This window comes from Aliivibrio sp. A6 (assembly GCF_028765505.1).
Classification (GTDB): Bacteria; Pseudomonadota; Gammaproteobacteria; order Enterobacterales; family Vibrionaceae; genus Aliivibrio; species Aliivibrio finisterrensis_A.
In genome coordinates, this window is sequence record NZ_JARACR010000001.1 from 1 (window position 1) to 115,343 (window position 115,343).

The window sequence follows — 115,343 nt, forward strand, 5'->3', positions numbered from 1 at the left end:
CATCATACATAAGGTGAAAAAAACACATACAAAAATAACTGCTTTAATTTTTAGGCTTGGTTGATACGATGCTAATGACAACTCCCAATGAACATTAAATATATTAATAATACCTTTAACAGCATCATTATTATTAATATCACCTTTAGATAGAACCAATTTTTCCTCAGCGATACCGGAATCTGGATTATAACCTGTTATTTTATAGTTATTCATTTCTTCTCTGATGAGTTCTTGTTTTATAAGTTCTGAAATAGACGATAAATGCACCACTAATGAGGTAAAACCTAAAAAGGTATTGTTACTTAAAATAGCTTTTCTTACGATAAATGCTTGTTTTCCATTTTGGATCAATGTGACAGGGCCTATCACTCTTACATCATTATTTTTTATTGACTCCAACCCTCCTTTCCTTCGGTTTTCATCATTTAAAATATCATGCCCGAGTGCTAGCTTATTTTCTTCATAAGGGTATACATAAGAGACTATCCCATTAGGTAATAATAAAGTGGCATCCACATTATGATATTCAGATAGTAAAGATGCACTGATTTGATTAAATTTTTCTAGTGATAGCGTTTTTTGGTCAGAGATCTTTACAATTTCTTTTAATACATCAACAGCAATAACGGCATCATTAAATACCGATTCAACAAGATCATTGATTGCTATGACAGAATGAGAAATACGCCTTTCATTTTCAGCCTTATTAATATTTAGAACAATAATCTCAGAAATAAGAATAGAAACAAGAAGTAAAACAAAAAACAACAATTTACCTAACATGCGTCATCACTATTTAACAAATAAAGAATACCCTTTAAATATATAGAGAATTTAACTTAATGATAGATGATACACATAGCTATAAAAAGATAAAAATCAACATTATAAAGGTGAATCCTCTAATGATAACAAATTAATAGCATTATTCAACGGCTTTATGATTGGTTATTTATTGTACGATTAAATTGCATGTCAACAAAAAAGCCTAAACCGAAGTCTAGGCCTTAATCATCTTCAAGGGAATAACGCATAATATCCATACACGTTACCACCAAACTTCTCAATCCGAGCAATTACGCCATGAAAATCTTACTATTTTGATAATAAATGAATTTCATCTTCTATCTTATCCAGCAAATCAATAACTTTCTCTGCGGCATTTTCCATTAAGGCTAAATGATGCATACCTTTATCATTATCGCCATTATTAAAAGCTTGAAGTGCTAAACGACCTTCACTATGTACACTGGCATGCGGTGTTTCAAGCTCTTTATAAGAGATACAATTAGAAAATAATTGCTTACCACGCCCTGCATAATACCATTTACCTAAACGACACTGATGGTGATCTGCCACTCCTGAGTCATTAAAATCATGCTTATGCACTCGTTGATATATATTTGCCTTCCATACCACATGATCTAATTGAACTAATCTTAAGAAAATAGAAGAATAAATAGATTCAACCAATGAATACAGCTGCTGAGATTTATTCACTAGCGAGGTTACGATACCTACAAGTTCACCAATTTTCTCACTCAATGCAGTACAGTTTTTCTCAATTAATGTCGCACTTTGGTCACAGCGTAATGTATTATCTGTAATATTACTTACTTCCAATTGAATTTGACTTGCTGCAACACTGGCGTTCTGTGCTAGTTTTCTAACTTCATCAGCGACAACCGCAAAGCCTCGGCCATGTTCACCGGCTCTAGCCGCTTCTATCGCAGCATTTAATGCAAGTAAGTTGGTTTGATCTGATACTGAATTAATCGTAATGACAAACTGACTAATATCAGTCGCGTTTATTTTTAATACATCAAGAGAATTACCACTGTTCGTTACTTCAGTCATTAATTCACTTAATATATTTCTAAATTCTGTTAATACTGATATACCATCTCGATTTTCTTGTACATGCTGCTCTAAATATTCTTTTAATTTCTCAGTAGAAGTCGCCATATTGGTTCGAATACTTTCAATTGGCGATATGGTCTGTAATAAGCTATCTGAGAATGTATGTTGTATTTTTAACTGCTTATCAGTTTGTTCTAATAGTCGCTTTTTTTCACTGCATTTCATTTCTTGCTCTATAATATGAGCTTGCAGTTGTTCTATTGTACTTTCTAATCCTTGTATTTTTTCTTCATCCATTTTTTTTTGTTTAAACAGGGTGAAAGAAAGCATGTTAAAAACCATCCTTAATATATAATTTAATGTTAATTGATGTTGCTTATTGGTTGCTGTGATAGTGGCATTTACTTCACGCTGAAAATGCTATTATCTTATATAAGATATAAACAACTGATGTTAACACAAATATATCAGCTCAGCGCTTAAAATACACTTAGTATTATCCATCATGTGGTTATTAACATGGTAAGGAGTAAATATAGTCAATAAATAGGCAGCGCTGTGATTTTGACTAAAAAGGCCTAAACCGAAGTCTAAGCCTTAATCATCTTATTTTTATTCGTACTCAGCAGAATACGTTTCTTTATAGGTATGAGAATACAATTCAAATAGGTTGCCAAACGGGTCTTCTAAATATACCATTTGTGATGTGTTGTTATCATCTTCTGGGTGGTAACGCATAATATCCATGCGAACCTTCCCTCCAAATTCTTCAGTACGAGCGATCACACCGTGAAAATCATCTGTTTGAAGACAGAAATGGAAAATACCGATTCGAGAGAAATCCACTTCATGACGTTCTTGACGCTCTTTCATTTCAAATAACTCAAAACCAATACCGTCTTTTGTTAATAAGTGCGCAATATTGAAACCTTTAAACCCTTCACCAAATACAGCGATACACATTCTACCAATGGCAGTTTCACGCTCTTCTTCAACTTTTGTGTTACCCATTACCACTTCAAGACCAAGCGCTTTTGTGTAAAACTCAACCGCTTTGTCCATATCGCCAACCATGATGCCTACGTGATTCATTTTCATAATTTACCTCAAATTCAGTTTTATAATTCGTTGTTCGTTTCGATGAGGTAATAATAGTAAAAGCATTGGATAATATGAAATTATCAATATTTATTATTTTGATAATTTTTTGTTATATCATGAGGTTATCGCTTTTATTTAATCTTTTTCTTTTGACAATTTACATTGTCTTTGTGTCTATATGCAATCACAAGCCCCAGAAACAAAAAAAGCGAGCCATCATAGCTCACTTTTAACTCTATGTTTTTATTATAATTTACAGCAACTCAACAGACTGCTGAGCGATCACAAATTCTTTGTTGGTTGGCAATCCATTAGTATTGCACCTTAAATACTCCTAATTTATGATGCTATACATTTCAGTGTTCAGACATCTAGGTTCAATAAATCATTCTGCAATTTCATCTTGCTGATAAACAGGATGTTTATATTGGTCATTTAATCTTTTTATTTTGACTATTTCCATTTCTGGGAAAAGTAATTTTAAATGGGATAACAATTCCGCTTTTTGTTCGAGGGTCTGAGTATATATATCGCCTATATACCCATACGCACCTTTTTCAGGGATCGCTAATGACACCACACCATCATTAATTATGTGAAAAACAACACTGCGTTCATCAATAAATATATGGCTCTTATCTACGGTTGGCTGGAAATTTGTCATCCCAAATGATATGAGCGCAAAAGCCCCTGCCCCAACAAAAGCCAAAGGGCCAAATATAAAGGCAATGATAATACAGACCACAATGCCAATCCAAGCAAAGCCTCGCGCAATTTTATAAGCCATCTCTGGGATCATGTCTTGTTCAGTGTAATGAATACCCATTGATGTTAGGTGGTAACAACGATGTTTATCTGGTGTAAAAAGATATCTTGAAATCAATACCATCATAGTCAGGAAAGTAAATATCGCCCAAAAAGAATATGAATTTAAGGTTATATCTTCAGAAACAGACCAAAGAAATAACAAGATAAGTAAACCAATAAATACCGAATACCCCCAGTTAAATAGATTATTATATTTTAATCCAGCCCCTTCATAATCCCATGCATAAATAATCTCTGCACTATACAACTCTTCTTTTAATTTAATTATTTGATCTTTAGAACTCATCATTCACCTCAACTTTAATAGTGCGGATGACGTTATCTTTCCGTGCTGGCAATATATCAAGCTCACCTTGGCTACTACCTGAAGCAATATAGCCTAACTTTTCATGCTCTGATGCTTGCCAGTTAAAAGGCAGGCTAATGAAGACCGTAATACTATCTTTGGTTGTACCACCTAAATTTAATAGGCACATTAATTTCGATTGTTTCATTCTAATCTTGAATGAAAATAGGATGCTTAAACATATCATTTAACTTAGCTAACTCTACGTACTCTATATTTTTTTGGCTATTTTGAATCGCTGTTATAATTTGTTTCTTTTGCTCTAAAGAAGGTACGTAAAAGTCTCGACGACAACAATAATCAGGAGCCGTATAACTGTCTACTCTGAACATAGTATCGTTAACTAGATTAAATAAAATTGGCCTATCAGAAAAAAAAACTTCATGCTCTTGTATAGTTGACTGGAAATTTGTCATCCCAAATGACATGAGTGCAAAGGCCCCTGCTCCAACAAAAGCCAAAGGACCAAACATAAAGGCTACGATAATACAGACCACAATGCCAACCCAAGCAAAGCCTCGCGCAATTTTATAAGCCACTTCAGGGATCATGTCTTGTTCAGTGTAATGAATACCCATTGATGTTAGGTGATAACAACGATGTTTATCTGGTGCAAATAAATATCTCCCTATAAACACCAGTGTCGTTGATAAAATAAAGAGCCCCAAAAAAACAGGTGAGTCTACTGTCATGTCAGTAACCGACCAAAGAAACAATAATGGTATTCCTCCTGAAAATATTGACAAAATCCAGTATGCTAAATTAGTGTATTTTTGACCCGCGCCCTGATACTCCCAAGAATAAATTGTATTCGCTTTGTAAAGTTGATCTCTTAGCCGTTTTTTTTGTTCACCTGCATTCATTTAGTTCACATCCACATTAATTGTTCTAATGGAAGATTCTTTAAATGCAGGTGATATAACAAGCTCACCTTGGCTATTACCTGAAGCAATATAGCCTAACTTTTCATGCTCTGATGCTTGCCAGTTAAAAGGCAGGCTAATAAAGACCGTAATACTATCTTTGGTTGTACCAGCTAAATCTAAACGATAGACTGGATTTCCCGTTTCATCTTTACTCCAAACACCATTTTGTTCGTTTACGACTACCGTAGGTTTTGGTGAAGATGTCACATAGCTGTACTTATTTTGCATTGGTGTGCGCGTAACTTGTAAACCAATAGATTTACCTTTTGTGTACATGGGTAAATATATCTCTAATTGCCATTGTTGCCCCGCAACGGAACCGTATATTGCTTTAGAAGGAGAGCTAGAAAATACTTTGTTGAGCCTTACTTGAGGCTTATGAATAATCTGCTCCAATCGGGTCAACTCATCAACGACTTCCCATTGCTTTGAAGCTTTCCCCCATGTGGAATGTAATAGCCATTTTTCTAATTCGGAGCGCTTAAAGGCATTGATAATTATAATCGAGATAAAAAAGAGAATTGAACTAACCATAAATGTGGTCAACATCCAAGGCGCGATAATAGCACCGATACTAGTAGAGAATACCCCAAATCGACTAAAGACGTTTGCTCCAAACTGGAAGAAATATACAACCGTTTGAGAAAAAGTCGATATCCCTTTCAGTCCATATCCAAACCGTTCCATCGGTGAATGACTCGTATCTTTAAATTTATCATAGCTCTCCCACGTCTCTAATGCTGTCGCGATTAAACCAAATAAAGATACCGCAGCGGTTGTTTTGGCAAAGGTGGCTAAACTTTGTCTAAGTTCGTATGAATGAGTACTACTTCGCAATGCTATTTTCAGTGACTCTGAAAGCAAAGATTGGTTAGTCGCCATCTTGCTCCACGCTACATCTCTCCAAACTGCGGTGACTGCTGATACCGCATAACTCGTCGCATAGGTTGCTTCTCTAACCGCTGGGTTGGTCCATACATTACTTTCAGGATATTGCTCTGCTTTATGGTGGATATTTTTAAGCACTGCAGCCGTATTCCAAAGGTTAAGGATGGCGACAACCCCTCCCATCTTACCCATTTTATTCCACGATGCTTGAGTAATATCTTTACCTTGCTGCCAACTGCGCTCTATTGCTTCATTGAGCATTTGCTTGGCGGCATTATTGACGGCTTCATATTTAAGCATCACCATCACTGGAATTTCGCTACTCAATAACTTTTGCATTCTTTGTTGAGCGCTGCGCATGGTTTGTATTTGATGGTTTTTTGGTGTCGGTTGCCCTGATGGTGGCTGACTAATTTGACGAATGATCATCATTTCTGCATTCATCTTTCGCTGCCACGCGGCAAAGTGTGCAGGGTAATCTGGGTTATGTATCACTATTGCCTCGGGGTTAACCAAGGCTTCTAATATGACCAACCTTAAATTACTGACCATCCCCTGAGGCGTTGTTGCTGTGTTCATTTGATGTGGAAACAGTAAATTCGCTATCCCTCTCCAACTCTCTTTAGCTTGGCCTGTTACTGCATTTTGCAGAGCAAGGAAACTTAACTGAACAGGCTCAGCTAATGCTTTAAACCATTTATTATCTTGAATTCGAATATCATCAGTAAAGCCTCCCCAACTCGCTATCGCTCCCGATAATGCCCCCATATCACCTGAACTATTGGTTGAAATAAGGTGATTACTCAACTCTTCCACATGATCATTAAGTGCTTGTAAGTGGTCGTTTGAAAATCCCAATGACGCTAATGCAAACAGTGTTTTTGGCGAATCGAGGGAAAGTGCACTTTCTAGAGTGGCGTACTCCTTCTCGGTATTCACCGCTTGTTTGATTACCTGTAAATATTGGCTGATTACACTTAATAAATAAGTGAGGTGGTCTTCATCTTGATTATCAATACCAATGACTAATGGATCCGTTCCTAATTGCTCAAACGCCTCCATAAAATCTTGATAGAGCATGGCAATACGCTTATCTTGATCTTTAAGTTGGGTGTAGTGTTGAGTAAGAAACTCATCTAACTCACTCCAATTAACCTCATCACTGAAGAGAGTATTCTTTTCCCAAGCGGTTTTCTGCTCATCACTGGGCGTAAAATCGTACTTCTCTTTTAGTTCAGAGTGTTTCTCTAACGCTTCTTCTTGAAGTGGAGTAAATGGGGTATTACCAATGCTTGGATTTGACTCTAAAGCCGCAGACTCTTTATCTGCCAGAGACTGAATGGCTAGATATTCGGTTAACTGGCGTTCAAATTCCAATACCTTCACTGGATCATCGCTAATTTGCTCAGGTAGATCCTCAGGCTTTAGCCTTACTCGACCCAGATTACGGGTAATCTCAGCCATTTGCAGTTTATGGATATTATCTTCATCTTTGTGTATTGCGCTGCGTAGTGTGATTTCTTCTGCAAGTAGTAAGAATAAATCGGATACATCTGCTAACGGATCATCTAGCGCAATAAACATCCCACAATCTTGGGCTGGTAGATCGACTCGATAATCGACATCCCAACACCCTGACTTATCTGCTACATGTTTAAAGCTGTCAGTTTGAGTTTGAGCTTCAGTTGAAGTTAATGGTGTGCAAGTCGAGTCAAACATCCCTGTTGGAGCACCATTTACGCCAATATCTGCTGCATAGTGACCAAGCTTAGAAGAAAGTCCTGCATGAGAGTGAGCCAAGGCCGAGTTAAATTGTTTTAGATTAACCTTACGTATCCATAATGAGCGATTAGTTTCATGGGAGCGCATATGCTCACACAATCGCCATGTCCAACGTTGATGGGCAAATGCCATATAGATCGTATTCTTAGCTGGGTACACTAAACAACTCTTCGTTTCACCTTTGCTACCTCGTTCATTAGCGGGCTTATCGGCTTCATCGTTTGACCACTCAATTTTAGTAAACTCATACCCTTCAATTTGATATTCATGAAACGTTTTATCCGTTTCATCATACACATACAACCAACCATCACGGAGTTGTCTTAACGTATACTGACGCTGCTTAGGCGTAAATCGGCCTTTCCATTGCGTATCAGTGCTTGGAAGTGGATGCATTTGCACCCCTTGTTCATTCATATCGTCCAAGGCATAACGAACGGGAATAATGCCAATATCACTACGCTGAAAGGGGCATAAGCCAACAGGACTTTTTATGTCACGGGTTGATGCGCACATAGCGGCTTTGTTGGCAGTACTCATTCAATACTCTTCCTTATGTGTATTTAGCATTTACTTTGACTGGCTGATTGCTTACGAAAAACCAACAAGTAAGGTTTCTTGTAAAATCGAGATGAGAAAACTCTATATAGGTGAGAAATAAGACACAATAAAATCACACATTTTAAGACTTAAAAATCAAATCGACCCGAGAGAGTTCACACTTTAAATGAAAGAGATTGTTGGAAGATGAGTGATTTTTTATTTATAAGGTTCGGGAGAACTTATCAACAATAAAATCAATAGGATGTGAAATTTAGCATTAATTATCTGCAAGTGTTTCTTTTGTATGTATATGCAATCACAAACCCCAGAAACAAAAAAAGCGAGCCATCATAGCTCGCTTTTAAATCTATGTTTTTATTATAATTTATAGTAATTCAACAGACTGTTGAGCTATCACAAATTCTTCATTGGTTGGGGTAGGTAAAGTATTGCAAATTAATTCTGAGTCTCTTTAATAAACTTTTGTGCTGCTTTTTATTTTTGCATATTCCTTTATTCATTAATGCTGTCTCTTTACGGTTTATAGGGATTAGGTAGCTAAATGCTACACCTACCAAATAAAAGCGCTGTAATTACAGTTAGTTAGCTATCTTTCTCAAAAATAAATTTAACCGTCAAGGAAATCCGATTATTTATCTGATGTTTGCGGTGCTATATGTAAATTAGTGGATCTGCGGATTGTTTGTATTATATGTTTGATGGTACATCGGTCAATGTTCAGTAAGTTTGTTTGTTCGGAACAAACGTTTCTAACTAACTTTTGCACGAAATCTTACTAGAATATGCACTCTGTTTTGTTATGTCGAATTAGATAAAGCGCAGTTAGACGTTTTATCTAATTCGGATGACGAGATAAGCATAAAAATGAGAGCCCTATATCTTAGAGCTCAACCATAACCTACAAATCAGCGTAAAAATCATCATCAAACCCACTGCTTATTCCCCAGTCTTTCACTTTTTTAAAACCAACCCCCGTTAAATTCGCTGCTTTTAATGCGGCTACCACGGTTTCATGGAAAAGAAATTGTGGATCTTCTGATAACCTAAATATTAATCGCTCTTGAAGAGGGATTTTGTCCAACAAGTTTTCATCCAATGAGAACGATTCTAATATGAAATCATCATCCACATAAGTTCCATCAATTTTAGAACGACCTTGATGCATAACTCGATAATGATTCCAGATGTGCATGAAATAATGCTCACTCCACACTTGATCACCATTAATGATATCCGCTTGATAAAAATCGACATTTTGAGGTTTAAAGGTTTCTATCACTTGCTTAAACTTTTCAGAAACTAAATCATCTCCTGTATCATGATAGTCACAAGGGCTAAAAAGAGCTTTGTCGCCTTGATTGACGCGTACTTTACCTGAACCTCTGACTAATCTCTTTATCGAACGCTGTGAAAGTAGTCTTTCTAATCCATCATCACTGCCATCAATCTGTCCAAGCATGTACTGCCCCGACGCACCTTGCTCTGTTAATACATAATATTCATCATCGTATTTCATTTTATTTTCCTAGTTCCAATTTACTATTAAATTTACCTTTACCTAACTCATGATTTCTTTCGTCTGGGCACTCTAATGCCCTGTTATTATTTTCTCGCTTAGCTTCAATACCTTCATTGCCACAACAACCCAATTTACTGCTTGGTTTATAATCACGGCTGTCCCAAGCAATTGTCCACTCAAAACTATCGATATACCCTAATATTTTTTTGCTGTGCTCTGTCATTTGCTTTTCAAATTCAGATTTCATTTTTTTAGAGTTATCGGCATATTTACATAAATTACCTTTCTCAACTGAATCTTTAACTTTCTTAATTAGTTTTGTCGCTGCTTTAGGGTAGCGAAAATCATTCCCATTATTCTTAGCAAAAAGCGTATCTTGAAATACCAGTATTTTTTCATTGTTTTTTTCTTTCTCATGTTTATTCAGTGCAGATAAAACACGCTCATCTATATTTAATGCCATTCCTTGATCATGGCTACCTTTGTGCCTCTGAACATTGAGTTCGCAAGCAAGTATGGCTTGTGCAGGTAACACTACGCTGTTGTGAGGGCCATTGATGTTATAGCTGAATTGATTGAACATCTTTCTCCATATTTTATCTTCAACCGATTCACAGGGGATGACATGGTGAACTTCCAGTGATCGATCGCCTGTATACCATATGTGAGTTTTTGGATAACCTGATACTTTTTTACGAATGCCAGCATAAAGAGCTGAGTTTTTACGGGTATTTTCTCCTTTACCTAATGTCGGTTTTGTTTTATTTTTGCAACTCACATCATTACAAATAGGGCACGTTTTCGGGAGCTTAGTTTCACTCTTTTCTTGATGCTGAACTTTATCATGTGTATTAAATTTATCTTTATTTAACTTGCCAATATCACTGATAATATTAATGGTTTCTTCCAGTAGTTTTCCTGTTTTTCTACCCGTGGTAGCCGCTACAGTAATTGCAGCCATTATTGGTGCGCCGACACCGCCTGCAAATGCCCCTGCCGCCGTGCTCCCCGTAATAACAACAGAATCAACACCAGCTTGGCTAACTTGTGAGGCTAATACTTCAGTCACTTTATCCGCAGGCATCGCTTCAAGGATTTTTTTAGGTAAACTCGCCAAAATCTGTCGAGCTTCAGGGTCTGATACAATTAATATCAACATTTCCATCGATTCTGACGCTTCACTGAGCTGCTCTTGATTACGTTGTTTCCAGTCTTTGAAACTCTTTTCTAACTCATCAACTTCCCCAAATGCGATAGCATTCACTAAACTGGTAATGTCGATATTTGCTAATGTCATTAACTCTCCGAACTCACCCAAATCAGGAACATATTCCGTTATACCAGTTTTTATACCAGAGAATGCATGTTGACTTTGTTGCCATGATTGTTCGAGAAAGCTTAAGTTATTAAAATTTTCTTTTTGTATATTGAGTTCAGCAAGGTGTTCATCAACTAGCACTTTAAATTGGGCGACAATGAGCGCTGACGCGGGTTTTTCATTCGCATTATCAAGTAATGTTACAGCTGTTTCTTTGGCAATTTTATCCAGTGCAACATCAAGCGCTTTATAGCTATCTGGCAACTTATCTTTTGCCTCTTGTGCTTTATCTTTATCACCAAATTCAATGTGCGCCGTTAATTTCGGTCCTCCCCATACTTGCGCATAGCCATTTGGATTTAATACCCCTTCAAAGACTTGCTCATTAGAAAAAATGACTTTAAACGGAATATTGGACGCTGGGGTTTTCTCCAGGTCATCATAGTTTAATTGCAAAATAAGTGGTTCAGGAGTTTCATTTAATGCGTGTACGACATGAACAAAGGCATTGGCTTCAATTGAATGCCCAACTTTATCTGTTTTAACGGCAAATACATCATCACTGTCTGTAGATATTTGATTTATTTTATCTTTCGTGTGCTTAAAACACGTGGTGATATCATCTGTCAGTGTACGCTTGAAGGTTTTTAGCTGACTTATATGTGAATTAAATATATAAACCAGAGGAGCATAACGTTTTAAGTCAGCTTGTGTTTTAAGAAACTCAATTCGGTTGATAAGCTTTGAAAGGAGTGAGTCAAGCGCTGTGGCTATTTGCTGTTTTGATGACACCCAATCAAAATTATCAATAAATGCCTTTGGATTGCCTCTGCCTAAATCACGCAATCTGGCTAACAGGTTATGGTAAGACTGCTTCTCTGGGTATTGAATAAATAACGCGATAATAGCCCCAAGTTGATACGTTGGAGGCGAGGCCGCAATTAATAAATTATCAATTACTCTTTGCTCCGAGCCTGCCTCAGGAGAAAGTGCATTAATAAATAACTGAGCCATTATCTGACTTTCTTTTGCATTGATTGCTAATTCAAAATGAGATTGAATTTCGAGTTCTAAAATTTGAATAAAATATTTATCGCTCAATAACTTAGAGCCCATAATACCCCAAATATTATTCCTAGAGGTATTTGTAGATAGTAACCAGAATGCCCTTTCATGATTAACTAATTTATCAAAGAATACGGCATCATCGAGCGCTGAATTATAACGATTGTTCTTCTTTCTGCGGTTTACAAGTGCATAATCCGCTTCACTTTCGTCAAAGTGAACATGACAATAGTCATTTGCCAATGAAGATACCGTACATTTTCCTTTTGCATCAAGTTTACCCTCATGAATAATCACACCATCGTTACTGATTAGCTTAAAAGGCGCATTAGAAAATGGTTTTCCATCACGAGGGTAAGAACAATGTATGTCTATTGTATAATCACCTTCTTCTTTTGTAGATACGTTGACAGAATCTTGATCTATTCCGCCCAGACACATTGTATTAGCTTTGTTCATTGTCATTTGGTCAGAAAGGCGACACACTCCTTTACCTTCAATTCTAACTGTCGGAGAAGAAGTAATAAATTTCGCTTCCCCTTCAATCGTACCTGATGCAATACCTTTCTTATCACCACCTGAGTCACCTGTACTCTTTGAGAATGAACAGCCTTTTATCGCAATACTGTTTCCTCCATCAGCGGTAACAGTTTTACTCCCGTTAGCCAAGTCAGCCGATTTAGCTGAGTTGCCATAAGGAATAGGAACAACAGCGTTCCCTACGGTTGTTAAACAGACATCAGGGAGTGTTGCGTTTGCTTTACCATCAGAATTTTTGTGAACAATGCTGAGTCCATTTGCACTTATCGTTACCGCCATATTGACCCTTTATAGTTTATGGTTATTGGTCAATTATATTCTAGCTTTCATTTTCAAATTATCTGAAATAATAGGTGTTTTAACTAAATGTATATGTAATTTGAGTATAAGTTGTATTTAATGGGATATATCATTAAATATGTGTTTTACAGAGATGATAATGACGAAAGTGAGTAATTCATTTAAGGGGCAGAAACGCTCTACGAAATGCCCACCTTGGTGGGCTAGGAGTCAAGAGGATTACCTCTTGCCCGCAGCTATCGTGCATCTTTTACGAAGCAAAAGTGTAACGATAGCGCAGCGGGTTACATTGTCGTCACACTTTCAGTGAACGCCTATTTCGAGTTGTCCCCAATGCCATCTATGCACTTAAGGTGATAGCTATGTCGTCTAAACGAAATAGATTTACGGCCTCTACAAACAGCTCTGGCTCCAATCGTTTACCATATCTTCCGTAGGTCATGTTTTGATGCTTATGGCCTACAATGTCAGAAACCACATGCTCTTCGAACATTCGCACGTTTTAACTCATCAATAAAGGTATGACGGAATGAATAGGCGGTTGCTCGTTGTCCTGCTTTAAATCCCACATCATTAAGAATGTTGCCGAAGGTCTTTCTATAATCCTTTGACCAATCATTATCTGCACCGCGAAGCATTACATTAAAGAGCAGCGTCTCTTTTGCTCGCTGGCGAGCTTTTACAAACCTTATCAACTGTATTCCATTATTCTAAATTGTGGTTCCGAGAAAGATAAACAAAAATATCTAGCTAGTGGCATCCTAGATGATATTGGCTGGGAGTATTATATCTCCTAGTCACATAGTTAAACAATTCCATCCATCACTTTACTAGTCCCATTCTGACTCATGTTTCCAACAGTTTGCAATAGAGTTGATAATCGAAATATAGGTGGCTTCCAAAGCAGTTAAAGAACCAAGATTTAAAGCATCGCGCTTAATGATGCTGCTTTAGTTTCATTTTTTCCTCTGCGCCTAACACCTGTCAATCGGATAACTTTTAGTAGGGTAAACTAGCATTGATAGGATATGAAGACAGTATCGTTAGTGATGGTTGAATCAACATATAATCGAGTAGGAGGAGGCCTCGCCGCCTCCCTCCTCTCACGCCACCGTACAAGCGTGGGTCGCATACGGCGGTTCCAAATACATTTTTAGTGCCTTTTACCCATCAAGCAATGAGTATAATCCCATTTCTGTCAAACCCACGTTAGTTGTTGCAATCACAAGCCCCAAAAACAAAAAGCGAGCCGTCATAGCTCGCTCTTAACCTTTGTTTTTATTATAATTTACAGTAGTTCAACGAGTTGTTGAGCATTCACAAGTTCTTAATTAATTGAGGTTGGTAAAGTATCGCAAGTTATTTATAAGCATCAGAAAATGTACTTCCCGTATATAGCATCATGAATTACAACAAGATAAAATGCATAAAGTCTTTAAAGTAAATAGGCTATATGCAGTAGATTAAAAAATTAACGATACTGGTTCAGTTACATATATACCGAAAAATCTCAGCCATAATCAATGAATCCATTTTCTTTTACCGCAAATCTCACGATTTTAATCAATACTCGAAATCGCCGATTCATTAATGCTTGCTCTGACTGATAAGAACGCATTGTCATATGCTCAAGGCCATCGAAAAACTCCTCTTTATCGTCATAGTCACTGTAATACGAGAAAGCGAATTCCTTCCATGTGATAGCTTCTGTCTTATCCGCGTTCTTATCAAAGGCAGTTAACAGATCCTCACATTCATTGTGAGTGATTACTCCTTCAGAGCTAAAGAAGTGATGTTCAAAGCCAACTGTTCCAACTTCACTACTTAAAAAATCTAGATAACGTTTTAGATCTGAATAAGATTGAAAAGATATGGAAAGATATTCGTTGCAATCATTCGACGGATAAACCCTGTCAACTTCTATGCCTAGTTTTTCAGCGTCACGTTCGATAACGCATCTGTATTCTGAATTGAAGTTCTTGCCCTGCAATGTACAACCTGATATTAAAACACCCATAATTAAACCTTAAAAATCAAACCATAACGTTATAGATACAATGAGGTACAATTAACACCAACTAATTAACCCAATGGCAAAATCAATCTTCTAAGTGTCCCTTAATTATTTTTCTCGTATATAAAAACTAAGAATTAAAGGACACCAAATATCAAAGAAACCATTAAAACAATCGATATTCTAGCTCGAAGAGCTAGTTAAAAAGCATGCTACGCATGCAAATTCAATTAAGTTCCTCATATTCACACACTGCAACCTAAATCCAATAATTATAATTTACCGATTAAATTCGGCTTATCATATGCAGACGAACCATCCAGGAACTCATTTGCAACTTTAGCTAATTTAGCGACTAATCTCTGATCTGTTGTAAAAAAACCTAGTGGTATATGAACAGGACTAAGATCAGGCAATGACAAATGATAACTTACAGCTGCAAATTCATTTTCTAAGAATAAAACCTCAACATTGCCATCAAATAAACCGTTTCTTATCCCTTCACAACACAGCATATTGCCTAATTTATGCTTCCATATCTTACCAGCTTGATTTTCAACACTCTGCTCATCACATGGTAAATAGACCTTTAACTCATAATGCGTGTTTTTCTTATTCGTTTGGTAATTAATCAAGCTTTCTTTTGCTTTATTAAACCCTTCACTCATTCCCCAATAACGGGTATTTGCCCCAATCCAGCACAGTGTTCTTTGTTTCTGTGTTTTATTCTGTGGTTTCAGTTTTTTCACACAGGACTCAATTGCACTCCATGGCTGTTTACCATATAACGGGCCAACCAAAATATTATATGGTTTATCAAAAGATCCCGCCGCCATTTCGGCAATCATACCTCGAAAATCTATATTTTTATTTTTTATAAAACGAGAAACTGACATATCTTCTAAAACATCCCATGCAGCACTAATACTATCAACATTACAACCTAACCTTATGTGGTCAGTTTCTTGTGAAATAGCTTGCGTTATTGCCTCATCATTTTCATAGATCTTATCTACATAAAACGGCTTAACACGGCTGTCTAAATCTATCTCAAATTTACGTCTCACTCTGTGGGCAATTGTTTTCTTTCTTGTTACTTTATCAACAGAGTAAAGGCTTGGTAACGAGTTATCATGAGTATTAATAACACCCAACTCTCCTCTTTCTACAAGCTGTTGAAAATGTTTAGTAAACATTGCTCTTGCATGCAGTTCACTTAAACTTTGTACTTCATGATTAATCTCTAACCGAAGACCCGTATGCCAATTTTCATGATGGTTTTTAACTTTATTAAAACCAACCAACTCAAATGAAACAGATGATGTTCTTGACTGCGGTTTTTCAATCATTGGCTTATCATCTAAAGATGAAAAATAGCCTTTCGCTAATGTTGTTAGACATAGCTTTCCTTCATCCGAATATACTATTTCACCTTTGCTTATAGGCTCTTCTATCGCCGTTGCCAATTCACGTGGGTTAAATCCAAAAAACGAAGATATTTCAAATTTAGAAAGCGGTGAAATATAAAGCACTTTAAGAAGAAATTCTTTTACAAACGGAAAGCCCTGTTTACTTAAATACGAATATTCAACACTAAATGTCTCTGTAGGAACGACATAATCTACTTCATTAAATTGAATTGATGTATTTTCCATAATATTTATACCGCCTTTTTAAATTTTTTCGTTACAGCATCTACAAAACGATATAAATCTTCATTCGTATTTTCTTCCATAAATTTAATTACTTTACCGAATGGTAGTTGACTATTCTTTCCTTGCCACATTCTTTTATCACCAACAATTACCAAACGATCCATAGCTCTTGAAAGACCGACATTGATTCGGTTTGGTAATTTTAAAAAGCCTGGGGATTGCTTTTGTTCTGAACGTGTAACCGATAAAATAATGACACGATTTTCTTTGCCTTGATAACTATCAACAGTATCAATTTTCAAAAGTTTCATAAGCTCATCTGATAAAGAAGCTTTTTTAACCTTCTGTCTTAAAATTCTTTTCTGCTCAGCATACATACAAATAACACCAATAGCAGCTTCACCGTCTTTAACCTGCTCAAACAATGAATTTATAAAACTTTCATCTTTATCAATTTGTCTAAGTAAATCAACGATAGCATCAGCCTCAGCATCATTATAAATACTTCGACCTGAACCACTTTGATGATGTGCTTTTTTTCCTAAGCTTGAAGTATCAAGCCATGTCGTCGTCGAACTCATAGCCATAGGTACATCACGATATATATCAGGGATATTTCGTTCACCATTTTCAAGCTCTCCATCATAGAAACACTTAGAGACCAAAGTGCCTATAGCTGGAGCCATCCGATATTGTACTAGTAGCTTTGCCCCAACCTGTTCTCCATATTCACTTTCAAACGCTCGAGCAAAATCACTTTCAATTAATTCATCAATATCGTTTGAGGTTTGAATACCCAAATGTCTCGCCAAAGCCTTTTTATGAGGATCAGTATATAAAGGTGGCAACTGCTTATGATCACCAACCAAAAGGACTCGTTTACCAACCTGCATTGCAATTGCTAACTCACTTGCAATTGAACGAGCGGCTTCATCAATAATAATCCAGTCATACTGATTACTAGCAATATCAATATCCCAGTTACCTATACCAACACAAGTACCAGCTACCAGCTGCTTCGAACGAGCCAAGAACTCATCCATATTGGCATTACCTGATTGCATAATTCGTATCATATCCTTCGACAAGGCCACTATTCGTTGGACTAAACTAAACGTATTTTCTTCGATAGCATATTCATGGTTTAAACCTTCAACTAAGTCGATACAAACCTCATCTAAATTATCATGCCAATCTTTATTACTACGTATTTTTTGGGGCAATCGACTATTAATTAATGATTTTCTCTCACCAATTTCTTTTTTCAGCACTTTCTTCTGCTTGGTGAGCAATTCTTTATCATCAATTGCTATCAGTGCATTTTTTTGATTAGCTATATGTGAAAGTATTTGCTTATCTAAAATTAAATAAGCTTCTAAATAATCAGTTGGTGCCTTTAACGATTTAGCTAAATTCAACACTCTATACTTCAATTGCGTTTCAAATTGCTCTACTTTTTGGCTGACAATATTATTAGAATAAGCATCGCGCAAAGAATGAGAAATAGTTGACTCACTCCGACTAAAACGCACCACATCTAGATCTGTTTTTAAACGATCACAATGTTTACGAATTCTTTCCGCAGCAGTATTTACCGCTTCATGCGATTGACTTACCAATAAGATGCGCTCGGCACCTTGCTTTTCAATCAAATAATGAACGAAAGCAGCAATAAATTCTGTCTTACCCGTACCAGGAGGTCCCTGAAGCATTGATAACGGACCGTATTTTAAAAGTTTTTGAAATGCAACACGTTGCTTATCATTGAGCTTAATAACATTACCGTTATCATCTTCTCGATCATAACGTTCAAAATCTTCATCAGTAACAGTTAAATCATAATCTATAGGTAATAACCCACAATCAGGTTCAAAATAATCAGATAAATTTTCAATAACAGAGTCTTTATCAAGAATACGAGTTAAAGCATTTTTTCGCTTATTAAAAGAGGATTTATCAGCTTTACTACGAAAGAAAATAATATCTTCCTCCTTCAATTTATTCGCTCTGGAGGAAAAACGCGATAAATTAACTCTATTTAATCCTGAAGCCGATAAATTTACTTCACCAATAAAGTAATCCTCTTCACCATCTACGATAATAGCTTCAACCTGATCTTTAGCCGTAAATCCATCTAAAGGATCTTTTTCAGCTTCATATGATAATATAAGAATATCTTTATTATCTTTATATGCACTCGGCTCTCCTGTAAGCTCCACATAAGGATGAGATTCTGTTTCTGTCTTTAGAATCGCTTGCCAAAGCTCTCTTGTGGATATTGGCTTAACATTCAACTCAACGTTAACAATATCAACAGTTTTATCTATTAATAGTGGCTCTATTTTTCTCTGCTTTAACTGAAATTGTTTAATTGCATTTTCAAAACTATAAATTTGTCGAACCCGTCTATTGAGCGCCTCTAAGTTACTTGCTCGACCTTGAGAAACACGAATAGCAAAAGGAAGCTCTAAGGCAGCCTTTTCAATATCTCGAGGAAAAATGCTATCTCTTTTTTTAGGAGCTAGACCATGTTCAAATGCAAAACTAACTTGGTTGAAGAAAAGCCTAAAAAATCCACCTAAGCCATAAACACTCATAACTAAGCCAGAAGCATTGTTAGAGCTTTCTTCTATTGATACATATAGCTTACCGTTATCTGGATATACAATCAGGGGTTCAAAACCATCTTTAGCCCCACCAATTTCGATATCAATAATTTCAACTGATGGCTGCAATATTTTTTCAGGGTTTAATACCGCATCTTTAAAACGAGTTAATTCTCTAAAACCAAAGTCAACATCTTCAAGTTCATGAATAATAGCCTTACTAATCGCTTCAAAGTGCAAGCTTTCAAAGCCCCAATCAATACCTAACAACTCAGAACTTACTTTCATCACTGCATAGTTATCACGAACAAAGGCAGAGCAATTAGGGGCATCTACAGGACTATATTCAGTATTAAATAACTCTTCTGCATCATGATGGAAATCTAAAACATCAATAATAAAAACATCGCAATGCTTATCTACCAGAATATTTTCAGGCTTTAAATCCCCATGAGCGAAACCTAATGAATGCATATGTTCAATATGTGCAACTAAACTGTTTATAATATCATGTCTACGATTACGCATTCGATAAGGATCTAAAGGCTCACCCTCAATCCACTCACTCACCAAATACAAAGAACAATCTCTTGCTGTAATACCATAATCTGCAATCGTAGGAATGAAGCTTAAGTTAAGACTTTGTAACTTTTCTACACGCTCTAAAAAAGACAATGTGCGCAGTCCAAGTCCTGTATTAATCTCTGTAGGATTTATATTATTCCAAACTTTCACGACACCATTATCAGATCTATAGACCTCCTTTAAATCAGATTCAGAAATGAACTCGACTTCAGGGTGCAATCGTCCAATTTTACTTGGCCTAACAAATCGTTCTAGTTCTTTAGTTGAAAAACTAAATGCTTCTTCTTTACTTGGTTCTTGCTTTGCCAGAGCATCTAAAAGATCACTAGCATTATTAAAACCTTCACCCTTAAATGCATTTAATAACGTATCACCATACCATTCAGTGCATTGTGAAATTTGATTTAACAGCTCTTTTTCAAATACTGGCGTTAAACGTTTTGCTTTAATAATTGCCCATGCAATAACAGCAAGACGAGAAACATCATTTTGATATGGTGATAATGAAGGTGTTGTTTGGTTATATACAGACAATTCATCACGAATATTACCCACAGTTTCTTTCTTACGATCAAATGCAGAGATAAAATTAGATAGAGCAACGCGCTGCCCAGTACTTAACCAAATACTATGTTTACCGATATCTCGATGCGCAAGCTGTAATTGGTGTAAATCTGCAAAACGAGCCACTAATACTTTAACTAAGTTTATTCGCTCATCAATTGATAAATTTCCACCATACGTAGCTATAAAATCATTTAACCGCTCATGCCCATGAGGTAACTCTACCACTTCATTATATTGTGAAGTTATCTTATCTTTAGTAGGTATTGTTAGAGATGAAACGCAATGCTCATATAACCTTCTATTTTCTCTTCTTATCTTAGTAAGGACTTCTCGTTCACGAGAGGCTATTTTTATACGTCCATCTGGAGTCTTTGCATCATAATTTGAAAGCTTGTCAAAGTCCCAACTTCGAATGATTGCACGATCGTTTTTATCAGCCACACTTTGAGCAAAGTATTCTTTATACACTTGATTAGGATGTTCAAAAATTTGTTCTTGCCCTAACCAACCATCAACAGATAAGGGTCTTGCTTCTACTTTTTGATCATTAAGCAATAAACTCTTTTCTAAAAGCGGAATATCTTGAAGTAGTACTTTTGCGTTGGGATGCGGAGTAAAACGCTTATTAAACTTATGCTCATCCACACATAATTGAGAAAATTCTTTTAACGTTATAGTATGAGCCAAGTCACTTACATTGATACCAGAAAAATCACTATCCCCACTCATTACCACTAAAAAATGGACATGAGGAACACGACCTTCATTTTTAAATTTTTTAGCAAAGGGCTTGAGTAAATTTTTAAGTAAAAACTCTTTATTACGAGTCACCTCTACAGGAGATTTCCCTCGATCCTCATTACCCCAAAACCATTTCCCTCGATTTGAAGTAATCGGCTTACCATTCCAATGTTTAAGTTCAACAATAAGAATATTACAGTGAGTTACAATTAATAAATCGATCTCCCCCTGTTTATTTTTATTGATAAAACGAAAGCCAGCATATCCTTTCCACCCCTCATTAAAGGATTTCTTCAGCACTTTAGAAGAATTAAGCTTTTGATTTTTATTCTTATCTTGTACTTTGTGACAAATAGAATTAGTCAGTACATTTTCAATCTTTTTTATCGCATCGATTTCATGGCGTTCAAGCCCGCCATCCCAATATTTTATATTCATATTTTTCTTATTGTTGATTCGTCACAAAAAAACCACTTCTAATCGAGATTTAGTACCCAAGGTACTCACCACAACCTAGCCTCTAATGAAGCAGCTTTCATAATTGTCGCAAGATATCACTTAAAGCCTAGGTAAACTCTTGCTTTTATTTCATTTTCCTGAATTTTAATAAACAACTCAAGGTAACTCTATAAATTATGCGACTTTAAATATTCAATTGTCGATATTCCCCCCCTAATCACATAGAATTTCGTGATATACCATAAATATTTAAACCTTGTATATTTAACCAGTATTTAATTTATGCATAATTGAGGAAATAATTTTGTGTAAGCTGCAATTATGACTACTAGTTCAAGAAATATGACTTCTGTTTTCATGACAGAACAAGACAAAGAAATCGATACAAACGATTTTTTAGATAACTGTGAAGAAGAAGAGTTTTTTCTACTCCGAACGGAGATAGAGAAGCATAGAAAGACTCAACCAATTGCACTGTGTAGTGTTTGTTTTCAGCCCGTTGTACTTCGAGCAAATACACACAGGACTACTTTTTTTGCTCATGTAAAAGATTCTGAAGATTGCCCAGTAAAAACTACGACCAACTTAACGCAAGAAGAAATTCGTGCGATGCAATATAATGGACAAAAAGAAGGACGTTTACATAGAGAAAATAAGGAAAAAATTTCACAACTACTTATCCAAGATCCCCTCTTTGAAAATAACGTAAGTATAGAAAAAACATTTCGAGAGAAACACCCTGTTGGTATAGCTAAACAATGGCGTAGACCAGATATATCAGCAAAATTAGCATCGGATAAAAGAGACGTTGTTTTCGAATTACAAATATCAACAACATTTCTTGATGTAATAATCCATCGAGAAGAATTTTATAAACAAAATGATGCCTATATAACGTGGATTTTTCTTTCTTTTGATCAAAAAAAATTTACAACGCTCGACATTGCTTATGCCAATAAAGCTAATATTTTTGTATTTAATCAAGAGGCTCTTTATGAATCTGAAAAACGTAATTCCCTTATTCTAAAGTGCTATTATAGAAAACCATACATGACAGAAAATTTAGATATTGGCTATTCATGGACATCTGAATTTGTCGATTTTTCAATTTTAAATTTTGATGAAGAAAATAAAAAAATATTTTACATCGATACAGGAAAGCTTAAAAATGATGTAATTAAGCAAATTCAAAATGAGCGAATTAGGATCAAATCTGAAAAATTAGAAGCTGAACGTATTGCACGTGAAGCCCTACGTTTACAAGAACAAAATGTATATGATGAACAAAAAAGGTTTGAGAAATATCAACAATCATACCCTAATTTTAAAACACCAACACAATACAAAGAAAAAAACCATAGACATAAACAGTTGTCGACCAAAGTCGTATCACATAAATCATATGGTGAAGCTGTAATTTGCAAAAAATGTTTCATTATAGGTAAACCCAAAAAGCTTGGAAGATTATTTGTATGCGCTAAATGTGGTCATGAGTGCAATTAATCATAGCAGTCTTTCTATATAATACCTTCTGTATTATTCCATCATTTTCTGCCCTTTAACAAGAAGGAAGTACTCACTTGCAAAAGTGGCACTTCCACTATTTATTCAATAATAATTCTCACAACATCACGAAAAATCACCTAACTCAATTCGCTCAATCATCTCTAACACCCTATTCTTACCATCTTTTAGCTTCAGTACTTCTAGCGGTGTTAAGCCATTTAAAGGCTGTTTTGGAGTAGAAAGCCATTCATTGCAAAGTGCTTCATCATTAAATAATTTGTACAAACACTCTCTTACATCTCTATCGATATTGCTATTCATAACTAATTCCTTTTCCTTATAACTTACAGAACCAAGTTCATCTTTTTCAATCAGAGTGTCCCTTAATTATTTCTCTCATATATAAATACTAATAATTAAAGGACACTTAATGTCATTGTACATAAGTCATCAATTGATATTCTAGCTCGAAGAGCTAGTTAAAAAGCATGCTACGCATGCAAATTCGATTAATGTAACTACACTCATCCGTCCTTTCATTAATCATCATTATTAACTAATTGATAATCATTTACAGACTCAAAACCTCTTCACTTCCACCCGTTACTTAAATGTAATCAAAACAACCACAGAATGTTAATTTGAGAAATTTATCATATCCCTATGTTATTAAAGTCGAATATTAACACCTATAATTTGACAACCAAAATAAAGACAAAAAAGCAAGATAAATATTTTATTTTATTTTCCATCTTGCTAATATTTAGATCCATTTGATTTATTATGGGGATTTTTAACACTTCAAAAAAATTGGCTTCATACAAGGTTTTTTGTCTATTTACTGATGAAAAACAATAATCATAGAATACGTCAAATCAAATTTTTAATATTACATAGGCGTTATATGAACACTCCATATCAATCTCAAATAAAAAACGTAAACAACCCAGAATCATTAAAAGTAACCCTTCACGTAGGTGCCTATAATGATAAATTAGCCAGCAACAGTGACAGGAATGACTTAGTTGTAGGTGACATCTATCACGCAGCTAACACATATAAAGATATGCACAATGTATTACGAAGGATATGCGTACAAACAGATAAAGCGACGGAGAAACAAACCATTGATTCCATTCTAGCTGGAATAAAACACTCCATTGAAATCATAATCAACAGCATCTGTATTTCTCTTGAATCCGATTTATTGAATAATTACCGTACATTCACAGATGCTTATAAGTTAACAGGTATAGAACAATTCAAAAAATTAGCTATAGAAGAAATCACCTCTATGACACCCCATCTTATTCCTAATGATTATGCGTCCAAAGAGCTAGTGAAAGCCTTCAATATGTCTCAAAATGACGCTGAGAGTGAAATAAGGGCATCTAACTCAAACGTCTATAATGCAGTCAAAAAAACATTACAACTCTCTAGTGGTGAAACCATTTCAAGCTTAGATGATATTACCTTTAAAAAAAATCATATCACAATAATAAAAGCAGGTATGGGACAAGGTAAAACCACTCGTGTGAATAAAGAATGTGTACATCTATTACAGGTAAATCCTCAAGCAAAAATTGCATTTATTAACTATCGAAATGCACTGTGCTCTAAATTCCACACCGATATTGAACTATTACACGGTTCTCCCATTTCATTAGCAACACATAATGAAAAAAATTTAGGGTTGCTAGAACAAGCATCTATCATCACTACATCAATTAACTCATTACCAAAAGTGATGCCTTATGTGCTTAAAGCTGATTTAATTATTTTCGATGAATCAGAAAAAGGCATCATGTCAATAGCAGGAAAACATTATAAAAATGAACAGCATGCCGAAAAATCATACGACGCCCTTGAGAATTTATTGCAGCAACAAAAACAAATTATTTTACTCGACGCGGATACTTCAGATGATATCACCGTTCGCTTTATAAATCATATCAACGTTAATAGTGTGAGTATTTACAAAAAACAAACCGATAATATTTATTCTAAATATAAGGTTATTATTCAGCACCGTGACGCCACATTAGCCACTGGAATAACATCAAAACTGGTTGCTTTTGATCGTGTTCGCATATTGTGGAATGAAATAAAAAAATTATCTTTTGAATCAAACAGACATGATAGTTACAAAAAAGCTCTGGATGCAGGTATTTTAGTCGTTTGCGGTGCCACAAAAGAAAAAGGAGAAGTAATTGAATTTATTAGAAATCCAAACCAAGAAAGCATGAAATATCAACGCATATTTTACTCTCCTTATCTTGGCTCAGGATTTAGTATTACCTGCGATTTTTCAGATGAGATCACAATTGTAAGCGATAATATATTAACGCCTATGGAACTATTACAAATGTCTTTACGATTCAGAGCAGTAAAGACAATTAAGTTTGCAGTGCAAAAAAAACATACACAAATAAAGGCATACTCTTATAAATCAAAAAATACGCCCTTTGATTTTAATGAAATGAAAAAATCAACGGAAGATAGTTCTTACAGATTAAAAATGAACACCCCCTTAGCTCTATACCATACTTTGAATGAATTAGGTTTTAATATTCATATAGAAAAAATCACGACCAATGAAAAAACAAAAAAATCATTAATAGATACTTTATTAAACAATAAAATATCTACAAAAGATGTAGATTTTATAGAAAACGCTAAAAACATTAATGATATTTCAGATTTTCTCATTAGTCACACCACTCTAACAAAAGAGCAAAAATTCAGCTTTATTAAATATGGTATTGCAAATGAATTAAACATACCTACTAGTCAAGTTGATAAACAGACTATCCTTTTTTACTCTGATTTTAAAATGAAAAACTTAACAACAAAACTAAACAATCATCATCTATCAGATAAAAATATAGACGATGAAGATAAAAACATCCTCATCGCGATAAGTGAAATACTAAATATTATGAATGTAAGGTTTGAACACAAAACTATGCTATCAACTCAAACATACCAATTAACATATGACCACTTGACAAATAAAAAGGATTTATTTCTTCCTTATTTTACTACAAATAGTTTTCGTAATAGAAGTGAACAAACTATGAATCATGTTAAAAGAACAGTAAATAAATTACTTAAAATACTAGGATTCAAGGTAGAAACTGTAGGATCAAACAAAAACAAATCTCGTGATGTCTGCGTTAGTATGCACCCTCTTGCTAAGCGTTATATTGCAAATGCATAAAAGCGTCAGGCAGAAAGTAACCGTCATCAACTATATCAATTTGTAATTATGAGCTTTGTGATAATGTTCTTCCCGAAAACCAGGTAAACGTTCACCGCAATAAGGGCAAAATATCACGTTAAACGCTGTCTGCCAGATAATATCTCCAACATTCATCAATTCGTGGCTATGTTCTAAATCACCCTCTTGAGCTTCTTCTGTGATGAATATAAACCACTCTTTATCAGAACTATAATTATCTGTGTGTACGAGATTAACTTGTTCAGGCATCGCTTGACAGGAATGTCTTGTGCACATAATTGGTCCCTACTAAATAAACTCAAGAGTATCGAAATTTTTTCGTTGGTTAGATTTATATCTATTACAACCGTATAAACCAGGTACTCGGTTTTCCTTTGCTTCTGAAACCGTGTTAATTAGTTGATTGTTCGCATAATTACGTTTATTCATTCTTTTATTTCCAAACTCTTTTTTATCATAAGGAGAACTATTAGCTATTTTTACTGCTTCTTTATCTGAAATACTTTCATAACTAACTTTAAATTCCTTTCCCTTATTATTATTAACTTCAACATTAATAATTTCCTTTTTCTTACTTCTTTTAAACATCACTTGAATCGAATTCATTTTAATCTCTCTGTATTTTATACACATTGTTTAGATGCATATAATAAAACATAAGAAATCAACGTTGTAAATATTTATTTTCAACAACCTATAAAATAAACCACCTATAAATACAATAACTTATGCCGCCAGCTCAGTATTTATCTGGCGGCAAAAATATAATGTAAATTTAGTTATTAATGATTGACAGGAATTATAGGTCCATATATTGTAATTTTTAATACAGAGTATTTACCCCAGCCTTTGTATTAAAAATTAATTCTATAATAAATAAGCAGATCAGGGGCTATTTTATTTAGGATATATACAATGAACAACATGACAAACACTTTAATAGCTAACAACGAAAGCATTTCGGTTGAACTATCTCCATGCCATTTAAAATCCAGTTTTCTTGTAAATGGGCGTAAAATAAAAATTCCTACGTCACCATTAGAGCTTTGCCTACTATTCTCCCAAAAATACAATCTGATATTATCTAGCTATAGATTTACTCCTTGTAAGTCCTGTATTACAGCTACACTATCTAAGCGATTAACGTCTGAGATTGAAAGTTTTGATGAGGTCTTGTTTGTTACATTTGCTATCAACAGTTCAGATCTTAAATCAAACCATCTTCAATTTGATGCAGAAAAGGAAGATTACAAAATTTATCTCATTAATAATCTCTCTACTTTGGTTGCTTTAGAAGAACAACTAATATGCATTGGTGATTGCTTATAAATGACGTTATTACTTAAAAGTGGGGGAATACCTATAGATAACAATACTCCCATGTTTGTTATTATACATAAAATACTTAAGAGTCAATGAGTTAAAGTACTTTACACGCATAAATAACTCAGATATATTTAGCTCATAGACATTGAGCAGCTAATCTTTCCATCTAACAGGTGGCTTAAAGAAAAAACTTAAACACATAAAAACTAGTTCAACTAATCATTATGTGACCTTATCTGCTTAACTAGCGGCTTAAAGAAAACAGAAATTAAGTTAATAGCATAGCTTATGCCTATATTCCGCGCCAACAGGCGGTTAACCGTTGGACAATAAGGCCGAGTTTTCTCGGCCTTTTTTGTTTCCGCTGATCACCCAACAATTAAATTAAGTCTTACATACTAGGTATGTACCTATAGAATTGAATCCTGTTATCTTCATTGTGTATGAAGAAATAGATATTCGTTTATTGCCAGCGTTTCGCTGGCTTTCAAAGTAGTCTCATATTTAATTATTTAACCAGTATCCGTGCTTTTCGGATTCGCATCTCATAAGCCTCTATTTTTATATTCTCACCACATGAATCATCAGCACCACGCCTGAAGCGGTTACAAGCATAAAAAGTCTCCCTATCTAGATTCATTTTCACAACAAGTAACCATCGTTCTTGTGCCACAGATGCTCAATCTCACCACAGCAACAATACCTAAAATCCTCAGTTTACTCTGGTCGATTAGAAAACACTAAATAAAGACATTTGTCCCTATAATTCTAACCTTCTCTAACTGAAGAAAAAACAAATAGTACACACTCTTACCCAAATAATTAATAATAAAAAAGTTTTTTAATATGTGGAATCAATAAAATGTTTCAAATAAAACTGAGAGATAACGAATGGCTAATAACGTTTGGTAATGCATTTAATGATGCTAGTGAATTTGCAGATGAGGTGAATGGTCGCGTTTGCAATGCTAGTGAACAACCTTGCTTAAGCGGAAAAATGTTTTTTAGTGCTGCTTCTTACGTTGTTATTTTCAACCCTCTAGAGCTTGAACCAGAGTGTTTTGATCTGGTAACTGAATACGTATATTTACGAGAAAAATTAAGAAGACTTGAACAACAAGCCAAAAACATTGGTTATGGTAGCGATAGAAACGATAAATTTGGTAATAACTTTGAATACCAAGCTAAGTGTAAAGATAAAGAAATAAAATTTAGAAAAGATAATGATTTTAAATTTTATTACCTTAGCAATGAGATTAAAGAAGTATACGAAAGCATAGTGCCACAACCTTGGTAATTCATAAATTAAAGAAAGAAACTGACAAGTTTCTCCTATCTTTTTTTAGATTGATTTATTAACTACCTCCATGTATTCCAATTGAAGTAAAACCCAAAATGGTGCATACTCTAGCCCAAATGATTAATAATAAAAAAGATATGGATAAACTCAACTACGCACAAAAACAAAGATTGGCTTACATTGACTTTAAGCTGATGTTTGTAGGTCACTTTACGCGTTCAGAAGTGGTTGAACACTTTAAAATGGGCTTATCTAATGCCACGAGAGACATTAACCTCTACAAAGAATTGGCAAGCGATAACTTAATCTATGACAACGCAGAAAAGTGTTATTTCCAAACAGCCAAATTTACCCCACTGTTTAATCACAACAATAACGACACACTTGCCAAGCTAGCCACCAAATTATCAGGTGAAGACAGTGTGATTAACGGGTTAGGTATTCCTTTTGAAGCGCCAAGTCAGCTTAATGCACCTAACATTGATATTGTCGCCGTATTAACTCAAGCGGCATTAAATACCAAAGCCGTCAACATCCGTTATGTTTCATTAAGTAGCGGTGAAAGTAATCGCATCATCGTGCCTCACTCCATTGTCGATAATGGATTACGTTGGCATATTCGTGCTTACGACTGTCAAAGTAAACAATTTAGAGATTTTGTTATTTCACGCATCATTAAAGCAAAATTATCAGACAACGTAATCAAAGAAGATCAGACAATACTGGCAGATAAACAGTGGATGCGATTTGTGCCATTAGAATTAGTACCGCATCCAAACAATATCAATTATCCAAAAGCCATAGAGTTAGATTACTCAATGCAAGATGGAAAACTCAATATAGAGGTTCGTGCGGCATTAACAGGCTATCTACTTCGCCGTTGGAATGTCGATTGCTCTGAAAACGCAACGCAACATACAGCAGAGCATCAACTGTGGTTAGCTAATAGAGCCACCCTATATGGCGTAGACAATCTACACTTAGCTTCTGGTTACTTAGCACAAACAACATCAGACAACACACTTACCACTCATTTAGGAGCAAACAATGGCAGAGCATAAACTATACCTCGGCGACCTAATCGGTGGCAGTTTGATGATCAAAGAAAGCCAACTGATAGCAGAGCTATTATTGACTGACCCAACCAAAGAGCAATGGGATGATGCAATTGTCGATCAAAATATTCTACAAAAGCGCTCACCTGCGTCTGCAAAACGTAATGCCGCAACCATAAGAAAACGCATTGGCTCACTTAATAACGATTTTCTGCACGCGCTGTCCAAAGCCAATCACGAAGAGGCCGCACAATTGATGATGGCAGCAACACTCATCAACTCTCCTCTTCTTGCTGATTTTATGCGTACCGTCGTTATGGATGCCAAACGCATGTACCGTGAAAGCATAGACAGCAAAGATTGGGAATACTTCTGGGAAGACAAATCTCGCCTTTACCCTGAGTTTGCCGAGATGTCAGAGTCATCGACCTACAAAATTGCCCAAGTTGCTTTTAAAGTCATGACCGATGGTGGTTTTTTAGAAAGCACAAAAACTAAGATTTTAACCAACATCTATATTACGCCTGATGTTCGTACTCTTCTTATTGATATGAATAAAGAAGACATTATCCAAGCGATGGAAGCTTACTAATGCAGCAATTACAGCAACGACTCGACACCATTCAATCGCGTCTGGAAAGCGAAGGCTTTCTGCAAAACAAAGAGCTGGGTGGTGAAATCGGTTTTTATATTTTCGATTACAAGCCAGAGCAAGAATTAGCGGTTCGTGAGCACATTTCAGTATTAGAGAAAAAACTCACCAATCGAGGTTACACTTTTGCTAGCATCAATCTGTTTGAGATGATCGTTAAGCTACTAGAATCACGTCGTTTATTGGATAAATCCTTCAAAATGCAATTTGAGAAAGGCGATGAAGCTCTATTTAAAGCATTAAAAGGCCCACTAGAGCAAAACCGTGTCGCTGAATTTATCGTTCAAGAAGCCAATATTGAGAATTGTGATTTCATTATGCTTCATGGCCTTGGTAGTGTGTGGCCTATCGTTCGAGGTCATGGCTTGCTTAATGCCTTACACGCTAAAGTAGGACAAGTACCAACAGTGATGTTCTACCCTGGCGAATACGATGGCGCATCATTAAAGCCGTTTGGACGAATCGAATCCAACAACTATTATCGAGCCTTTAAGCTTGCTTAATTGCCTTATATAACAAGTCGTAATGCAGCACGTTACAAAAACAGAGTAACCAAGTGCATTAACCAAAATTAAAATAAAAAATTAGCTAGGAAACCACCATGCAGTTACAGCAGCTATTTAATAAAGACATTACTCGCCCTATTAATGGTGTAGTAAAAGCCGATCAAGTTGAAAACGACACCGTCTTCATTGAATTAGACGAATACGTTATTACCGCCGAGCTTAAAGGCCATATTGAGCAATTTTTCAAATACTACATGCCATCAGTGGATGATCCTAAAAAAGCATCAATGACGGGCAAATCAGGCATTTGGGTATCAGGTTTCTTTGGCTCAGGTAAATCGCACTTCATCAAAATCATGTCTTACCTACTTAAAAATGTAGAGACCACCCATGAAGGCGTAAACAAACGTGCTATTGACTTCTTTGAGCAAAAACTTGAAGAAGACCAAATGCTGCTGGGCGATATGCGTCGTGCAATTCAAAAAGAAAACAACGTTATTCTATTTAACATCGATAGCCGTGCTGATACCGATGATAAAGAAGACGCAATCCTGAAAGTATTCCTAAAAGTATTCAATGAAAAAATGGGCTACTCAGGCGATCACGCTCATATTGCCGATTTAGAACGCGATCTAGATGCTCGTGGCAAACTGCAAGAATTCCATCGTGTATTTGAAGATTTATCGGGTTCATCGTGGTTAGAAGAACGTGACTCTTATGACTTCTACCGTGATGATCTAGCTGCTGCATTTGCACAAGTAACAGGCCAATCAGAAGACGCAGGTCGTCAAGCCATTGAGCGTTTAGAAAATAACTTCAGCCTAGACATTCAAAACTTCTGTAAATGGGTTAAACAGTACCTTGATGGTAGCTCAGAGCGTCGTATTAGCTTCTTCGTCGATGAGATTGGTCAATACATCGGTCAAAATACCCAAATGATGCTTAAGCTGCAAACCATCACAGAAAACCTAGGCACTATTTGTGAAGGTCGCGCATGGGTTGTAGTTACCTCACAAGAAGACATTGATGCTGTATTAGGCAAAATGCAAGAAGGCTCACGTAAGAACGATTTTTCACGCATTCAACAACGTTTTGATCGTATCTCTCTTTCAAGCTCCAACGTAAACGAAGTTATCGAAAAGCGTCTGCTTGATAAAACAGATCCAGCAAAAACGGCACTAGCTGCGTTATACAATGAAAAAGGCGACATCATTCGTAGCCAGTTAAGTTTTGAGCACACCAACAAAGCCGAGTTCTCAAACTTTACTGGGGCAGATAATTTCGTATCAAGCTACCCGTTTGCACCATACCAATACAACCTTATTCAGAAAGTGTTTTCTGGCATCAGTCAAGCTGGCGCGGCAGGTACACACTTAGCAAAAGGTGAGCGTTCATTAATTGAAGCCTTCCAAACCGCAACCAATCAATTTGTCGATGACAATATTGGTCGTTTGATCCCACTTTACAGCTTCTACCCATCTATTAAGAAGTTTTTAGATACCGCAGTGGTACGTGATATCAACCAAGCATCAGAGAAAAGCTCTATTACCGAGTTTTCTGTTCAGGTACTACAAACGCTATTTATGATCCGTTATGTTGAAGAGATGAAATCCACCATCGACAACATCGTAACGCTATGCATCTCAGAAGTGGATCAAGACAAACGTCAACTTCGTATTGATATTACCAACAGCCTAGACGCATTAGAAAACAATAACCTAATTGCTCGCCAAGGTGACGAGTACATCTTCTTAACCAACGAAGAAAAAGAGATCGAAAAAGAGATCCAAAATACAGAAATAGAATCATCAGATGAAACCGCAGAACTAAGCAAGATTCTGTTTGAAGAGATCTTAAAAACCAACAACAACTACCGTTACCCAGAAAACAAGCAGGATTTCCCTGTTTCACGCTTCTGTAATGGTCAACCGTTTGATCGCACAACCGATAACGACTTGTTGTTAAAAGTGATTTCACCTATCGACTCTAGCTACGATGAAATGAACGATGCGGTATGTGGCAACGAATCATCAGACTCTATCCTTATCAAACTGCAAGACCAATCGCGTTTATTTGGTGAGCTACGTACTTACATTCGTACCGCAAAATACACCAAACGCAATGCAGGCCGTGATGCCGATATGGAAGTCTTGATCCGTGCAAAAGCCGCAGAAAACAGTGCTCGTCGTAAACAGCTCGTCACTGAGCTAGAAGAGCTGATCAAACAATCGGATTTCTACGTACTAGGTCAAAACTACAACACCAAAGGCGCAACACCAAGTGCCATTGTTGATAATGCCTACTGCCATGTAATTGAAAACACCTTCAGTAAACTAAAATACGTACAACCGTACACAGGCGATATTCGTCAACAAATTCAACAAACCCTAATTGTTGATGATTTAAGCCAAATGAACATCGACTTATCTGATGTAGAAGCGAATCCTCGCGCACTCACAGAGATGGAACAGCATATTGCCATCAGTGATGAGTACGGTCGCCCTATTACCGCGGGTGACATGGTGAAGAAATTCTCTCGCCGTCCATTTGGTTGGAATGATAACGAAATTATCTTGATGATCGCACGTTTAGCGGTTGCTAATAAGCTAACATTGCAAGCCAACCAACAAGACATCGCTTTACGCAGTGCCTTTGAACATCTGGATAAAACCGCCAAGCGTGCAAACTTACGTATCCGCCGTATTCAACAACAATCAGAAGCGAACCTGAAAAAGGCCGCAACTCTGTATAAAACCCTGTTCCACAAAAATGCGCCATCAACAGAAAAAGAGTTATTCGAGCAAGCAAGCCAACTATTAAAAGGCATGTTAGCCAAGCTGAAAGACTTTAAAGCAAAATCCACTACAGGCACATTCCCAGGCACAAATGAAATTGAAGATGGCATCATGCTGCTTTCATCATTACTTGAGCAGCAAGGCAGCTTTAAGTTCATTGATGAATTACTGCGTAAAGGTAACGAATTAGAAGACTTTGAAGAAGAGTTTGAAGATCTAGAAACCTTCTACGAAACTCAGTTCTCAACATGGCAAAACCTAGCAAGCGCACTCACCGTTGAGTTTGCTAAAAACCGCTACTTGCTTGAAACCTCAGAGAGCGCAAAAACAGCATTAGATAAGCTAGAGGCGATTTATAAAGACAAACGTCCTTATGGCAAAATCCGTCAAGTACAAGGCTTAATTGAAACGGTACAAACCGTTAATAATGAGTTTTTGGCAAGCAGCCGTACTAACGCAACAAATAAGCTGCAAGCAGCGATTGAAAATGTACAGGAGCACATCTCAGAATCGAAAGCACCTGATAACATCAGTCACAATGCCCTGCGTCCACTGCAACAGTCACTGCAACGTTTAGATAAATTAACCAGCATTGCAGAGATGAATGAAGAAGTGCGTAACTCTAATGAGTTGGTTGAACAAGCCGAGCAGATCATCAATGCTTATATTGATCAACAAACCAAAGAAGCAGAGCGTCAAGCTGCATTAGCCATAGAGCGAGCAAAACAAGCAGCTAGCACGCCAGATGCATCAGAGCCATCAAATAACTATGGGGCAGCAACCAAAGAAACCCTAACAGTGGCAGAGCCAATCGTAAAACCGAAAGCGAAAAAAGTGGTAACGATTGATACAGGCTCTATCTTCCGTGATCTTGGTGACAACAGTTACTTAGAAACCGAGCAAGAGCTAGACGCTTACCTTGCTGCACTGAAAACACAGTTATCAGAGTTAATCGCCTCTAACCACAAGGTACGAATTAAATAATGGCATTGCCAATAGATATTCACGCTCTCCTTAAGGGGAGCGTCATTGAAACCGAGCGTATCGAATTTAAAACAGGATGGAATCCTGAAGTGATCGTGCGCTCGATTTGTGCTTTCGCTAACGATTTAAACAACGTCGGCGGTGGCTACATCGTCGTGGGTGTTGAAGAAAAAAATGGCGTTGCGGTATTACCTCCTATTGGACTTGAAGCCAGTAAACTGGATGAGATTCAAAAAGAGTTATTACGTGTCTGTCACTTTATTCAGCCTGATTACTTCCCAGTGGTTCACCCAGAAAAAATAGGCGACCGTTATATCCTGATAATTTGGTGTCCACCAGGTCAATATCGACCTTATAAAGCACCAAAAACACTAGGTAAAAAAGACCAAATCAATAAGCCTTATTATGTGCGTCGCATGTCTTCTACCGTAGAAGCAAAAGACACCGATTTACAGAGGCTAATGGATTTTGCAGGCAGAACCCCCTTTGATAACCAAATCAATTATCACGCCTCTATTGATGATTTAGACCAAGTGCACATCAGTAACTTTTTACACACCATAAAGAGTGATCTTCGTGCAGAACAACCGAACCTCTCTACTTCTGAGTTATGTCGCCAAATGCGCATTGCCAATGGTTCAAGTGAATCATTACATCCGCTGAATATTGGCTTACTCATGTTTGCCAATAAACCGCATGAATTTTTCCGTGGCGCACGCATAGAAATGGTTCATTACCAAGACGATATTGGTGATAAATTTCAAGAAACCTATTTTGAAGGCCCAGTATGGATGCAACTTAAAGACGTATTACGTCACATCCAAACTCATGTGATAAAAGAACAAATTATCAAAATTGATGGACAAGCCGAAGCCAAGCGTTTTTATAACTATCCGTTTGAGTCTCTTGAAGAAGCAATTTCTAATGCTGTCTTTCATAAAGGGTATGACAGACAAAATCCGATAGAGATAAATATTCGTCACCATCGTATTGAAGTGGTTAACTTCCCAGGCCCACTGCCCCCAGTTAACCAAACCATGTTAAATGGTGATTTAATTATCGCTAAAGATTGCCGTAACAGCCGTTTAGGTGACTTTTTAAAAGAGTTAGATTTAACCGAAGGTCGAGGCACTGGCATTCCAAAGATCCGTCGTTTTATGCAAAAAAATGGATCACTAGAGCCACAATTTATCACCGATGACGATAACAATTATTTTGTGACTATCTTGCCGATTCACCCTGATTTTATCGGAGAAAATCCAACAACCGAACAAGAACCGACTAACTCACCGATCAAGTCAGCGACTAAGTCAGCGACTAAGTCATCCGTTAAGGTAGAGCTAAGCGAACCACTTAAAAAGTTACTGTTCGCACTCGAACAAACGACACTGTCTGCTGCTGAATTATTACAAGCCCTTGAGCTAAAACACCGCCCAAGCCTACGTAATAACTACATTGCTCCAGCGTTAGAGCAAGAGCTAATTGAATATACCATTCCAGAAACACCTAAGAGCCGCCTGCAAAAATACAGAATAACTCAACACGGTCAGGCTGTGATTAATCAACTAAAAGATGATAAATAATGAACACCAACAAATTAAAAGCTTACGCTCCTAAAGCCCGTTTGGCTTTTATGGAAGCCGTAACAAAGCGAGCAGCGTTTCTTGGCTTATACGCTGACCGCATTGCAGAAATGACCATTGATGGTGACAGTGCCGTCATTGAAGGCCGTGTATTTACTCGCCAGCAAGGTCAACAACGTGCCCAACTCGTTAAACGTATCGAAGAGCTAGGCACGAACAACGATAAGTTCGTATTAAAAGACGGTTTTAACCAATTCATTAACGAAACAGCCTTTACATGGTTCAACCGCTTAACGGCTATCCGTTACATGGAAGTGAACGAATACCTTGATCATGGTTTCCGTGTATTAAGCAAAAGCGAAGGCGCACAATTTGGTGAAGGCTTTGAGATTTTAGGTTCAGCGGCAGACGTAGCTGATGACCTAGGCTTAAACAAAGAAAGCATCATTGATATGGTGCTAGATGGTAACAAAGAAGAAGAGTTATACCGCACAATTCTTCTAGGTCAGTGTCATCAACTAAGTGAAGCCATGTCTTTCATGTTTGAAAAACTGGATAATGCAACCGAACTACTACTGCCAGATAACCTGACAAAAACCGATTCCATTTTGAAAGATTTGGTTAACGATATCCCAGAAGATAATTGGCGAGAGATTGAGGTCATTGGTTGGTTATACCAGTTCTACATCTCTGAACACAAAGATGCGGTTATTGGTAAAGTCGTTAAACGCGAAGACATTCCTGCGGCGACTCAGCTATTTACCCCTAACTGGATTGTTAAGTACCTCGTGCAAAACTCTCTGGGTCGTCAATGGCTTGCTACCTACCCTGACTCTGAACTAAAAGAGAAGATGGAGTATTACATCACCCCTGCCGAGCAAAGTGATGATGTTATCGAGCAACTAAAAGCCATTACGCCAACCAGCATTGATCCAGAACAGATTAAAGTGCTCGACCCTGCTTGTGGTTCAGGCCACATCTTGGTGGAAGTCTATGAAGTGTTGCGTGAAATCTACCTAGAACGCGGCTACCGCTCACGTGAAATTCCAGAACTAATCCTTACTAAAAACATTTATGGTTTGGATATTGATGATCGCGCAGCGCAAATGGCAGCCTTTGCGGTGCTAATGAAAGCGCGTGAGGATGACAAGCGCATTTTCTCGCGTGACATCAAACTAAATATCCGTTCTATTCAATCAACTGAAAACCTGAACATCAACCAGTTATGGGCAGATTTGGATTTAGATGGTAACCAAAAAACTGGTTCTATGGGTGATCTATTTGCAGAACCTCAACTAGAATTAGTTGAAGCTTCAGCAGAAAACAAGGTCTACCTTGATTTACTGCGTTACCTGAAAGAACAGTTTATTGATGCGAAAAACTTAGGTTCATTGATTGAGGTTGATAGCCAGCACCTTGAATCTTTAGCTACATTACAAGAAAAACTAACTGATAAAGAACAAGGTAGTGAGCCAACCACAAAAGAAGCAGCAGAAGTGCTACTTCCCATTGTGGGACAAGCCATTGTATTAGCCACTAAGTACGATGTAGCGGTAGCGAACCCGCCATATATGGGTTCAAAAGGTATGAACACTGCGTTAAAAGATTTTGCTAAGAAATCTTTCCCTAATTCAAAATCCGACCTTTTTGCTATTTTTATGGAACGCGTTTTTAACTTCTTAAAAGAAGATGGTTATAACGCTCAAGTCAACATGCAATCTTGGATGTTTTTATCTAGTTTTGAAAGTCTGCGAGAATCATTACTTGATGAAAAAACCATAATCACCATGGCTCATTTAGGTTCCAAGGCTTTTGGTCAGATTTCTGGGGAAGTTGTACAAACTACAGCATGGGTATTATCTAAGAAATACGTCAGAAGCTATAAGCCTTCATTTCTTAACTTAACCGAAGGAAACGAAGCAGCCAAAAAGGCCGCAATGATCGCACGTTTGAACCTGTTCAGTAACAATACTCAAGACGATTTCAAAAAGATTCCAGGGGCCCCCATTGCTTATTGGCTTTCACATCCTGCAATTCAGACATACTCGTTCGGGTTGTTAGATAGAAAGTTAATTTCTGACGGCTCCGTAAAGACAGGTAACAACGACAAGTTTCTTCGTAACCTATGGGAAGTGAACGCTTTTGAAATTGGAACAAACTCTAAATGGCGACTACACCCTAAAGGAGGAGAATACCGTAAGTGGTATGGAAATATAGATAGCGTTGTTCTCTGGACTGACTGCGCCCGTAAGCACTATAAAAGTGACCACATTGCTCGTATTCTTGACGAGAAGTATTGGAATTTAGAGGGGGTATCGTGGTCTGCAATTAGCTCTGGAAAGCCTTCATTTAGACTTTTAGATAAAGCACACGTAGCAAACAACGCTGCTTTATGCATTTTCCCAAAAAATATTTCGGTAGAAGTATTACTCGGCTACCTTAACTCAAGCTGTTTTGATTATTTCGTCAAGGTAAATACTCAAACCGTAAACTACCTTGTTGGTGATATACAAAGAGTTCCATACAAAGAACTTCTCGATAGCAATATTGTTGAACACGTCAGAGAAGCCATTGAAATTTCTAGGAATGATTGGAATAGTCAGGAAACTGCTCTTGAATTTAAAGCACATCAACTTATCGACTCAAAATATGCGAGTAGCAGTTCTATCGCTGATAACATCTACAAAATTATAAATATCAGCAATGAAAATGCCAAGACGCTAAAATGTATCCAGACAAGTATAAACACGATATTTGTTAAACATTTAGGACTTGAACACTTGATTGCTACAGATGTGAACATAGAATCTATCAAGTTGAGAAGCAACACTAATGGAGAAATTGAAGACAGTATTGTAAGCAAAGTGGTTTGCTCGTTTATCAGTTACTTTCTGGGCAATACGTTTGGTAGGTACTCCCTAGATCGCTCAGGCTTAATCTATGCTCACTCAGGCAACAACGGCTTCAAAGAGCTTGTTGTAGAAGGGGCATACAAAACTTTCCCCGCTGATGATGATGGTATCGTACCATTAGCTGATGAAGAATGGTTGTTTGATGATGATGCCACTACCCGCTTCCGTGAATTTGTGAAAACGGTTTGGGGTGAAGAGCACCTTCAAGAAAACATAGACTTTGTAGCTGAAAGCCTATGCTTAGATGCAATCAAACCGAAGAAAGGTGAAAGCTCGATGGATACCATCCGTCGCTATTTCTCTACTCAGTTCTTTAAAGACCATTTAAAAACGTACAAGAAGCGCCCTATTTACTGGCTATTTAGCTCAGGTAAAGAGAAAGCCTTTGAGTGTTTGGTTTATTTGCACCGTTATAACGAAGGCACGCTGTCACGCATGCGTACCGAGTATGTAACACCGCTGATGGGTAAACTAGAAAGCCGCAAGAACATTCTTAACGATTCAAAAGCAACCGCATCTGGTGCAGAACTGCGTGCGATTGACAAGGAACTGAAAACCATCGATAAAAAACAAGCAGAGCTTGTTAAGTTCGATGAGGAATTGAAGCACCTAGCAGAAATGAAGATCACTCTAGATCTTGATGATGGCGTTAAGGTGAACTACGGCAAATTTGGCAACTTGCTAAGTGATGTAAAAGCGATTCACGGCAAAGTGCCAGAGAAGATTAAGTAGTTACTGATTTAATTAGTATTGGATATGCACAGCCTTCGGGCTGTGCTTTTTATATGGAAAAAAAATGACAACATCAATTATCCAGCCTTGTGCAGCAAGACTCTTTAACACTTATTACCAACATACTCAGTCATCAAGTCTCGAAAGTCTTCAATATTTGGTTGAAGAAGCGTATAAGTTACACGAACGTCTCAGAAAAAATCCAATGTCTAAACTTGGATTATTCGAATTAGATGAGTTTCTACTTTTAAAAGCATTACGTAATTACTCAGTCCATCAAGGAGAGTTTTTAGGCGAAGCGTATTGCATCGACATCGAATTTGCTAAAAGTATGCAGTTGGAATTACTACGTGTTTGCTTAGTAAAAAAATCTACTGTCAATCTCGCTATCAACCACGAACCAACTTTAGAGCACGGGGAAGAAAACAAAATCAGCCGCATTCGAGGCCAACTTATCGATTTTGGTGATTTCTTCAACCTTGAACCTGTTATCTTTAACTTCATGGTAAAAGCCTACGAAAAGTTAGAATTAATGAATCTTGCTATTCCTGGTGAGGGCTACAAAGATATCCAGCAATCTTACCAACGCGAGAAATATTATAATTATCCTCATTATCTATCACTACATCCTGTTAATTGTGATGCAGAAAAAATCAAAGATAATCTGATCCCCCTAACCGATGCGATGATAGAAAAAGCAGGTTTACCAGAACCTGAATTAGACCCATTTCACCAATTCTCAACTCTTGAATTAAACTACAAAGAGTTAAGCCCTATAAATTATGAAGGCAATGACTATGACGCTATTCATCAAACATTAACACAGCAAATACTCAACAAACCAGATAGCTTATTAGTCGCGAAAGCACTACCTCAACACCGAGGAATGGCTTTTATTGACTCTGACAGCAGCATTTATGTCTCTTGTTTTAACATTAATGATCAAAGAGAGTTATTTGAAAAACACAACATTCAAATTGACCTATTTTTCTACCAGCCATCAATTGGAGAATTGTTAGCTCTATTTATTCACAACAATAAAATATTTCCAGTAATGCTGAACAAGCTAGATTTTGTCGCCATTTCAAAGCCAGTTGAAATGCCTAGTGAAATCGAATGGAATGAACTTATGGCATCAATAAAAGTACCTGCCAGTTCAAACAAAGTCGGTAGAAATAATCCATGCCCATGCGGGTCTGGTAAAAAATATAAAAAATGTTGTGCATAATATAATAGAAAATAATAAAAATGTTGTGCATAATATAATAGAAAATAATAAAAATTAATTAAACTCAGTTGGTGTAACCATGAAGGCAACAGAAAGTAAGTTATTCAAATTTTTACAAAAATCGGCTCAATTCATCATCCCGATATATCAGCGTCAATATAGCTGGACTCAAGAACAATGTGAGCAATTGTGGAAAGATATTGTTCGTGCAGGAACAACTGATCTTGAAGCTCATTTCATTGGCTCAGTGGTATACGTTGAGCGAGGACTTTACAGCCATAGTGATGTCCCTCAATTACTTGTGATTGATGGTCAGCAGAGACTAACCTCCACCACTCTATTAATCGCTGCATTAGTTTCAGAGTTAAATGACCGTAATACAGACGATACACCTGTCATTGATGGTACAAATGCTAAAAAGCTTAAGAAGTATTATCTTTGTAATGATGCCGAAGATGGTGATCTCTATTACAAACTTTTACTCACAAAAGCCGATGATAAAGAGCTAAGAGCAATCATCGACGATCAAGCAAAACACGATGATGATGCAACGTCTCGGGTTATTAAAAACTACCAGTTCTTCAAAAATAAGTTGAATCGCCTTAATAACGAGCAAGTATCAGAGATCTACCTAGGCTTACAAAAACTGCTCATTGTAGATATTGCTTTAGATCGTGAAAGAGATAACCCACAACTTATTTTTGAAAGCCTTAACTCAACAGGTTTAGACTTAAGCCAAGCCGATCTGATCCGTAACTTCGTACTTATGGGACTAGAGCCAAAACAGCAAAATATTTTATATGAAAGATATTGGTTCCCAATGGAAAGCGACTTTGGTAACGGGGAGTATAGCTGGCTATTTAATCAGTTTATGCGCGACTATTTGACGCTTAAAACTAACAAGCCACCAAGAATCAATGATGTTTATGAAGCATTCAAAAAGTATGTCAGTAGCTCACATCTTGATATCGAAGATGTCGTGGCAGATGTTCGCAAGCATGCTCAATACTATATTGCCTTTTCTCTCGAAAAAGAAAAAGAACAAAAATTACTCGAAGCATTTCAAGACGTAAACGCTTATAAAGTAGATGTATCTTACCCATTGATACTAGAGTTATATCATGATTACGATAGTCAGATTTTAACACTCGACGAGTTCATTGAGTGTGTGCGCCTGATTGAAAACTATGTGTTCCGACGTTATGTATGCGACATTCCAACGAACTCGCTAAACAAGACATTCGCTAGCTTTGCTCGTTCAATTCGCAAATCAAGCTATTTGGAAAGCTTTAAGGCTGAACTAATTCATCTCGCATCTTATCGCCGTTTTCCTTCAGACACTGAGTTAAATCGCTGTTTACAGCATAAAGATATGTACAACGTACGTAGCCGAGCATATTGGTTACGTCGACTAGAAAACTACGATAAGAAAGAGCGCATTAGTGTTGAAAATTACACGATTGAACACATATTACCGCAAAATAAAAACCTTTCTTCCCAATGGCAGCAAGCACTAGGTGAAGAGTGGCAATCAATACAAGAGGAGTACGTTCATACCATTGGTAATCTCACTCTAACAGGCTATAACTCTGAGTTAAGCGACAAGTTCTTTACTGATAAGCGAGATATGGACGGCGGTTTCGCGAGCAGTCCACTAGCCCTAAACCAAAGCTTAAGAAATCATGAGACTTGGAACAAGGAGTCAATTCAAGATCGCTCTAAATTACTCGCGGACAAAATGCAGACGGTGTGGAGTTATCCGAATTTAAGCACTGAAATTTTGGAGAAATACCAAGCCCAACCAACCGAAAAAACCGCTTACACTATTTCGGATCATCCGTATATTGCTGTAGGTTCTTCAAAAGAGCTTTTCCAAGTGTTTAGCCAGAAAGTCATGTCCCTCGACGAAAACGTGAAACAAGAGTTTTTGAAGCTTTATGTCGCTTTCAAACTGGATACCAACTTTGTCGATGTTGTCCCTCAAGCTTCTGGATTAAGACTGTCTCTCAACTGTAAGTTCACCGAGATTCATGATCCAAAGAACCTATGTAAAGACGTAACTAACCTTGGTCGTTGGGGAAATGGCGATGTGGGATTCAAAATTAATGAATTATCAGACATTCCCTATGCTATCCAACTGATCCAGCAAGTTATTGATATGCAAGTTGAAGGTTAATAACAGCCGCTAATGGGTAAACTTGAGAGCAGCAAGAATATGCTTGGCAATTCAAAAGCAACGGCAACGGGTGCAGAACAACGTACGATTGACAAAGACCTGAAAACCATCGCTAAAAAACAAGCAGAGCTTGTTAAGTTCGATGAGGAGTTAAAGCACCTAGCCGAAATGAAGATCACACAAGATCTTGATGATGGCGTTAAGGTGAACTACGGCAAATTTGGCAACTTGCTAAGTGATGTAAAAGCCATTCACGGCAAAGCGCCAGAGAAGATTAAGTAACTCATTTAATTAGTATTGGATATGCACAGCCTTCGGGCTGTGCTTTTTTGTATTTATCAGGTAATGCCTATTGTTTTTTCGGAAAAAACACTCACTATCTTATAATAGGCTTCAAGATAAACACCTAAATAATTATTTAATATTAATCAGATTTAACCAAAGAAAAACAAATCATACGAAGCACATACCACCACGCATAAACTGAATAGTAACTTTGACCGTCATTATCACTCAATAAACCATGCGCTACTTCATTTCTAAAATTACATCCTAAATTTTCAGTAAAAATTGTTGTAAGCTCAAAAGCAGTCATCTCACCAAATATTTCTGTAAATTTACCTTTTTCAGTCAAAGAACTTAACCCTATTTCATGTTCTATACCATGTTCAAGAGTCGTCGTATGCTCACCAGCCTCTTTAAGTTTGATTCTAACCATATGTTCTATTTGAGGGCACAAGAGATGTATAGCAGCAGAAAAATCATTCTCAAAGCCTAGCCACAATGCCAATCCTAGATTTCTTTCTCTACCATATGGAACTAACGGTGAATGAAAGCACAGTGATTCCAAATATTCTCGGGAAAAATGATGTTCGATTAATAATTGCCTTAAAGCTGGAAGTATTGAAGTCCCTGTCACAAAATTCATGTTAAATAAATAGTTTTCTACTAATTGCCTTTTTATTACACTATTAAATTTACCCTCTTTACTTTCAAAATCATGCGCTGGCGTGTGACCAATTACACGACCATCACGCGAAGTATGTACCATACTAATAATTGATTTAAATACTGATGCTTCAAGACTTTTTGATGCTTCTGCTTGCATTGTACCCATATCTCTCCCTGCACCATTCAACCCACAGAAGTACAACAGAGCTTTATGTGTATCCACTTTTCCTGAAACATGCAGTTTTGAACCTTCAACTATGGCAGTAACATCTGGCATTGGAAATGATATCGTCTTCAATTCATCAAGCATTTTAGCGCCTGATGACGTTATTTTATGCCTTAGCGCACTAATATGGTCATCAATTTTATGCTCTTCTCGAAATTTGTTAGGGATCTTTCTATAAGCTTCAATTGATTGTTCATAGAACGAATTAGCAATCATTGCTGATCGCTGCAATCTATTATCACCTTCGTTTTCATAACTATCAGCAAAGAAAATCTGTGATTCTAACCATTTAGACTTATCATCAAATTTATCTGAAATCTGTATCGCCAACTCCATAAACATACGTGAAGCATAGTAGTCTTCCTTATCTCTTAATTTTACCGCTAATGTAGTAAGTCGAGTAAAAAACACATTCAAATCTTGAGAAATACAACCTGTTTTTTCTAGCAATTTAGAAATCCAAAGCACCATGAATTTGTTCTCATCATGCTCAATATCAAGCTCTCTCTCTAATCTGTCGACTATAATACCTAAACGCACTGTATCATTTAGTTGTAAACAGAGTCTTATTGCACGTTCCCAATGTTTATCTTGATATGATAGCCAAGCATCAGCACAAAGATCTTCTTTGGTATAACAATCTACAGCAAGCCTTGCCCAATCAGGATTTCTTCCTCTTTTTGTCCAAAGCCAAAGGATGTCTGCCAGCCTAGCTTTCAACCAATTATCGTCTGTTAATGGCAAAATAGCTTCATAGAATTCAAGCTCTATTTGTGAAAACTCCTCAGGCATCCATGTTGCTGAAAATATTCCTTTTGTAAAAGGGCTATTAACTAATTCAGGATGATGCAATTTAAGGCTTAGTGCCTTTCCTATCATGGACAACACATGCTTTTTATTTTGGACTAGTTCTTTCTCAACCAAAGAATGCAAATGAAATTCATATGAATGATCATACTCAGGGATAATTTTAATAGCGTTATCCCAGTCTAATGCCGTAAATGTATCTAATAATATTTCTGACATTACTTCCTCACAAAGGTAATTTATTACATAGGAAACATCTCCCCCGAACTAACAGTGGGATTTTAAAATTTAGCTTAACCCCCTATGACAGGATAGTTGTGTCTAATGAGTGAATAAAATCTCATCAGGATCCAACCCTTCAAGAGATTCAGTCATGAGCGTAGTATCGAGATAGATCTCATCACTATCACTGGATTCTAACACTCGAGTCTCATATGTAGAGTCAAGTTGTAGTTGATCCTGGTCGGTCGATTCTAAGGTTTTTGTTATCGTGGTTTCATCTAAAAAGTAAACACTATCGTGGTCAGTTGGCTCAGTGGTATTTGTCTGTATAGTCCAGTCCAAACTTACAGTATCTTGATCTTGGTTTTCGAGCGTAAATGTCTGAGTTGTTGTGTCTGAGAGCGTGCATACAGCAGAAACAGGGGAAATTTCTACTTTCTGGCTATAATTCATAATGTAAGGTTTCATTGTTGTTCCTCCATACTTGCTATTAATAACTTAGTGTTAAACAAAGTGTCATCTAGCTCTATTGTCGAGTTTTTCCCCACAAGTTCAAGAGCTTTAATTGTAAAGGCTGTTGTCGCTTTACCAAGATTATTTGACGAGGAATAAATAAAAGTCACTTTATCATTGGGAGATAGAGACTTTGATAGGTTTAATAATTCTTGAGAGGAAAAGTTCCCTTCATGATCGACTAAAACGAATTTTGTGTCCGAGCCATTTCTATCTAGTGGTTTGGTTAAAAACCAGCTATGTGGTTGTAAAGTTGCAGCTATAAGTAGAACTGAGCTTAAAGCAACACTTCTAATAAAGTATTTTTCAATATTTTTTACCAGTGTTGCAGCTGCAATCTGCTCTTCTTGTGATGTTAACCAATCAATGTATATTCCTTCAGCTAACGTTTTCCAGTCAGGAAATTCTTTGAAAGAACTAAACATGCTTTTTTCTGCGCCTTTAACTTGTAAGTATCTGCGTAATAGAACTAGAACATTAATAAGGAAAATAACAGAAAGACTAAAAACACCCCATAGTACAAGACTAATAGTAGAAACTGGTAGTTTAAGGAGCGATTTGAATAAAAATGTACATAAACCTGCATAAACTAAAGCTATTGCAATATAGCTATTCACTTTATTGTTAAGTGTGTTGATGCTGTTCTGGCAATCCATACTTTTGTGTTTTAAAAAATCTATTCTTAACTGACTTTTTATGCCACTGGCATCATCTGTGAGTTCAGAAAATTTACTTTTACACTCTTGGAGTTCTTTTCGACTTCGTGGCGATTGCAAGTTAGAGATTTTAAGAACTGAGAATATTTCAAACCCCTTTTCTTTGGTTCGTGATATGAAGTATAAATGCTTGTCTGCCCAGGGTAGAGAAAGTATAGAAATTCGAAGATCTGTGAGCTGACTAATTGAATCAAATTCTTCATCTCGAGAAATGTGGAGAACAGGTGAAATGTTAAGTATCCAACAAAAAAACAATCCAAGTTTATACCAAATAGAGTTGCTATTATGTTCCATGATAATTCCTTTTTTGCTTAACTATTTCATCAAATAGCGAATGATGGCATCAGAGATGTTATGTTTTGTTTCAAACTCTAACCATGCCCATTGACCATTAGCGTTCATTTCAAGAAAATACCAGACATTATTCTTCACGATAAAATCAAAACAACCGAATTTCATACCGCAAAGATCCATAAAATTAATACAATTACGTCTTATAGTTGATGGTATTGAGCAAGCTTCATAAGAAACTTTATTGTTAGGTTTTCTCCAGTCTATGTTATTTTCAGAATGAATTTTTACGGGGAAAAAATCACCATCTACTACGGTGATTCGAACTTCGAAGTCTTTATCTATAAAGTTTTGTAAATAAACAGGTGAATATTCAAAATTGTTAACCTTAAAAGTAGGATCTATCAAGTTTGTTTGGACAAATTCTTTACTCGAACCACATGTTATTTCACCTAGAGCAATAGGTTTTATAATTCCTGCATTACTAGAAAAATGTTTTAATAAATTTGCATCATTTGTAATTGCAAACTCGGGTAAATGGAATCCCACTTGCGAAGCGAGAGAAGCCTGAAGCACTTTGTTATTGGCTCGACGCATTACGGATGGCTTTGTGAGGACAGTACCGCTAAAGCTTTCTACAATACCTTCGATAAAGGAGTATGTCTCTTTATGGATATAAGTGTGATAGTGATTTTCAAAAATACCATCAAGATTTTCCAATGAAGGTTTTCGAAAGTAGATAGATGCACACGATACAGAATCGATGATGTTATTCCCATCTCTTATTCTAAAGCCATCAAGTGAAAAAGTGATGTGATAGTCAGAGAATCTATCCAAATCTAGACGGAAAAACTCAAGGTGGCGAAACTTATTTATAAGATAGGAGCAAGTTTTGTCATAGCTACTTGTTATTATTAGAATTTTCTGATTTTGCAAAACAACTGACCTCTGTGCTCAATAACGAAACTATGTTATATGATGGCTTACTACGTGGTATGCATATAATTTTACCTTATTGTTTTAAATAGTAATAGTAGCTCTACACGGAGAATTAAGGGTTGGCAAGCATCCATGATATGGAACTCCAATCAAACCGTTTTATAACGGCTCAACTTTTCCCCATATGGCATCAGAGATTAAGTATTGTGTTGAATTCATTTACAATATTTTCAATCAGTGTTGATTTAACTCAGACAACGCCTATTGAGATAGGTTCTAAGCCAAAAAGCACCCTATTCATTATTTAAAGTGGTAAACTACTCGCAGTTACCACTTAACTCAGCCTTATACTTTGGCGAAGATTGAATAATGAATATTGAGCAACTAATTACTGGCATTAAAGCCAAATTCGACAAATGTCGTCTCGTCTTTTGGCAAGATACCGATGGGGAGTTTACTGATGAACTCCCTTCTCTTCAGCTAGACACGTCATATGGCCCTGCCACTATCATTGAGATAGATGCACTTTCACACCTTGAAGTTAAACATCGCATTGAGCTGAAAGAGCCAAATACGGCATTTTTACTTTATAGCCAACAAAAACCAAATGAGCCAATTCGCGATTGGTTGTATGACATTCGACTGTATGCTCAAGAGTTCTACGCTGACAATAGCTCAATGGTATTAAACGATATTGGTATGAACATGGAGTTTCGTCCTGTTATTACTAAATTTAAGGGCTTTTTTTCTAATAAGCAGCGTGTCGCTCGTCTAAAAAAAATCTTACCTAAATCCGCTTCTGAGCGTGAATTAGAGTTAGCTCTTATCGCAGCAACGTTAAAGCTGGACACACCTACCTTTACGAATATTTTACAAACTCTGTTCGCTCAACTGGCTAACGATTTTGATACTGATTCACTTTTAGATGAATTAGATAAATACAATTTAACGCAATCATTTTGGTCAATCGCTTATGATGAGCTAGGCTACATCATTGAATCAGCTCAAGAAGAAAATCGCCAACCAACATTACAAGATCTTGCTGTTAAATTATTATTTACTGAGTGTCATCAATCTCTTGTTAATAGTGGATGCTCATCTACGGATGCCGTTTTAGAGAGCTTTAGTTCTCACCTACTGCCTATGCTTACCAATGAGCAAATTGAAGCGGGTTACAGTATTGACCGTATCGGAATAAACTCTGGTCGCCGTGCTCATGTCGTTAACTTTGTTGTTCAATTACGTGAAAGCCGTGTTTATCAAGACAGCTATAATCTAATTGCAAAACGCATTGAACATGATTTTGAAATTCGAAATAAACTTTATCTTATCTCGAAACCAGAAAAATTGATGTATGTAGAAACCTTTGAAGTTGCGGATAAACAGTTATCACTTTTACTTGCTAAAAATATCAACACTCTTGAGCAAGAAGAAGTAAATACCATCGCTTCACATCGTTTAACTACGCACTGGTGTCATGTTAAACCAATCTTTGTAGACACTAAATACGCCTGTGTTTATCAAGCGTTCAAAGCTGCCAAGCAATTCTATGCTTTAAAAGCAAAATACATTGATGGATTCGTGTTTGAATCGGCAAGAGCACTGTATCGCGCTTATGAAAGTGAATTGTTTATGTTTGATTCTGCTTATCGTGTGTTCTGTGAAAACGCCAATCAAGTCGCACACCACGGCTCTGATATTTTAAAGAACACACAACTTGTGGCAAGTATCGAAGATCTCTATGTTAACTGGTATCTGCATGACCTTGCTATTGCTTGGGGTAATCACGTAGATAGCGAAAAACTATTAGATACGTGGAAATTTAATGGCATATTCAACCAATACAATTTCTATAACAATGAAGTTGAGCGTATCTTCCAATCAAAACAAGTTAAGCGTGTTTTTGTGATCATCAGTGATGCCCTTCGCTATGAAGTTGCTCATGAGATTCATGAACAAATCAATAAGGAACAACGCTTTAAATCTACCATCACTTCTCAACTTGGGGTTGTTCCAAGTTATACCCAACTAGGAATGGCTTCTCTGCTTCCTCATCAAGAGCTGACTGCGCATATTAGTAAAGACGTTACCTATAAAGTTGATGGATTAAGCTCTCATGGCCTGGAAAAACGTAACACAGTTCTTGAGAAATACAGTGGTATCGCGGTGAAATCTTCTGATGTACTTAACTGGAGTAATGATGAAGGCCGTAAAGCCATTGCTGATGCACGAGTTGTGTATATTTACCACGACCAAATCGATGCTATTGGCGATAAAGCCGTAACAGAGAACCAAACGTTTGAAGCCTGCTCTGATGGCATTAAACAAATTAAATTATTGATTGAACGCATCATTAATAAGTTAAATGGTAATCGTATTTTAGTCACGGCTGATCATGGCTTCTTATTTAAATCGAGCGATGTGGTTGAATCTGACAAAACTGCGCTTACCGTTAAGCCACATGGCACAGTAGAAGGGAAGAAACGTTACTTAATTGGACAACAACTTCCAAAAGACAGTTTCTATTGGACTGGAGATATGGCGGTAACGGCGAACTTATCTTCTAATAGTGATCAAGCTGAATTTATGATCCCTCGTGGTTCTAACCGTTTCAATTTTGTTGGCGGTGCTAAATTCATCCACGGTGGCATTATGCCGCAAGAGATTTGTGTTCCTGTTTTGCGCATTGAGCATTTAAAAACGGCGAAACAAAAAACAACAGCAAAACAAAAAGTGGGCGTGGTTCCTTTGAGCAACCCTCTCCGCTTAGTGACACTCACTGAAAAAATTGAATTCTTACAAACCAATGCTGTTGGTGATGAATTTAAAGAGCGTAATCTAACGATTTGGATTGAAGATCCTGATGGCACAGTTGTCTCTAATAAGGCTCAAGTATTGTTTGATTCTGAATCCAATAATTCTGATGACAGAAAACGTAGTGCTATTCTCTCTTTAAACGGCACTGGTTTTGATCGCACAACATCATACAAACTTGTTATGTTAGATACTGAACAAGGTGATCGCTTTAATAGTTACTCTGTAACCATTGATTTAGCGATTCAAGATGACTTTGACGACCTTTTTTAATGGATAATAATGAATGATTAACGATAATATTGCTCAAGAAATTAAAGAAGCAAAAGACATTGACCTCGATGATCTAATGACTTCTGAATTTAAAGGTCGCGTTGTTCGTAAAGACTTAACTAAGCAACTAAAAGAAGGCGCTAACGTGCCTGTATACGTGCTTGAGTATCTACTTGGTATGTATTGCTCTGCAACGGATAATGACCTTATCGAAGCAGGTATGGTGCGTGTTAAGAAGATATTAACGGATAACTACGTTCGTCCTGATGAAGCTGAAAAAGTAAAATCAATGATCCGTGAACGTGGTACACATAAAGTCATTGATAAGATTTCGGTAAAACTGAATCAGAAGAAAGATGTTTATGAAGCAAGTTTATCGAACCTCGGCATTAAAGATGCCGTTATTCCTGCAAGCATCATTAAAGATAATGAGAAGTTATTAACGGGCGGTATCTGGTGTATTGTTACACTAAGCTATTTCTTTGAAGAGGGACAAAAAACATCCCCTTTCTCTGTTCTTAGTTTAAAAGCAATACAAATGCCGTCTATGAATATGGATGAGGTGTTTAACGCCCGCCGTAATTTCTCAATGGATCAATGGTTAGATTTGTTGCTGCGTTCAATTGGTATGGAGCCTGCAAATTTAGAGCAACGTGCTAAATGGCATATTTTGGCTCGTATGATCCCATTTGTTGAGAATAATTATAACGTGTGTGAGCTTGGCCCTCGTGGTACGGGTAAATCTCACGTCTACAAAGAGTGTTCACCAAACTCTCTGCTGGTATCTGGTGGTCAAACAACGGTGGCTAACCTGTTCTACAATATGTCTTCACGCCAAGTTGGTTTAGTAGGCATGTGGGATGTTGTTGCCTTTGATGAAGTTGCTGGCATTCGATTTAAAGATAAGGATGGCGTGCAGATCATGAAGGACTACATGGCTTCAGGCTCATTTAGTCGTGGTCGTGATTCGATTGAAGCAAAAGCCTCTATGGTGTTTGTGGGTAACATTGACCAAAGTGTAGAGACTCTAGTTAAAACCAGTCACCTACTCGCTCCTTTCCCTCAAGAAATGATTGATGCCGCTTTCTTTGACCGTTTTCATGCTTATATCCCTGGTTGGGAAATCCCGAAAATGCGCCCTGAATTTTTCACAAATCGCTTTGGTCTAATTACGGATTACCTAGCAGAGTACATGCGTGAAATGCGCAAACATGCGTTTGCAGATGCGATTGATAAGTTCTTCAAGCTAGGTAATAACTTAAACCAACGTGATGTTATTGGGGTTCGTAGAACAACGTCAGGCTTATTAAAGTTACTTGTCCCTCATGGTGAGTACACCAAGGAAGACGTGCGTGTTTGTTTAACTTACGCCTTGGAAGTGCGTCGTCGAGTAAAAGAACAACTTAAGAAAATCGGTGGTATGGAGTTTTTCGATGTGAATTTCTCTTACATTGATAATGATTCACTTGAAGAGTTTTTTGTGAATGTTCCTGAGCAAGGTGGTTCACAAATCATTGCTCCAGGGACACCAAATCCTGGGGTAATTCACTTTGTTAGTCCAGGGAAAGCTGGAAAGCTTGGTGTATTCCGTATTGAAACCCAAAAAACAGCGGGTAATGGCAAGCTCTCGACCTCGGGATTAGGCTCTGATACGGAAGCAAAAGAGCAAGTAAAAGTTGGTTTTGAATATTTTAAAGGAAACCTTTCACGAATTGCTGCCAACAATCAATTCTCTGATCATGAGTTCCATCTGCATTTTGTTGATTTACAAATGTCAGGAAACTCTCATAGCTCTAGCCTTGCTGCATTAATTGCTAGCTGCTCTACTCTGCTTGCTAAACCAATGCAAGAGTCTATGGTGGTTTTAGGCTCGATTACTTTGGGTGGCGTTATCAACCCTGTTCAAGACCTTGCTGGCTCTATGCAGGTTGCTCTTGAAGCTGGTGCAACGAAGATTTTAATCCCAATGGCATCAGCAATGGATATCCCGACAGTTCCTGCGGAGACATTCACGAAGTTCCAAGTAAGTTTCTACAGTGACCCTGTCGATGCGGTTTATAAGGCGCTTGGGGTTCATTAATAGCTTCAAATTGATAACATCAAAGCGGCAACGAATAGACGCCGCTTTTTTCTAATTATATTTAACATACTTTCTAATCTATGACTTAAAGTTTTCACTCATAGATATTGATTTTACTTATACACCAACCTCTTCTTTTATCCTGTCAGATAAGGCTATCGGCAGCTTTTAGTAATCAAACGATTCGTAATCATCTTCTGCCCAGCGACTACTGTGTCGACTTTCCATATTATTGTACATATGCAATGCAAAATTCCAATCGTTCCACATAAAATGAAAACCATTAACATGACTGCACTTCTCTACATAATCGTCGTAACTTTCTTCATTTTCAAAAATCTTAAAGCGATTTATCATAGACGTGTCACTTTCTTGTGAATCTATTGCAGCTAGAACAACCGAATCTCCTTCGCTCTCATTATAACGAGTCAAATAGATGTCATTACCTACACCAATCCCCGCCACACTTTGACATTCATCCTCAAGTATTAAGCCTGTTTTATTTTCTAAATAATATTTAAGTCTAGCCATAATTATCACCATTTTAGTTATTTATATTAGTTTTATTAGCACGAGTACGACTGTTAGAACCATGTTCTTCTGGCGATAAACTATGATAGAAAAACCATAACGTCAAACTATAAATACATGTAAAACAACAACATAAAATTGACCTTTATCTAATGGCAAGATATAATAAGGACAATTAACACATCAAATTCCCACTTATTTATCAACCAAGTTCAATTATTCATTTTGTATAAAGTAAGACTTTTAATACGCCAAAAAACAATTTATTCTATTTTATGTTTTGAGATCTTCATCACAAATGATAATGAGGTAAACTGCGTGGTTTCCACATAAAAGAAGAGATTATCTTGTAGATAAGAAGCAATAGATCGGACAGGATATTTTATTTAAAAATCGACTGTTCATTAACTTTGTTCGATTTATAGATTTGATGGATAACGAGTCAATGTAATGTTTGTAAGTAACTTAGATCTTAGTTGGGAAGCTTTCTTTTGATCTAACTTAATGAATAGTAAAGTGCCTAAAATGAATATTTACAGTAACTAGTTAAGGTATGAAATATAAAAAACAACGGTAAAAAATGGCTAACCCAATAGCCTAAATCCCACCAAGAATTTTTGCTATTCAAAAAACTCATTAACATTAACATCAAGCACAATAGAAAGATCACGCAAAGTTTCATCTGTAACTCGTATCATACCTGTTTCAATTTTTGCCAACTTACTACGAGTGAGATCTATACCTTGTAATGAGGCAATACGATCAACATCCTGCTGTGATAATTCTTTTGATAGCCTGATACTTTTTATTCTAGAACCAGTAATGTTTTTACGAACCGTGATCTCTATCATACTTATGATTGCTCCTATTTGTGTGCAATCACTATCGCAGATATTATCGCCCCGAATTGCACCCATACGGGTGCAAAGGTATTTATAAAAAAGGGTTTATCGAGCAATGAAGCATACGAAATATACTTTATTTCTATTAATGACAGGCATTCTATCTGGCTGTAGCGTTATTGATAATAATACTCGGGATAATACAAGTATTCAGAGAAAGGCTGCATTTGCATTAGGAACAAGCGCAGATAAGATTCGAATTGAAAATCGAACAGCAGATTTAATGAAAGTTGAGTTTGATGCAATATACAAAGGTCGTCGCTTCCAGTGTTATTACACGGGTGGTGTATTGGTTACAAGTGATGCTATTTGTTCTGCAACAGATGGAAAAAGAACTCCCTCTAGTGCTAATTGTAATGCGCTATTAAAAGCAGCGGGTAAATGCTGATCATGGCTGTAAAAGTATACAAAGGAAGAATTGATATGTTGGGTCAAAAAAAATTTGATCAAACATCTAGTAAATATGCCTATATCAAACTTATCGATGAGAATAATGAATATATCATGTTAAAGAATGTATTGGCATATAACACATGTGATTCGTTTCTCTTAGTGGGTGAGAATGTAGAGCTATACCTAAAAAAATTCTACGATTCTTATATTCTACTAGCGCTCGTAGTTAATAGTAGAAAAATTATAGACTTTTCGGAAGTATCATTTATCAATAGAGAGTCTACTTCCTGCCTTAAAGTTGCCTTATTCGGAATGATTATAGCTTTACCCCTCTCTCTTTTAATAATAGGCTTCCCAATTTTAATCCAAAACATCTTTTTCTTTATAAAGCATTATCGTAGAAAAAAAGAATACAATTTGAAAAAAATTCAAGATTCTCTATCTTCGTACGGCTTTAATGTAAGTTAACGCTACCAAAAAGGAACCGCTTAAACGAGGTTCCTTTTCTATATAAGCTACTATTTTTCAAAGAAGTTTTCTATAATTAAGTACTAATGGGAAAGTTAGCAACATTTAAGTCGTTGATATAAGGTAAAATGATAGGACTTAAATTCCCGATAACTTCTTTGTATTATCATAAATTGCGCGTGCTGATCAGCACACGCATAGCATCACTGTATTTTAGATACCATCTAATCTATTCATATAAGAATCAATCAAACTTTTATTATTTGATATGGACTTCTTATTTGCTCCTACACCAAACCCATCTAGATCAGAACGATAAGGTAAAAAGCGCTTAGCGTTATCTATAGATCCGATTACATATGCTGTAACAAATTTATTACTGATTTCTTTTTTCTTAGCTTCATTATAAAAAAGCATATTTTGAAATAATTCCGATGGCATCTTATATGCGGTTAAAGCTTGTTCGATCCGATACATAGCTTGCCATAAATCTTGTGCCTCTAATGCAGTTAAACATTTACTCACAGAAAGTTTTTCAACAATATCTGCAACAACATGAATACTTAATGCCATTTTTGAAATGTTTTTTCTGATCCCTGCTCGTTCAATTACCACTTGAGAGCGACTTTGTTCTACATTGCAATCAATAATTAGCTCGTTATATTTTTTATGTTGCTGGCATAATTTATTAAAAATTTCTGGTGTAATCTTGTATTTACCATTTTTTAAATCTGCACTCCCATACATTTCAATGAAATTACTGATAGTTTCAGGCATGTTATCTTTGATTTTAACTTTAGCTATAATAACGTATTTCTTTAAATTCTTATCATTATACTTAAGTTGTAACTGCATTCCCTTTGGATGCTTATAAATATTATAACCAGCAAGGCCAAAATTTGATTTTGATATGTCTTGATTGTATTTTGATGTGAGAATTTCAGCGACACTAGCCATAAATAACCTTTTTCTATTTTTAATTTATATTAACCATTTTAAATACCAAATTCAATTAATATAACTACCAAAAATTAACGTAACTACCTTATTAGTTATCTAGTCAAGTTAAATACATATATTTCACAAGTGCTTTCATTACAATAAATAGTAATTACTTAAATTATATTAATAATGGATAATATAATTTAAGAAGATTATTTCCCGAATATTCAAACTTCAGCGATGTCTGAATAGTTACCTAAGTGAGCGAGGATATATTCACGAATATCAAACCATCCTTTAGCTCCCGAAATTACCGCACATAAGGAATATTAAATACAAAGGAACGGTATAACTCTCTTTTGAAGCCTCTATTACGCCCAAAATGTGTATACATAAAAGCGTCGCAAGCTAACGATTATTAGCCTAACACTTGCTAGACTAAATAATCTCAAAGCATTTGATAAGTTCATTTATTATTAGTTATGAATGTGTAATTCCTTATCTATAACAGAGCCAAAAGCATTATAGACTTTATCCTTTTTGTTTTTACTATCTTTATTTAAAATTTCAGTATACGCATTAGCAGTAAAGTTTTTATACTCAGTTTCGCTGATTTCTTCTACGATCGTTGAGTTATATGTTTTCTGCATGCGTTCCGCATACACCTTTTCTTTATTCTCAAGAAGCTGATAAAGAAGATGCTCAATGATTGCTTCAGCGATGTTTCCTATGCTTCCGCCCAAATCTTTAAGTGCGGACCTAACTTCAACTACATAAGCAACATCAGAAGCGCCCCTTGATGCTCTACGCGCTCTCATTGCGAGTCGCATGTCGCTTATTAAGTTATTAACCTCTTTAGCGTGTCTAGCGCTTGCTGAGAACTTAATCAGTGTGATTCTATTATCTTCATCGCGTTTATCGTCAGCAGCCGCAGTAGCATCAAGCAATTGCTTCTGAGCGTGCTTTGCCGCTCTCTCTAGCTCTTCTTCGTGATTATCTAAGCATCTACACTCTTTATCTAAGATACCGCTACCTATCAGCTTACCAAGCGTGTACTTGCGATTACCACCTAGTTGGGAGGCTGACATGCGAATCTCATTAAGGTTAAACACTAAGCCAGTAGCAGTATTACCCTTGCGTTGTATCTCCACTTTAAGATCGGTATGTGTTGACTCTACAGCAACAACAAAATCAGCAAGCGTAGAACCTTCTGTAAGCTTATTGATACCTTGCTTTACTAACCGAGCTATCTGAGCTTTCTTGTTGAAGATGGATGCATCGTTAATCTCTGCTTTAACGTCATAACCAATATCTTTACTACTAACTAGTTCACGTAATCCAAATTCCTTCTCTAACTCTCTCATTACCTCTTGAGCGCGTATCTTGCTATATGAGTCGCGTACACGCTTACGCGTAATGGTATCGATAGTGGAAGTAACAATGTGGACATGCTGCTCATCAGTATCGTTATGCTTAAAGGCTATGTAACGGCAGTTATCGTAACCTAAGTAACTCATGAGCTTCCTTACTGTCTTGCGCCATTGTGCCTTACTGAGGTGTTCGTCAGTATCAAGGCTAACAATCATATGCTTAAACTGCTGCTTGGCGTTCGGGTTAAGCTTGATCGAGTCCTGCATTTCTCTTATTGCTGCTGACATATCCAGATCTTCACCTGATGCGCTCCTCGCGTTCTCAGGGATATTAAGGATGTTGTTAGCGCAGATGAATTCAGTAACCGCGCCAGCTTCTTTAGTGTCGCCCTTAACGTACTGAACAAGGTATTTAGCGACTCGCTCATCATCGCCAGCGATATAGTTAACTAACGTTTCAGCAGTTGAAGCGGAATGCTTTCCACCCTTTTGATCTGGTTCTTTATAGATCATGTTGGCATTCCTTCTCTTGAAGTAGTGCTAGAAGTTGTTCTATGGTCAGATGCTCTCTAGCGACTTCGTAAGCAGCCTCTTGAGTAAAGCTATTAACGAGAAGATGCCTTGTGGCTTGGAACTCTCTTCGAAGCCCTTGCAGCACTATTAGTGTTGCTGTTGCCTCGTCTTTATTAAGAGTCCTGCCGCACTCTATGTGCTCTGCGATTGTTTCGATATAGTTGGTTAAATCAGATGTTTTAGAGAAGAAGGTTTTTGACGGCTCTAAAACAATTGGTTTAACTTTTACTGCATTATTTATTACATCGCGAATAAATGAAGATAACTTTGAGTATCCAGCAGCACATTGCTTTTTTATTAGTTCTTGATGCTCAAGATTAGTAAGATTCGTTTTAACTGATTTAATTAGTAGCTCAGCAGGTTCCTTCCTTGCTTTATATTGCTCCTTCTTTACTACCTTAATCGCTGCCTCAATGGCTTTAAAATCGTCAGGGTTAGTATTTCGTAGAGTATCCAATAATGATGCATTCATTTTATTTACCTTTTATTATTTTTATTTTATTGGTAGTACGTTTCTAATTATTAAAACATAGTTAAAGCAAGTGACTTATTAGCGCTAACACCGAAGGTGGTTAGTGCAACCAACTAACAGGCGGAGTACAAGGTTGGGAGCTATTTGGAACAAATAGACGACCAGACACAGCTTGCCATCAGATTAATTATTAAAAAGAGGGGGTGAATTAATCTCATATATTTATTATCTATTATTTTGTGAGATTTAAGTATTACTTTTTAACCATTGTAATTAAATATTTTAAAAGCATAGCCACTCAATTTATTTAAGGCTTATGAAAAACAAAAGGATTTTGCAGAGAGCTAGTACGGATTATTTTTATTTTTGTACTTATGCAGAGTGAGTAATTACCAAGATTACTATATAGTAGAGTAATTTTTTAAAGAGGTTTACTCTCTTATAGAGTAATAAGATAATTATTTTAAATGCATTTTATCTTAAATTTAATATTTATAATTAGTGAATTACTTTAAATTATTATCAATGTAATTACTATAATCAATCAGTTTAATTAAAATGAATAATAGAAGTAGTATTTATTATTTAATAATGATAGGAAAATACGTTTAAAAATTACCGCCGTAATCATTTAAATTAACGGCGGTAATTATTAAGTTTTTTTTCAATACTTTAACTGGGCTTTCTTAGCTATCTCGGCCCACTTACTTGGATTAAATCTCACAGCAACACGTATCGCGTGCATATACCTTAGTCGATCCCTAGTGTCGTTCAAGTCATTTGGTTGCTTAACATCTGTTATCTCTTTTAGTATTGGTAGATATACTGTAGAGCTTTTATCCATGTTAATAGTGCGTATTGTGTTTGACGGGCTAACCGCCTTGTTAGCTGTGAATACATCACTTACTGCCTTATCATTCCTATCATCGCCATCAAAGCTGAATGGTAGCTCTCCTATAGCGTCAGCTTTAAACACTACTCTCAGAGAGCCACCTTGCTTCTTATCAGTGCAGATTATGTATTTAACGAACTGTTTAATAAAGTGATTATAACGCTCTCTATCTTTATTCTCACTGAGTTCTAAGTTATCGATGACCGAAATATCATAATTACTATGTAAAATAGACAACTCATCGAATCTAACTTTATTGGAATCGATCTCATTATATAACTGACTAAGCTTGTCCGTAAGCGTCTCGCACATACGCGGGTCGGTGTTTTTCATAAGCTGTGCAGCAACAACATTAACGTTCTCGTTTAGCTCTGCTATAGTGGCTTCTAACAGACTTAGTTCTGCACTTACGTCAATAAAACTACTATCATTGATCTTTGCGTAATCTAAACCAGCTAGAGCACGTATTAGACGTTCTTCGATTTCTTCATAGTTTAACGCCCTCTGGTCGCAACCTTGTTTATCTAGCTGCTTTCTGCATCGAACTTTAAGACTTCCTCTGTTTGGTTTGTAATAGCTCATTGAAGAGCCACACTTCGGACAACAAAGAAGGCCACTAAACAAGTTACTAAAAGCTCCTGTTTGTCGTCCACCCGATTTCTTAAACGAGTTCTTTAATCGTAAGAATGTTTGCTCGTCGATTAACGCAGGGTAGTAGTTTTGCTCTACATCACCCCAAGGCTGTTTCTGAGTACAGTGTTCCGTTCTTACATGACGGACTCTCTGAAAAGCGCCATATAGCTGTATCATCTTGCAATACTTAAGCACGATACGCGTTGACCACGTTTTACCATTGAAATAAGGTACGCCCTCTTCATTAAGGGTACTAGCAATACGTTGACAGCCCATACCGTTTAATTTCATATCAATAATACGACGCATTACACGAGCGCGATCTGGTATTAACTCAAAACTCTTTTTATCTTCAGATATTTTCATCCAGAGCGGACAAATAGTTGTGCGCTTAGCTCCACCTAACTTTTCTTGCTTACGCTTTTCTTCGAAACGGTCATTAATCCTATTAGACTTCTGCTGGCTTTCCATATGTGCGAGGTGGATTGCTGCGGTGATCAATAAATCATTCTCAAGAGTTGTACTTTCACTATGTTTTATAATTACACCAAACTTCACAATGGCGACATCAATACCATACTCTTTGAACAAGCCGAATGTTTTACGTGACTCATCGGCTGGCATTCGACTTATACGATCAACTGCTTCAACCACTAACAGTGAGCCTCGCTTTACCTCGCCTCTTTTAGCCGCTTCCAAAAAGGCACCTAACCCACCATTAGCCGCAGTGTTGTAACCTTTGTATGCAGATAGACCCCTATCCGTAATTAATTCGTCTGCTACGACATAAGTTGGTAAGCCCTTCTCCATCAATTCTCTATTTTTTGAATCAATAAATCGAAAAGCATTATCAATCTGACGACGAAGACCGTCTCCATTAACTTGTGCTTCTTTGCTTACACGAGAGTAGATATATGCAGTGTGGGTATTTAAGAGAGTTGTAGCTTTATTCATTTTATATCCTTAGAAACATTAAAAGGTACTATTGTTCTCTCATATGGTGTTGGGGTTATTATTGCACCTTTGAGGAATTGATCAATACTCTAAGTTGTATTTTAGCGATCAAGATCGCAAACCCATGAATTAAAGATAAAAAAAGGGCTAACACTAGTGTTAGCCCTTTGCTGTTCCTATAAGAGACGACTACTTTGAAAGTAACGCCACTGACTGCGATACTATCACTCTTTCCTCATTAGTTGGGATAACCATAGCAACAGCGTTCAGCATTTCTGATTTAGCGATAATGCCATCAGCGCCAAAACGTGCTCCTTCGTTACCAGCAACATCTTCAACAAACCCTAGAATTTTAAGGTTGTTTAAGATTTCACGACGGATTGGTAATGAATTCTCACCGATACCACCAGTGAAGATGATGCCATCTAAAGAATCTAATGCAGCTAGGTAAGAAGCCACGTACTTAGCAACACGGTATGTAAACACTTGGAATGCTAATGTAGCACCTTCGTGTCCCTCTTCCATTGCTTCAAGGATACCGCGAGCATCACTTGTTAGACCAGACACACCTAGGAAACCAGACTCTTTGTTTAGAGAGTTAAATACTTGCTCTTGTGACCAACCTTTCTTAAGTAGGTACTCAATGATGCCTGGATCTAAGTCACCACAACGTGTACCCATCATTAAGCCAGAAAGCGGGGTAAAGCCCATTGACGTATCAACACTGTTACCGTCTTTAATTGCACAAACTGATGCGCCATTACCTAGGTGAACAGAGATAAAGCTCGATTCTTCGATTGGCTTGTTAATCATTTTCGCAGCTTCACGGCTTACGAAATAGTGGCTTGTACCGTGGAAACCGTAGCGACGAACACCAAAATCAGTATATAACTCTTTAGCAATAGCACCTGTGTATGCACGCTTTGGCATAGTTTGGTGGAACGCTGTGTCAAATACCGCAAATTGAGGAAGAGAAGGGAAGGCTTCAACAGCAGCACGAATACCAATAGCACCTGCTGGGTTATGTAATGGAGCAAGATCTGATAGGCTCTCAATCTCTTGAGTTACTTCTTCAGAAATGCGAACTGTTTGTGTGAATTTTTCACCACCGTGAACGATACGATGACCAATTGCAACAATACCATCAGTAAAGCCTAACTCTTCAGTCAGCCCTACTAATTTGCCAATTGCAATTTTATGGTGGTTCTCTTCGCCTTCAATGGCGATTTCAGTTTTCTGTCCTTGATACTTCCAGCTCATACGAGCATCTTCCAGACCAAAACACTCACCAAGGCCACTTAATACTGCATCACCAGAAGCAGAATCGATAACAGCAAACTTTAGTGAAGAGCTGCCTGAATTGATAACTAATACGTATTCGTTGTTCATCATTATTCTCTTTATTATACATCTGTAGGTTGCACATAGATCTGTGCCTTTTGTTACCCTTCTATTATTCAACTTTTTTTTAATTATTCAACTTTTGTTTTTGTTTATTCATATTTTATTTATCAATTCCTTATTCTAGATCAACATTAGCAAATATAGGCTGTTATCTGCCCTCAATCTCAATAATGAAAAGTGTTAAGCAGAACCTGTTATAACGAAAATTTAACATGAAATCATTGATTTAGGCTCTGATAAAAAGAAGAATGACATACCGTTCAAATTTTGACTAATTTAGTATGAATATATTAATCTGCGATGATTCTGCCATCGCACGTAAAATGCTCTCAAACCATATAGAACTTACCTCTGAGATTACGCTTCACTACGCTGAAGATGGTGCTCAAGGTTTAGCTATTGTCTTATCCTGAATATAATTACGAAAGAAGGTAAGCGCTTCTGTTGTGATCGTTACGGTGGCGAAGAGTTTACTGTTATCCTCCCTGGGACCAACGTTGAGCAAGCTCTTTATTATTCAAAAGAACATGGTCGAAATCAATCAACTATCTACCATCCTGCCATTAAGTAATTCATAGACAGAAAAAAGCCTGAGTGATAATACTCAGGCTCTGATTACAAGAAGTAATGTCGCATCCTGCAACACTTACCCAGCTATGCGTAATGCCAATACTGCGTTGAACACTTTACCGATCGGCGACCAAACCATCATAAAGCTCTTTACGCAAATGAACCCTGCCCAAAATGTGTCGGGTCCGTATAATTATCGTTATCCTTTTACACCACCGGCTGTCAAACCACCCACAAGGAATTTCTGAGCAAGTAAGAAAACCAATGTAATAGGTAATGCTGATAATACGGCAGCGGCCGCAAAATCACCCCATAAGTAGTTCTGAGGGTATAAATATTGTTGCATACCAACTGCTAATGTGTACGAGTTTACATCAGAAAGTAGTAAAGATGCTACCGGAACCTCAGTAATTACCCCAATAAAAGACAAAATGAACACAACTGCAAGAATTGGCACCGATAATGGTAACAATACTAAACGGAATGCCTGCCATGGTGTTGCGCCATCTAATGCTGCCGCTTCTTCTAATGAATTATCAATGGTTTCAAAATAGCCTTTAATCGTCCAAACGTGTAAGGCTATCCCTCCTAAATAAGCGAATATCAAACCACCATGTGTATTCAAGCCTAAGAATGGAATGTATTGGCCTAACTTATCAAACAGAGCATACAATGCCACAAGCGCTAAAACTGCTGGGAACATTTGGAAAATCATCATACCTTTAAGGATAGTTTCTTTTCCTTTAAAGCGTAACCTTGCGAACGCATAAGCACTTGTTGTCGATAATGCAACAATCAGTATAGAGCTGATGGCTGCTATTTTTACAGAATTCCACAACCAAGTAAGAACAGGGAATGGAGGTTGTGTCGTTGAGCCATCTGCGTGCTCTACTGCAATCCCCAGAGCCAATTTCCAGTGCTCTAATGATGGGTTTTCAGGAATAATGCTACCTGTAGCAAAGTTACCTTCACGGAATGAAATTGTAATAACCATTAGCAGTGGGAATATGATCATTGCTAAAAATACCCACATTGCTACATGAGTTGCCCAAACGCGGTACTTTAAGTTTTTTCCTTGAACCATTGCCATATCAATGAATCCTTATTTATTTAGTCTGCAAGTAGCTAAATACAATTTTCGTTATAAATAGCTACTTAACTATTATTAGTTTAGTTATTTGATAATTTGGTAAAACGTAGGTTCAGTAACGCTAAGCCACCAACCAATAAGAAAATAAGTGTTGCAATTGCACTTGCTAAACCGAAGTCTTGGCCACCACTGCCCTCAAACGCGATTCGATACGTATAACTTACTAGTAAGTCGGTATAACCGGCAGGTTCAGTCGTTCCAATCATGTTTGGTCCACCTTTAGTTAATAACGCAATCATTACAAAGTTATTAAAGTTAAAGGCAAATGCAGCAATCAATAACGGGGTTAGTGGTTTAACCATCATTGGTACTGTGATTTTGAAAAAATTCTGAATTGGCCCAGCTCCATCAATCGCTGATGCTTCGTATAAATCTTCAGGTATCGATTTTAATAAGCCCATACATAAGATCATCATGTAAGGGAAGCCTAACCAAGTGTTTACAATTAATACCATTGTTTTGGCAGTGAACGGGTCTGAGAACCAATTAGGCTGAATCCCAAACATACTTTCTAATAGCATATTGATCTCACCGAAACTTTGGTTAAAGAGACCACGGAAAATCAAAATAGAGATAAACGCAGGAACCGCATAAGGAAGAATAAGCAATAAACGATAAACTGCACGGCCTTTTAACTCTTCCCATTGCACTACCGCAGCAAGAACCAAACCAATGGCTAGAGTGAACACCACTGTGCAAGTTGCAAAAATAACCGTCCAAATAAAGATGCTAATAAATGGTTCTTTAATACCGTCATCTTTCCAGATACGCTCAAAGTTCGCCGCGCCAACATTAACAACAAAACCAGGAGAGATAGGATCACCAACAAAAACATCCTTATCATTTACTTCTTGATAAAACCCTGTTTCATGGTTTGCTTTGAAGTAGGTTTCTGTTTTTTTGTTGTATAACGTTTCACCATCATCTTGTAATACAAACAGTGGCCCAACCGCAGCAAACTTACGTAACCCACTCATCTTAATTTCTTCACCAGATGGCATAGACAAGGTAATTAAATTTAAGCTTGGACGCTTAGCAATGATCTCTTTGATCTTAGCTTTTTTTCCTTTCACTGTTTCTACAGGCTTCAGATCTAAATGACGCTCAACCGCCTCTGAAATCTGAAAAGTCTCTGTTGCTAACAGTTGACCTGAATCTTTAATCGTTAACGCGTAGCCATCACCTTGATTCATTAATTGAAACTTATAGCTCTTACCACTTTGATACGTCTTTGATAGATGAACTGCTTGAGCACGCTCTAAGGTAACTTGGTTCGTTGCACTGTAATTGGTAAATGCCAACCCTACGGTATAAACCAATGGGAAAATAATGAATAAAATCATGCCCGCAATACCTGGGAAGGTATATCGATGTGCATAAGTTTTTTTACTACCAAACACATAAACAGCTAACGATGTTAATACAAGCGTTAACATTGCAAATGCAGTTTCACCACGAGAATACATAAGTACGCAAACATAACCATTTATCGCTGCAATAGCGGATAAAAGCCCCCATTTTGCCAATGATTTATAATTTGAATGCGAAGCGACTGCTGTTGTCATAAGCTCCAAGACCTTTTAAAAAATACCAACCTAGTAAGTCAATTAATAGCGATAACAAGCTTACTACGATGGGTATATAGAGGGTAATTTGATAATAATATTTAAAGAGGAAGAAATGGAAACCCCAGCTCTCCCTCTTAATATTTCGACTTACTTAGTCATGCGTTGTTCTGCTGCTGCTAATGCATCATTGATCATTTGACGACCATCAACCACATTACCCAGAGCTTCTTCCATGCTGTACCAGAACGTCGTGAACTGTGGAATATTTGGCATAATTTCACCATTCATTGCATTGTCCATTGTCGCTGCGATACGAGAATCATTACCTAATTGTGCTTGGTATGAATTTAAGGCTACTGCGCCTAGTGGCTTATCATCATTCAGACTTTTTAAACCTTCATCTGTCAATAAGTAGCTTTCAAAAAATTCAACAGCAAGATCTTTGTTTGGAGAAACAGCACTAATACCACCAACCCAAACCCCAACAAATGGTTTAGATGCTTGACCGTGGAATTTAGGCAAGGTTGTTACGCCATAGTCGATGCCAGCTTTTTCAATGTTTGCCCAGCCCCAAGGACCGTTAATCATCATTGCAACATTGCCTTTTACAAATTCAGATTCGGCAACTGAGTAATCCATATCTGCAGAAATGGTTTTATCTTTTACCATTTTTTCGATAAAGCCCATCGCATCTTGAACCCCTTTTTGGTTCACACCTGCGTTCTTAATATCATAACCATCAGCCGTTTTCTTAAAGGCATATCCACCATCTGCAGCAAGTAGAGGCCATGTGAAGTAAGCGCCACCACGTAAAGGCCACATGATTGCTTTTTGGTTTTTAGCCATTAGTTCTTTATCTAATGCTGGAATATCTTCCCAATTTTTTGGTGGCGTTTTGATGATTGCTTTATTATAAATTAATGACACAGATTCAATCGCGATTGGGTATGCAATTGTTTTTCCTTTATACTCTACCGCGTCCCAAGCAAAATCTACGATTTCAGATTTCAGCTCTTCAGATGGTTTGATTTCTGCTAACAGTCCAGCCTCAGCAAAACCACCAAAGCGGTCATGTGCATAGAAAATCATATCTGGGCCATCACCTGCCGCAGCGACTTGAGCAAACTTCTCTTCTGCTTTATCAGGAAAAGCAACCGTTACCTTAATACCGGTATCTTCTTCAAATCGTTTACCTACTTCAGCCATACCTTCATAAGACTTATCACCAGTCACCCAAATAGTAAGTTGACCTTCTTCGATTGCAGCAGAAGCGTTAATTGAACCAAGAGCTGCCATTGTGCATAGTGCGACAGTACTGAGGACTTTTTTCATTGTGAATCCTTCCTTTATAATTAATGAATCATCCGTAGGGTTAGGTAAAAGTAGGTGATGATTCAATTTTCAGAATGTATTTTCATAAATTCTCACGTTGAATTCATCATCCTACTCTCTACGCCTTTTTCTTTATGACATAAAAGCGTGATCTAAAACTTAATTGATATTGCGCCACATCACAGAATGCCATTCAAATGCGATTCATCTCACATTGAAATTTAAAAAAACTTTGAACTCCATCGATATTTATTAAAAATGTGACGTACGTACTCCTCCCCCCTACTCCCCCAAAAAAAATAGGAAGGAGGAGGATGACGTTTTCGCTCTTTTGCTTAAGAATGACACCATAAAGCAAATAGCTAATATCAACTTAATGCATCGTTGATATAAAATAATTTAAAATTAGACGAGGATAGACACAATGACGAGTGTCACTTTACGCAACGTTTGCAAATCCTATGGCGACGTTAAAATCTCAAAAAATGTAGATTTAGAAATCAATTCTGGTGAATTTGTTGTTTTTGTTGGCCCATCAGGCTGTGGTAAATCCACCTTATTACGCTGTATTGCGGGTTTAGAAGACATTACTTCTGGTGACTTATACATGGGTGATAAGCGAATGAATGATGTCGAACCTTCTAAACGTGGGGTTGGGATGGTGTTCCAATCTTACGCGCTTTATCCGCATTTAAACTTATTTGATAACATGTCGTTTGGTCTCAAATTAGCAAAGGCCGACAAAGCCGAAATCAAAAAGCGCGTCGATCACGCGGCTGATATCCTGCAACTTGGTCACTTACTAGAGCGTCAACCAAAAGCACTTTCTGGCGGTCAACGTCAACGTGTGGCTATTGGCCGTACTTTGGTATCTCAACCAAACGTTTTTCTTCTTGATGAGCCCTTATCAAACCTAGACGCCGCATTACGTGTTCAAATGCGTATCGAAATTGCCAAACTGCATAAGAAACTTGGCTGTACCATGATCTACGTAACTCATGACCAAGTAGAAGCAATGACAATGGCAGAGAAAATCGTGGTACTTGATGGCGGATACGTTTCTCAAGTTGGTGCGCCACTAGAGCTATATCATTACCCAAAAAATCGTTTTGTTGCTGGCTTTATTGGCTCTCCAAAAATGAACTTTATTAGCGTCTTTATTGAAGATGTAGAAAAGAATCAAGTTAAAGTTCAGTTTAAAAATGGCTCAACACTATGGATCCCGGTTGATGGCACAAATGTTACTCGCGGTGAAAGAATGTCATTAGGCGTTCGCCCTGAACATTTAGTGTCCGAAGAAAATGGTGATGCTGTTATTAAAGGAAATGTTTTAGTTGTTGAAAAATTGGGATATGAAACACAAATTTATTTAACAATTGAAGATGCCGATGCCGATATGATATACCGTGTACCGGATACAGCACTCGTTGAGGCTGGTGATACATTCTCTGTAGGTATTCCCGCTCATCGCTGCCACTTATTTCATAATGATGGAAAAGCGTGCCAAAGGCTCTATAAAGAAGCTGGCGCTCAATAAATATTACATTAATCGTAATGATCTCATTTTTAAAAGCCCAACCATCAATTGGGCTTTTGTTGTTTATTCGAGGAATATTGTGAACATACAGCATGCCTTTCCGTACCCACTCGGTGCGACGCTTACAAAAAATGGGTGTAACTTTTCTGTGCACCATGCTTCACCATACCCTATTTCTCTGATTATTTTTGATGATAATGGAAATCATACAGAGCACCCATTTACGGAAGAATATGGAACCATTAAGTACACATTAATTGATGATGTGACTGAACATACTGTTTATGGATTCAAAATCATTCAAGACAATGAGGCCCTTTTATTACTCGACCCTTATGCTAAAGCATTAAAAAACAGTCCTCACTATCAAGTTCCCTATACTGCTAAACAAAGTTGGACATTAGCTCAATGTGTTGTTGTTAATAACGATTTCGATTGGCAAGAAAGTCAGAGGCCTATGATACCTCGCTCTGAAACCATTTTATTAGAGACGCATGTAAAAGGGTTTACCTTGCTAAATTCTGACGTTGAAGAGTCTGTTAGAGGTACATACCTTGGCTTAGCTGATCCTGCAAACATTAAGCATCTAAAACAACAAGGGATCACTACGGTACAGCTACTTCCTGTTGCCGCCTGTATGCATGAACCACATCTTCTCAAGATGAATATGGTGAACTACTGGGGCTACAACCCAATAGCCTTTATGGCCCCAGATCCTAGATACGCGAAATCAGACGCGGTCAATGAGCTAAAAACTGCCATTAGGGAGCTACATAAAAACAATATCGAAGTAATTTTAGATGTCGTTTATAACCATACTGCTGAAGGTGGAAATGGCGGTACAACGTTTAACTTAAAAGGGTTAGACCAAGATTATTATTTACATCACCATGGTAATTATACTAATTATACTGGTTGTGGTAACACGTTAGATATTACTCATCAACCAAGTCTCAACTTGGTCATGGATACTTTAAGATATTGGGTTGAGCATTACCATGTTGATGGATTTCGTTTTGACTTAGCTGCAACACTAGGTCGAGAATATGACCAATTTAACCCTAACAATGCTTTTTTTAAAGCGGTTGCTCAGGATCCTACCCTTCAAAAAGTAAAGTTGATTGCCGAACCTTGGGATATTGGCCCAAATGGCTATCAAGTCGGAGAGTTTCCTGATGGTTGGAATGAATGTAGCGATAAATTTCGTGACACGACTAAGAGCTTTTGGCGCGGCGAGCAAAATTATCTAAAATCCATTGCTACTCGTATTATGGGTTCTCGTGATCTTGTCAGTGCTTCTCGATGGCCGCACAAATTACCGGTAAATTATGTAAGTTATCATGACGGGTTTACGCTTCAAGACCTCGTAAGCTATAAAGAACGTCATAATCATGCTAATGGTGAAGATAACCAAGATGGTCATGGAGATAACCGTTCAGATAATTATGGCGTTGAGGGAGAGACGACGAACCCAAGGATTATTGCGTTACGTGAGAAACAAAAGCGCAATATGATAACAACATTATTATTTAGTTTTGGTATTCCTCACCTTCTTGCTGCCGATGCTTGCTCGCACACTCAAAAAGGCAATAATAATGCGTATTGCCAAGACAGTGATATTAGCTGGGTAAATTGGAAGCTTGATAAGCATGCTGATGAATTTAAAGTTTGGCTTGCCGATATAATCCAAGCACGACAAACTCATATGGTACCCATGATTAACGCCTTTAGTGGCAGTAAACGAACAAAGCAAAAAGTAAATTGGTATACACCTGAAGGAAATAACATGACACATGGTGATTGGCACCGCGCCGAAGCACTGTGTCTTCACCTCAACATTTATGATGGTGAAAAAGAGTTATTAATAATGATAAATCAGTCCAATGTACCGACTCGTTTTGAGTTGCCTAAATCTCAGCATTATAATCGCTGGGCTTTGGTCTGTAATACCCAATACTCCACAATCGAATCAAAACATGTGATCTTTGATTACAGCCTTTCAGCACTATCTATCGCTATATTTAATGCAGAATAAAAAAGGAGGCTAATCAGCCTCCTTTTTAATTCATCGACTAAGCTAATCATCAAGCTTAGCTTCCGATTTTACACGTCCCTTGTGATATGTTCTATACGCTAAAACCATCAGCGTAATTACTAACTTGGATGTCATCCAGATCATATACGAACAATATACCTTAAATTGATGTGTAAAAAGACAAAGTGTCTTGTTCTAGTCGCTCCAATGTCATGGAACTGTCAAAATCTTACCAAAATAAAACATTATTGTCACAATATAAATACACTATGTCGTGCTTTATATGATTTGGGCTAAACGATCTTGAACGACTCCAACAATCAAGTCTGGCTGGAATTTAGAGATAAATCGGTCACAACCTACTTTTGCTACCATCGCATCATTAAAGCTTCCGCTTAGTGATGTATTTAAGGTAATAAATAAATCATTCATTCTAGGATCGGTACGGATTTCATGAGTTAAACGATAGCCGTCCATTTCTGGCATCTCAGCATCGGTGATCATCAATAATATTTCATCATTAATGTTCTTGCCTTCATCACACCATTGTTTTAGTAAATTAAGTGCTTGTCTTCCATCACTTTTTTCTATTACTTCTAAACCAAGTTGCTCTAGTGTGTTTCGCACCTGTGTACGAGCTGTGCTTGAATCATCAACAATCAGCACTCTACGCCCATGCATATGATTTACTAACTCTTGATCTAATACACCTTCTGAAATAGAAATATCATATTCAATAATTTCTGCCAGTACTTTTTCAACATCGATAATCTCTACAATGCGACTATTCTCAGGCTCAACTTCAACTTGAGTGATTGCTGTAAGATAGTTATGACGCCCAACCGTTTTCGGTGGCGGCTGTATGTCTGCCCATGTTGTATTAATAATATTTTGCACTTGGCCAACTAAGAACCCTTGAGTCGTTCGGTTGTACTCGGTAATAATCAAGTTCATTTCTTCATCGTTACCCATCGCTTTCATACCAATAGCACCACGCAAGTCAATCACAGGTACTGATTCACCACGTAAACTCGCAACACCTGAAATATGATAATGAGATCCTGGAAGCTTCGTTAACTTTGGTACTTTCAGAATTTCTTTAACTTTAAATACATTGATAGCAAAAATTTGAGTTGTATTAAGCTTAAAAAGCAACAATTCCAACCGATTTTCACCTACAAGTTGAGTACGTTGGTCAACACTATTTAACATTCCACTCATATATATCGCTCATTTTATTATTTTCGTTGATAATATAGTCAACTATTGGTTTGATAACTCATTAATTCTCTATATTATCGGCATTTTTCGAGAAGTCTTTAACAAGATAGTGCAAAAAAATAGACAATAATGTTACCATTCTTCGCATAAGCATCAGATAAGATGCATGTAGTACTCATTTAAAGGAATTTTATATGTCGCAAGCCCAGCCCTTACTCGTTCGTATGATGAATACAAACATCATAATTCAAATACTTATTGGTATTATTGCAGGTGTTGCACTTGCTACCTTATCCCCAGATATCGCCACTTCTGCGGGATTGTTTGGTCAGCTATTTGTTAGCGCACTTAAAGCAATTGCTCCTATCCTTGTTTTCATTTTGGTTGCCTCTTCTATCGCTAACCAAAAACGAGGACAAGATTCAAACATGAAACCTGTCATCGTTTTGTATTTAGTGGGTACTTTTTGTGCCTCATTAACCGCTGTGGTTATGAGCTTCCTTTTTCCAACAACCCTTACTTTAGTTACAGATGCTGCAACTAACAGCGCTCCTGAAGGGATTGCTGAAGTCCTTCATACTTTACTGTTTAAAATCATTGATAACCCAATCAATGCGTTAATGACAGGTAATTTCATTGGTATTTTAGGCTGGGCTGTCGCGTTAGGTTTAGGCCTACACTCTGCCTCTGATGCTACCAAAAAAGTCTTTATTGATCTATCTAACTGTATTTCAGACATTGTAACGGTTGTTATTCGTTTCGCTCCGATTGGTATCTTTGGTTTAGTATCAAGCACATTTGCTGAAACAGGCTTTGATGCACTAGCGAGTTATTCTCACCTGTTAGCTGTACTGCTTGGTTCAATGGCATTCATTGCCCTTGTTGTGAATCCACTTATCGTATTTATCCGTACGAAACGTAACCCATACCCACTTGTTTTCTTATGCTTACGTGAAAGTGGTGTAACGGCATTCTTCACACGAAGCTCTGCAGCAAATATTCCGGTAAACATGGCGTTGTGCGAACGTCTAAACCTACACAAAGATACTTACTCAGTATCAATCCCACTAGGTGCAACGATTAACATGGCAGGCGCTGCAATCACAATTACCGTATTAACGCTTGCAGCGGTAAATACAGCAGGTGTTGAAGTTGATTTGGCTACTGCATTACTACTTAGCCTAGTTGCTGCGATTTCTGCATGTGGTGCTTCAGGGGTTGCTGGCGGTTCATTACTGCTTATCCCATTAGCATGTAGCCTATTTGGTATTTCAAATGATATTGCAATGCAAGTCGTTGCTATCGGCTTTATCATTGGTGTTGTTCAAGATTCAGCTGAAACGGCGCTAAACAGCTCAACTGATGTTATCTTTACTACAGCAGCGTGTCGTAAAGCTGATAACCCATACAAGCCACTAGTACAAACATCAAACTCTTAATACTAAATTAAAAATTAGTGATTAAGACTAAAAATGGCCGCTAAGTTAGCGGCCATTTTTATTTGATAATCTTATCTAATACCACTCAATAATCTTTATGTTTGTATAAATAAACTGAATAAGAAAACGCTAACAACGCACATAATGTCGCAGGAATAGCTAGCGTATTTATCCCAAGAAAAGGATAGAAATAACCACCAATCACGCCACCAAACACAAAGCCCAATGCGATAAATAAATACAATGCTAAACGACGACGATGAATCGGCTCTCCCTTTAACTTCATACCTAGCATAATCCCAAGATCAGTAAGCACTCCCGTTACATGAGTAGTACGAACTACTGCGCCACTATAAGTGGTAACCAAGCCATTTTGTAATCCACAAGCCGCAGAAGCAAAGTAATGCCCCCACTGACTTCCTTCACCTAAAACAATCATTGCAGTAAACAACAAAATACTTTCAATACAGAGTGCGAAATTATATCGGCGCCCTAATTTTAATGCGGTACAACCGACAATTAAGCTACTTAATGAAGAGCCTAAGATAAAGCTAAAGATGATAAAGAATAAGTGCCATGTTGTTTCGTTGAACCCAAGCAGTTGAGTTCCAAGCAACGTTGCAGTACCAGAGAGATGAGAGATAGATTGGTGCTGAAAACCCAGTAAGCCTACTGAGTTAGTGATCCCAGCTAAAAGTGCTAGAAAGAAGGTGCCGTATTCGACCCATTTAGGAAGTTTTGAAATCACGATGCGATACCTAGCCAGTAAAGAGCGTTATTCTATACCCAAGTAACGTCAAGATACAGTTTCAGTAAAATTTATCTGATCCTATACGCTTATCGACCTTAAATAAAAAGGAAAGACGTAATGCCTTTCCTCTAAATATTGTCAATTAGCTGTTTTATTCAAATTACGACAAATACATCTTAAGGTAGTTATCTGCCGCTTCATCCCAACTAAAATTTTGCGTCATTGCATGTAACTGCACACGCTTAACCTCATTAAGATCTTGGCTATACAGTAATAAAGAACGCATTAGTACCAACAGTAATTCTATTGGGTCTGGTTTTTTAAAACTAAAGCCTGTCGCATTTTCAGAGTCAGTATCATAATCAATAACACTGTCTTTAAGACCACCAACTTCTCGTACAATCGGTAATGTGCCATAAGCCATGCTATAAATTTGATTTAAGCCACAAGGTTCAAATTCTGATGGCATTAAAAAGAAATCTGAAGCCGCTTCTACCCAGTGTGCCAACTTATTACTGTAAGCTTCAACAAAAGCAAATTTATCGCTATGAATCGCAGAGATCTCCGCCAATTGGTTCGCCAAAAAGGGATCACCTGTACCCACAATAACGACTTGAACATCATTTTTTAAGAACTGTTCTAAGATTGGTAATAGATAATGAATGCCTTTTTGGTTAGTCAAACGACAAACCATGCCATAGACAGCAACGTCTTTTTGAGGAAGATTCACTTCTGCTTGCAAAGCCGCTTTACACGCTTTTTTGCCTCGAACCATGCTGATACGATTTGCTTTAAACTGTTTAGGTATAAAACTATCTACTTCAGGGCTCCACTCACTGTAATCACAGCCATTCAGAATACCAAACAGATCAGCTTCTCTTGACTGAAATTCATTAGCCATACCATGAGAACCAAGCTCTGTCAGCAGCTCTTTGGCATACGTAGGGCTTACTGCATTAATTTTATCTGCACATAACACTCCTGCTTTAAGTAAGCTGACATGGCTATGACTGACAGCCGCTTCTGGCACATAATGTGATTTAAACTCAGAAAGACATTCAATCTCATCATAATGGAAGATACCTTTAAACACCGCATTATGAACAGAAAGCACACTTCGGGTTTGTGCAAAAAACGCATCATTGCTGTAACGTTTTTTCAGTAAGTATGGGACTAAGCCTGTGTGCCAATCATTAGCATGAATGATTTCTGGCTTAATGTTCAATTTTGGCAGCATATCCAGACAAGCCGCACTAAAAAAAGCGAAACGCTCACCATTATCAGCATACGCTTGATTATTTTCTGCGTACATTTCTGCACGATCAAAATATTCTGCACACTCGATAGCAAATACAGGTACACCGTCCACGTCTAACGCTCGAACTTGATACGCGGTGTGTGGCCAATGCTCTAATTTTGTACTTAATAAGATATCGGCATCATCTCGACCAGGAATAGTGATATAAGCAGGCATTGCAATGCTGACATTATGACCTAACTTTTTAAGCGATTTAGGCAGAGCCTTGGCAACATCTGCCAAGCCTCCACTTTTGATCAATCCTTCGACCTCAGATGCTACAAATAAAATTGAAAGCGTCTTAGTAACCAATTCTCTCTCCTTTAGGGATAACTACGATACCCTCATCTGAAACATGATATTTTTTCTTATCTTCTTGAAGATTAACACCAATTTCAGTTCCAGGGGCAATATCTACACCTTTATCAATGATAACTCGGCGTAAAACACAACCTTTACCAATTTTTACATCACCTAAAAGAATACTTTCGCTAATATCACACGCTGAAGCAATATTACTACGGAAACCTAGAACTGACTTCTCGATACGAGAACCACGAATATAACTACCGCCACACACTAAGCTGTCAATAATTTGCACTCGTCCATTATCTGAATCACTAAATGTGGCAGGTGGAAGTGGCGGGTAATAGGTATGTAGCGGCCATTTACGGTTATAAAGAGAAAATGGAGCGTCCTTTTTAAGAAGATCCATGTGTGCTTCCCAATACGATTCAATCGTACCTACATCACGCCAATATACCTCTTCTTTTTCACCTGTAATTTGGTTAGTGCTGAAATCATAAACATAGACATTTCCTTCAGGGAACATCTTAGGAATGATATCTTTACCAAAGTCGTGCGACGAATCTGCAAGATCTGCATCATATTTCAGCTCTTTACATAAACTTTCAGATTCAAAAATGTAATTTCCCATAGAGACAAGAGCAATGCCCGGTTGACCTGGAATACATTTGGGATTGGCTGGTTTCTCTTCAAAACCAATCATTTTCCCATGTTCATCTACCTCAATAACACCAAAGCCAGTGGCGTCTTTCGCAGGCATACGAAGTGCAGAAACAGTCAGTGCTGCTTGCTTTTTCTTATGGAAATCGAGCATTTGTCGAATATCCATTTTATAGATATGGTCAGAACCAAAAATACATACATGTTCTGGCTCTGATGCTTCAATAAAGCTAATATTTTGATAAATAGCATCGGCTGTTCCTTCATACCAACGCTTTCCTGTACGCATTTGAGCTGGAATGGGGTCAATAAAGCGATCGGTAATTCCATTTACATTCCAACCTTTTTTCATATGTTGAAATAGAGACTGTGACTTAAATTGGGTTAAAACATAAATTCGCATTAAATCTGCATTTACAAAATTGTTTAATGCAAAATCAATTAATCGGTAGCTACCACCAAACGGCACCGCAGGTTTTGTGCGAGACTCAGTTAACGGGCGTAGGCGTGAGCCTTCACCACCAGCCAAAATCATTCCTAATACACCAGCCATTTTCTCTCCTTGAGATTATCGTTAATATAGCCACTATGAATTAATAGCGACTTTAAACATTATTTGGGATTAACTTAACATATTTTTTTTACAAATCTGAGAAACATGTAACTTATATTTATTTGCAATATAAATTCATACGATAGTGTGGTTTAGTTCAATATTCCCAGACCAGTAAACACAAATAGTTAACATTGTATTTACCAATCCTATATATAGTTATTCATGCCATAAAATAGTAATTGAAAGTGATGACTTACAGTGCAATTATTTGAACTATAGTTACTTAGTAGGGATCATGGTATGGCACTCAGTTTGTTTCAACAGCTTCAACTTATTTGGGATTATCATCTTTTAAATCAAGAGATAAAAAAAAGCGATGCTATCTTTGTGTTATGTAGCTATGATTTACGTGTTGCTGAACATGCTGCTCAACTCTATCTTGATGGGTATGCCCCTTTGCTTATCTTCTCAGGGGCGCAAGGACGTACGACAGAAGGCTTGTTCCACTTAAGCGAGGCTGAAACTTTTGCAAATGTAGCTAAAGATATGGGGGTTCCCTCTTCTGCTATTCTTGTGGAAACAAAAGCGACTAATACGGGTGAAAATATTTTTTTTACTCAAGATTTGCTTAAAGAAAAAAATATCAAGGTTGAGTCTCTGCTGTTAGTTCAGAAGCCTTATATGGAAAGAAGACTACTTGCTACTTTCTTAAAAAACTGGAACGATATAGAATTCTGTATCACCTCCCCTAATATTAGTTTTATCAATTACCCGACTGACGACGTAACGTTTGATCATGTCGCTAGTATTATTTTAGGTGAGTTACATCGACTAAAAATCTATCCAACCTTGGGTTATCAAGAAGCGCAGGATATTCCCGACGATGTTTGGGAAGCGTTTGAAAATCTTACTCAACTTGGCTTTGACGAATATTTATTACCCGAATAAAATAAATACATAAAAATAGCCCTGAATCACAAACATAATTCAGGGCTATATATTATCTTACTATTTTTGTACAACTTACTTTAAACGATAGAATACCGTTGAAAGAGGAGGTAAGGTGATTAAGATAGATTGAGGTAATCCCTGAGACTCGATAGATTCCGTTTTCACTTTACTAACCACATCGTAATTACTGCCTCCATAGAAGTGTGCATCACTATTAAGTAGTAACTCATATTCACCAGAAACAGGCATACCTAAACGGAAGTTTTCTCTTGGTGTTGGTGTAAAATTACTCACCACCAAAATACGCTCATCGTTATCGCCTAAACGTTCGTGAGCTAATACGCTCATTTCTGCTTCATCTTGCAAACGCCATTCAAAACCACACGGGCTACAGTCATTTTGATACAGTGCTGGTTGTGACGTGTACATTTTATTCAAATCACGAACTAAAGCTTGCATACCAGAGTGGCGTTCAAACTCGGTTAAGAACCACTGCAGTTGACTATCGTGATCCCACTCTGCGCTTTGGGCAATCTCTGCCCCCATAAAGTTTAACTTCTTACCAGGCTGGCCATACATATAACCCATGTACGCTCGCATATTTGCGGTTTTTTGCCATTCATCGCCCGGCATTTTATCTAGAATAGCGCCCTTTCCATATACTACTTCGTCATGAGAAAGTGATAATACGTAATTTTCACTAAAAGCATAAACCATAGGGAAAGTAATGGTGTCGTGATGATAACGACGATGGATTGGATCTTCTTGAATATAACTTAAACTGTCATGCATCCAGCCCATATTCCATTTAAAACCAAAACCTAAACCACCATCAAACGTTGGTGCAGAAACGCCAGGGAATGCGGTTGATTCTTCAGCAATAGTCATTGCATTTGGATAATGAGAATAAACTTCTTCGTTCATCCATTTCAATAACGCAATAGCACCATGGTTGTGATTTCCGCCGTCCCAGTTAGGGATCCACTCACCCTCTTCACGAGAATAATCAAGGTAAAGCATCGAGGCTACCGCATCAACACGCAAGCCATCAATATGGAAATGCTCAAACCAATACAAAGCATTTGAAACTAAAAACTCACGTACGTGTTGTTGGTCATAATTATAAATGAAACTTTGCCAATCATTGTGCCAACCACGACGTGGATCTGGATCATTAAACAATGATGTACCATCAAAATTTGCTAAGCCATGCGAGTCAGATGGGAAGTGTGCAGGAACCCAATCCAATACCACTCCAAGGCCAGCTTGGTGACACTGATCAACAAAATATTTAAAATCGTCAGGCGTACCAAATCGGCTAGTTGGTGAGAATAAGCCTATCGGCTGATAACCCCAAGAGCCATAGAATGGGTGCTCAGATACAGGCATTAATTCAAGATGGGTATATCCCATATCAACCATGTATGGAATTAGCTGCTCAGCCAACTCACGATAAGTCAGAAACTCTCCTTGCTCATTTCGCTTCCACGACCCCGCATGAAGTTCATAAAATGACAGTGCTTCTTTTTGTTTTTGCGTTACAGAGCGTGTTTGCCAGGTAGAATCTTGCCATTGATAGCTTGCCTGGTCATAAACCACAGAAGCAAAAGAGGGGTATTGTTCATTATGAGCGCCAAATGGGTCCATTTTATGAGGCAGTGCTTCTCCTTGAGGCCCTTTAAGCTCAAACTTATATTTTACCCCTGTTGTATGTTCAGGGATAAACAAAGCCCAAAGCCCATTATCAATACGCTGCATTGGATGACGACGGCCATCCCATTGATTGAAATCACCTATCACACTGGCTGCTGATGCATTTGGAGCAAAAACAACATAACGCACACCTTGCACTGATTCACCACAACGTTCAACCGTCATGATGTGTGCACCTAGGTGGTTATACATCTCTTTTGGCGTATGCGCTTGAGTATCACTTGGGGCAATATCATGATATTGATAAGGATCGTCAATGACTTGCTCTATGCCGTCCCAATTAACGACTAACTGATAATGTTGATCAGTTAAATCGAGAGGCTCATTGAGAATAAACATCCCCTCTTGAGAAGGTTGAGTGTGTAATACGTGATTTTTTTGATTTGAAGAAAGGCGTGCACTAACGGAAGTGGCTCCCGGAAGCCAAACACGCAATGCAATGTCAGTAGATTGATATTGTGGACCTAAAAAAGAAAATGGATCTGAAAATGCAGCTCTTTCAAGCTGCATATAAATGTCCTTTTCTTTACGTTCAACAAGTAAGTTCAACGTAAATACTCCTATTATGTTCGGCTAGCTTGAGCACGAATGTCAGTTAAACGCTTAGTTAACTCATTCACTTCTTGACGATTAAAGATCTCATCCAAAGTAATAGATAACTTACGACGCCAGTTTGGATATTCATCAACAGTCCCCGGTATGTTAACTGGTTTATCCATTTCTAGCCAATCTTCAAGCTGTAAACTGAGAAGCGTGCTCGATCCGGCTGCCAAATGACACTGAAGCGCATCACTCAGATGTCTATCCATAGGAACATAAGCCGCATCACGACCAACGCCTTCAGGTAAGAAACCATGGAAATCAACACTGTTTAAGATCTCTTGCTTAGACTCCGCTCGAGTTTCGAATAACGCTTTTAACTGCTCCGCATCTGGGTATAAGCCAATTTCTTCACCCATTTTTAAATCATCGCAATGCCAGAAGCCGCGCAAAGTTGGCATATCATGCGTACACAACGCAGACATTGATTGCTCTTGGTAATGTGTTGGAGAGTAATAGCCACCATCTTCAGCGGTTTCAAAGAAAAACACTTTATAAGAGTGAATGCCAGCATCAGCCAGTAAATCAACGATTTCATCAGGAACGGTACCTAAATCTTCGCCAATCACAGAGCACTCATAACGATGGCTTTCCAAGGCTAAAATAGACAACATGTCTTCTACTGGGTAGTACATGTATGCGCCTTTAGTTGCATTTTCCCCTTTAGGGATCCACCACAGACGTAATAGCCCTAATACATGGTCAATACGCAATGCACCACAAGCTTTCATGTTGGCACGCAGTAATTCGATGTACGCTTCATAAGCTGTCGCTTGCAATGCATGGGGATTTAATGGTGGTAAACCCCAGTTTTGACCTAGTGGACCTAAGATATCTGGCGGAGCACCAATGCTTACATCTAGGCATAAATTGCCATGATCTGCCCACGTTTCAGAACCAGAATCAGCAACCCCAACAGCCAAATCACGATACAGACCTACGTCCATGCCTTTTTTCTCGGCAAACTGTTGAACATCATTAATTTGCGTAAAAGCAATCCATTGTAAGTACATGTACAAATCAACTTGGTCGCGATTGTCTTTAATGAATTGCTGTACCTGCTTATTATCAAAGTGTTGAAGATCACTAGGGAATACTGGCCATCCCCAAATGCTTTGATCTTGGGTATAAAGTGAATTATGCAGCGCATCAAATGCCGCTTGATGAAGCAGACTTTCGCCACCTTCTTCGACAAACGCAAGGAACGCATCAGAGCGAGCACTACCCTTATCTAAATGACGCGTTTTAAACTCAGCAAACAACAAAGGAAGTACGCTCATTTTTAGCGCAGATACTTCAGTATAATTTACCCAATGAGACTGACGAGCGTCATTCAAACGTTGTTGAAATTCAGCACTGCCAACCAATTCTTGTGCGTTATTACACAGTGCAAACTCAGGCACTGAACAAACATCAATATAAAGAATATTTAACCAACGACGAGAAGATGGGCTATACGGGCTCGCTCCTTCAGGGTTAGCAGGGAATAGAGAGTGAATAGGGTTTAAACCAACAAAGTCACCACCACGTACCGCAATATCACCGACTAATTGCTTAAGATCACCAAAATCACCGATACCCCAGTTATGCGCGGTTCTTAACGTGTAAAGCTGAACACTTGGGCCCCACATTTTTTTGCCTTGAGTGATCGCTTCTTGTTTAAAACACGCTTGAGGTGTCACGATCAATGTCATTACATAAGGTGCTTTACGACGTTTGCGAATGATTTCTAATGTATGGTAACCCCATGCTAACGTAGGTAAAGAGAATAATAATACACCACTATTTTCACGGTCATCCTCAATGATTTGAGATTGCAAATAACCTTCAAGTGTCTCACCCTCTTCTGTGGTTACTTTCCAGTTAAATTCACTAATGCGAGCACTTTTTCCTAGGTGCATTTCTATTTGTAATGGCTCATTATCGCGAATCACTTTAACTGGCGCTAATACGTCTTTCTTCAACATTTTCTCAGAAGAGCTAAGTAATGTTTTATCATTCTTCGTATCATAACCTAAAGAAGCCAGTAGACACGTTAAGGTATCGTCACTGACTTTTGCTTCATCGCCCCAAGCGCTTACATAACTATTTGCTAGCCCAGCCTGCTTTGCGACCTGATGTAGTACATTATTATTATCTTTCATCGCTTATCTCCAAGGGCAGCATAACACTGCCCTCATTATTTATTTCATAATCAATTAACGGTTTACTGCTTCTAGTTTCCAGATGTTATTTACATAATCTCGGATACTACGGTCAGAACTGAATTTGCCTACAAGAGCAGTGTTTAAAATAGCCATTTTCGCCCACTGTTTTTGATCACGATATGCCGCATCAATGTCATTTTGAGCACGAACATAATCTGCAAAGTCAGCCAGTACTAGGTACGGGTCACCGCCATAAAGTAGGTTGTCACGCGTTGCTGATAGCAATCCAACTTTGCCAGGAGTAAACTCATCACCAGCAAGAAGATCTAATGACGCTTGCAGTAATGAATCGGCTTCATAATATTTATATGGGTTGTAACCAGAGGCTTTTAGCGCTTCAACTTCATCAACATCAAGACCGAAGATAAAGATGTTTTCATCACCTACTTCTTCACGGATCTCAACGTTTGCACCATCCATTGTGCCGACAGTCAATGCACCGTTTAGCGCCATCTTCATGTTACCCGTACCTGATGCTTCTTTACCTGCGGTAGAGATTTGCTCAGAAACGTCAGCTGCTGGAATGATGATTTCAGCCATGCTTACTCGGTAATCAGGAATAAAGACTACTTTTAGTAAATCAGACACACGAGGGTCGTTATTTACTTTCTCAGCTACTTTATTGATAGCAAAGATGATTTCTTTTGCTAAGTGATAGCCCGGCGCAGCTTTTGCAGCAAAGAAGAACACACGTGGGTGCATATCAAAACCAGGTTCATTCAAAATACGGTGATATAAAGAAAGAATATTCAACAGATCTAAATGCTGACGTTTGTATTCATGCAGACGTTTAATTTGCACATCAAAGATCGCATCAGTATTTAGTTCAATACCCATGTTCTCTTGAACCCAATCCGCAAGACGTTGTTTGTTTTGCTTCTTAACCGCCATAAAGTCTTTTTGGAACTTCGCGTCATCGGCAAATTTGGCAATATCACGTAACTGATCTAAATCTGCTGACCACTCATTACCAATTTTAGATGAAATAAGTTCAGAAAGACCTGGGTTACAGAACTTCAACCAACGGCGAGGCGTCACACCATTAGTCACATTGGTTAATTTGCCCGGAAAATATTCATTAAACTCAGGGAATAAATCACGCTTAACTAACTCAGAATGAAGTGCCGCTACGCCATTCACCGCATAAGAAGAAACAACACATAAGTTCGCCATACGCACCATACGGTGAGTACCTTCTTGGATGATTGATAGCTTACGTAATTTATCTACATCACCCGGCCATTTCAGTTTTACGCCTTCTAAGAATAGATAGTTAATGTGATAAATGATTTCCATATGTCTAGGAAGTAAACGAGAAATTAACGATTCACTCCACGTTTCTAATGCTTCTGGAAGTAACGTATGGTTAGTGTAAGCAAACGTCTTAGAGCAAATAGCCCAAGCCGCATCCCATGTTAAGCCACGCTCATCTACTAGAATGCGCATTAATTCAGGAATACCAATCGTTGGGTGAGTGTCGTTTAGTTGGATCGTTTCGTATTTTGGAAGATCTTCAATCTTATGACCTGCCGCATCATGGCGACGTAAAATATCCGCAATAGAACATGCACAATGGAAGTATTGCTGCATTAGACGCAGTGTTTTGCCTTTTTCATGATTATCATTAGGGTACAAGACTTTCGTTACGTTACCCGCATCAATCAGAGCATGTTGCGCTTCAAAATAATCGCCATTGTTAAAGCTAGCTAAGCTAAACGGTGCTTTTGCACGACATTCCCACAAACGCAGTGGATAAACCGTATCACTTTGGTAACCCACAATAGGTAAATCCCAAGGCATACCTTCTACTGACATACTAGGAACCCAACGGCGCTTCTCTTCACCATTTTCAGTATAAGTTTCAACATGACCATAGAAGCCAACATTTTGTGCGAAATCTGGACGCGCTACTTCCCAAGGGTAGCCTTCTACACCACACCACGCATCTGGTGCTTCTTGTTGGCGTCCATCTTCAAAAGACTGACGGAACAGGCCGTATTCATAGTGTAGACCGTAGCCAATAGCTGGGAACTCTTGTGCCGCTAACGAATCCATAAAACACGCAGCTAGACGACCAAGGCCACCATTGCCTAATGCAGGATCACGCTCTTCTTCTAATAAATCCGTTAAGTTATGCCCTAACTCACCCATTGCCGCCGTAATTTCTTCGTAAAGCCCCATACTAATAAGGTTGTTGCCTGTTAGGCGGCCAATTAAAAACTCTAGAGATAAATAGTTTACGCTGCGTGCGTTTTTAATTTTCTCATCATTTTCAGTGCCTACAAGGTCAAATGTAGTTAGCTCAGCCAAAGCTTTACCCATCGCTAAATACCATACTTTTGATGATGCTGTTTTTTCATCCGCACCAAACGTAGTAACTAAATGCTGTTTTACAGAAGCTTGAAATGCTGCTTTATCAAAATCTTTAATGTTGTTCGTTTTCATCTTATGTCTCTCACGAAGGTTCATAAATCAACTGTGATTAATCCTGCCTTTTTCATCCAGTGGTCGCATCATCCTCTTAGGGGGAGGAGAATAAATGAAAGTAAGGCGTAGTAAAAAACAGCCAATTTAAGTGTGATAAACAGCAAGTTTTGTAGGCTTACCTGCTTTTTTGGTGTGATGAAAAACACACATTCTCCACATAAAACACAAAACGATAACAAGATCACAATTTTAAACATTGCCAAAATTAATCTTTAATGTGTAATTAAAGATCTTGATTTATAAAACAAACACAAACTAAATAAAAACATAGATCACATTTATGGGGTGTAGATAAGACATTTCGTAACATTATTAAGGATAATTTCCTCAGTATTTTTAAGAAGAACAATAATTATGTTAATACCATCAAAATTGCATTTCCCAAGACGTTTGCATAACGCCATCATAAGACAACGTGTTCTCGATATCCTCGCTGATGCGATGCATTATAGACTCGTTTTATTTCGCTCTCCCGCAGGCTACGGGAAAACAACCATGGCAGCACAATGGTTATCCAACAAAGAAGCAACAGGTTGGTACAGTTTAGATGAGGCGGATAATGATGAATTTAAATTTGCCAAATACTTCATTCAAGCCATCAGCAATGCGACTCAATTAGAGCTCCCCCATTCCAAAGCGTTGACTGAAAAACGTCAATTTGCTTCGCTATCGAGTTTATTCTCTCAAGTATTCACTGAGCTTATTCCTTTTCAAGATGAAGCCTACTTCGTTCTCGACGACTATCATTTAATCACCAATGAAGCGATTCATCTTGGGTTAAAGTTCTTCCTTAAACATTTACCTGATAATCTCACTTTGGTTATTACTAGCCGTTCTCAGCCACCACTAAATACCGCTAATTTACGAGTTCGAGATCTGCTTATTGAGATTGATAACCAAAGCTTGGCTTTTGATCAATCTGAGACTTCTCTTTTCTTTAATCAACGCCTTAATAGTGATATTGACCAAGAATCAATTACCAATGTTCGTAAACACGTTGAAGGGTGGCCATCTGCCTTGCAATTGATTGCACTCCACAGCATTCAACACAATCAGCCGTTAAGTAACTCGGCGCAGGTCATGGCTCAGCTTAATCATACTCATTTATGGGATTATCTTGCTGAAGAAGTGTTTGACCATTTAGATAAAGAAACTCAAGCATTCTTAATGCGTTGTGCCGTCTTTGAACGTTTCAGCACCCAACTGCTGCCAGAAGTCACCAGCCGTAATGACTCTCAATTGCTTATTGAAAACTTAAATCGCTTTGGGCTTTTTATTAACAGTGATGGTGATAATGGTGATTGGTATAAATTCCATAACCTCTTTGCCGAGTTTTTAACTCATCAACGACAAAGTCATCTTTCTCATGAAGAAACCGATTTACAACAAAAAGCAGCCCAAGCTTGGTTAAAACAAGAGAACATTTATCAAGCCCTTCGTCATGCAAAAATCGCTAAAGATGACCAATTAATTGCTAATATCCTCACGCAATATGGCTGGCATTTGTTTAATAATGGCGAGCTTGTGTTACTTGAATCAACCATTAAACAACTCGATCCAGAAGTCTTGTTTGCATCACCCAGACTTGTGATCATTCGTGCATGGTTAGCACAAAGTCAGCACAACTATTTACAAGTGGACGATCTTCTTTCTGAAGGCCAAAAAGAAATGTCTGCACGCAACATTACGTTAGACAGACACATGCAAGGCGAAATCGATGCTTTACGCGCACAAGTAGCCATCAATAAAAATGACCCTGAAGCCGCTCTCGCCTTTGCTGAAAAAGCACTTGAAGAGCTTGAGACCAATAAATACCGCAGCCGAATTGTTGCAACATCGGTGATTGGAGAATACCACCACGTTTCTGGTAACCTTGCACAAGCGCTGGCTTTAATGCAGCAAACTGAAAAAATGGCCATGACTTATGGTATTTATCACCAAGCACTCTGGGCGATTCTACAACAGAGTGAAATCTTAATGGCTCAAGGCTTTATGCAGGCAGCCTTTGATTTACAAGATAATGGTTTCAAACTGATTAAAGACCAAGATTTAGGCCAGTTACCTTTGCATGAGTTTTTACTTCGTTCGCGCGCTCAGATTTATTGGTTCTGGTTCCGCTTTGACGAGGCAGAGCAATGCACCTGGAAAGGCTTAGACGTTCTTTCACCCTTTGATGAAACCAAACACCTACGTGGTTACTCAATGCTTGCTCGTTTAGCGGTAGCTCGTGGTGAACTAGACAAAGCCGAGCGCTATCTTGAAAAGTGCCAACAGCTATTAAGCCAAGCTGATTACCATATCGATTGGAAAGCGAACGCGTCTTCTGCTCAGCTTTTCTATTGGCAAGCAAAAGGCAATATCGATGCTATCAGTTACTGGCTAACTCACACAGAAAAGCCAGAGACCCGTTGTAACCACTTTACTCAACTGCAATGGCGTAACATAGCAAGAGCCCAGTACCACTTAGGTGAGGTAGATGCCGCGATTATCACATTGCAAGAGTCTCAGACCATTGCACAACAACATAAATTGATTACTGATATTAACCGTAATGCCGTAATGGAATCCGTTTTACTTTATGAAAATAAGCAAATTAATGAGTCAATCGAAGCCATGCATCTTGCGATAAAGCAATCCAATCAAACAGGTATTATTGGTAGCTTTTTAATGGCGGGTAAAGACATTTTAAAACCCTTAGCCAAATTGCTACAAAAAGGAAATATCACCGAACTTGAAAAGCATCGAATTGAGCAATTACAAAAAGCATTATCTAATAATGAACGCTCTCGCTCTGCACATTTTGATGAAACCTTTATTGAAAAAGTGATTAATAATCCAGAGGTTCCCGAGCTGATCAGAACAAGCCCTCTTACTCATCGTGAATGGCAAGTGCTTGGATTAATTTATTCTGGTTTCAGTAATGAGCAAATTGCCGCAGAGTTTGATGTTGCCCCTACTACAATAAAAACCCATATTCGAAATTTATACCAAAAGTTAAATTTAGCGAATAGAAAGGCAGCAATTGCTATGGCTGATGAGCTAGTTAGTATGATGAAATAATCACATACTAGCTATTATCTCGTTAGTAATATTGGGATAATTAATTTTACGACATTTTTTATACAAAAACTTATGTATAATCACGTACCTTCGTGCATTATGCATAAGTTTTTTTTCATTTATATAGAGCTAAAATGAACTATTTAACGACATTCTTTAAAGGTATGGCAATGGGCGCAGCTGATGTTGTTCCTGGAGTATCTGGTGGTACGATTGCCTTTATTACTGGTATTTATGACACGCTTTTAGAAAGCATCCGTCGTATTAATCCTTCTATTTTAGGGTTATGGAAACGTGAAGGCTTTAAAGCAGCATTTGCACACATTAATGGTTTTTTCCTCATTTCTCTTTTTGGTGGTATTTTAACGAGCATTTTAACACTCGCAAAATTCATCACATGGATGCTGCATACGCACCCGATTCCTCTGTGGTCATTCTTCTTTGGTTTGATCATCATCTCCATTATTCATATCGCTAAACAAATTGAGAAATGGTCATTAGATCGTTTTGTTATGTTATTGGCAGGAGCCGCGTTTGCTTATAGCATTACGGTACTAAACCCAATGACAATGACACCATCAACCTTTACTTATATTCTTGCTGGCTCAATTGCCATTTGTGCCATGATTTTACCTGGTATTTCAGGCAGCTTTATTCTTCTGCTTATTGGTATGTACAGCCCTGTTCTTGGTGCCGTAAAGTCTCTTGATTTGGTCACTATGGGACTATTTGCTTCAGGTTGTGTCATTGGCCTATTAAGCTTTTCTCATGTTTTATCTTTCTTACTAAGAAAATTCCGTGATATTACCTTAATCTTTTTAACGGGGTTAATGGTAGGTACGCTAGGTAAAATTTGGCCTTGGAAAGAAGTGATTGAATGGCGCGTGAACTCAAAAGGTGAACAAACCCCTTTAATTGAACACAACCTATCTCCATTTGACTATGAGCAAGTAACACAGCAACCTGCGCTTATTGGCTTTGCTGTTGTTGGTGTGATTCTAGGTATAGGTTTGGTTGTTGGTTTAGAAATGTACGCAAAGAAAAACGACAAGTAATACATATTTTTTGAACAAGCTATAAAAACAACAATGGCGGTGAAAGCAAGGTTATACACCTTATCTTCACCGCCATTTTTATGGTAAAAAATCAATCTCACTTAATACCATAAGATTGAATAAAAATAGACGTTACCGTATCGACCTTACTTTTCACCGCATCACCTGTCGGTTCAGTGTCCAAATTCATGACCTGCGGCCAAAAGAACAGCCCTTGAAATAAACTCACATACACATCTGTCATCAATTTTGAATCGACATTCTTTAATCGCCCAGCCTCAATTGCCGCATTGAACCACTGCGTTATTGCGCGAATACTATAGATATTTTTTATTAAGTTTTTTGCCATTTCTGGTTGGCGTAAAAACTCCATCACTATGGTGCGAGCAAGGGAAATACCATAGGTTTGATAAAGTATTTCTATCTCTTTATAAGCAATATCATTCAATTGCTCTTCGGTACTTTTCTCTTCATCAAATTGATAAGAAACGTTTTCGTTTACTGAGTCATTAATAATGGTTAATACCGATTCAAATAACACTTCTTTACTTTCAAAATGACGATAGAGGGTACGTTTAGACACTTCAGCCGAGGTGGTAATTCTATCCATATTGGCAGCAAGAAAACCGTGTTCAATAAATTCTTCTTTTGCCGCATTGATAATATCAAGGTGCTTTTGCTGTGATCGTGTCAGTTTTTTCATAGTCCCTCCATCACTAAATTTAGACCATTCTACCCATTCAAAATAAATATGTACACTCAAGAGTTTACTTTTAAAGAATTTAACCATAAAATAAACTCACGAGTTTACTTTGGTAATTAAAAAATGATTTACTCGACTATTTTATGTTCAACCAACCACTCTTTTCATGAGGAATGAGCCAATGAGCTCACGTATTTCGACTGTTATGTTAATGAAGAAAACCGTACTGGCTGTCAGCCTTGCGATTGGCACACTAATGATCTCTGGGTGTGACTCAACCGACGCACAATTAGAAACAACAAAAGTCGACACGATTCGCCCTGCACTTATTGAAGTGATTAGCCCAAGTATAAATGCACAACTACGCTTTAACGGTGTTGTACGCTCAGCCGAACGTGCTGATTTAGCTTTTAGAATGAATGGACGTGTTATTAACGTGCTGGTTGAAGAAGGCCAACAGGTAACCAAAGGACAATTACTGGCGCAATTAGATCCTCGTGATGCGAAAACCGCACTAGAGTCAGCGCGTGTTGAATATAAAAACAGCCAAGCAGAATACAACCGTGGCAAAGCGATTTATGAAAAAAGCCAAGCCATTGCTAAGAGTGATTTAGATACGTTAAGCACTCGCTATAACCTAGCTAAAAATCGACTAGAAGAAGCAAAACGTCAATTAGAGTACACCCAATTGACCGCTCCTTTTGATGGTATTGTTGGTCGTAAGATGATCGATAATCATGTGCAAATACAAGCAAATAGCCCAGTATTGACCATTCATGATCTTGATAACTTAGAGGTACTTATCAATATTCCAGACAGTGTCATGTTAGGTGAATTAAAAGGCTCAGAAGCGATTGCTCAAATCAGTGCTGTTCCTAATGTACGCTTTCCTCTTGTGTTAAGTACGTATGGCACCCAAGCAGACCCAATAACGCAAACCTATCCTGTGGTACTAAAGTTTAAAGAGTTAAGTGACTTTAATGTATTACCAGGCATGACAGTAAAAGTGACTCCTGTGTATCCAAAAGATTCAGCAGAAGGAAACACACTCATTACCGTGCCTTTAACTGCTATCGTACCAGATAACAAAGGCGGTCAATTTGTGTGGGTGGTTGATGCTCAAAATCAAGTACAGCAACGCACGGTTAATACCGGTGAATTACTGGCAAACCGAGTGGTTATTACTCGAGGCTTGCAAATGAATGAACGCATTATCATTGCCGGTGTCACTAGCATTAAAACCGACATGATCGTAAAACCCTATTCTGAACAATCAGCAATGAGTGACGGGGAATAGAAATGGACATTGCACGTTATACAATTACTAAACGTACCTCAGTGTGGGTGCTTATCACTCTGATCTTATTTGGTGGTTACTTAAGCTATTTAAAACTAGGTCGTTTTGAAGATCCTGAATTTGTCATTCGCCAAGCGGTAATCAACACCCCTTATTCTGGCGCAACCGCTCAGGAAGTATCTGACGAAGTAACCGACATTATTGAAGGTGCCGTTCAATCACTTCAAGAAGTAAAAGAAGTGAAATCTGTCTCTAAACAAGGCATGTCTGAAGTGACGGTTGAAATCAAACTTGAATTTGCTCAAAGCCAAGCCGCTTTACAACAAGTGTGGGATAAACTGCGCCGCAAAATTGGGGATGCACAACGCCAATTACCACCAGGAGCAAGCGCATCTATTGTTAATGATGACTTTTCTGATGTGTACTCGCTGTTTTTTGCCGTAACAGGCGAAGGCTTTAGTGACAAACAACTGCAAGATTATGTCGATGATTTGCGCCGTGAACTTGTTCTTGTCCCTGGCGTTGCAAAAACAGCAACACTAGGCGAGCGCCAAGAAACCATTTTCGTTGAAATGTCGAGCGAGCGCATGGCGCAATTTGGCGTGTCTGCAGAGAAAGTGTATCAGGTACTACAAAAGCAAAACATCGTAACGGTTGCCGGTAGTATTGAAACGGATGCAATGCGTATTCCTGTGATCCCAAACTCAGGAATTAACTCAATTAATGACTTAAATAACCTGCAAGTAAGCCTTGGGAATAATCATACTGTCCTTCGTTTAGGTGACATTGCAACGGTTACTCGTGGCTACCAAGAGCCGACGTCTATGCTGGTTCGTTACAATGGTGAGCGCGCCGTAGGTTTTGGTATTTCAAACGTATCAGGCGGTAACGTGGTTGATATGGGCGATGCCGTAAAAGCGCGTATTGCAGAGCTAGAAGATCAACGTCCATTAGGGATAGAGCTGAATGTCATTTCTATGCAATCGGATTCGGTTCGTGCGTCGGTAACTAACTTTATTGATAACCTCATTGCCGCTGTTGTGATTGTATTTGTCGTCTTATTACTGTTTATGGGATTACGCTCAGGCATCATCATTGGCTTTGTTTTGCTACTGACGGTTGCAGGTACATTATGCATCATGTTAATCCAAGACATCGCAATGCAAAGGATCTCTTTGGGTGCATTGATCATTGCATTAGGCATGCTAGTAGATAATGCGATTGTGGTCACTGACGGTATTTTAGTGCGCTTACAAACCACTCCAAATGACAGCCGTGATGAGATCGTTTCAGATGTCGTTAATGCAACTAAATGGCCTCTTCTGGGCGGTACGGTTGTAGGTATTTGTGCCTTTAGTGCTATTGGTCTTTCTCCATCAGACATGGGCGAATACGCAGGATCTCTATTTTGGGTGATTTTATACTCAATGCTATTAAGTTGGGTATTTGCGATTACAATCACGCCAATGCTATGCCACGATTTTCTAACCGTGAAAGCAATAGATAACCAAGCACCACCAAGCCGTATTAGTCAACAATACCGTCAATTATTAACGTGGGTATTAGCGCATCGCGGTATCAGCCTAGGTCTTTTATTGGTTGTTTTGTTTACTTCTATTTATGGTGTTCGTTATATTCCACCGGGCTTTATGCCAGAGTCTCAACGTGCTCAGTTTGTGGTTGATGTTTATTTACCGCAAGGGTCAGACATTAAGCGTACAGAGCAAACTATTGCGGCCATAGAGCAAGATGTAAAACAAAAAGAAGGCATCACTAATATCACTAGTTTTGTGGGCGGTGGCGGTTTACGCTTCATGCTAACCTACTCACCAGAAGCGCGTAACCCAAGTTATGGTCAGCTACTGATTGATATTGATGACTATCAAAACATTGCTCCACTGTTGGTTGAACTTCAAACTGAGTTGGATGCAAAATACACCAATGCGTCGATTAAAGTATGGAAATTCATGCTAGGCCGCGGCGGCGGTAAGAAAATTGAAGCCGGATTTAAAGGCCCAGACAGCCATGTGTTGCGTCAATTAGCAGAGCAAGCAAAAGCGATCATGCTTAATGACCCACAATTGATTGCAGTACAAGACGATTGGCGTCAACAAGTGCCAGTGCTACGCCCTCAATTTTCAGAAGAAAAAGCACAACAATTTGGATTAACAACACAAGAGATAAATAAAGCCATCGCTCAAACATTATCAGGGCGAAACGTTGGTGTTTATCGTGAAGGTAATGACTTAATTCCGATTGTGGCTCGATCACCAGAAACAGAGCGTAATCATCAACGTGCGATAGAAAATACAGAGGTCTTTAGCCCAACAACCGGCAGTTTTATCTCAGTAAGCCAGCTTATTGAATCATCAAACTTAGTTTGGGAAGATGCCATTCTGCGCCGTATTGATCGAATGCCGACCATTTTAGTACAAGCTGACCCAGCACCGGGCGTACTGACTGCGGATGCCTTTAAACAGGTAAGAGAGAAAATTGAAGCTATTGAACTTCCATCTGGATATCAGTTAATTTGGTATGGGGAATATAAAGCCTCTAAAGACGCGAATGAAGGCTTGGTAATATCAGCACCTTATGGGTTTGCAGCGATGATTTTATCTGTGATCTTCATGTTCAACGCATTACGTCAGCCATTGGTTATTTGGTTAACGGCACCTTTAGCCATTATCGGTGTATCGGTTGGGTTAATCGTATTCCAAACGCCATTTGAGTTTATGGCAATACTGGGCTTTTTAAGTCTTATCGGCATGATGGTGAAAAATGCGATAGTACTAGTAGACCAAGCGGATGTGGAAGTAGCAAATGGTAAGCATCCTTACAATGCGATTATTGATGCGTCATTAAGCCGTGCAAGACCAGTATTACTCGGAGCACTAACAACCATACTTGGTGTTGCTCCCCTGCTTATCGATCCGTTCTTTAAAAGCATGGCGGTAACTATTATGTTTGGTTTGTTGTTCGCAACCATACTGACATTAGTGGTTATCCCGCTCTTTTACGCGATGTTTTTTAGGATAAAAATAAGTCATTAGGTTGATCGTTACTAAATAATAAATACAAAAAAGGAGCATTCAATACGCTCCTTTTCTTTATCTAACATCTATCTAATGTCTAGCTAAACTCTATATAAGCAGTTAACGCATCAAATTAATGATGGTTTGGCTCACGTAGATAGATGATCCAGTACCCCATACCAACGAAGATACCACCACCAATGATGTTACCAATCGTCACAGGGATAAGGTTATTAATAACAAAATTACTTAATGTTAAGTCTGCAAAATCTAATGCAGAATAACCACTTGCCGCCCAAAATTCAGGAGATGCAAATGTTTTAATACCGACAGCCATTGGAATTTGGAACATGTTTGCAATACAGTGCTCAAAACCAGCAGAAACAAACATTGCTACAGGAAGAATAATAACTAAAATTTTATCCGTTAATGTACGACCTGAAAATGTCATCCACACACCCACACACACTAACACATTACACATTAGCCCTAGCGCAACCGCCTGCCAAAAACCATGATGCATTTTATGCTGAGCAATTTTCATCGTATTAATACCAACTGCACCGCCATCATTCATGTATTGCTTAGCAACTAACATGATACCAACAAGCAACATAGCACCAATAAAGTTACCGACATAAACAACCGCCCAGTTAGCACACAAGCTTTTCCAGCTAATTTTACCACTTGCACGGGCAACCAGTGTTAATACTGAACTCGTAAACAGCTCACCACCAGTGACGACAACCAAAATAAGACCAAGGCTAAAGGCAAGACCACCAATAAAGTGAGACATACCCCATGGCATTGACTCTGCGCCAGTGGTAACTGTGGTATAAAAAATGAAGGCAATACCGATGTGAATACCAGCAGTGATCGCTAATAAAAATGATTTGAATGGGTCTTTAGTTGCTTTTGCTACGCCAACTTCAGCAGCGCGTTCAGCCATTTGTGGTGGTAATAAAGAGTCGAACTGGTTCATATTAGTAACATTTTGATACAAGTGAATAGGAAGGTCGGATAATCCTCCTATTTTGTACGGAATACAAGCGATTTTCAGGTCTGCAAGCATTAAAATTGAGAAAATTTATAACTATTTTAAAAAAACACAAAATGAGACATAGTTCACACTCAATAAGTAAATATAAGATTTAGATTTTAATATCTATCTTATCTTTATGACGACGATCTTGTTTAAATCGTCTCTCATACAAAACAGGCTTAGAGGGATAATTTCGACGTTCCTTTTTCTTACGTAACTCTTCTTGATACGTTCCATCAACATCCACCGTATCAATAATATTTTCTTCTACATCAGGTAATGATTTCTTATTCATTACTTTTCCTTACTGTCTTTGTTATAACAAGGGCAACTCACTAAGTGATCATTCACTACCCCAGTCGCTTGTAAAAAGGCATAGCAAATAGTAGAGCCTACAAACTTAAAGCCGCGTTTCTTTAAATCTTTACTTAATTTATCTGATAACTCCGTTGTTGCTGGTACCTCAGACATGCTTTTCCAATGATTCTGAATAGGCGTTTGGTCGACATAACCCCATAGGTAATTAGAAAAACTGCCGAACTCTTTTTGTATATTAATAAAAGCGTGAGCATTAGTAATTGTAGATTTAATTTTAAGTCGGTTGCGTATAATTCTCACATCCAGCATTAGCGCATCTACTTTTTCTTGATCGTATTGACTGATTTTTTCAATATCAAATTGATCAAATAGAAGCCTATATCCTTCTCGCTTCTTTAAAATCGTCGACCAACTTAATCCCGCTTGAGCCCCTTCTAAAGTTAAATACTCAAACAATTCATCATCAGAATAAACCGGAACGCCCCATTCATTATCATGATAATCTCTATCTAAATCAGAAACCTCTGCCCATTCACAACGCTTTTTATCCATTGTTATAACCTCTTTTCTTAGACAACTTAACTGAGTTCACACTACCGCAACTAGTATCCTATTCTGTATTGTCATTATGCTACCATTTGCGCACTTTTTTCTGAGTGGCTGTCTGTATGAAAATTCTTTCAACTGTATTCAAAACATTCTGTATTACTGCCTTATTACTTATCGGCTTCTTTTTCTCTGACATGACTCATTTTGTCAAAAATCAGCTCAAGCCAAGCATTGCGATTGAAGATACTTGCCAGCTATCGACTCAACCCTGCATACAAAATGGCGTTGATATTCAGTTACAAAAAGACACTCTTACGCCTTTAGAGCCTAGCTCTATTACCGTTAAATGGCCAAATACGAACTCAGAAAAACTCCTTCTTTCTCTTCAAGGGGTCGATATGGAAATGGGTAATCCTATTTTCCAACTAACCAAAACCAACAACAGCACATTTGAAGGCGAGATCCTATTACCTATTTGTACTCAAAATACAATGGTGTGGACAGGAACCCTCACCGATGGAAATACAGAAGTCACTATTTCATTAAAGGCTCAACAATGAAAAAACTCTTACTCATTATCGCGATCGTATTCGCAGGATTTGCGTTAAAACAGATCTACTTAGCAAATCTCACTGATGATGTCTCTCTTTATGGCGAAAACAATAATGCCGTTGATCTGTTTGATCTTAACGATCCACGTATTCGTATTGTCTACTTCGGTTTTACACGCTGTCCTGATGTTTGCCCTACCTCATTAGCCATGCTATCAGGCGCATTCCACCAAATAGACGACACCACATTATCTCAATTTCGCCCTATTTTTATCACACTTGATCCTGAAAGAGACTCACCAGATCACTCTGCTGAATACGCACATTACTTTCATAAAAAGATAGAAGGCAGCTCTGGTTCACTACAAGCGGTCAATATGTTAACTGAGCGTTACGGCGTCACCTTCCATAAAACCGAACTCAAAGACTCTGCATTAGAGTATACGATTGATCACTCCTCTTATTTTTACTTTCTAACACCAGATGGGACATTAATCACCAAAGTACCTCATACCGTGACACCTGAACCAATAGTGAAAGCGATTATGTCTCTTTCGCAATAAAAATAACTCGTGTCCCTAAGGGACCATTACTTCTTAAAGGAATATCCGATGAAAAAAAACATCTTTGCTCTAAGTGCTCTTTTACTTAGCTCTACCGCTTTTGCTCAAAGTGAATTAACCATTGAAAATCCATACACACGTGCAACGCCACCCAATGCGGTTAATAGCGCTATTTTCATGACTATAAAAAATGATGGCGATAAAGATCGAACACTGGTATCAGCCACGACCTCAGCCGCAAATAAAGTTGAACTGCATACCGTGATAAAGACGGATGGCATGATGAAAATGCGTGAAGTAGAATCTATCACCATTGCAAAAAACTCAGACACCATTTTAAAGCCAGGCGGCTTACATATCATGCTTTTTGAACTAACAGGTCCATTAAAAGAAGAAGAGTTTATTGACGTAAACCTTAACTTTGCAAATGGCGATAAAGAAGTATTTAAAGCACCAGTAAAAAAAGTAATGGCTGGAATGAAGCACAAAATGTAATCATGTCTTTCTAATAAATCAAAGTGTCCGATTAGAGATATATATAATTAATTGCACCTGTCAAACTGCATCCCATTATCCTCTGATGAGATGCAGTTCACATGTATTATCTTTTACCGCTATTCACCGTACTTATTTGGGGCGGCAATTCAATTATTAATAAAATGGCAGCTTCTGCTATTGAGCCAAGCGCAATGAGTTTTTATCGTTGGGCTTTTGCCATGCTGATTTTGACTCCATTTTGTTTGCCTTCTGTCATCAAATCTCGTCATGTGATCCGTCCTTATTTAAGTAAATTGGCTTTTTTAGCCCTACTTGGCATGGTATTAAACCAATCTCTAGGATATTACGCTGGCCTAACAACAACGGCTTCCAACATGTCTCTTATTACCTCGCTAGTGCCTTTGATTAGTATTTTCTTAAGCTTACCTCTACTAGGTAAACGTATTTCTAAATTAAGTATTGTGGGTGCGGTGATCTCGCTAGCTGGCTTAACATTCATGCTTGGGCATGGCGATGTGACTTTCTTCTTACATCAACCAATTACTGAAGGTGATGGCTTAATGGTTATCGCAGCTCTTTGCTATGCGGCCTACTGTGTTTTATTAAAACGTTGGAAAATGCCCATCACCAACTGGCAGCTAATTTACATGCAAGGCTTATTTGCTGTTGCTATGTTGACCCCACTGTGGCTAACGAGTGAAACATTACTTCCTACTGAAGGCTCTATCCCACTCATCATGTATGCCTCTATTGCTGCGTCTATTCTAGCGCCTTGGATGTGGGTAAAAGCGATTGATGTCATTGGTGCAGAATCAAGTGCGATGTTCATGAATCTACTGCCTGTGGTGGCGGTATCTCTAGCCGCGATTCTGCTAGGTGAGAAGATTGAGAGCTACCATTTAATGGGTGGCTTAATGGTAATTTCTGGTGTTATCTTGGCTCAAATTAAAACCAAAAAAGCCAAACCAGAAGCAAACTTACTTATCAAAGCGTAATTATTGTTAGTAGCAACATGATATAAGAAAGCCGACTGTCTATGAGTCGGCTTTTTTGGGGGTATTCGTTAGTTGTTACTGAATAATTAACTTACCATCTCATGATGCTTAGTCAGCTGCTTATACAGGATATCTTTTAACTCCATACGCTGATGCTTAAGTGTATTCATGCTCTCATCATCAATTGGGCTACCAGAAATCTCTAACTGTCGAATGTCGTAATCCAATTGATGGTATTGTTGGAGATCGGCTTTAAATTTAGGATCATCATGATTAAGCTGAACAATATCCAATTTAAGCTCTGGAAAATCTAAGATAAAAGCGTGGTTTTCATTTAGCATTGGCACTTCCTTTTCTATCAGATTGTTTACCAGTATAGGAGCAATCCATCAAAAGAAATGTGGGCCATCACGCAAAGTTTATCTTAACCTTCAGTGAGTTGATCCTCATGCTTCGCTACTTTATGCCCATCTTCAGTGCAGCCTTCTTTCCAATAGCTACTGATATAAAGATCGTCTTTATCCACTTCTTTTTCGTTACGGAAATACGTACGAAGCGCTCTCATTTGATTAAACTCACACGCACTCCAAACCGAAACTCGACCCGCTTTCCACTCTTGCTCTCGAACCATATCTGTTAAGTCTTGCGGATCAGATTTAATAACCCATACAAGCTCAATACCTTGTGGTTTAGTTAACGTCTGTTTATCTGATTGATGGTTAATTTCAATCACAGCGTAGCCTACCGCTGTTGCTGGTAGTGCTTCAAGCTTTGCAGACAAAGCAGGTAGCGCTGTCATATCTGCCACTAAAAAGAACCAATCCGCGTTATGATTAAGCCCTTTGATACTGCCTGGCCCTGCTATTGAAATTGTATCACCATTTACCGCATTCTGAGCCCAAGCAGAAGCAAAGCCCCCTGTTTCAGCACTCATCACTCCATTCGCATGATGATGGCGAACAAAATCCACATCTAGCTCATTCTGCTCTTTTCTCAAATTACGCACGGTATAAGTACGCATCATTGGACGAGTTCTTCCTTCTGCTATTTCAGAAAGATCGGTTCCGCCATTCTCGTTAAACATCAGTTTGATATAACCGCCTTCACTTTCCATATCAAAATTAGAGAGATCTTCGGCTTTAAAGGTAATGCGTTGCATATTGGCAGTAAGCTGTAGATTATTAACCACGGTCAATACACGTGGAGAGGGTTTCTTATTCATAACTTAATCCTTTATTGTCCGTAATACATACAAATACGTTGGCCATTAACTTCATGGATATCAAATTCAGTTTCGTATATTTCGGATAATACGTCTTTTCTGATCACTTCAGCAACGGTACCATTTGCCACCACTTTGCCCTTTTTAAGCGCCACAATATTATCGGAATAACATGATGCGAAGTTAATATCATGGATCACTATCACTACCGCTTTTCCTAATTCATGAGCCAACGTTTTAATGTTTTTCATGATTTGCAATGAATGCTTAATATCTAGGTTATTTAACGGTTCATCTAAAAAGACATAATCCGTATCTTGTGCAACCACCATGGCAATGAATGCCAATTGACGCTGGCCACCACTTAATTGATCTAAGTACTTATTCTGAATAGGTGCAAGATCTAAATAATTAATCGCCTTATCCATCACTTCATTATCGTGTTTTGTTAGCTTACCTTGGCTATAAGGAAACCGACCAAAGGCAACAAGCTCACGCACCGTAAAGCGCATGTTTAAATTGTTCGATTGTCTAAGAACGGCTAGCTTTTTCGCTAAGGCTTTTGTGTCCCAACCCACCACTTCTTGGTTTTCAATAAGCACACTGCCACTGTCTTTGGCCAATAAGCGGCTTGCCATAGATAGCACAGTACTTTTACCTGCGCCATTAGGTCCAATGATCGACGTCACTTCACCTTTAATAAAAGAAGCAGAAGCTTGGTCGACCACTTTTTGCTGACCAAATGATTTTGAAAGTTGAGCTAATGAAATCATACGTTTCTCTATTGAATTTTTTGTCTAACTAACAGCGATAAGAAGTACAAACCACCGATAAAATTAATCACTACGCTTAATGTCGTTTCAAACTTAAAGATGTTCTCAATTGCCCATTGCCCTGAAAGCAGCATTGACATCGCCATTAAACTGCTTCCCAGTAGCAAAGTTCGGTGACGATAGGTATGGAAAAACTCTTTTGCTAAGTTTGCGACCAATAAACCAAAGAACATCACAGGGCCAACTAACGCAGTGGATACCGAAATTAAGATAGCCACTAAAATAAGTACCTGTTTGGTTATTTTGCCTACATCAACGCCTAAACTGGTCGCGTTATCGTTATCAAGCCAGAACACATCAAGCACGTTAGACATTCGAAATAATACAGCACTAATTAGTAATAATGGGATAACACAGAAATAAACTAAGTCTTTGTTAATATTATTAAAGCTAGCAAACATACTTGATTGAATTGACGCAAAATCATTTGGATCAACCAACATCATAAAAAATGACGACACGTTAGAAAACAGCTGTCCAAAAATCACACCAAGCAATAATAAGGTAATTACGTTACTGTTGTTTTTCTTAAAGTAAAAACCAAATAACAATAAAGAAAAACCGACCATTATCACAACCGATATAGCAAAGTTAACAAATGGGTTTAATAGGAAAATACTAAAGCTACCAAAAATAACCACAACCAATACTTGAGTCAGTAAATACAAGGCATCAAACCCCATAATACTTGGTGTTAAAATACGGTTATGCGTAATGGTTTGAAATACCAAAGACGACTGTGCAATCGCAATACTGGCTAAAATCATCGCCAATACTTTAGGCACTCGACGAGACAAAAAATACTCATAATTGGAAGCATCAAGCCCAATACCAATAAACAAAAAGGTGAATAAAACGGTTATAAAAGCCAATGCCGTTAGTTTAATTGAATCAGACATTTTGCTTACCTTTAACGATAAAGAAAATAAACACCATTCCACCAAGAATACTAATGATCATAGAGATTGGAATTTCATAAGGGAAAATGATCACACGTCCTACAACGTCACATACAAGGATTAATATCGCGCCAACAATCACCGTTAAAGGGATGTTTCTGCGTAGATTATCACCATAAAACTGAGCAACTAAGTTTGGTACGATTAAACCAAGGAAAGGTAACTGACCGACAATCATCACTACCGTTGCTGACATAACAGAAACTAAAATAATGCCGAGAAATAGAATTTGCTTGTACTTCAAACCAATATTGGTCGCAAAATCTTTTCCCATACCAACGGCAGATAAACGCGTCGCGTACCAATAGCTGATCACTGAAATTGGCACCGCAATGTATAACAGCTCATAGTTACCTTGAAGAATGTTGGCGAAATTCGCAACCGTCCATGCAGAAAGGTTTTGCACGGCATCGTATTTATAAGCGACAAAGGTTGCAGCAGAAGAGACAACGTTACCAAAAATGATGCCGATTAAGGGTACATAGATAGCATTTTTAAATTGAATACGATGAATGAATTGAATAAAAAGAAGTGTACCGCCAATCGCCATTGCGAAAATCAACAACAAGTTATCGCCATTCCCAAAGATCACCAAGCTTAATACGTAACCCAACATTGCACACTCAATGGTGCCAGAGGTTGATGGGGCTGCAAATCGGTTTTGACTTATCTGCTGCATGATTAACCCAGCAATACTCAGGCCAGCACCAGATAATAAAATAGCCAATAAACGTGGGAGACGACTTACAACAAGGAGTTCTAGGGCTTCTGTATCTCCTCGGAAAATAGCTGACAACGGCAAATCAGCAACACCGATAAATACCGAAGCAAAGCTCAACACAATAAGAACAAGCAATAACTTTTTCAAAGCTAACCTCAGCCTGCACAAAACGTGCTATCTCAAAGAAATAGCACGCTTTACAGTGGAATTAAAAATAAATAACGATCAAACTTAAAGATGGATAGATTGTTTGACGTCAGCAATCATTTGGTCTGTTGCTGTAACGCCTGCAACTGCTAGATACCATGCATTGATATCAAGATACGTTAAGCTGTCATTTTTATAGGCATCAGTTGCTTTCACTAATGGGTTAGCAAACTCTTCACGTGTGCGACTTTTATCTTTATTAATTAGTTTGTCTTTATCGACAATAAGAAGATTTGATGGGTTTACGTCACGGATAAACTCATACGAAACTAAATCACCATGGCGAGATTCTTTAATGCCTGTTACTGCTTCTTTAAAACCAAAATCTTTATAGATAGCAGAAAAACGAGATTGCGCACCGAAAGTCGTAATATTACCGCCTGCACTCATTACCGTTAACGCTGCAACATTATTCGTTTTGTTGTGTTCAGCAATTGCTTTAAACTCTGAGTCTACACTCGCTATTTTTGCTTCAACTTTATCTTGAATTTCAAATACATTACCTAGCATACGCCATTGTTGCTGTGTACTCCCCCAATAGCTTTCTGAATCTGCAGTAAATACGATTGTTGGTGCGATTTCAGATAACTCTTTATAGGCTTTAACAGCACGAGAGCCAATAATGATCACATCTGGCTTTTGCATATAAATCGTTTCAAAATCTGGTTCACTTAAGCTACCAGAAGAAGCAAACTCTTTTGCTTTGTACTTTAATAAATATGGAGGCATTGTCGTTGCTTGAGTAACCGCTACTGGCTTGATACCAAAATAGTCAATGGCATCTAAAGTTCCTGTTCCAATCACAACAACACGTTGAGGTTTTGTTTCAAGCGTTGTTTTACCTAGTTGGTGAGAAACGGTAATAGTTTCAGCATAACTTGATGCAGAAACCACTAAACCAAATAACATTGTAGCGATACTTTTTTTCATATTCTTTACACTCAAGTGATAATTATTCGTATTTGAGAATCACTATAATGAAAACGATTCGCATTCACCAGAATAAAAAAGTAAAGATTGTAAAGACGTACTTAATGTAGGTTTATTAAGATCAAAAAAGTGTGTTTAGAGGATAGAAATGATACCAATGTAACTAATTAAATGATCTATATATTACGCAGGAAAATCACTTAAGAGTAAGGCAAAAATTCTTATAAGTAGTTATTCTACAATAATAATTTTCAACGCAACTATTGAGTGATTTAACCAGTAATAATGAACAGATAATTAATGGAATTGGTATGGTTAACTTTGGCTTATAACAGACAATAAAAAAGGTCATTATAGGGGGAACAATAATGATCTTAAAAATACATAGCTTGTTTACTTTAGTGTAAGCGTCTCTTCGTTACTTCACATGAAAGAGTCTCATGATCAAATAAGAAGCGAAATGCGTGAGAATTAAAGTATTTCCCATCACTCCATAGAACTTCACCAAAGATCTTGCAAAGATCCATGTCTGATGCTGAACCTTTCTTATCGATAAGTCCAATAACAGATAAAACTTGGCTCTCTATATCCTTGGGACAATTTTTAATTGACCATTTATGAGTCATACTCACTCTTTCCATAATAACTAGCCTAATGTGTTTTTATTTTATTTGTGAATCAAGTCACGAAGAGCAGTTTAACCTAACATTAACTTAAAGCCAAGCATTTTGTGACTTGAGTCTCATAAAGTCACGAAAATGACTAACAATAGAACTATTAACAAGTAAATCTCATTAATAAAACAGCGGTAATTTTACAAAAAACACACATAAAAAAGCGAACTATCAATAAGCCCGCTCTTGACTACTACTTTATAGGTACATGTAACCTTGTGAATACTAAGGATATTTTCCCTCTAAGAAGGCCATAATATCTGATGATTCATACATCCAAGTCGTTTCGCCATCTTTATCAATGCGTAGGCATGGCACTTTTACTTGCCCACCACCGTCTAATAATTCTGCTCTATGAGCTTCATTATTTTTTGCATCACGCAGCTCAATTTTTAGTGATTGACGCTTAATTGTACGACGAACTTTGACGCAAAATGGGCAAGCTTCAAATTGATACAATGAATAATTTTCTGTTTCGGCATCTATTTCTGCTTGTTTTTCAGCATCACGCTTAACGCCTGATGGCGAAAAAATACAATCTAAACCCAAAATAACTTTTCCAAGCACGAAACGAATTAATTTCATGTTTACTCTCCTAGTATTGCGCTGTAATTGATTATAGTTATATCTCTCTTTGAAGTGCGTGAATTGTAACAGTTTCATTTCATTGAACATACAAAAAAGCCCCAAAAAGAAAAGAGACTTTATGGGGCTTTCATCTACATTGTTTTAATAAGAACGTTTATTCAAACTCAACCAAGTTACGTTCAAACTGCTCATGTTGCTTAAGAACGCCTTCTTCTGGCTCTCCAGTCAACTTACTTACGCCAACAATCGCTGCTGTGGCAAGTATGATCCCAGGTACAATCTCGTACACATCGAACCAACCGCCCGTTAGCTGTTTCCAAATAACAATCGTTACACCACCAACAATGATACCAGCTAAAGCGCCATTGCGATTCATGCCTTTCCAGTAAAGACTTAGTACGATTGCAGGACCAAATGCAGCACCAAAACCAGCCCACGCATAAGATACTAAACCAAGCACTGAACTATCTGGATTCATCGCTAATAGTAAAGCCACAACTGATAAAGCGATCACAGCAAAACGACCTACATTTACAATCTCTTTGCTTGTCGCGTCTTTTTTAACCAGTTGCTTGTATAAATCTTCAGATAAAGCAGACGAAGAAACAAGAAGCTGTGAATCGGCAGTACTCATGATTGCAGCTAAAATTGCCGCTAATAAGATACCAGCAATAACAGGATGGAAAATCGCATTTACTAACAACATAAATACTTTTTCACCGTCAATCGCTTCGCCCCCCATTGAACCCGTTACATAAAGTAATCCAACCAAGCCAACAAGCACAGCACCAAACATAGATAATGCTGTCCATACCACGGCAATACGGCGCGCTGTAGTTAAATCTTTGTTAGTGCGTGATGCTTGGAAACGAGCAAGAATGTGTGGCTGACCAAAATAACCAAGACCCCAAGCAACCAATGAGATAATGGCAATTGCACTTAGCGGTTTACCATCCATACCTGTCCATAGCGTCATAAGCTCTGGATTAATAGCCACTAAATCCGCACTCAACTGACCAAAACCACCTTGCATTGCAGCAATAGGTACTATCAATAGTGCCGCTGACATCAATAAACCCTGAACTAAATCTGTCCAAGCAACTGCTAAGAAACCACCAAATAGGGTATAAGAAACAACACAAAGCGTACCAATAACTACAGCGACTTTGTAATCTAGGCCAAATACGGTTTCAAATAATTTACCACCGGCAACCAAACCTGAGCTCGTATAGAAAAGGAAGAACAGCAAAATAAACAGAGCTGAAATGGTTTGAATTAATTTGGATTTATCATTAAATCGACGAGATAAAAACTCAGGAAGTGTTAATGAGTCATCCGTTGTCATACTGTAGGTTCTTAGGCGTTTCGCACAAATTAACCAGTTCAACCAGGTGCCGACTAATAAGCCACCAGCAAGCCATAGCGATTCTAAACCTGCCGCGTAAGCATAACCAGGTAAACCAAGTAATAACCAACCACTCATATCAGAAGCACCTGCTGAAAGCGCAGCTGGCCATGGTCCTAATGTTCGACCACCTAAAAAGTAATCAGAAGAACTGCTCGTTCGTTTGTATGCATAAACCCCAATCGCAAGCATCATTATCAGGTAAGCGATAAACGTCCCTGTAATGGCAAAATTATTTTCAATCATTGTATTTCCTTTATGTTATTGGCAGTAAGTTTAACGTCGTTACTGCTGTATGAGCATCTTAGCCCTATTGTTATGGTGTAATAACGACGATGGGATCCGACACCAATGTGGACAACTACTTATCCAAATTGATATCAGTCATTAAATATCAGTGATTACCACCTCCAAGTTCAAGCAATGTTGCGTTGCCGCCAACCGCTGTCACATTGATTGTTCGTGTACGCTCTGTAATAAAACGTAGAACAAAGTGAGGGTCTGTAATTACGGGTAAGCGTTCTTGATCGGTTTCTGCAATCAATTGCGCTAATAATCCATTTCGTTTCGCTAGTTGTTGGTTAATCGCTATCGATTGTTGCTCATTACCAACAAAGCAGACGCCAGCTAAACGAACATCATTAATGTCTGTTATTGCAAACTCTGCCTGTTGAGCTGCTAATCTTGGAACCTTAGCTTGATGCAACCCTTCAAGAATAACTGAAGTTAGTTTCGTATCCTGACTCGAAAGGGCGACAATAATAGCGTTTCCAGCCACTAATGCCGCAGTTATTTGTCCAACCAAGGCTACAACCGATGAATTTTCATCCGATGTGATGTAAAAAACACCTCTCGCTGCCGTGTAAAGCTCGTTACTCTCCCCTGTTGGCCCCGGCATTAACTCCGTTTCAGAAATTAACTGCATTGCTCGTTGACATTGGAAACGTACCATTTTTGCTGCCAGAACACCAAAATCAGGATGCTCCGCTAAATACTCTGACCAACGTGATAATTTTTCCATTCGTGTTGAGAATGAATCAGCTTGCCACTCCAGTTGACCTTGAGAAAGTGCTGAGTCAATAATATGAGTAATTGTTGTCATGAGGTTCTCCTTTCTCATTTAGATCCAATAGTAGAGGAAATCTGTTGTGCTTGAGTGTATCGGAATAAATAACGAGGCCCACCCGCTTTTGGTCCTGTACCCGATAGCCCTTGACCACCAAACGGCTGAACGCCAACGACCGCACCAACTTGATCACGATTGACATAGCAGTTACCCACCTTGATGTTTTTCTCAATTCGCGTGTATGTCACTTCATTACGGCTATGAATCCCCATGGTTAAACCAAACCCTGTTGAGTTGATGTCAGAAACCACCTTATCAATCTCATTGGCTTTAAAACGCACAATATGAAGAATAGGACCAAATTGCTCGTTTTCTAATTGGCTAATGGAGTCAATTTCGAACGCACTTGGTGGAACAAAGTCCCCTTTGTCAGACCAATCTGGCAACTCAGCTTGAGCAACCAACTTGCTCTCTAACGTCATCTTTTCAATATGCGCGAGCAACTTCTCTTTGGCTTTTAAATCGATAACAGGACCAACATCCGTGCAATGCAGTTCAGGTAAACCAACGTTTAGTTCAGCCATTGCCCCCTTGATTAAATTGATAATTCTGTCTGCGATATCTTGCTGAACAAACAACACACGCAGTGCAGAACAACGTTGACCTGCAGAAGCAAACGCAGAGCGCATGACATCACGCACCACTTGTTCAGGTAAAGCGGTACTGTCCACTATCATGGCATTTTGACCGCCAGTTTCAGCAATAAAAGGCACGGGAGCTACGCCAACACCTTTAACCGTTCGATTCGCTAATGTGCGATTTATTAACTGTGCTGTTTCTGTCGATCCCGTAAAGGCAACACCGGCCACACGATGATCTGACGTTAATGGCGCACCGACTGTTCTACCATCACCCGGCAATAAGTGAACCGCTTGTGGCGCAATGCCAGTCTCTAATAGCATCTCCATCGCTCGAACAGCAATTAACGACGTTTGCTCTGCCGGTTTTGCAATCACGGTGTTACCTGCAACAATTGCAGCCGTAACTTGACCTAGGAAAATCGCCAATGGGAAATTCCAAGGACTAATACATACAAAGACGCCACGACCTTGACGCGCAATTTGGTGCGAGACATCGTCAAAGCCAACAATAGTTTCAGGGGTGGTGAAATTCAGTTTGGCTTGAACGGCGTAATAACGGCAAAAATCCACTGCTTCACGCACTTCATCAATACTGTCATGGATCGTTTTCCCTGCTTCCTTATGGCATAACGCCACTAACTCTGGCATGTTTGCTTCAAGCTTATCCGCTAATGCTTCAAGGTAATCTGCACGCTCTGTTACTGGTGTTTGTTGCCAAATAGGAAAGTAGTCATGTGCAATATCTAACGCGTTAGAGACTTGCTCTTGTGAACTCCAAACTAAAGAGCCGACATCATTTGTACGATCATAAGGCGAACTAATAACATGAAGTGCAGAACCGTGTTCCTTGATCATGCTTTCGTAATCACGCGTATTATTTACAATCGGTCCACCCTGCCAGTAAGTTGTCATCTGTGCTTGAATTAAGGCTTCAAATGGCTGTGCTTCACTCTCTACATCTAAATTAATGCTGTATGAGTTTTTACGATCAGAGAAAATTTGGGGTGGTAATGGAATTAATTGATTATCTAGGGATGGACACGCTAATAATGTATCAACTGGGTGCTCTGTTAAACTTTCGATTGGGCAGTTTGCATCCACTAAACGGTGAACAAACGAGCTGTTTGCGCCATTTTCAAGTAAACGACGCACTAAATAAGGCAGTAGATCTTTATGGCTTCCCACTGGAGCGTATATTCGAACATTACGATTAAACATTTCCATCGCGTGATCGTATAACGCATCTCCCATACCATGAAGTCGTTGAAATTCAAATTCATCATGAGTTGCCATTGACGTTATCGCTGCAACAGTATGTGCGTTATGGCTGGCAAATTGAGGAAAAATATTGCCTTTTACATGATCACTCAACAGATAACGCGCGCAGGCTAAATAAGAAACATCCGTCGCTTCTTTACGTGTAAACACAGGGTAACGTGCAAAACCAAATTGTTGAGATATTTTAAGTTCAGTATCCCAATAAGCACCTTTCACTAAACGAAGTGGGATCATATCACCCTGCTCTTTTGCGAGTGCCGTTAACCAAACGAGAACTGGCAACGCACGCTTAGAGTACGCTTGCACTACAATGCCAAATTTACCCCAGCCTTTGACAATGTCGCTACGATATAATTTCTCAAATAATTCTAACGAAAGCTCTAAACGATCCGCTTCTTCTGCATCAATCGTGATACCAACATCCAATTCACGCGCACGCTCAAGCAATTTAAGAACGGTGTCGCACATCTCCCCCATTACGCGAACTTTATTCGCCACTTCATAGCGAGGATGCAATGCGGATAGCTTAATAGATACAGTAGGATCTGGTGAGCCAGCAATACTAGCGGCACGGCCTACACTTTCTATCGCCATGATGTAATCTTTAAAATACTTATGAGCATCTGATTGGGTTAATGCTGCTTCACCAAGCATATCAAAGGAGTAGGTATAGCCCTTCTCGCGCATCGCCTTACCTTTTTTCTGAGCTTCTTCAATGGTCCTACCTAATACAAATTGGTGCCCCATGATTTTCATCGCTTGATTCATGGCTTGACGGATCACAGGCTCTGAGAATTTATTAACTAAACGGCTAATGGCATTAGAAGGTGAACCATCTGCTTTAACGTCCATACTGACCACTTTACCTGTCAGTAATAAACCCCACGTTGAGGCATTTACAAACGTCGAATCTGAATTTTTAAGATGTGACTTCCAATCGGCAACACTCAATTTATCACGAATAAGTGCATCTGCCGTTTCTGCATCAGGAATACGCATTAAGGCTTCAGCAAGACACATCAATAATATGCCTTCTTTAGTATCTAAGCTGTACTCTAATAGCAGCGCATCAATCATTTGCACTGCTTGCTTATCATCACGAACACGCTGAATCAGTTGAGCCGCCTGATCTGTCATCATAATAGCTTCACGATCGCTTGGCTGAGCTAGTGGGATAAGCTCTTTTAACCATTTAGCTTCATCAACCATATAAAGAGGAGAAATGGCCGACCATAACGTAGGTAAAGAGTGATTAATAATGGATGAAGACAATACATCTTTCGCATGAAACATACCTGTTTCCTCTAATTATCTGACATGATTAACTAAACGATTATGCTTCTAATTATTTTTGATTATTAAAGCAAGTTGCGAAAGAGTCTATTTCCTATTAACGAAAAATACTTGTCAAAAACTCCGATTTAATTGCTAAATCGTCCATCTAGTTACAAAATGAGAACAAAGGCGGTAATTTTAAGTTACGAATTAAGTGAGATTGATGCACAGAATTAAGAAGAGTTACCCCTTTAGAGGTGGCTATATTGTACTGAAATGCAATTGACGATATTTACTTGGGGCCCCTCCTGTATACTTCATGAATGCATGACTAAAAGCACTTTGATTAGCAAAACCGGTTTGTTGAGCAATTTCACCTACTGTAAATTGACTTGTTTCAAGCAATGTTTTTGCATATTGAATGCGTTTTTCTACAATATATTTATGCGGTGTAACTCGAAACTCTTGCTTAAAAATGGCGTAAAATTGACTCTCCCCAAGAAAAACCGTGCTTGATAGCTGCGCGACTGTGATCTTACTTCCAATGTGTTGCGTTATAAAATTGTCGATCACCTCTTGATTTAAACGTTTAATCGTTTTTTCTTCATTTTCATCAATTAAATGACGGTGAAGCAAAGAAATTATCGTGTCGCTACATGCTTTATTTAAAAGATGATCATCAATATTAGCTTGAATTTCACACACTAATAATTGTATTAGGTTCTGGATTTGTGCATCTAATTGATAATACCCATGACTAACAAAGAGTTCATTTACTCTATTTGCTAATTCGTCATTCCCAAAAAACTGAGGGAAATTAAGTACTAAGACTTCTGCCTGATATAAACTTGAAAAAGCATGCTGAAAGTTAGCAGGAATGACACCGACTTTTCCCGCATAAATCATGCTGCTTTTATCATTAATTTCAAATTCCGCTTGCCCTTTTAAGCCAATCACTAACTGGTGATATTCATGCGAATGCAGATCTCTTTCTTCAGGCAGCATGATAATCTGTGTAGGGAAAATCCAATCCATTTGCATGATAAATCCATTAATAACTAATATTGCTTATGAACAAGAGTGTAACCAAGATCATAAAAACAATCTATTGATAATAGCTATTCGAAAGCATGATCATGAATCAAGATAATACAGTCAATGTCATTTCAATTTTATCACTCCAAAATAGCGCACTAAGAGTATCCAAAAAACCTTTATTAACAATAGATTAATTAAGCGTTAAATAATAGAGAATCAACTTTCTTATTTTTAAACTTGATCATTCTTCCAATAGTTCGAAACGATGATCAAGTAAAGACTATCTTCGGCGCATTCAACCGCAAAAGGTTGGTATAAAAATTGCTTTGTTTTATATGGCGTCAAAACTATGAATAACAGATACTTATCTGCATAAATCATTTGTACCAACCTTAAAGAAGCCATTGAACAGATAATTGGCGATAATGAGTATAGATTGGTATTATTAAAGTGAAGTATGTAGATCAGTATCAATATACGATTAGCCCTCACTAAATGACGAAGAACAAACGCAATATCATGTTCTTCAATCAGCGGTGCGGAGATGGGTTAATTTTTATGAATTTATTACTAAAAAAATTATTTATGTCTATTATTAAAAGCAGAAAAATTATGAACCGTAAAGGACTACCCGCTCTAGCACTACTGTTATCGCCGGCGCTTTTTACCTCTGTTGCGCTTGCTAATACCGACACTCAATCAATAACGCCTACTGTTGATTCTGTTGCTTCTATTGATATTAAACTGACTCACAAACGTGATGAAGTTAAGCAACTTGAAAACACTGTGGTTAATGATCAAAGTCGTCTTCGTGAATTGCGTAATCAAAGTGATGCTTTAGATAAAAAAGCAACACAATTGGATTCTAAACGCAAACTTGCTCAACGTAATTTAGATGAGCAATACAATCGAATGATTGATGATCCTGATCTAGATATCACTCCTTTCCAAAAGCAATACCAAGACTCTTGGAAAGAAGTAAAAGAAAACCAAGTCGCTAAATTATCCATTCAACAGGATATTCAAGAACAAACTCGAGTATTAAAAGCAAGCAGCACTAAAAAACAACGTGCATTAGACGAACTTGAAATTCTTGGTGAATCTCGTCAAGAAGCTCGCGTACTTCGCCTACAAGAAGAATTAGCAGCACAAGATACTTTAGATGTTGTTCATACTGTTACTTGTAAGATGTCTATGACATTAAGCGCATGTTCAAGCCAAGGTAAAACGCTAAGCATGCAAAAAGCGGTTAACAACTTCCAGCAGCAGTTGATCAACGGTTTTACTGAAGCAGAAACAGTGAAACAACATGTAGATAATGTATCGTTAAATATTCATGTATTAGACAGTGCGATTATTGACAGTGGCTTTAATGGTAGCAACCGCTACACAACTAAATTACAAGCTTCATTACGTGCACGTCCAAACACAACAGCAGCATGTCAATTATTGGGCCTAGAAAACCGTTACTGTATTGAAGATGGCACATCGCAATCATCAAACGATAGAATCAAAAAAGAGAATAAATGGGTTGGTATTACCATTCGCTCTAACCGCCATGAAGATAACGTAACCGTTAATGGCGTAAACTACGGCAGCACTCCTGTTGATGTTATGCTTCCAGCTGGTCAACACCAAGTTACTGTTGAGAAGTCAGGTTTTGAACCATACAGTCGTCAAATGTCACTATCTAAAGACATGACGGTATGGGCTGAATTGAAACTTCAGGAAAATCGTCCAAAGCCAGGCAAGAAGTTTGCTGACCGTCTAAGCAATAATCAATTAGCACCACAAATGGTTGTAATTGGTTCTGGTAATTACCATATTGGTAAAGATGCAGAAAAAGACGTCACTATTTCAACAGCCTACTCTATTGCTGCTACCCCTGTAACCGTTAATCAATTTGATGCGTTTGTTGCTAGCTCAGGCTACATTACTGAAGCAGAAAAAGGTGCTGGTTGTAATGCTATCAATGGTGGTGAAACAAAACGTCACCAAAACCAAAACTGGCGCAAACCTGGATTTGAACAATCTAAAAATGCACCAGCAGTATGTATTTCTAAGAAAGATGCTGAAACCTACGCAAACTGGTTAACAAAACAAACTGGATTTACTTACGCACTGCCTTCTGAAACACAGTGGGAAGTCGCTGCACGAGCTGGCAGTAAAGAAGCGTACTGGTGGGGTTCTGACATTGGCTCAGGCAACGCAAACACAGGTTGGGGTGGTTCATCTTGGGCAAACAAATCAACTTCTCCAGTAGGTAGCTTTGGCGCAAACCCTTACGGTATCTATGATACTGCAGGTAATGTTTGGGAATGGACAAACACTAAATCAGGTGTTGTTCGTGGCGGCGCATGGAGCTTTGCACCAACAAAAGCAAAAGCGTATGAATCTCTAGAGCTAAATCCATCAACAAGCGCTAACTACACTGGTTTCCGTGTTGTACGAACTCTGTAATTAATGAATATACGTTAACTAAATTCATAAATAACAAAAACCGCTGACATCAGCGGTTTTTTTATGTTCAAATAACGTTAATCAACCGCTTTAGGCAAAATGCATGCAAGAATCCTTAGACATCAGTTGGGCATTGATGGGGCTATTTAGTCTCACTCTCATTATTCCCTTTACCATTAATCGCATTTACCAATTGGATCTTGCTAAAGAGATCGGTATTAGTGTGTTTCGTATGGTGGCACAACTGGCTTTTATTGGTCTTTATCTTGAATTTGTTTTCCAGCTGAATAATCCACTACTGAATACACTTTGGATTATTTTAATGATAGGCATAGGCTCTAGCTCTATCATCTCTAAAGCTAAACTTCCTAAAAAACGATTACTGTTTCCTGTTGCAGCGGGGTTATTGGTTGGGCTCTCACCTTTAGTTATTTTACTTAGCTCGGTGATTATTCAACCAACACCGCTATACAGTGCTCAATATGTGCTCCCTTTAGCCGGCATGCTACTAGGCAATAGTTTGAGTGGAAACATCGTTGCATTGCAAAACTTATTCACCGCATTTAAAGAGCGTGAGAGTGAATACCATGCGGCCATCGCTCTTGGTGCCTCGCCTCGTTATGCCACGCTCCCTTTTGTTCGCTCTGCGATGCAAAAAGCCTTTGCTCCTATCATGGCATCAATGGCCACGACTGGATTAGTTACCCTTCCAGGCATGATGACAGGTCAAATTTTAGGCGGGGTAAACCCAATGGTTGCCATAAAATACCAATTACTTATTTTAATCGCCATTTTTGTTATGCTGACAATATCAGTTACCATCACATTACAACTGACCCTCAAACATAATATCTCTAAAGAAGGGAAAGTATTGGTACGTTTTCTAGATCAATGATCGAATAAAAATCAAATAAAGGAGCCTTCTCATATGGAATACTCAACACTTGGCAGCAGCAATCTTTCTGTTTCTCGTA

At 37.9% G+C, this 115,343-nt stretch carries 85 protein-coding genes (1 of these 85 running past the window's edge); 32 read left to right on the plus strand and 53 right to left on the minus strand.

Going from position 1 to position 115,343, the window contains the following annotated elements; translation table 11 throughout:
* The 13 genes from PVK70_RS00005 to PVK70_RS00065 form a co-directional block, all read right to left on the minus strand.
* Positions 1-786: CHASE domain-containing protein (locus PVK70_RS00005; RefSeq protein ID WP_274441240.1), on the minus strand; the 786-nt coding region annotated here is incomplete at its 3' end.
* Between the two features lie 312 nt (positions 787-1,098).
* On the minus strand, positions 1,099-2,193 hold the full coding sequence (locus PVK70_RS00010) for a methyl-accepting chemotaxis protein (RefSeq protein WP_130049347.1): 1,095 nt from the start codon (positions 2,191-2,193) through the stop codon (positions 1,099-1,101).
* 282 nt (positions 2,194-2,475) lie between these two features.
* On the minus strand, positions 2,476-2,961 hold the full coding sequence (locus tag PVK70_RS00015; protein WP_005423180.1) for a VOC family protein: 486 nt from the start codon (positions 2,959-2,961) through the stop codon (positions 2,476-2,478).
* A gap of 388 nt (positions 2,962-3,349) precedes the next feature.
* Complete coding sequence (locus PVK70_RS00020) at positions 3,350-4,081, minus strand: hypothetical protein (RefSeq protein ID WP_130049348.1); 732 nt, start codon at positions 4,079-4,081, stop codon at positions 3,350-3,352.
* Entirely contained in the window at positions 4,068-4,286 is a 219-nt protein-coding gene (locus PVK70_RS00025; RefSeq protein WP_130049349.1) for a hypothetical protein, read from the minus strand. The genes PVK70_RS00020 and PVK70_RS00025 overlap by 14 nt, the downstream gene beginning before the upstream one ends.
* A 1-nt stretch (position 4,287) precedes the next feature.
* The gene (locus PVK70_RS00030) at positions 4,288-5,001 is read right to left on the minus strand and encodes a hypothetical protein (protein ID WP_130049350.1); all 714 of its coding nucleotides are present in this window, start codon (positions 4,999-5,001) and stop codon (positions 4,288-4,290) included.
* Entirely contained in the window at positions 5,002-8,274 is a 3,273-nt protein-coding gene (locus PVK70_RS00035) for a T6SS effector BTH_I2691 family protein (RefSeq protein WP_130049351.1), read from the minus strand.
* Positions 8,275-9,196: 922 nt separating this feature from the next.
* The gene (locus PVK70_RS00040) at positions 9,197-9,814 is read right to left on the minus strand and encodes an imm11 family protein (protein WP_130049352.1); all 618 of its coding nucleotides are present in this window, start codon (positions 9,812-9,814) and stop codon (positions 9,197-9,199) included.
* 1 nt (position 9,815) lies between these two features.
* Positions 9,816-13,019 (minus strand): PAAR-like domain-containing protein, encoded by a 3,204-nt coding sequence (locus PVK70_RS00045; protein ID WP_130049353.1) that lies wholly within the window; start codon positions 13,017-13,019, stop codon positions 9,816-9,818.
* Positions 13,020-13,507: 488 nt separating this feature from the next.
* Positions 13,508-13,735, minus strand: a complete 228-nt coding sequence (locus PVK70_RS19075) for a hypothetical protein (RefSeq protein ID WP_422836548.1) — start codon at positions 13,733-13,735, stop codon at positions 13,508-13,510.
* Between the two features lie 815 nt (positions 13,736-14,550).
* A complete protein-coding gene (locus PVK70_RS00055; RefSeq protein ID WP_130049501.1) occupies positions 14,551-15,057 on the minus strand; it encodes a hypothetical protein in 507 nt (168 codons plus the stop codon).
* A gap of 269 nt (positions 15,058-15,326) precedes the next feature.
* Entirely contained in the window at positions 15,327-16,709 is a 1,383-nt protein-coding gene (locus tag PVK70_RS00060) for a hypothetical protein (RefSeq protein WP_130066624.1), read from the minus strand.
* Positions 16,710-16,714: 5 nt separating this feature from the next.
* A complete protein-coding gene (locus PVK70_RS00065; RefSeq protein WP_130049413.1) occupies positions 16,715-21,646 on the minus strand; it encodes an AAA domain-containing protein in 4,932 nt (1,643 codons plus the stop codon).
* A 342-nt stretch (positions 21,647-21,988) separates the two neighbouring features.
* Between PVK70_RS00065 and PVK70_RS00070 the strand changes: the two genes are divergently transcribed.
* Positions 21,989-23,170: a DUF6035 family protein gene (locus PVK70_RS00070; protein WP_130049391.1), complete on the plus strand. Its 1,182-nt coding sequence runs from the start codon at positions 21,989-21,991 to the stop codon at positions 23,168-23,170.
* Between the two features lie 126 nt (positions 23,171-23,296).
* On the opposite strand, the gene PVK70_RS00075 is transcribed toward PVK70_RS00070, so the two are convergent.
* Positions 23,297-23,494: an MbcA/ParS/Xre antitoxin family protein gene (locus PVK70_RS00075; protein ID WP_130049392.1), complete on the minus strand. Its 198-nt coding sequence runs from the start codon at positions 23,492-23,494 to the stop codon at positions 23,297-23,299.
* Positions 23,495-24,077: 583 nt separating this feature from the next.
* On the opposite strand from PVK70_RS00075, the gene PVK70_RS00080 reads away from it, so the two are divergent.
* A complete protein-coding gene (locus tag PVK70_RS00080) occupies positions 24,078-26,393 on the plus strand; it encodes a hypothetical protein (RefSeq protein ID WP_130049393.1) in 2,316 nt (771 codons plus the stop codon).
* Positions 26,394-26,423: 30 nt separating this feature from the next.
* Here the strand turns inward: PVK70_RS00080 and PVK70_RS00085 are convergent, their stop codons facing one another.
* Together PVK70_RS00085 and PVK70_RS00090 are read right to left on the minus strand one after the other, a co-directional pair.
* Positions 26,424-26,690, minus strand: coding sequence for a hypothetical protein (locus PVK70_RS00085; RefSeq protein WP_130049394.1), 267 nt, complete (start codon positions 26,688-26,690; stop codon positions 26,424-26,426).
* A 12-nt stretch (positions 26,691-26,702) separates the two neighbouring features.
* Positions 26,703-27,020, minus strand: a complete 318-nt coding sequence (locus PVK70_RS00090; RefSeq protein WP_130049395.1) for a hypothetical protein — start codon at positions 27,018-27,020, stop codon at positions 26,703-26,705.
* Between the two features lie 309 nt (positions 27,021-27,329).
* On the opposite strand from PVK70_RS00090, the gene PVK70_RS00095 reads away from it, so the two are divergent.
* The 11 genes from PVK70_RS00095 (at position 27,330) to PVK70_RS00145 (ending at position 43,945) form a co-directional block, all read left to right on the plus strand.
* Positions 27,330-27,743 carry a hypothetical protein gene (locus PVK70_RS00095; protein ID WP_130049396.1) on the plus strand — a complete coding sequence of 138 codons (414 nt, stop codon included), beginning with the start codon at positions 27,330-27,332 and terminating at the stop codon, positions 27,741-27,743.
* Positions 27,744-28,602: 859 nt separating this feature from the next.
* Positions 28,603-29,037, plus strand: a complete 435-nt coding sequence (locus PVK70_RS00100) for a hypothetical protein (RefSeq protein WP_130049397.1) — start codon at positions 28,603-28,605, stop codon at positions 29,035-29,037.
* A gap of 140 nt (positions 29,038-29,177) precedes the next feature.
* The gene (locus PVK70_RS00105) at positions 29,178-30,101 is read left to right on the plus strand and encodes a WYL domain-containing protein (protein ID WP_130049492.1); all 924 of its coding nucleotides are present in this window, start codon (positions 29,178-29,180) and stop codon (positions 30,099-30,101) included.
* Positions 30,088-30,687 carry a DUF1819 family protein gene (locus PVK70_RS00110; protein ID WP_130060025.1) on the plus strand — a complete coding sequence of 200 codons (600 nt, stop codon included), beginning with the start codon at positions 30,088-30,090 and terminating at the stop codon, positions 30,685-30,687. Before PVK70_RS00105 ends, PVK70_RS00110 begins: the two co-directional genes overlap by 14 nt.
* Positions 30,687-31,250, plus strand: coding sequence for a DUF1788 domain-containing protein (locus PVK70_RS00115; protein ID WP_130049497.1), 564 nt, complete (start codon positions 30,687-30,689; stop codon positions 31,248-31,250). The genes PVK70_RS00110 and PVK70_RS00115 overlap by 1 nt, the downstream gene beginning before the upstream one ends.
* Before the next feature lie 98 nt (positions 31,251-31,348).
* Positions 31,349-35,032: a BREX system P-loop protein BrxC gene (gene brxC / locus PVK70_RS00120; RefSeq protein ID WP_130066623.1), complete on the plus strand. Its 3,684-nt coding sequence runs from the start codon at positions 31,349-31,351 to the stop codon at positions 35,030-35,032.
* Complete coding sequence (locus PVK70_RS00125) at positions 35,032-36,615, plus strand: Fic family protein (protein ID WP_130049302.1); 1,584 nt, start codon at positions 35,032-35,034, stop codon at positions 36,613-36,615. The genes brxC and PVK70_RS00125 overlap by 1 nt, the downstream gene beginning before the upstream one ends.
* Positions 36,615-40,259, plus strand: a complete 3,645-nt coding sequence (pglX, locus tag PVK70_RS00130) for a BREX-1 system adenine-specific DNA-methyltransferase PglX (protein WP_130049301.1) — start codon at positions 36,615-36,617, stop codon at positions 40,257-40,259. The genes PVK70_RS00125 and pglX overlap by 1 nt, the downstream gene beginning before the upstream one ends.
* 64 nt (positions 40,260-40,323) lie before the next feature.
* Complete coding sequence (locus PVK70_RS00135; RefSeq protein WP_242504822.1) at positions 40,324-41,487, plus strand: YecA family protein; 1,164 nt, start codon at positions 40,324-40,326, stop codon at positions 41,485-41,487.
* A 79-nt stretch (positions 41,488-41,566) separates the two neighbouring features.
* Positions 41,567-43,663 (plus strand): DUF262 and DUF1524 domain-containing protein, encoded by a 2,097-nt coding sequence (locus tag PVK70_RS00140; RefSeq protein WP_130049300.1) that lies wholly within the window; start codon positions 41,567-41,569, stop codon positions 43,661-43,663.
* Positions 43,664-43,702: 39 nt separating this feature from the next.
* Positions 43,703-43,945: a hypothetical protein gene (locus PVK70_RS00145; protein ID WP_130049299.1), complete on the plus strand. Its 243-nt coding sequence runs from the start codon at positions 43,703-43,705 to the stop codon at positions 43,943-43,945.
* Between the two features lie 142 nt (positions 43,946-44,087).
* On the opposite strand, the gene PVK70_RS00150 is transcribed toward PVK70_RS00145, so the two are convergent.
* The 4 genes from PVK70_RS00150 to PVK70_RS00165 all read right to left on the minus strand — a co-directional run bounded on the left by PVK70_RS00150 (position 44,088) and on the right by PVK70_RS00165 (position 48,325).
* Positions 44,088-45,866: a DUF4209 domain-containing protein gene (locus tag PVK70_RS00150; RefSeq protein WP_130049298.1), complete on the minus strand. Its 1,779-nt coding sequence runs from the start codon at positions 45,864-45,866 to the stop codon at positions 44,088-44,090.
* A gap of 102 nt (positions 45,867-45,968) precedes the next feature.
* Complete coding sequence (locus PVK70_RS00155; protein ID WP_130049297.1) at positions 45,969-46,337, minus strand: hypothetical protein; 369 nt, start codon at positions 46,335-46,337, stop codon at positions 45,969-45,971.
* Entirely contained in the window at positions 46,334-47,392 is a 1,059-nt protein-coding gene (locus PVK70_RS00160) for a hypothetical protein (protein WP_130049296.1), read from the minus strand. Before PVK70_RS00160 ends, PVK70_RS00155 begins: the two co-directional genes overlap by 4 nt.
* Before the next feature lie 21 nt (positions 47,393-47,413).
* Positions 47,414-48,325: a hypothetical protein gene (locus tag PVK70_RS00165; RefSeq protein ID WP_130049295.1), complete on the minus strand. Its 912-nt coding sequence runs from the start codon at positions 48,323-48,325 to the stop codon at positions 47,414-47,416.
* Positions 48,326-48,697: 372 nt separating this feature from the next.
* Here PVK70_RS00165 and pglZ point away from each other — a divergent pair, with 372 nt between their 5' ends.
* Positions 48,698-51,415 carry a BREX-1 system phosphatase PglZ type A gene (pglZ, locus tag PVK70_RS00170; RefSeq protein ID WP_130066622.1) on the plus strand — a complete coding sequence of 906 codons (2,718 nt, stop codon included), beginning with the start codon at positions 48,698-48,700 and terminating at the stop codon, positions 51,413-51,415.
* Positions 51,416-51,455: 40 nt separating this feature from the next.
* A complete protein-coding gene (gene brxL, locus PVK70_RS00175) occupies positions 51,456-53,495 on the plus strand; it encodes a protease Lon-related BREX system protein BrxL (RefSeq protein ID WP_199414899.1) in 2,040 nt (679 codons plus the stop codon).
* A gap of 168 nt (positions 53,496-53,663) precedes the next feature.
* Here the strand turns inward: brxL and PVK70_RS00180 are convergent, their stop codons facing one another.
* Together PVK70_RS00180 and PVK70_RS00185 are read right to left on the minus strand one after the other, a co-directional pair.
* Positions 53,664-54,026, minus strand: coding sequence for a hypothetical protein (locus PVK70_RS00180; protein WP_130049475.1), 363 nt, complete (start codon positions 54,024-54,026; stop codon positions 53,664-53,666).
* Between the two features lie 620 nt (positions 54,027-54,646).
* Positions 54,647-54,877, minus strand: a complete 231-nt coding sequence (locus PVK70_RS00185) for a helix-turn-helix domain-containing protein (RefSeq protein ID WP_130049474.1) — start codon at positions 54,875-54,877, stop codon at positions 54,647-54,649.
* Between the two features lie 106 nt (positions 54,878-54,983).
* Here PVK70_RS00185 and PVK70_RS00190 point away from each other — a divergent pair, with 106 nt between their 5' ends.
* Both PVK70_RS00190 and PVK70_RS00195 read left to right on the plus strand, forming a co-directional pair.
* Positions 54,984-55,316 carry a hypothetical protein gene (locus tag PVK70_RS00190; RefSeq protein WP_130049473.1) on the plus strand — a complete coding sequence of 111 codons (333 nt, stop codon included), beginning with the start codon at positions 54,984-54,986 and terminating at the stop codon, positions 55,314-55,316.
* Positions 55,317-55,318: 2 nt separating this feature from the next.
* Positions 55,319-55,789 carry a hypothetical protein gene (locus tag PVK70_RS00195; RefSeq protein ID WP_130049472.1) on the plus strand — a complete coding sequence of 157 codons (471 nt, stop codon included), beginning with the start codon at positions 55,319-55,321 and terminating at the stop codon, positions 55,787-55,789.
* A 213-nt stretch (positions 55,790-56,002) separates the two neighbouring features.
* Here PVK70_RS00195 and PVK70_RS00200 read toward each other — a convergent pair whose 3' ends face one another.
* From PVK70_RS00200 to malE, 8 genes are all read right to left on the minus strand, one after another.
* Positions 56,003-56,746 (minus strand): hypothetical protein, encoded by a 744-nt coding sequence (locus PVK70_RS00200; RefSeq protein ID WP_130066621.1) that lies wholly within the window; start codon positions 56,744-56,746, stop codon positions 56,003-56,005.
* Between the two features lie 461 nt (positions 56,747-57,207).
* A complete protein-coding gene (locus PVK70_RS00205; RefSeq protein ID WP_130048343.1) occupies positions 57,208-58,614 on the minus strand; it encodes a relaxase/mobilization nuclease domain-containing protein in 1,407 nt (468 codons plus the stop codon).
* Entirely contained in the window at positions 58,604-59,146 is a 543-nt protein-coding gene (locus PVK70_RS00210) for a chromosome partitioning protein ParA (protein WP_130048344.1), read from the minus strand. The genes PVK70_RS00205 and PVK70_RS00210 overlap by 11 nt, the downstream gene beginning before the upstream one ends.
* A 664-nt stretch (positions 59,147-59,810) precedes the next feature.
* Positions 59,811-61,625, minus strand: a complete 1,815-nt coding sequence (locus PVK70_RS00215; protein ID WP_130048345.1) for a recombinase family protein — start codon at positions 61,623-61,625, stop codon at positions 59,811-59,813.
* 189 nt (positions 61,626-61,814) lie between these two features.
* A complete protein-coding gene (locus tag PVK70_RS00220) occupies positions 61,815-63,014 on the minus strand; it encodes an acetate/propionate family kinase (protein ID WP_165367187.1) in 1,200 nt (399 codons plus the stop codon).
* Positions 63,015-63,798: 784 nt separating this feature from the next.
* Entirely contained in the window at positions 63,799-64,689 is an 891-nt protein-coding gene (gene malG / locus PVK70_RS00225) for a maltose ABC transporter permease MalG (RefSeq protein ID WP_130043664.1), read from the minus strand.
* Positions 64,690-64,769: 80 nt separating this feature from the next.
* Positions 64,770-66,314: a maltose ABC transporter permease MalF gene (gene malF / locus PVK70_RS00230; RefSeq protein WP_130048347.1), complete on the minus strand. Its 1,545-nt coding sequence runs from the start codon at positions 66,312-66,314 to the stop codon at positions 64,770-64,772.
* 150 nt (positions 66,315-66,464) lie between these two features.
* Complete coding sequence (gene malE, locus PVK70_RS00235) at positions 66,465-67,649, minus strand: maltose/maltodextrin ABC transporter substrate-binding protein MalE (RefSeq protein ID WP_130048348.1); 1,185 nt, start codon at positions 67,647-67,649, stop codon at positions 66,465-66,467.
* 424 nt (positions 67,650-68,073) lie between these two features.
* On the opposite strand from malE, the gene malK reads away from it, so the two are divergent.
* Positions 68,074-69,186 (plus strand): maltose/maltodextrin ABC transporter ATP-binding protein MalK, encoded by a 1,113-nt coding sequence (malK, locus tag PVK70_RS00240; protein WP_130043662.1) that lies wholly within the window; start codon positions 68,074-68,076, stop codon positions 69,184-69,186.
* Between the two features lie 79 nt (positions 69,187-69,265).
* The gene (glgX, locus tag PVK70_RS00245; protein ID WP_130048349.1) at positions 69,266-71,221 is read left to right on the plus strand and encodes a glycogen debranching protein GlgX; all 1,956 of its coding nucleotides are present in this window, start codon (positions 69,266-69,268) and stop codon (positions 71,219-71,221) included.
* 279 nt (positions 71,222-71,500) lie between these two features.
* On the opposite strand, the gene PVK70_RS00250 is transcribed toward glgX, so the two are convergent.
* A complete protein-coding gene (locus tag PVK70_RS00250) occupies positions 71,501-72,442 on the minus strand; it encodes a chemotaxis protein CheV (protein WP_130048350.1) in 942 nt (313 codons plus the stop codon).
* Positions 72,443-72,636: 194 nt separating this feature from the next.
* Between PVK70_RS00250 and sstT the strand changes: the two genes are divergently transcribed.
* Positions 72,637-73,881 (plus strand): serine/threonine transporter SstT, encoded by a 1,245-nt coding sequence (sstT, locus tag PVK70_RS00255; RefSeq protein WP_130048351.1) that lies wholly within the window; start codon positions 72,637-72,639, stop codon positions 73,879-73,881.
* 85 nt (positions 73,882-73,966) lie between these two features.
* Here sstT and PVK70_RS00260 read toward each other — a convergent pair whose 3' ends face one another.
* From PVK70_RS00260 to glgC, 3 genes are all read right to left on the minus strand, one after another.
* Positions 73,967-74,629 (minus strand): YoaK family protein, encoded by a 663-nt coding sequence (locus PVK70_RS00260; protein ID WP_130048352.1) that lies wholly within the window; start codon positions 74,627-74,629, stop codon positions 73,967-73,969.
* A gap of 163 nt (positions 74,630-74,792) precedes the next feature.
* Positions 74,793-76,241, minus strand: a complete 1,449-nt coding sequence (glgA, locus tag PVK70_RS00265; protein WP_130048353.1) for a glycogen synthase GlgA — start codon at positions 76,239-76,241, stop codon at positions 74,793-74,795.
* On the minus strand, positions 76,231-77,448 hold the full coding sequence (gene glgC, locus PVK70_RS00270) for a glucose-1-phosphate adenylyltransferase (RefSeq protein ID WP_130043656.1): 1,218 nt from the start codon (positions 77,446-77,448) through the stop codon (positions 76,231-76,233). Before glgC ends, glgA begins: the two co-directional genes overlap by 11 nt.
* A gap of 303 nt (positions 77,449-77,751) precedes the next feature.
* On the opposite strand from glgC, the gene PVK70_RS00275 reads away from it, so the two are divergent.
* On the plus strand, positions 77,752-78,399 hold the full coding sequence (locus tag PVK70_RS00275; protein ID WP_130048354.1) for a YdcF family protein: 648 nt from the start codon (positions 77,752-77,754) through the stop codon (positions 78,397-78,399).
* Between the two features lie 75 nt (positions 78,400-78,474).
* Here the strand turns inward: PVK70_RS00275 and glgB are convergent, their stop codons facing one another.
* The 3 genes from glgB to PVK70_RS00290 are packed head-to-tail and all read right to left on the minus strand — an operon-like array spanning position 78,475 to position 85,367.
* Positions 78,475-80,625: a 1,4-alpha-glucan branching protein GlgB gene (gene glgB, locus PVK70_RS00280; protein WP_130048355.1), complete on the minus strand. Its 2,151-nt coding sequence runs from the start codon at positions 80,623-80,625 to the stop codon at positions 78,475-78,477.
* 53 nt (positions 80,626-80,678) lie between these two features.
* Complete coding sequence (gene malQ / locus PVK70_RS00285; protein WP_130048356.1) at positions 80,679-82,859, minus strand: 4-alpha-glucanotransferase; 2,181 nt, start codon at positions 82,857-82,859, stop codon at positions 80,679-80,681.
* A 54-nt stretch (positions 82,860-82,913) separates the two neighbouring features.
* The gene (locus PVK70_RS00290; RefSeq protein ID WP_130048357.1) at positions 82,914-85,367 is read right to left on the minus strand and encodes a glycogen/starch/alpha-glucan phosphorylase; all 2,454 of its coding nucleotides are present in this window, start codon (positions 85,365-85,367) and stop codon (positions 82,914-82,916) included.
* A gap of 396 nt (positions 85,368-85,763) precedes the next feature.
* Between PVK70_RS00290 and malT the strand changes: the two genes are divergently transcribed.
* Together malT and PVK70_RS00300 are read left to right on the plus strand one after the other, a co-directional pair.
* A complete protein-coding gene (gene malT / locus PVK70_RS00295; protein WP_130048358.1) occupies positions 85,764-88,469 on the plus strand; it encodes an HTH-type transcriptional regulator MalT in 2,706 nt (901 codons plus the stop codon).
* A 134-nt stretch (positions 88,470-88,603) separates the two neighbouring features.
* A complete protein-coding gene (locus tag PVK70_RS00300) occupies positions 88,604-89,524 on the plus strand; it encodes a DUF368 domain-containing protein (RefSeq protein WP_130048359.1) in 921 nt (306 codons plus the stop codon).
* Positions 89,525-89,621: 97 nt separating this feature from the next.
* On the opposite strand, the gene PVK70_RS00305 is transcribed toward PVK70_RS00300, so the two are convergent.
* Positions 89,622-90,227: a TetR/AcrR family transcriptional regulator gene (locus tag PVK70_RS00305; RefSeq protein ID WP_130048360.1), complete on the minus strand. Its 606-nt coding sequence runs from the start codon at positions 90,225-90,227 to the stop codon at positions 89,622-89,624.
* A gap of 181 nt (positions 90,228-90,408) precedes the next feature.
* On the opposite strand from PVK70_RS00305, the gene PVK70_RS00310 reads away from it, so the two are divergent.
* Both PVK70_RS00310 and PVK70_RS00315 read left to right on the plus strand, forming a co-directional pair.
* Complete coding sequence (locus tag PVK70_RS00310) at positions 90,409-91,524, plus strand: efflux RND transporter periplasmic adaptor subunit (protein WP_130048361.1); 1,116 nt, start codon at positions 90,409-90,411, stop codon at positions 91,522-91,524.
* A 2-nt stretch (positions 91,525-91,526) separates the two neighbouring features.
* Positions 91,527-94,574, plus strand: coding sequence for an efflux RND transporter permease subunit (locus PVK70_RS00315; protein ID WP_130048362.1), 3,048 nt, complete (start codon positions 91,527-91,529; stop codon positions 94,572-94,574).
* Between the two features lie 115 nt (positions 94,575-94,689).
* Here the strand turns inward: PVK70_RS00315 and focA are convergent, their stop codons facing one another.
* The 3 genes from focA to PVK70_RS00330 form a co-directional block, all read right to left on the minus strand.
* Positions 94,690-95,538: a formate transporter FocA gene (gene focA, locus PVK70_RS00320; protein WP_130043646.1), complete on the minus strand. Its 849-nt coding sequence runs from the start codon at positions 95,536-95,538 to the stop codon at positions 94,690-94,692.
* A gap of 169 nt (positions 95,539-95,707) precedes the next feature.
* On the minus strand, positions 95,708-95,893 hold the full coding sequence (locus PVK70_RS00325; protein ID WP_130048363.1) for a hypothetical protein: 186 nt from the start codon (positions 95,891-95,893) through the stop codon (positions 95,708-95,710).
* Entirely contained in the window at positions 95,893-96,468 is a 576-nt protein-coding gene (locus tag PVK70_RS00330; protein WP_130048364.1) for a DNA-3-methyladenine glycosylase I, read from the minus strand. The genes PVK70_RS00325 and PVK70_RS00330 overlap by 1 nt, the downstream gene beginning before the upstream one ends.
* A 116-nt stretch (positions 96,469-96,584) precedes the next feature.
* On the opposite strand from PVK70_RS00330, the gene PVK70_RS00335 reads away from it, so the two are divergent.
* The 4 genes from PVK70_RS00335 to PVK70_RS00350 all read left to right on the plus strand — a co-directional run bounded on the left by PVK70_RS00335 (position 96,585) and on the right by PVK70_RS00350 (position 99,072).
* Positions 96,585-97,025, plus strand: coding sequence for a hypothetical protein (locus tag PVK70_RS00335; protein ID WP_130048365.1), 441 nt, complete (start codon positions 96,585-96,587; stop codon positions 97,023-97,025).
* Positions 97,022-97,579 carry an SCO family protein gene (locus tag PVK70_RS00340; RefSeq protein ID WP_130048366.1) on the plus strand — a complete coding sequence of 186 codons (558 nt, stop codon included), beginning with the start codon at positions 97,022-97,024 and terminating at the stop codon, positions 97,577-97,579. Before PVK70_RS00335 ends, PVK70_RS00340 begins: the two co-directional genes overlap by 4 nt.
* A 48-nt stretch (positions 97,580-97,627) precedes the next feature.
* On the plus strand, positions 97,628-98,074 hold the full coding sequence (locus PVK70_RS00345; RefSeq protein WP_130048367.1) for a copper chaperone PCu(A)C: 447 nt from the start codon (positions 97,628-97,630) through the stop codon (positions 98,072-98,074).
* Between the two features lie 101 nt (positions 98,075-98,175).
* Positions 98,176-99,072, plus strand: coding sequence for a DMT family transporter (locus PVK70_RS00350; protein WP_130048368.1), 897 nt, complete (start codon positions 98,176-98,178; stop codon positions 99,070-99,072).
* Between the two features lie 86 nt (positions 99,073-99,158).
* Here the strand turns inward: PVK70_RS00350 and PVK70_RS00355 are convergent, their stop codons facing one another.
* The 12 genes from PVK70_RS00355 to PVK70_RS00410 all read right to left on the minus strand — a co-directional run bounded on the left by PVK70_RS00355 (position 99,159) and on the right by PVK70_RS00410 (position 111,912).
* Positions 99,159-99,413, minus strand: a complete 255-nt coding sequence (locus PVK70_RS00355; RefSeq protein ID WP_130048369.1) for a YdcH family protein — start codon at positions 99,411-99,413, stop codon at positions 99,159-99,161.
* 83 nt (positions 99,414-99,496) lie between these two features.
* A complete protein-coding gene (locus PVK70_RS00360) occupies positions 99,497-100,294 on the minus strand; it encodes a siderophore-interacting protein (protein ID WP_130048370.1) in 798 nt (265 codons plus the stop codon).
* A gap of 11 nt (positions 100,295-100,305) precedes the next feature.
* Positions 100,306-101,067: an iron chelate ABC transporter ATP-binding protein VctC gene (gene vctC / locus PVK70_RS00365; protein WP_130048371.1), complete on the minus strand. Its 762-nt coding sequence runs from the start codon at positions 101,065-101,067 to the stop codon at positions 100,306-100,308.
* Positions 101,068-101,075: 8 nt separating this feature from the next.
* A complete protein-coding gene (locus tag PVK70_RS00370; protein WP_130048372.1) occupies positions 101,076-102,026 on the minus strand; it encodes an iron chelate uptake ABC transporter family permease subunit in 951 nt (316 codons plus the stop codon).
* Positions 102,019-102,954: an iron chelate uptake ABC transporter permease subunit VctD gene (gene vctD, locus PVK70_RS00375; RefSeq protein WP_130048373.1), complete on the minus strand. Its 936-nt coding sequence runs from the start codon at positions 102,952-102,954 to the stop codon at positions 102,019-102,021. Before vctD ends, PVK70_RS00370 begins: the two co-directional genes overlap by 8 nt.
* 84 nt (positions 102,955-103,038) lie before the next feature.
* Positions 103,039-103,944 carry a siderophore ABC transporter substrate-binding protein gene (locus PVK70_RS00380; protein WP_130048374.1) on the minus strand — a complete coding sequence of 302 codons (906 nt, stop codon included), beginning with the start codon at positions 103,942-103,944 and terminating at the stop codon, positions 103,039-103,041.
* A gap of 398 nt (positions 103,945-104,342) precedes the next feature.
* On the minus strand, positions 104,343-104,570 hold the full coding sequence (locus PVK70_RS00385) for a hypothetical protein (RefSeq protein WP_165367184.1): 228 nt from the start codon (positions 104,568-104,570) through the stop codon (positions 104,343-104,345).
* A gap of 273 nt (positions 104,571-104,843) precedes the next feature.
* A complete protein-coding gene (locus PVK70_RS00390; protein WP_130048375.1) occupies positions 104,844-105,203 on the minus strand; it encodes a glutaredoxin family protein in 360 nt (119 codons plus the stop codon).
* Between the two features lie 157 nt (positions 105,204-105,360).
* Complete coding sequence (gene putP, locus PVK70_RS00395; RefSeq protein ID WP_130048376.1) at positions 105,361-106,857, minus strand: sodium/proline symporter PutP; 1,497 nt, start codon at positions 106,855-106,857, stop codon at positions 105,361-105,363.
* Between the two features lie 148 nt (positions 106,858-107,005).
* Complete coding sequence (locus PVK70_RS00400) at positions 107,006-107,713, minus strand: aldehyde dehydrogenase family protein (RefSeq protein WP_130048377.1); 708 nt, start codon at positions 107,711-107,713, stop codon at positions 107,006-107,008.
* Between the two features lie 14 nt (positions 107,714-107,727).
* The gene (gene putA, locus PVK70_RS00405; protein WP_130048378.1) at positions 107,728-110,889 is read right to left on the minus strand and encodes a bifunctional proline dehydrogenase/L-glutamate gamma-semialdehyde dehydrogenase PutA; all 3,162 of its coding nucleotides are present in this window, start codon (positions 110,887-110,889) and stop codon (positions 107,728-107,730) included.
* Between the two features lie 243 nt (positions 110,890-111,132).
* Positions 111,133-111,912 carry a helix-turn-helix transcriptional regulator gene (locus PVK70_RS00410; RefSeq protein WP_165367185.1) on the minus strand — a complete coding sequence of 260 codons (780 nt, stop codon included), beginning with the start codon at positions 111,910-111,912 and terminating at the stop codon, positions 111,133-111,135.
* Between the two features lie 555 nt (positions 111,913-112,467).
* On the opposite strand from PVK70_RS00410, the gene PVK70_RS00415 reads away from it, so the two are divergent.
* The 3 genes from PVK70_RS00415 to PVK70_RS00425 all read left to right on the plus strand — a co-directional run.
* Positions 112,468-114,369, plus strand: a complete 1,902-nt coding sequence (locus PVK70_RS00415; protein WP_242504940.1) for an SUMF1/EgtB/PvdO family nonheme iron enzyme — start codon at positions 112,468-112,470, stop codon at positions 114,367-114,369.
* 103 nt (positions 114,370-114,472) lie between these two features.
* Positions 114,473-115,264 (plus strand): ABC transporter permease, encoded by a 792-nt coding sequence (locus PVK70_RS00420; protein ID WP_130048380.1) that lies wholly within the window; start codon positions 114,473-114,475, stop codon positions 115,262-115,264.
* Positions 115,265-115,297: 33 nt separating this feature from the next.
* Positions 115,298-115,343, plus strand: the beginning of a protein-coding gene (locus tag PVK70_RS00425) for an aldo/keto reductase (protein WP_130048381.1). 1,007 nt of this gene lie beyond the right edge of the window; only the first 46 of its 1,053 coding nucleotides appear in the window; its start codon is at positions 115,298-115,300; the stop codon falls past the right edge of the window.

Coding starts and splice junctions, on each gene's coding strand:
- PVK70_RS00420 (WP_130048380.1), top strand. CDS start 114,473: ATGCAAGAATCCTTAGACATCAGTTGGGCATTGATGGGGCTATTTAGT.
- PVK70_RS00340 (WP_130048366.1), top strand. CDS start 97,022: ATGAAAAAACTCTTACTCATTATCGCGATCGTATTCGCAGGATTTGCG.
- PVK70_RS00135 (WP_242504822.1), top strand. CDS start 40,324: ATGACAACATCAATTATCCAGCCTTGTGCAGCAAGACTCTTTAACACT.
- PVK70_RS00155 (WP_130049297.1), bottom strand. CDS start 46,337: ATGAAACCTTACATTATGAATTATAGCCAGAAAGTAGAAATTTCCCCT.
- PVK70_RS00160 (WP_130049296.1), bottom strand. CDS start 47,392: ATGGAACATAATAGCAACTCTATTTGGTATAAACTTGGATTGTTTTTT.
- PVK70_RS00330 (WP_130048364.1), bottom strand. CDS start 96,468: ATGGATAAAAAGCGTTGTGAATGGGCAGAGGTTTCTGATTTAGATAGA.
- PVK70_RS00080 (WP_130049393.1), top strand. CDS start 24,078: ATGAACACTCCATATCAATCTCAAATAAAAAACGTAAACAACCCAGAA.
- PVK70_RS00030 (WP_130049350.1), bottom strand. CDS start 5,001: ATGAATGCAGGTGAACAAAAAAAACGGCTAAGAGATCAACTTTACAAA.
- PVK70_RS00045 (WP_130049353.1), bottom strand. CDS start 13,019: ATGGCGGTAACGATAAGTGCAAATGGACTCAGCATTGTTCACAAAAAT.
- PVK70_RS00105 (WP_130049492.1), top strand. CDS start 29,178: ATGGATAAACTCAACTACGCACAAAAACAAAGATTGGCTTACATTGAC.
- PVK70_RS00190 (WP_130049473.1), top strand. CDS start 54,984: ATGAAGCATACGAAATATACTTTATTTCTATTAATGACAGGCATTCTA.
- PVK70_RS00300 (WP_130048359.1), top strand. CDS start 88,604: ATGAACTATTTAACGACATTCTTTAAAGGTATGGCAATGGGCGCAGCT.
- PVK70_RS00075 (WP_130049392.1), bottom strand. CDS start 23,494: ATGAATAGCAATATCGATAGAGATGTAAGAGAGTGTTTGTACAAATTA.
- PVK70_RS00315 (WP_130048362.1), top strand. CDS start 91,527: ATGGACATTGCACGTTATACAATTACTAAACGTACCTCAGTGTGGGTG.
- PVK70_RS00140 (WP_130049300.1), top strand. CDS start 41,567: ATGAAGGCAACAGAAAGTAAGTTATTCAAATTTTTACAAAAATCGGCT.
- pglX (WP_130049301.1), top strand. CDS start 36,615: ATGAACACCAACAAATTAAAAGCTTACGCTCCTAAAGCCCGTTTGGCT.
- PVK70_RS00035 (WP_130049351.1), bottom strand. CDS start 8,274: ATGAGTACTGCCAACAAAGCCGCTATGTGCGCATCAACCCGTGACATA.
- PVK70_RS00200 (WP_130066621.1), bottom strand. CDS start 56,746: ATGGCTAGTGTCGCTGAAATTCTCACATCAAAATACAATCAAGACATA.
- glgC (WP_130043656.1), bottom strand. CDS start 77,448: ATGGCTGGTGTATTAGGAATGATTTTGGCTGGTGGTGAAGGCTCACGC.
- glgB (WP_130048355.1), bottom strand. CDS start 80,625: ATGCAGCTTGAAAGAGCTGCATTTTCAGATCCATTTTCTTTTTTAGGT.
- PVK70_RS00350 (WP_130048368.1), top strand. CDS start 98,176: ATGTATTATCTTTTACCGCTATTCACCGTACTTATTTGGGGCGGCAAT.
- PVK70_RS00100 (WP_130049397.1), top strand. CDS start 28,603: ATGTTTCAAATAAAACTGAGAGATAACGAATGGCTAATAACGTTTGGT.
- sstT (WP_130048351.1), top strand. CDS start 72,637: ATGTCGCAAGCCCAGCCCTTACTCGTTCGTATGATGAATACAAACATC.
- malE (WP_130048348.1), bottom strand. CDS start 67,649: ATGAAAAAAGTCCTCAGTACTGTCGCACTATGCACAATGGCAGCTCTT.
- PVK70_RS00345 (WP_130048367.1), top strand. CDS start 97,628: ATGAAAAAAAACATCTTTGCTCTAAGTGCTCTTTTACTTAGCTCTACC.
- PVK70_RS00010 (WP_130049347.1), bottom strand. CDS start 2,193: ATGCTTTCTTTCACCCTGTTTAAACAAAAAAAAATGGATGAAGAAAAA.
- PVK70_RS00150 (WP_130049298.1), bottom strand. CDS start 45,866: ATGTCAGAAATATTATTAGATACATTTACGGCATTAGACTGGGATAAC.
- putA (WP_130048378.1), bottom strand. CDS start 110,889: ATGTTTCATGCGAAAGATGTATTGTCTTCATCCATTATTAATCACTCT.
- PVK70_RS00115 (WP_130049497.1), top strand. CDS start 30,687: ATGCAGCAATTACAGCAACGACTCGACACCATTCAATCGCGTCTGGAA.
- PVK70_RS00085 (WP_130049394.1), bottom strand. CDS start 26,690: ATGTGCACAAGACATTCCTGTCAAGCGATGCCTGAACAAGTTAATCTC.
- pglZ (WP_130066622.1), top strand. CDS start 48,698: ATGAATATTGAGCAACTAATTACTGGCATTAAAGCCAAATTCGACAAA.
- focA (WP_130043646.1), bottom strand. CDS start 95,538: ATGAACCAGTTCGACTCTTTATTACCACCACAAATGGCTGAACGCGCT.
- PVK70_RS00180 (WP_130049475.1), bottom strand. CDS start 54,026: ATGGCTAGACTTAAATATTATTTAGAAAATAAAACAGGCTTAATACTT.
- PVK70_RS00305 (WP_130048360.1), bottom strand. CDS start 90,227: ATGAAAAAACTGACACGATCACAGCAAAAGCACCTTGATATTATCAAT.
- PVK70_RS00415 (WP_242504940.1), top strand. CDS start 112,468: ATGAATTTATTACTAAAAAAATTATTTATGTCTATTATTAAAAGCAGA.
- PVK70_RS00025 (WP_130049349.1), bottom strand. CDS start 4,286: ATGAAACAATCGAAATTAATGTGCCTATTAAATTTAGGTGGTACAACC.
- PVK70_RS00355 (WP_130048369.1), bottom strand. CDS start 99,413: ATGCTAAATGAAAACCACGCTTTTATCTTAGATTTTCCAGAGCTTAAA.
- PVK70_RS00290 (WP_130048357.1), bottom strand. CDS start 85,367: ATGAAAACGAACAACATTAAAGATTTTGATAAAGCAGCATTTCAAGCT.
- PVK70_RS00070 (WP_130049391.1), top strand. CDS start 21,989: ATGACTACTAGTTCAAGAAATATGACTTCTGTTTTCATGACAGAACAA.
- PVK70_RS00185 (WP_130049474.1), bottom strand. CDS start 54,877: ATGATAGAGATCACGGTTCGTAAAAACATTACTGGTTCTAGAATAAAA.
- PVK70_RS00310 (WP_130048361.1), top strand. CDS start 90,409: ATGAGCTCACGTATTTCGACTGTTATGTTAATGAAGAAAACCGTACTG.
- PVK70_RS00275 (WP_130048354.1), top strand. CDS start 77,752: ATGGCACTCAGTTTGTTTCAACAGCTTCAACTTATTTGGGATTATCAT.
- PVK70_RS00335 (WP_130048365.1), top strand. CDS start 96,585: ATGAAAATTCTTTCAACTGTATTCAAAACATTCTGTATTACTGCCTTA.
- brxC (WP_130066623.1), top strand. CDS start 31,349: ATGCAGTTACAGCAGCTATTTAATAAAGACATTACTCGCCCTATTAAT.
- PVK70_RS00220 (WP_165367187.1), bottom strand. CDS start 63,014: ATGAACAACGAATACGTATTAGTTATCAATTCAGGCAGCTCTTCACTA.
- PVK70_RS00215 (WP_130048345.1), bottom strand. CDS start 61,625: ATGAATAAAGCTACAACTCTCTTAAATACCCACACTGCATATATCTAC.
- PVK70_RS00095 (WP_130049396.1), top strand. CDS start 27,330: ATGAACAACATGACAAACACTTTAATAGCTAACAACGAAAGCATTTCG.
- vctC (WP_130048371.1), bottom strand. CDS start 101,067: ATGATTTCATTAGCTCAACTTTCAAAATCATTTGGTCAGCAAAAAGTG.
- PVK70_RS00110 (WP_130060025.1), top strand. CDS start 30,088: ATGGCAGAGCATAAACTATACCTCGGCGACCTAATCGGTGGCAGTTTG.
- PVK70_RS00020 (WP_130049348.1), bottom strand. CDS start 4,081: ATGATGAGTTCTAAAGATCAAATAATTAAATTAAAAGAAGAGTTGTAT.
- PVK70_RS00250 (WP_130048350.1), bottom strand. CDS start 72,442: ATGAGTGGAATGTTAAATAGTGTTGACCAACGTACTCAACTTGTAGGT.
- PVK70_RS00400 (WP_130048377.1), bottom strand. CDS start 107,713: ATGACAACAATTACTCATATTATTGACTCAGCACTTTCTCAAGGTCAA.
- malK (WP_130043662.1), top strand. CDS start 68,074: ATGACGAGTGTCACTTTACGCAACGTTTGCAAATCCTATGGCGACGTT.
- putP (WP_130048376.1), bottom strand. CDS start 106,857: ATGATTGAAAATAATTTTGCCATTACAGGGACGTTTATCGCTTACCTG.
- PVK70_RS00360 (WP_130048370.1), bottom strand. CDS start 100,294: ATGAATAAGAAACCCTCTCCACGTGTATTGACCGTGGTTAATAATCTA.
- PVK70_RS00015 (WP_005423180.1), bottom strand. CDS start 2,961: ATGAAAATGAATCACGTAGGCATCATGGTTGGCGATATGGACAAAGCG.
- PVK70_RS00145 (WP_130049299.1), top strand. CDS start 43,703: ATGCTTGGCAATTCAAAAGCAACGGCAACGGGTGCAGAACAACGTACG.
- PVK70_RS00210 (WP_130048344.1), bottom strand. CDS start 59,146: ATGAATGCATCATTATTGGATACTCTACGAAATACTAACCCTGACGAT.
- PVK70_RS00390 (WP_130048375.1), bottom strand. CDS start 105,203: ATGAAATTAATTCGTTTCGTGCTTGGAAAAGTTATTTTGGGTTTAGAT.
- malQ (WP_130048356.1), bottom strand. CDS start 82,859: ATGAAAGATAATAATAATGTACTACATCAGGTCGCAAAGCAGGCTGGG.
- malF (WP_130048347.1), bottom strand. CDS start 66,314: ATGACAACAGCAGTCGCTTCGCATTCAAATTATAAATCATTGGCAAAA.
- PVK70_RS00065 (WP_130049413.1), bottom strand. CDS start 21,646: ATGAATATAAAATATTGGGATGGCGGGCTTGAACGCCATGAAATCGAT.
- malG (WP_130043664.1), bottom strand. CDS start 64,689: ATGGCAATGGTTCAAGGAAAAAACTTAAAGTACCGCGTTTGGGCAACT.
- PVK70_RS00205 (WP_130048343.1), bottom strand. CDS start 58,614: ATGATCTATAAAGAACCAGATCAAAAGGGTGGAAAGCATTCCGCTTCA.
- PVK70_RS00385 (WP_165367184.1), bottom strand. CDS start 104,570: ATGACTCATAAATGGTCAATTAAAAATTGTCCCAAGGATATAGAGAGC.
- PVK70_RS00370 (WP_130048372.1), bottom strand. CDS start 102,026: ATGTCTGATTCAATTAAACTAACGGCATTGGCTTTTATAACCGTTTTA.
- PVK70_RS00380 (WP_130048374.1), bottom strand. CDS start 103,944: ATGAAAAAAAGTATCGCTACAATGTTATTTGGTTTAGTGGTTTCTGCA.
- PVK70_RS00055 (WP_130049501.1), bottom strand. CDS start 15,057: ATGGGTGTTTTAATATCAGGTTGTACATTGCAGGGCAAGAACTTCAAT.
- PVK70_RS00195 (WP_130049472.1), top strand. CDS start 55,319: ATGGCTGTAAAAGTATACAAAGGAAGAATTGATATGTTGGGTCAAAAA.
- PVK70_RS00090 (WP_130049395.1), bottom strand. CDS start 27,020: ATGAATTCGATTCAAGTGATGTTTAAAAGAAGTAAGAAAAAGGAAATT.
- PVK70_RS00410 (WP_165367185.1), bottom strand. CDS start 111,912: ATGCAAATGGATTGGATTTTCCCTACACAGATTATCATGCTGCCTGAA.
- PVK70_RS00125 (WP_130049302.1), top strand. CDS start 35,032: ATGGCATTGCCAATAGATATTCACGCTCTCCTTAAGGGGAGCGTCATT.
- PVK70_RS00060 (WP_130066624.1), bottom strand. CDS start 16,709: ATGGAAAATACATCAATTCAATTTAATGAAGTAGATTATGTCGTTCCT.
- PVK70_RS00325 (WP_130048363.1), bottom strand. CDS start 95,893: ATGAATAAGAAATCATTACCTGATGTAGAAGAAAATATTATTGATACG.
- malT (WP_130048358.1), top strand. CDS start 85,764: ATGTTAATACCATCAAAATTGCATTTCCCAAGACGTTTGCATAACGCC.
- PVK70_RS00040 (WP_130049352.1), bottom strand. CDS start 9,814: ATGAAATACGATGATGAATATTATGTATTAACAGAGCAAGGTGCGTCG.